At 70.6% G+C, this 90,402-nt stretch carries 94 protein-coding genes, 1 pseudogene and 1 riboswitch (1 of these 96 cut by a window edge); of the genes and pseudogenes, 50 read left to right on the top strand and 45 right to left on the bottom strand.

Going from position 1 to position 90,402, the window contains the following annotated elements:
• Positions 1–185: 185 nt before the first annotated feature.
• From RM445_RS23355 to RM445_RS23345, 3 genes are all read left to right on the top strand, one after another.
• Positions 186–3,257, top strand: a complete 3,072-nt coding sequence (locus RM445_RS23355; RefSeq protein ID WP_311558972.1) for an ATP-binding protein — start codon at positions 186–188, stop codon at positions 3,255–3,257.
• 67 nt (positions 3,258–3,324) lie between these two features.
• A complete protein-coding gene (locus RM445_RS23350) occupies positions 3,325–4,695 on the top strand; it encodes an FAD-binding oxidoreductase (protein WP_311558971.1) in 1,371 nt (456 codons plus the stop codon).
• Between the two features lie 181 nt (positions 4,696–4,876).
• A complete protein-coding gene (locus RM445_RS23345) occupies positions 4,877–6,049 on the top strand; it encodes a serine hydrolase domain-containing protein (protein WP_311558970.1) in 1,173 nt (390 codons plus the stop codon).
• 245 nt (positions 6,050–6,294) lie between these two features.
• On the opposite strand, the gene RM445_RS23340 is transcribed toward RM445_RS23345, so the two are convergent.
• From RM445_RS23340 to RM445_RS23330, 3 genes are all read right to left on the bottom strand, one after another.
• Positions 6,295–6,585: a hypothetical protein gene (locus tag RM445_RS23340; protein ID WP_311558969.1), complete on the bottom strand. Its 291-nt coding sequence runs from the start codon at positions 6,583–6,585 to the stop codon at positions 6,295–6,297.
• A 77-nt stretch (positions 6,586–6,662) separates the two neighbouring features.
• The gene (locus RM445_RS23335) at positions 6,663–7,094 is read right to left on the bottom strand and encodes a hypothetical protein (protein WP_311558968.1); all 432 of its coding nucleotides are present in this window, start codon (positions 7,092–7,094) and stop codon (positions 6,663–6,665) included.
• Positions 7,095–7,201: 107 nt separating this feature from the next.
• On the bottom strand, positions 7,202–7,366 hold the full coding sequence (locus RM445_RS23330) for a hypothetical protein (RefSeq protein WP_311558967.1): 165 nt from the start codon (positions 7,364–7,366) through the stop codon (positions 7,202–7,204).
• A gap of 428 nt (positions 7,367–7,794) precedes the next feature.
• Here RM445_RS23330 and RM445_RS23325 point away from each other — a divergent pair, with 428 nt between their 5' ends.
• The gene (locus RM445_RS23325; RefSeq protein ID WP_311558966.1) at positions 7,795–8,163 is read left to right on the top strand and encodes a hypothetical protein; all 369 of its coding nucleotides are present in this window, start codon (positions 7,795–7,797) and stop codon (positions 8,161–8,163) included.
• Positions 8,164–8,179: 16 nt separating this feature from the next.
• On the opposite strand, the gene RM445_RS23320 is transcribed toward RM445_RS23325, so the two are convergent.
• The 3 genes from RM445_RS23320 to RM445_RS23310 all read right to left on the bottom strand — a co-directional run bounded on the left by RM445_RS23320 (position 8,180) and on the right by RM445_RS23310 (position 10,307).
• Positions 8,180–9,133: a DUF808 domain-containing protein gene (locus tag RM445_RS23320; protein ID WP_311558965.1), complete on the bottom strand. Its 954-nt coding sequence runs from the start codon at positions 9,131–9,133 to the stop codon at positions 8,180–8,182.
• Between the two features lie 118 nt (positions 9,134–9,251).
• The gene (locus RM445_RS23315) at positions 9,252–9,815 is read right to left on the bottom strand and encodes a hypothetical protein (RefSeq protein WP_311558964.1); all 564 of its coding nucleotides are present in this window, start codon (positions 9,813–9,815) and stop codon (positions 9,252–9,254) included.
• 39 nt (positions 9,816–9,854) lie between these two features.
• A complete protein-coding gene (locus RM445_RS23310; RefSeq protein WP_311558963.1) occupies positions 9,855–10,307 on the bottom strand; it encodes a TetR family transcriptional regulator C-terminal domain-containing protein in 453 nt (150 codons plus the stop codon).
• Here RM445_RS23310 and RM445_RS23305 point away from each other — a divergent pair.
• A complete protein-coding gene (locus RM445_RS23305; protein ID WP_311558962.1) occupies positions 10,294–11,007 on the top strand; it encodes an SDR family NAD(P)-dependent oxidoreductase in 714 nt (237 codons plus the stop codon). The two genes, RM445_RS23310 and RM445_RS23305, sit on opposite strands and share 14 nt — an antisense overlap.
• A gap of 32 nt (positions 11,008–11,039) precedes the next feature.
• Here the strand turns inward: RM445_RS23305 and RM445_RS23300 are convergent, their stop codons facing one another.
• The 4 genes from RM445_RS23300 to RM445_RS23285 all read right to left on the bottom strand — a co-directional run bounded on the left by RM445_RS23300 (position 11,040) and on the right by RM445_RS23285 (position 15,845).
• Positions 11,040–12,341, bottom strand: a complete 1,302-nt coding sequence (locus tag RM445_RS23300) for an MFS transporter (RefSeq protein ID WP_311558961.1) — start codon at positions 12,339–12,341, stop codon at positions 11,040–11,042.
• 38 nt (positions 12,342–12,379) lie between these two features.
• On the bottom strand, positions 12,380–13,579 hold the full coding sequence (locus RM445_RS23295) for a M20/M25/M40 family metallo-hydrolase (protein WP_311558960.1): 1,200 nt from the start codon (positions 13,577–13,579) through the stop codon (positions 12,380–12,382).
• Positions 13,576–14,730, bottom strand: coding sequence for a diaminopropionate ammonia-lyase (locus RM445_RS23290; RefSeq protein ID WP_311558959.1), 1,155 nt, complete (start codon positions 14,728–14,730; stop codon positions 13,576–13,578). The genes RM445_RS23295 and RM445_RS23290 overlap by 4 nt, the downstream gene beginning before the upstream one ends.
• A 128-nt stretch (positions 14,731–14,858) precedes the next feature.
• A complete protein-coding gene (locus RM445_RS23285) occupies positions 14,859–15,845 on the bottom strand; it encodes a quinone oxidoreductase family protein (RefSeq protein ID WP_311558958.1) in 987 nt (328 codons plus the stop codon).
• A gap of 257 nt (positions 15,846–16,102) precedes the next feature.
• Between RM445_RS23285 and RM445_RS23280 the strand changes: the two genes are divergently transcribed.
• Complete coding sequence (locus RM445_RS23280; RefSeq protein WP_311558957.1) at positions 16,103–16,234, top strand: hypothetical protein; 132 nt, start codon at positions 16,103–16,105, stop codon at positions 16,232–16,234.
• A 9-nt stretch (positions 16,235–16,243) separates the two neighbouring features.
• Here RM445_RS23280 and RM445_RS23275 read toward each other — a convergent pair whose 3' ends face one another.
• Positions 16,244–16,558: a DMT family transporter gene (locus tag RM445_RS23275; protein ID WP_311558956.1), complete on the bottom strand. Its 315-nt coding sequence runs from the start codon at positions 16,556–16,558 to the stop codon at positions 16,244–16,246.
• Positions 16,559–16,574: 16 nt separating this feature from the next.
• A riboswitch (guanidine-III (ykkC-III) riboswitch) is annotated at positions 16,575–16,640 on the bottom strand.
• 39 nt (positions 16,641–16,679) lie between these two features.
• A complete protein-coding gene (locus RM445_RS23270) occupies positions 16,680–17,450 on the bottom strand; it encodes a TetR/AcrR family transcriptional regulator (RefSeq protein ID WP_311558955.1) in 771 nt (256 codons plus the stop codon).
• A 66-nt stretch (positions 17,451–17,516) separates the two neighbouring features.
• Between RM445_RS23270 and RM445_RS23265 the strand changes: the two genes are divergently transcribed.
• Positions 17,517–17,921: a VOC family protein gene (locus RM445_RS23265; protein ID WP_311558954.1), complete on the top strand. Its 405-nt coding sequence runs from the start codon at positions 17,517–17,519 to the stop codon at positions 17,919–17,921.
• Between the two features lie 78 nt (positions 17,922–17,999).
• Here the strand turns inward: RM445_RS23265 and RM445_RS23260 are convergent, their stop codons facing one another.
• Positions 18,000–19,082 (bottom strand): class I SAM-dependent methyltransferase, encoded by a 1,083-nt coding sequence (locus RM445_RS23260; RefSeq protein ID WP_311558953.1) that lies wholly within the window; start codon positions 19,080–19,082, stop codon positions 18,000–18,002.
• 156 nt (positions 19,083–19,238) lie between these two features.
• Between RM445_RS23260 and RM445_RS23255 the strand changes: the two genes are divergently transcribed.
• Complete coding sequence (locus RM445_RS23255; RefSeq protein WP_311558952.1) at positions 19,239–20,069, top strand: class I SAM-dependent methyltransferase; 831 nt, start codon at positions 19,239–19,241, stop codon at positions 20,067–20,069.
• A 137-nt stretch (positions 20,070–20,206) separates the two neighbouring features.
• On the opposite strand, the gene RM445_RS23250 is transcribed toward RM445_RS23255, so the two are convergent.
• Complete coding sequence (locus tag RM445_RS23250; RefSeq protein ID WP_311558951.1) at positions 20,207–20,665, bottom strand: ATP-binding protein; 459 nt, start codon at positions 20,663–20,665, stop codon at positions 20,207–20,209.
• Positions 20,666–20,964: 299 nt separating this feature from the next.
• Here RM445_RS23250 and RM445_RS23245 point away from each other — a divergent pair, with 299 nt between their 5' ends.
• Positions 20,965–21,420 (top strand): ATP-binding protein, encoded by a 456-nt coding sequence (locus tag RM445_RS23245; RefSeq protein ID WP_311558950.1) that lies wholly within the window; start codon positions 20,965–20,967, stop codon positions 21,418–21,420.
• A 6-nt stretch (positions 21,421–21,426) separates the two neighbouring features.
• On the opposite strand, the gene RM445_RS23240 is transcribed toward RM445_RS23245, so the two are convergent.
• Positions 21,427–21,771 carry an acyl-CoA dehydrogenase family protein gene (locus RM445_RS23240; protein ID WP_311558949.1) on the bottom strand — a complete coding sequence of 115 codons (345 nt, stop codon included), beginning with the start codon at positions 21,769–21,771 and terminating at the stop codon, positions 21,427–21,429.
• A 14-nt stretch (positions 21,772–21,785) separates the two neighbouring features.
• A complete protein-coding gene (locus tag RM445_RS23235) occupies positions 21,786–22,532 on the bottom strand; it encodes an SDR family oxidoreductase (protein WP_311558948.1) in 747 nt (248 codons plus the stop codon).
• Positions 22,533–22,622: 90 nt separating this feature from the next.
• Between RM445_RS23235 and RM445_RS23230 the strand changes: the two genes are divergently transcribed.
• The 11 genes from RM445_RS23230 (at position 22,623) to RM445_RS23180 (ending at position 32,231) form a co-directional block, all read left to right on the top strand.
• Positions 22,623–24,506 carry a helix-turn-helix domain-containing protein gene (locus RM445_RS23230; RefSeq protein WP_311558947.1) on the top strand — a complete coding sequence of 628 codons (1,884 nt, stop codon included), beginning with the start codon at positions 22,623–22,625 and terminating at the stop codon, positions 24,504–24,506.
• A gap of 308 nt (positions 24,507–24,814) precedes the next feature.
• Complete coding sequence (locus RM445_RS23225) at positions 24,815–26,167, top strand: MFS transporter (protein ID WP_311558946.1); 1,353 nt, start codon at positions 24,815–24,817, stop codon at positions 26,165–26,167.
• A 47-nt stretch (positions 26,168–26,214) separates the two neighbouring features.
• Complete coding sequence (locus RM445_RS23220) at positions 26,215–27,036, top strand: BKACE family enzyme (RefSeq protein ID WP_311558945.1); 822 nt, start codon at positions 26,215–26,217, stop codon at positions 27,034–27,036.
• Positions 27,037–27,115: 79 nt separating this feature from the next.
• Positions 27,116–27,883, top strand: coding sequence for an SDR family oxidoreductase (locus RM445_RS23215; RefSeq protein WP_311558944.1), 768 nt, complete (start codon positions 27,116–27,118; stop codon positions 27,881–27,883).
• Positions 27,880–28,008, top strand: a complete 129-nt coding sequence (locus RM445_RS23210; RefSeq protein WP_311558976.1) for a hypothetical protein — start codon at positions 27,880–27,882, stop codon at positions 28,006–28,008. The genes RM445_RS23215 and RM445_RS23210 overlap by 4 nt, the downstream gene beginning before the upstream one ends.
• Positions 28,009–28,084: 76 nt before the next feature.
• The gene (locus RM445_RS23205) at positions 28,085–28,888 is read left to right on the top strand and encodes a 2-keto-4-pentenoate hydratase (RefSeq protein ID WP_311558943.1); all 804 of its coding nucleotides are present in this window, start codon (positions 28,085–28,087) and stop codon (positions 28,886–28,888) included.
• On the top strand, positions 28,885–29,655 hold the full coding sequence (locus RM445_RS23200; RefSeq protein WP_311558942.1) for a 2-keto-4-pentenoate hydratase: 771 nt from the start codon (positions 28,885–28,887) through the stop codon (positions 29,653–29,655). Before RM445_RS23205 ends, RM445_RS23200 begins: the two co-directional genes overlap by 4 nt.
• Positions 29,652–29,993 carry a 2Fe-2S iron-sulfur cluster-binding protein gene (locus tag RM445_RS23195; RefSeq protein ID WP_311558941.1) on the top strand — a complete coding sequence of 114 codons (342 nt, stop codon included), beginning with the start codon at positions 29,652–29,654 and terminating at the stop codon, positions 29,991–29,993. Before RM445_RS23200 ends, RM445_RS23195 begins: the two co-directional genes overlap by 4 nt.
• A complete protein-coding gene (locus tag RM445_RS23190) occupies positions 29,990–30,907 on the top strand; it encodes a catechol 2,3-dioxygenase (RefSeq protein ID WP_311558940.1) in 918 nt (305 codons plus the stop codon). The genes RM445_RS23195 and RM445_RS23190 overlap by 4 nt, the downstream gene beginning before the upstream one ends.
• An 89-nt stretch (positions 30,908–30,996) precedes the next feature.
• Positions 30,997–31,350 carry an FmdB family zinc ribbon protein gene (locus tag RM445_RS23185; protein WP_311558939.1) on the top strand — a complete coding sequence of 118 codons (354 nt, stop codon included), beginning with the start codon at positions 30,997–30,999 and terminating at the stop codon, positions 31,348–31,350.
• Positions 31,351–31,358: 8 nt separating this feature from the next.
• Complete coding sequence (locus RM445_RS23180) at positions 31,359–32,231, top strand: aldo/keto reductase (RefSeq protein ID WP_311558938.1); 873 nt, start codon at positions 31,359–31,361, stop codon at positions 32,229–32,231.
• A 38-nt stretch (positions 32,232–32,269) separates the two neighbouring features.
• Here RM445_RS23180 and RM445_RS23175 read toward each other — a convergent pair whose 3' ends face one another.
• A complete protein-coding gene (locus RM445_RS23175) occupies positions 32,270–33,088 on the bottom strand; it encodes a sugar phosphate isomerase/epimerase family protein (RefSeq protein WP_311558937.1) in 819 nt (272 codons plus the stop codon).
• A 58-nt stretch (positions 33,089–33,146) separates the two neighbouring features.
• Between RM445_RS23175 and RM445_RS23170 the strand changes: the two genes are divergently transcribed.
• The 4 genes from RM445_RS23170 (at position 33,147) to RM445_RS23155 (ending at position 36,729) form a co-directional block, all read left to right on the top strand.
• Positions 33,147–34,220: a zinc-binding dehydrogenase gene (locus RM445_RS23170; RefSeq protein WP_311558936.1), complete on the top strand. Its 1,074-nt coding sequence runs from the start codon at positions 33,147–33,149 to the stop codon at positions 34,218–34,220.
• Positions 34,217–35,266 (top strand): Gfo/Idh/MocA family oxidoreductase, encoded by a 1,050-nt coding sequence (locus RM445_RS23165; RefSeq protein ID WP_311558935.1) that lies wholly within the window; start codon positions 34,217–34,219, stop codon positions 35,264–35,266. Before RM445_RS23170 ends, RM445_RS23165 begins: the two co-directional genes overlap by 4 nt.
• Positions 35,267–35,334: 68 nt before the next feature.
• The gene (locus RM445_RS23160; protein WP_311558934.1) at positions 35,335–36,045 is read left to right on the top strand and encodes a polyamine aminopropyltransferase; all 711 of its coding nucleotides are present in this window, start codon (positions 35,335–35,337) and stop codon (positions 36,043–36,045) included.
• Between the two features lie 135 nt (positions 36,046–36,180).
• Positions 36,181–36,729 (top strand): MarR family winged helix-turn-helix transcriptional regulator, encoded by a 549-nt coding sequence (locus RM445_RS23155; RefSeq protein WP_311558933.1) that lies wholly within the window; start codon positions 36,181–36,183, stop codon positions 36,727–36,729.
• 46 nt (positions 36,730–36,775) lie between these two features.
• Here RM445_RS23155 and RM445_RS23150 read toward each other — a convergent pair whose 3' ends face one another.
• Positions 36,776–37,219, bottom strand: coding sequence for a hypothetical protein (locus tag RM445_RS23150; protein WP_311558932.1), 444 nt, complete (start codon positions 37,217–37,219; stop codon positions 36,776–36,778).
• A gap of 422 nt (positions 37,220–37,641) precedes the next feature.
• Between RM445_RS23150 and RM445_RS23145 the strand changes: the two genes are divergently transcribed.
• Entirely contained in the window at positions 37,642–38,574 is a 933-nt protein-coding gene (locus tag RM445_RS23145) for an MIP/aquaporin family protein (protein ID WP_311558931.1), read from the top strand.
• Positions 38,575–38,615: 41 nt separating this feature from the next.
• Here the strand turns inward: RM445_RS23145 and RM445_RS23140 are convergent, their stop codons facing one another.
• Together RM445_RS23140 and RM445_RS23135 are read right to left on the bottom strand one after the other, a co-directional pair.
• A complete protein-coding gene (locus tag RM445_RS23140; protein WP_311558930.1) occupies positions 38,616–39,461 on the bottom strand; it encodes a sucrase ferredoxin in 846 nt (281 codons plus the stop codon).
• 54 nt (positions 39,462–39,515) lie between these two features.
• Entirely contained in the window at positions 39,516–40,463 is a 948-nt protein-coding gene (locus RM445_RS23135) for an amidohydrolase (RefSeq protein ID WP_311558929.1), read from the bottom strand.
• Between the two features lie 463 nt (positions 40,464–40,926).
• On the opposite strand from RM445_RS23135, the gene RM445_RS23130 reads away from it, so the two are divergent.
• Positions 40,927–43,728 carry a helix-turn-helix transcriptional regulator gene (locus RM445_RS23130; protein ID WP_311558928.1) on the top strand — a complete coding sequence of 934 codons (2,802 nt, stop codon included), beginning with the start codon at positions 40,927–40,929 and terminating at the stop codon, positions 43,726–43,728.
• Between the two features lie 68 nt (positions 43,729–43,796).
• Positions 43,797–44,930 (top strand): AAA family ATPase, encoded by a 1,134-nt coding sequence (locus RM445_RS23125; RefSeq protein WP_311558927.1) that lies wholly within the window; start codon positions 43,797–43,799, stop codon positions 44,928–44,930.
• Between the two features lie 119 nt (positions 44,931–45,049).
• Here the strand turns inward: RM445_RS23125 and RM445_RS23120 are convergent, their stop codons facing one another.
• Positions 45,050–45,625: an NADPH-dependent FMN reductase gene (locus RM445_RS23120; RefSeq protein ID WP_311558974.1), complete on the bottom strand. Its 576-nt coding sequence runs from the start codon at positions 45,623–45,625 to the stop codon at positions 45,050–45,052.
• 510 nt (positions 45,626–46,135) lie between these two features.
• Between RM445_RS23120 and RM445_RS32765 the strand changes: the two genes are divergently transcribed.
• A complete protein-coding gene (locus RM445_RS32765) occupies positions 46,136–46,258 on the top strand; it encodes a hypothetical protein (protein ID WP_449619189.1) in 123 nt (40 codons plus the stop codon).
• A 101-nt stretch (positions 46,259–46,359) separates the two neighbouring features.
• On the opposite strand, the gene RM445_RS23115 is transcribed toward RM445_RS32765, so the two are convergent.
• Positions 46,360–48,264, bottom strand: a complete 1,905-nt coding sequence (locus tag RM445_RS23115) for an FAD-dependent monooxygenase (RefSeq protein ID WP_311558926.1) — start codon at positions 48,262–48,264, stop codon at positions 46,360–46,362.
• 139 nt (positions 48,265–48,403) lie between these two features.
• Here RM445_RS23115 and RM445_RS23110 point away from each other — a divergent pair, with 139 nt between their 5' ends.
• Entirely contained in the window at positions 48,404–48,868 is a 465-nt protein-coding gene (locus RM445_RS23110; RefSeq protein WP_311558925.1) for a hemerythrin domain-containing protein, read from the top strand.
• Between the two features lie 37 nt (positions 48,869–48,905).
• Here the strand turns inward: RM445_RS23110 and RM445_RS23105 are convergent, their stop codons facing one another.
• Positions 48,906–50,159, bottom strand: a complete 1,254-nt coding sequence (locus tag RM445_RS23105) for a benzoate/H(+) symporter BenE family transporter (RefSeq protein ID WP_311558924.1) — start codon at positions 50,157–50,159, stop codon at positions 48,906–48,908.
• A gap of 223 nt (positions 50,160–50,382) precedes the next feature.
• On the opposite strand from RM445_RS23105, the gene RM445_RS23100 reads away from it, so the two are divergent.
• The 10 genes from RM445_RS23100 to RM445_RS23055 all read left to right on the top strand — a co-directional run bounded on the left by RM445_RS23100 (position 50,383) and on the right by RM445_RS23055 (position 61,723).
• Entirely contained in the window at positions 50,383–51,231 is an 849-nt protein-coding gene (locus tag RM445_RS23100; protein ID WP_311558923.1) for an ATP-binding protein, read from the top strand.
• Positions 51,228–53,219, top strand: coding sequence for a LuxR C-terminal-related transcriptional regulator (locus tag RM445_RS23095; RefSeq protein ID WP_311558922.1), 1,992 nt, complete (start codon positions 51,228–51,230; stop codon positions 53,217–53,219). The genes RM445_RS23100 and RM445_RS23095 overlap by 4 nt, the downstream gene beginning before the upstream one ends.
• Positions 53,220–53,503: 284 nt before the next feature.
• Positions 53,504–54,904 carry a benzoate 1,2-dioxygenase large subunit gene (gene benA, locus RM445_RS23090; RefSeq protein WP_311558921.1) on the top strand — a complete coding sequence of 467 codons (1,401 nt, stop codon included), beginning with the start codon at positions 53,504–53,506 and terminating at the stop codon, positions 54,902–54,904.
• A gap of 49 nt (positions 54,905–54,953) precedes the next feature.
• The gene (gene benB / locus RM445_RS23085) at positions 54,954–55,445 is read left to right on the top strand and encodes a benzoate 1,2-dioxygenase small subunit (RefSeq protein ID WP_311558920.1); all 492 of its coding nucleotides are present in this window, start codon (positions 54,954–54,956) and stop codon (positions 55,443–55,445) included.
• Positions 55,446–55,461: 16 nt separating this feature from the next.
• On the top strand, positions 55,462–56,958 hold the full coding sequence (gene benC, locus RM445_RS23080) for a benzoate 1,2-dioxygenase electron transfer component BenC (protein WP_311558919.1): 1,497 nt from the start codon (positions 55,462–55,464) through the stop codon (positions 56,956–56,958).
• On the top strand, positions 56,955–57,743 hold the full coding sequence (gene benD / locus RM445_RS23075) for a benzoate diol dehydrogenase BenD (RefSeq protein ID WP_311558918.1): 789 nt from the start codon (positions 56,955–56,957) through the stop codon (positions 57,741–57,743). The genes benC and benD overlap by 4 nt, the downstream gene beginning before the upstream one ends.
• Before the next feature lie 25 nt (positions 57,744–57,768).
• Positions 57,769–58,194 (top strand): GlcG/HbpS family heme-binding protein, encoded by a 426-nt coding sequence (locus RM445_RS23070; RefSeq protein ID WP_311558917.1) that lies wholly within the window; start codon positions 57,769–57,771, stop codon positions 58,192–58,194.
• A gap of 43 nt (positions 58,195–58,237) precedes the next feature.
• A complete protein-coding gene (locus RM445_RS23065) occupies positions 58,238–58,579 on the top strand; it encodes a cupin domain-containing protein (protein WP_311558916.1) in 342 nt (113 codons plus the stop codon).
• Between the two features lie 3 nt (positions 58,580–58,582).
• Positions 58,583–59,629: a CorA family divalent cation transporter gene (locus tag RM445_RS23060; protein ID WP_311558915.1), complete on the top strand. Its 1,047-nt coding sequence runs from the start codon at positions 58,583–58,585 to the stop codon at positions 59,627–59,629.
• A 54-nt stretch (positions 59,630–59,683) separates the two neighbouring features.
• Complete coding sequence (locus RM445_RS23055) at positions 59,684–61,723, top strand: MFS transporter (RefSeq protein ID WP_311558914.1); 2,040 nt, start codon at positions 59,684–59,686, stop codon at positions 61,721–61,723.
• A 55-nt stretch (positions 61,724–61,778) separates the two neighbouring features.
• On the opposite strand, the gene RM445_RS23050 is transcribed toward RM445_RS23055, so the two are convergent.
• Genes RM445_RS23050 through RM445_RS23030 form a run of 5 tightly spaced genes read right to left on the bottom strand, consistent with a single transcriptional unit; the run spans position 61,779 to position 66,292 of the window.
• On the bottom strand, positions 61,779–62,171 hold the full coding sequence (locus RM445_RS23050; protein ID WP_311558913.1) for a RidA family protein: 393 nt from the start codon (positions 62,169–62,171) through the stop codon (positions 61,779–61,781).
• 9 nt (positions 62,172–62,180) lie between these two features.
• Positions 62,181–62,996 carry a glycine betaine ABC transporter substrate-binding protein gene (locus RM445_RS23045; protein WP_311558912.1) on the bottom strand — a complete coding sequence of 272 codons (816 nt, stop codon included), beginning with the start codon at positions 62,994–62,996 and terminating at the stop codon, positions 62,181–62,183.
• An 11-nt stretch (positions 62,997–63,007) separates the two neighbouring features.
• Complete coding sequence (locus tag RM445_RS23040; RefSeq protein ID WP_311558911.1) at positions 63,008–64,366, bottom strand: MFS transporter; 1,359 nt, start codon at positions 64,364–64,366, stop codon at positions 63,008–63,010.
• Positions 64,367–64,410: 44 nt separating this feature from the next.
• On the bottom strand, positions 64,411–64,875 hold the full coding sequence (locus tag RM445_RS23035) for a universal stress protein (protein ID WP_311558910.1): 465 nt from the start codon (positions 64,873–64,875) through the stop codon (positions 64,411–64,413).
• A gap of 22 nt (positions 64,876–64,897) precedes the next feature.
• Positions 64,898–66,292 carry an MFS transporter gene (locus RM445_RS23030; RefSeq protein WP_311558909.1) on the bottom strand — a complete coding sequence of 465 codons (1,395 nt, stop codon included), beginning with the start codon at positions 66,290–66,292 and terminating at the stop codon, positions 64,898–64,900.
• A gap of 274 nt (positions 66,293–66,566) precedes the next feature.
• Here RM445_RS23030 and RM445_RS23025 point away from each other — a divergent pair, with 274 nt between their 5' ends.
• A complete protein-coding gene (locus tag RM445_RS23025) occupies positions 66,567–67,685 on the top strand; it encodes a flavin reductase (protein ID WP_311558908.1) in 1,119 nt (372 codons plus the stop codon).
• Between the two features lie 173 nt (positions 67,686–67,858).
• On the opposite strand, the gene RM445_RS23020 is transcribed toward RM445_RS23025, so the two are convergent.
• Positions 67,859–68,725 (bottom strand): IclR family transcriptional regulator, encoded by an 867-nt coding sequence (locus RM445_RS23020; protein WP_311558907.1) that lies wholly within the window; start codon positions 68,723–68,725, stop codon positions 67,859–67,861.
• A 170-nt stretch (positions 68,726–68,895) separates the two neighbouring features.
• Here RM445_RS23020 and RM445_RS23015 point away from each other — a divergent pair, with 170 nt between their 5' ends.
• Complete coding sequence (locus RM445_RS23015) at positions 68,896–71,619, top strand: helix-turn-helix transcriptional regulator (protein ID WP_311558906.1); 2,724 nt, start codon at positions 68,896–68,898, stop codon at positions 71,617–71,619.
• 30 nt (positions 71,620–71,649) lie between these two features.
• Here RM445_RS23015 and RM445_RS23010 read toward each other — a convergent pair whose 3' ends face one another.
• Both RM445_RS23010 and RM445_RS23005 read right to left on the bottom strand, forming a co-directional pair.
• Complete coding sequence (locus RM445_RS23010; RefSeq protein WP_311558905.1) at positions 71,650–72,204, bottom strand: dihydrofolate reductase family protein; 555 nt, start codon at positions 72,202–72,204, stop codon at positions 71,650–71,652.
• A 79-nt stretch (positions 72,205–72,283) separates the two neighbouring features.
• A complete protein-coding gene (locus RM445_RS23005) occupies positions 72,284–72,415 on the bottom strand; it encodes a hypothetical protein (protein WP_311558904.1) in 132 nt (43 codons plus the stop codon).
• Positions 72,416–72,663: 248 nt separating this feature from the next.
• Here RM445_RS23005 and RM445_RS23000 point away from each other — a divergent pair, with 248 nt between their 5' ends.
• Both RM445_RS23000 and RM445_RS22995 read left to right on the top strand, forming a co-directional pair.
• Positions 72,664–72,891: a hypothetical protein gene (locus tag RM445_RS23000; protein WP_311558903.1), complete on the top strand. Its 228-nt coding sequence runs from the start codon at positions 72,664–72,666 to the stop codon at positions 72,889–72,891.
• Positions 72,888–73,106, top strand: coding sequence for an ANTAR domain-containing protein (locus tag RM445_RS22995; RefSeq protein WP_311558902.1), 219 nt, complete (start codon positions 72,888–72,890; stop codon positions 73,104–73,106). Before RM445_RS23000 ends, RM445_RS22995 begins: the two co-directional genes overlap by 4 nt.
• A gap of 4 nt (positions 73,107–73,110) precedes the next feature.
• Here RM445_RS22995 and RM445_RS22990 read toward each other — a convergent pair whose 3' ends face one another.
• Entirely contained in the window at positions 73,111–73,476 is a 366-nt protein-coding gene (locus RM445_RS22990; RefSeq protein WP_311558901.1) for an STAS domain-containing protein, read from the bottom strand.
• Positions 73,477–73,617: 141 nt separating this feature from the next.
• Between RM445_RS22990 and RM445_RS22985 the strand changes: the two genes are divergently transcribed.
• Positions 73,618–74,976 carry an APC family permease gene (locus RM445_RS22985; RefSeq protein ID WP_311558900.1) on the top strand — a complete coding sequence of 453 codons (1,359 nt, stop codon included), beginning with the start codon at positions 73,618–73,620 and terminating at the stop codon, positions 74,974–74,976.
• A gap of 46 nt (positions 74,977–75,022) precedes the next feature.
• Here the strand turns inward: RM445_RS22985 and RM445_RS22980 are convergent, their stop codons facing one another.
• The 3 genes from RM445_RS22980 to RM445_RS22970 all read right to left on the bottom strand — a co-directional run bounded on the left by RM445_RS22980 (position 75,023) and on the right by RM445_RS22970 (position 77,787).
• Entirely contained in the window at positions 75,023–75,736 is a 714-nt protein-coding gene (locus RM445_RS22980; protein ID WP_311558899.1) for a hemerythrin domain-containing protein, read from the bottom strand.
• 111 nt (positions 75,737–75,847) lie between these two features.
• Positions 75,848–76,909 (bottom strand): SDR family oxidoreductase, encoded by a 1,062-nt coding sequence (locus RM445_RS22975; RefSeq protein WP_311558898.1) that lies wholly within the window; start codon positions 76,907–76,909, stop codon positions 75,848–75,850.
• A 47-nt stretch (positions 76,910–76,956) separates the two neighbouring features.
• On the bottom strand, positions 76,957–77,787 hold the full coding sequence (locus RM445_RS22970) for an alpha/beta fold hydrolase (protein WP_311558897.1): 831 nt from the start codon (positions 77,785–77,787) through the stop codon (positions 76,957–76,959).
• Between the two features lie 106 nt (positions 77,788–77,893).
• On the opposite strand from RM445_RS22970, the gene RM445_RS22965 reads away from it, so the two are divergent.
• A complete protein-coding gene (locus tag RM445_RS22965) occupies positions 77,894–78,451 on the top strand; it encodes a GNAT family N-acetyltransferase (protein WP_311558896.1) in 558 nt (185 codons plus the stop codon).
• A gap of 3 nt (positions 78,452–78,454) precedes the next feature.
• Here the strand turns inward: RM445_RS22965 and RM445_RS22960 are convergent, their stop codons facing one another.
• On the bottom strand, positions 78,455–79,186 hold the full coding sequence (locus RM445_RS22960) for a TetR/AcrR family transcriptional regulator (RefSeq protein WP_311558895.1): 732 nt from the start codon (positions 79,184–79,186) through the stop codon (positions 78,455–78,457).
• A 196-nt stretch (positions 79,187–79,382) separates the two neighbouring features.
• Here RM445_RS22960 and RM445_RS22955 point away from each other — a divergent pair, with 196 nt between their 5' ends.
• Positions 79,383–80,240 carry a PRC and DUF2382 domain-containing protein gene (locus tag RM445_RS22955; protein ID WP_311558894.1) on the top strand — a complete coding sequence of 286 codons (858 nt, stop codon included), beginning with the start codon at positions 79,383–79,385 and terminating at the stop codon, positions 80,238–80,240.
• 61 nt (positions 80,241–80,301) lie between these two features.
• Here the strand turns inward: RM445_RS22955 and RM445_RS22950 are convergent, their stop codons facing one another.
• Entirely contained in the window at positions 80,302–80,610 is a 309-nt protein-coding gene (locus RM445_RS22950) for an ATP-binding protein (protein ID WP_311558893.1), read from the bottom strand.
• 229 nt (positions 80,611–80,839) lie between these two features.
• Between RM445_RS22950 and RM445_RS32460 the strand changes: the two are divergent.
• Positions 80,840–81,091, top strand: a pseudogene (locus tag RM445_RS32460) (class I SAM-dependent methyltransferase); the annotation flags it as partial.
• A gap of 188 nt (positions 81,092–81,279) precedes the next feature.
• On the opposite strand, the gene RM445_RS22945 reads toward RM445_RS32460, so the two are convergent.
• Positions 81,280–81,855 carry an ATP-binding protein gene (locus RM445_RS22945; RefSeq protein ID WP_311558892.1) on the bottom strand — a complete coding sequence of 192 codons (576 nt, stop codon included), beginning with the start codon at positions 81,853–81,855 and terminating at the stop codon, positions 81,280–81,282.
• A 196-nt stretch (positions 81,856–82,051) separates the two neighbouring features.
• Here RM445_RS22945 and RM445_RS22940 point away from each other — a divergent pair, with 196 nt between their 5' ends.
• The gene (locus tag RM445_RS22940) at positions 82,052–83,077 is read left to right on the top strand and encodes an LLM class flavin-dependent oxidoreductase (protein ID WP_311558891.1); all 1,026 of its coding nucleotides are present in this window, start codon (positions 82,052–82,054) and stop codon (positions 83,075–83,077) included.
• Positions 83,078–83,109: 32 nt separating this feature from the next.
• Here RM445_RS22940 and RM445_RS22935 read toward each other — a convergent pair whose 3' ends face one another.
• On the bottom strand, positions 83,110–84,282 hold the full coding sequence (locus tag RM445_RS22935; RefSeq protein ID WP_311558890.1) for an aminotransferase: 1,173 nt from the start codon (positions 84,280–84,282) through the stop codon (positions 83,110–83,112).
• 267 nt (positions 84,283–84,549) lie between these two features.
• On the opposite strand from RM445_RS22935, the gene RM445_RS22930 reads away from it, so the two are divergent.
• Positions 84,550–84,816, top strand: a complete 267-nt coding sequence (locus RM445_RS22930) for a class I SAM-dependent methyltransferase (RefSeq protein WP_311558889.1) — start codon at positions 84,550–84,552, stop codon at positions 84,814–84,816.
• Between the two features lie 69 nt (positions 84,817–84,885).
• Here RM445_RS22930 and RM445_RS22925 read toward each other — a convergent pair whose 3' ends face one another.
• Together RM445_RS22925 and RM445_RS22920 are read right to left on the bottom strand one after the other, a co-directional pair.
• The gene (locus RM445_RS22925; RefSeq protein WP_311558888.1) at positions 84,886–85,647 is read right to left on the bottom strand and encodes a calcium-binding protein; all 762 of its coding nucleotides are present in this window, start codon (positions 85,645–85,647) and stop codon (positions 84,886–84,888) included.
• Entirely contained in the window at positions 85,640–86,539 is a 900-nt protein-coding gene (locus RM445_RS22920; protein ID WP_311558887.1) for a LysR family transcriptional regulator, read from the bottom strand. Before RM445_RS22920 ends, RM445_RS22925 begins: the two co-directional genes overlap by 8 nt.
• A gap of 89 nt (positions 86,540–86,628) precedes the next feature.
• Here RM445_RS22920 and RM445_RS22915 point away from each other — a divergent pair, with 89 nt between their 5' ends.
• Complete coding sequence (locus tag RM445_RS22915; protein ID WP_311558886.1) at positions 86,629–86,991, top strand: DoxX family protein; 363 nt, start codon at positions 86,629–86,631, stop codon at positions 86,989–86,991.
• A gap of 4 nt (positions 86,992–86,995) precedes the next feature.
• Here RM445_RS22915 and RM445_RS22910 read toward each other — a convergent pair whose 3' ends face one another.
• The 4 genes from RM445_RS22910 to RM445_RS22895 form a co-directional block, all read right to left on the bottom strand.
• The gene (locus RM445_RS22910; RefSeq protein WP_311558885.1) at positions 86,996–87,610 is read right to left on the bottom strand and encodes a histidine phosphatase family protein; all 615 of its coding nucleotides are present in this window, start codon (positions 87,608–87,610) and stop codon (positions 86,996–86,998) included.
• Positions 87,611–87,683: 73 nt separating this feature from the next.
• Entirely contained in the window at positions 87,684–88,604 is a 921-nt protein-coding gene (locus tag RM445_RS22905) for a cation diffusion facilitator family transporter (protein WP_311558884.1), read from the bottom strand.
• Positions 88,605–88,655: 51 nt separating this feature from the next.
• Positions 88,656–89,873, bottom strand: coding sequence for an AI-2E family transporter (locus tag RM445_RS22900; protein WP_311558883.1), 1,218 nt, complete (start codon positions 89,871–89,873; stop codon positions 88,656–88,658).
• Positions 89,874–89,986: 113 nt separating this feature from the next.
• Positions 89,987–90,402 carry the 3' portion of a class I SAM-dependent methyltransferase gene (locus RM445_RS22895; protein WP_311558882.1) on the bottom strand. 271 nt of this gene lie beyond the right edge of the window, so the window shows 416 of its 687 coding nt (coding positions 272–687); its start codon lies off the right edge, out of view; its stop codon occupies positions 89,987–89,989.

Below are 90,402 nucleotides of genomic sequence, written 5' to 3'. Positions count from 1 at the left end.
CAGCCAGTCGTCGATCTTCACATAGAGTGCGGTTAGGAGGGTGTTGAGGTCTGTCGTCACAAACGGATCTTCAACACCCTCCTGCCACGTCCCGGGCAGGCACGCCGTTAGGACTTACTCGTCTAGGACGGAGTCCGCACGAGGAGTCCACTCGGGAGCGGACGCCCGATCGGCGGAGGGCGGGGGTGGTGACGACGACGGTCGTCGAGCCGGCCAGTGGTGCCGGACGCGTGGACGTCGCGATTCGGCTGTTCGGCGAGGTCGGAGGCGCGGTGGACGGGCACGTCGTTCCCGTTCTCGCCACCCCGCGCATGACGCGTCTGCTGGCGCGGCTGGTTCTCGAAGCTGATGTGTGGGTGTCCCGCGAGCAGCTTGCACGCGAGCTGTGGCCGGATTCGGATGCCGCTCAGGCGCGGACCAATCTGCGCAAGCTGCTTCACACCCTGCGCCGATCGATTCCCGGGCCGTCGGACGTCATCGAGACCGGTGGATCTCTAGTCCGCTGGAGTACCGGGCCGGCCGTGTCGGTCGACGTCGTCGCGTTTCGCGACGCGCTGGCCCGCGGAGATCTGGCGTCCGCGATCAGCAGCTACGGCGGCGAGCTGCTGCCGGGCTGCGACGACGAGTGGGTCGTCGCGGAGCGCGAGCGGTTGCGGCGCCTGGCCGTCGAGGCACTCGTGAACGTCGCGGACGCGGCCGCCGCCGGTGGTCGCGACGTCGAGGTCCTCGTGCACACCCGGCGCCTGCTCGAGATCGAGCCACTCCACGAGCGGGCTTGCCGGCTGCTGATGCAGGCTCTGAGCAGGCGAGGCGAGCGGAGTGAGGCGCTGCGGTCGTACGACTGCCTCGCAGCGCGGTTGGCCCGTGAACTCGCCATGGCACCCGAGCCGGCAACCGCCGCGTTGGCCGATCGGCTGCGGCGAGCCGGCCGGGAGGAGGGCGTTACCTCACTGGTCGCCCGAAGGGCGGAGTGGAGGGCCGCACACGACGCGTGGCGGGCGGCGTCGGGGGGCCGCGCCGGCGTGCTTTGTGTCGCCGGTGAGGCAGGCATCGGCAAGTCCCGCCTTGTGGAGGAGCTGGGCCGCCGGGTGGGCCAGGACGGCGACGCCGTGGCGTACAGCCGCGCCTACGAGGCGGCTAGCCGGCCGCCGTGGGGCTCGGTGATCGACTGGCTGCGGTCCAGGCCCGTCGCCAGATGCCTCGACACCGTGGGCCCGGCCTGCCTGACCGAGCTGGCCAGGCTCTTGCCCGAACTCCGACTGGCATATCCCGATCTCCCGGTCGCGCCGCCGGCCACGGACCCCGGACGTCGGCACCATCTCCTCGACGCCGTGCGGCGCGGTCTGCTGGCCGCAGGTCGGCCGCTGCTGCTCGTCGTCGACGACCTCCAGTGGTGCGACACGGACACGGTCGAGCTGTGCGAGATCCTCGTACGCAGCTCTCCTGCGGCTCCGATCCTCGTCGCGGTCACAGTTCGGGACGAGGAGGCAGCCGGCGCGCAGGTGCTCGACCGGTGGCGACGCCACCTCGCCCCGACAACGATCGCTCTCGGCCCCCTGGACCGGGCCGCGACCGCCGAGATGGCCGCCCTGGTCGCCGGACGGGCGCTCCCGCCTCGGGACGCTGTCCGGCTGTGGACGGAGACGGACGGCAACCCGCTGTTCATCGTCGAGGCGGTCCGGGCGGGTTTCGGCTCCGGTGCGCCGGCGCATGTCGCGCTGACTCCCACCGTGCACGCCGTGATCACGGCACGTCTCGACCGTCTCTCCCCGGCCGCGCGGGACCTGGCCGAGGTGGCAGCGACGATCGGCCGAGAGTTCTCGGCGCCCGTACTCGCCATGGCGGCCGGCCGGACCGAGGACGACATCGCCGACGACCTCGACGAGCTGTGGCGGGTGCACGTCGTGCGCGATCGCGGTCGCGCCTACGACTTCAGCCATGACCGGCTGCGGGACAGCGTGCTGCGGTCGATCAGTCCCACGCGCCGCCGGAAGTTGCACCGCTGCATCGCCGAGGCCATCGAACTGCAGCATGCGGACGATCTCGGCCCGGTCAGCGCCCGGCTCGCGACCCACTTCGATGCGGCCGGTCTCGGCCGGCGGGCGCTGGAGGCCTACGAACGGGCGGCGCAGCACGCCTACCGGTTGTTCGCGCTCGACGCCTGCATCGCCCTGCTGCAGCGGGCCCTCCGGCTGCTCAACGAGTGGCCGCGCGGTGAGCACCGCGACGAGGTCGAGCTGCGCCTGCTCGCGGCGATTGGCGTACCGCTCGTCGCGCGCCGCGGGTACGGGGTCCCTGAGGTACGCCGCTGCTACGAGCGAGCGCTCACCCTGCACCGCCGGCTCGGCCGCCGGCCCGGCCCGTCGGTGCTGCGCGGCCTCGCCCTGCACGCCGTCGTCACCTGTCGGTTCGACCTGGCGGAGGAACTGGGTTGGGAGCTGATCGCGCTGGGCGACGGCGACCGCACCGCGCGCGTCGAGGGCGACTACGTGCTTGGCGTGACGCAGTTCTGGCGCGGCACGTTCGCCGCGTCCGAACGGCACCTCCTTGCCGCCGTCGATCTGTACCGCATCGAGGACGCACCGCTGCACGTCGAACGCTACGCCCAGGATCCACTGGGCGTATGCCTGTCGCGGCTGGCGCTCACGCAGCTCTTCCGCGGACGGCCCACCGACGCCGACCGAACGATGCGGAAGGCCGTGCGCGTGGCCACCGAGCTCGACAACCCGATGACGGTCGGCTACGTCCGCGCCTTCGAGGCGATACTCGCCGCACTCGAGCCCGAGGGACACGACCTCGCCGCCGCGGTCGCCGCCGCGGACACCGTCACCTCCGCGATGCACATTGACTATTTCGCGACCATCGCCGACCTCCTCAGCGGGTGGCGCGACGTCCGCGCGGGCGACCACCGGGGTCTCGCCACGATCCGCCGGGCGACCGAACGGATGCGGCGCATTCAGCCGCTGGCCCTCACACTCGGGCTCAGCCTGCTGGCCCGCGGCCTCCTTCGAGCCGGTGAGCCGGCCGCCGGGCGGGCGGTCGTCGCAGACGCGCTCCAGTGGACCGACCAGTACGGCCAGCGCTACCTGCTCGCCGAGCTCCTGCGCATCGACGCCGAGCTGCTCGCCCTCTCCGGCGATCGGACCGGCGGCACGCGGACTGCGCAACAGGCCGTCGACACAGCCGTCGCCCTCGAATCGCCCTGGCTGCGCGACCGGGCGCTCGCGACGCTCACGGAGCTTCGCAGCGGGCTGTGATCGGGAACGATCCGGGAACGCACCCACGGCATCGTGCCAATTCGGCACCGACCGAGGGGCAGGGATCATGACCACCATCACCGAGCTGCGCGAACAGGTGCGCGGGCCCGTCATCGAGCCGGGCGACGACGGCTACGACGAGCTGCGCCGCGTCCACAACGGCATGCACGACCGGCGGCCGGCGCTCATCGTCCGGGCCGCGGCCACCGCGGACGCCGTTGCGGTCGTGAACCACGCCTGCGAGGCCGGAGTCGATCTCGCGATACGGGGCGGCGGCCACAGCGTTCCCGGGTTCAGCACGTGCGACGGCGGAGTCGTCCTCGACCTCTCGCTGCTCAACAACGTGTTCGTGGACCGCACCAAGCGCACGGCCCGCGCGGGGGGCGGCGCCACCTGGGGCGACTTCAACCACGCCGCCCACGCCTACGGCCTCGCCACGACCGGAGGGATCATCTCGACCACCGGGGTCAGCGGGCTCACCCTGGGCGGTGGCATCGGCTACCTCACCCGTGGCTGCGGTCTGTCGTGCGACAACCTGGTCAGTGCGGAGGTCGTCACCGCGGACGGGCGCATCCTCGTTGCGAACGAGTACGAGAACGAGGACCTCTTCTGGGCGCTGCGCGGGGGCAGCGGGAACTTCGGAGTCGTCACGTCTCTCGAGCTCGCCCTACACGATGTCGGGACCATCTACGGCGGCCCGATGTTCTTCGAGGTCGCGGACACCCCCGCCGTCATGCGGGCGTACGACGACTACATCCAGGAGGCCCCCGAACAGCTCGGTGCATTCTTCGCCTGGCAGACGGCTCCGCCGCTGCCGTTCATCCCGGAGGACCGCCACGGCGACGTGTTCTGCGCAATGGTCACCTGCTGGAGCGGACGACCGGAGCAGGGCGAGCAGATGATCAAGCCATTCCGCGACGCCGCCGAGGTCAAGGCCGAGCTCGTGGGACCGATGCCCTACCCCGCGCTCAACTCGGCCTTCGACGCCCTGGTCCCGAAGGGGATCCGGCAGTACTGGAAGGCCGACTTCGTTCGGGACCTGCCTGACGCGGCGATCGCGGCACATATCGAGCACGGGCCACGCGTACCGACCCTGTCCTCGACCATGCACCTATATCCGATCAACGGCGCCGCCTCGCGCGTCGGTCCCGAGGAGACGGCGTTCGGGCACCGCGACGCGCGGTACGCGATGAACATCGCGGCGTTCTGGCCCGATCCGGCCGGCGACGAGGCCGTCATCCGCTGGGTGCGCGACTACTACGCCGCCGTGCACCCCTACTCGGGCACACAGGGCGGCTACGTCAACTTCATGTCCGCTGACGACGCTGAGCGGGCGCCGGCGAACTACGGCGGCACCTACGGGCGGCTGCGCACGGTGAAGGCGACCTACGACCCCGACAACCTGTTCCACCTGAACCAGAACGTGACCCCGGCCTGAGCGGCGGAAGCACGTCGCGGGGGACCCGGAGCGGAGGGGGCTCCGGGAGCCTCGACTTCTCAGTCAGCTGCAGACCGCGAGCCCCACGCGCTGTCGCGGCATCGCCGGGGTTGGTGGCGCACCCACACCGCCGCCCGGACGCGGACGCGCCGAGGGCCTGTGAAGACCGCAAGGGGGCGGAATGACCATTCTGGATCACAAGAGCATCGATGAGCTGCTGAAAGACGGCGTGGCATCAGGGTCTGTGCCCGGCGTCGTGGCGGTTGTCGTGAGTCGCGACGGGTTGCTGTACGAGGGCGCGGCGGGGCGACGCAGCGTCGAGGACCCGGGCCCGGTCACCCCACACACCATGTTCCGCAACGCGTCGATGACCAAGGCACTGGCGAGCGTGGGAGTGCTGCAGCTCGTCGAGCAGGGCCGCCTGCAGCTCGAGCAGCCGGTTGCGTCGATCCTGCCCGACTTCGCAGACCTGCAGGTCCTCGACGGGTTCGACGATGACCAACCCCGACTGCGTCCACCTGCAACGCAGGCCACCATCGGCCAGCTGCTCAACCACACCGCGGGTCACGGGTACTGGTTCAACAGTGAGGACCTGCTGCGATACCACGCCGTCACCGGCACGCCCAACGTGCTGAGCGGAGCGAAGGCCGGTATCCACACCCCGCTGCTGTTCGATCCCGGCACAGGATGGCAGTACGGAGTCAATACTGATTGGCTCGGCCAGGCGCTGGAGGCGGTGAGCGGCCAGGGTCTCGACGCGTACCTCGCCGAGCACCTCTTCGAACCGCTGGGAATGGATGACACGACATTCAGCCCCAGTGAGGAGCAGCGAGCGCGGCTGATGCCCGTTCACGCCCGAAAGGCCGACGGCACCCTGGTTCTCTCCGGGTTCGAGCTTCCGGCGTCACCCGAGATCCTGTTGGCCGGTACCAGCTCTTACGGGACGGCGACCGACTACGGCCGGTTCATGTCGATGCTCTTGGCAGGAGGCTCCGTTGGCGGTGCGCGGATTTTGCGTTCCGAGACCGTCAATCTGGCGTTCACGGACTGTCTGGGCGGACTTCCGTTGCCCGAGGTTATGAAATCGTTCGTTCCGGAGATGTTCAACGACGTACCGTCGCTGCCTGTCTGGCGGGGCTGGGGCCTGGGCTTCCATCTGGTGCAGGAGGACCTTGAGGGCATGCGGCGCGCCGGGAGCGGCAATTGGGCCGGAATGTTCAACACCTACTTCTGGGTAGATCGCCGTAGCGGACTCGGGGCCGCGCTTTTCACCCAGGTGCTGCCGTTCTTCGACCAGCAAGTAGTCGAACTACTCGTCGGCTTCGAGCAGGCGGTCTACGCGAACGCGCACTGAACCATCCGCCTATCCGGCAAGCTCGGGGCGAAGAGCAGAACATGGCAGTTGACGAGGGCACGACGGCGAGGTTCGTCGATCGTGAGGGAACGCCATGGACACGGTGATGGTTGACGGTCTTCGCACCGCTTACGAACGTACGGGCGCTGGACCCGCCCTTGTCCTGCTTCACGGCTATGTGGCCGACGGCCAGACGACGTGGCGCAGCTCGCGGCGCCGTCCGCTCCGTCGGACCCGAGCGGCGGTCAGCCGTTGCCGGACTCCGCGGAGCCGTCGGTGGAGTCGTCCGGCGTGTCGTCGGGCGCGTCTTCGCCCGGGTCGTCGGTGGCATCCCCATCGTCGGGTGTGTCGTCAGGCCCGTCGTCGGTCGTGTTGTCTGTGACGTCGTCCTCGTCAGAGGGGACCGAGGTCACCGCGGGCGGCGAGGGAGCGGCCGGCGGCGCGGGCGACTCGCACGACCCGGCGGTGACGCCGAGCAGCGCGGCGAGGACAGCCAGGGTGACGGGCAGGCGGCGCAGGACGAGAGTGGTCATCACGCCCCCACTGTGCACGACGGGTAGTGGAAGATCGCCTGGCGGCCGCGTGAGGAGGGTTCGCGGGCCAACCGATCGGCTCAGAGGTCGTTCGGTGACGTCGCCCGTCGCGATCGCAGCGCGTGGATGGAAAACATGACGACGCGCAGGAGTGTGACCGCGGCTCCGATGCAGAGCACGGCGAGTGCGAGGTTGCGGCTCACCGTCCTCGTGCTGCGATCGGAGGACAAGACGTCGTCGACCTCCTCCTGCCATTCGTTCTTGGTGTCCTCCCTGGCCTCCTCGTGGTCCCGCAGGACGCCACCGGCGACCCGCGTGCCGTTGGCTCGAACGTTGTAGTACTCGCAGGCTTCTCCCGGCTGCATCAGCGAGCTGCCACAGCGGACATCCGTGGGGGCGGGCGGCAACGACGGGTGCGGCTTGACGAGAGAGAGGAGCACCAGCATGGCGGCGAGGACGCCGGCTACGAGAAGAGGTCTCAGGAGTTGCGCCTTCGTCATCCGTCGTGCCACGGCCCTCCCTGACGTCGCGTCCCGGTGAACCAGGGTGCCACGTGAGGGAGGAAGGCCGTGGGTGCGATACGCCTCCCCGAACCAGGACCGGGAGGTGGCAGTCGGGGTCAGGGCAGCGGCGCAGTCATGGCGGCCGAGGTCAGGGCGTGCAGCTCGGCGAGCTGCCGATCCCCGTCGTAACCAGGGGGTAGCCGAGGTTCTGTCGAACGGCCGTGGCGCACGGCCAGGGTGAACAGGACGGTCACGGCGAAAAGGGCGATCCATGCGGTCATGCGGAGAAGGGTGCTCCGCGGAAGTCGTGGCCGACAGGCGCCAGCCATGCCGGCGCGACTCCTGGAAACCTGAGAAGTGGAAGGCGTACTACCACGCGGGGCAACCCCTCGTCCTCCGGCTCCTCGCCCGCCGCGGCCAGGAGTGGGTCCTGGTAGGCCGGGTTGGAGGGCCGCACCGATCGGTCGCCGAACCCACGGTGGCAGGCCACGACGCTGCCGGAGGGGCCGGTCGGGTTGAGGACGAGGCTGGCGAGGTCCATGTACAGGGTGGTCCGCGAGTGCATCATGGCCTTGTGGTGGGGGAGCAGGAAGAGCAGGGCTCGGGTCGAAACGGCGGGGGCGCCTCTGATGATCCGGCAGCGCCAGGAAGTGATGCGCCGAGCCCGACCGACACCGAAGTCGGTGCAGCCCCGGTACCGGAGTCGCCGGTGCGCGTGGACGACCGTCGAGGCGGGCCGGCGGCTGCGGTCGGTGTCCGTCGTGCCGTGGGAACGATCATCAACCTGTTGGCCGTCACGGTGCGGCTGATCGGCTTGGCGGCGGCGGCGATCCTCCTCGTCCGGATCGGGCTCGCGTTCGTTCCGGTCAACCCGGGCAATGTGATCGTCGAGTGGATCGTGAAGTTCGCCGACATCATCGTGTGGGGCTTCCGCGACTTGTTCCTGCCCACCGATCCGCGGATCGGGCTGGTGGCGAACTACGGTCTGGCCGCGGTGTTCTGGATGGCCGTGGGGTTGATCGCTGCCGGACTCCTGTCCGGTCTCGGGCTGCGCGTCGCCGGTCGCAGTCGATCCTGACGATCCAGCCTGCTCGTCAGGCGTGCGCCGCGCCGGTGGCCCGCTTGGGGAGGAGGTGCATGACCACGACGATGACCGCACCCACGACCGCTCCGACGATGGCCGAGCCGACGGTGTTGGTGAGCCACCCGAGGAAGCCGCCGAGCGGTCCCGTGGCGTCGTGCACGAGCACCTCGAGGTGGTGCACGAACGCGTAGGGCGGGGCGAAGCCGAGTTCGTCGACGCCCACGAGCAGGATGTGTCCGCCGACCCAGAGCATCGCTGCAATCCCCACGGTGGACAGGACCGAGAGCACGATCGGCATGGCCCGGACCAGCCCGCGCCCCAGCGCGCTCACCGGCCCGGAGTCCCGTGCCGCGAGTCCCAGCCCCACGTCGTCCATCTTGACGATCAGGGCGACCGCGCCGTAGACGAGCGCCGTGATGGCGACGGCGACCAGAACCAGGATGAGCGCGCGTGGCCAGAAGCCTTCCGACGCGACCTCGTTGAGCGAGATGACCATGATCTCTGCGGACAGGATGAAGTCCGTCCGCACGGCGCCCGAGACGACCTTCTTCTCGTGGGCGGCGGGGTCGGCGGCCGCGGACTCGGAGGTTTCCTCCGCTGCGGGGTGGTGGCCGGAGAGCAGCTCCCAGATCTTCTCCGCGCCCTCGTAGCAGAGGTAGGCGCCACCCAGCATGAGGATGGGTGTGAGCAGCCACGGCGCGAACTGGCTCAACAGGAGCGCGGCGGGAAGGATGAACAGCAGCTTGTTGCGGAGCGATCCTCGGGCGATCCTCCCGATGATCGACAGCTCCCGCTTCGGCTCCAGACCCTGCACGTATCGAGGGGTCACGGCCGCGTCGTCGACGACGACCCCCGCTGCCTTGACCCCCGCTCGGCCGGCGGCGCCCGCGATGTCGTCGAGCGACGCCGCGGTGAGCCGGACGAGCGCGGCGACGTCGTCGAGCAGCGCGAAGAGCCCGCTCATGGGGTGGGTGTCCGCTGGGCCGGTGCTGTGATCTGCACGTCCAGACCGTACCCGGGGCCGGCCGTCTCCTTCACGGCACGGCCGTCCGGGCCGCGCACTCAGTGCTCGATCGAGCGCATCAGTTGCCGTGGTCGTCGGAGTCCGGCGGGACGGTGCCGTCGTTGCGCGCCTTGACCCGCTCGGCGTACTCGGCGACGCAGCGCGTCGCGTCGGTGTAGTTCTGGTCCGACCACCCGGGGAACGTATTCTGGATGTCCTGGCTGATGGCGGTGTCGGTGGCGGTGAGGTCGGCCTGCCCGCGGGCGATGGCCCGGTTGCCGACCTCGACCAGGCGGGGCGCGTCGGCGTCGGCCAGCGGGATCTGGTGGGACCGGACCTCGTCGAGCAGCGCCTGGGCGTCGACGCCGAACGGCGGCAGGTCGGGTGCCGGGCCGTCGGGTGGTGCGACGCCGGTCTTCGCGTCCTGGGGAGCGACGGTCTCCGTGTCCACCGGCGCGCTGCTCGCTGCCGGGCTCGCGCTACCTGCCGCGGTCGCCGCGTTCCGACCGTCGGGGCGCAGGAACGCCAGCGAGACCAGGAGTGCGAGCACGGCTACGGCCAGCCCGCCGAGCAGGGCGACGGTCCGAAGGCGGATGTTGCCGGCGCGGTCGAGCAGGTTGGGCCGGGTGTCGGGTGGCGGCATGTCCTGAGACGTTCCCCCTCGCCGTGATCAATACTGCGATTACGTCGACGGTCTCGTGAAGGAGTGGACGTAGGCGAGGGCGGCGTTCATCGACGCCCGCATCGGTTCGGCGGTTCGGAGGGTCTGGCTCAGGAGGGCGCCGCCTTGCAGGGCCGCGAGCAGGGCCATCGACAGCTCGTCGAGGTCGGCCCCTGGGCGGAGGTCGCCTCGTTCGCGCATGGCCCGCAGGCCGTCGTGCACCAGGGACTGCCAGCGCTGGAAGCCGTTGCAGAGGTCCTCGCGGGTCTGTTCGTCGGCGGGGCCCAGCTCGCCTGCCAGGGAGGCCAGCGTGCACTCGCCGCGGCCGCTGTTGTGCTCTTGGTGATCGACCGCGGCGTCGGCCCAGGCTCGAGGATGCGTTCCCTGGTCGCCTGCCCTTTGCGGGTCAACAAACCAGAAAGGGGTCGTCGTGTCTGATCTGGCAGGGAAGACAGCCTTGGTGACCGGCGCCACGGCGGGTATCGGCCGGGCCGTGGCGATACGGCTCGCCGAGAACGGGACCGAGGTCGTCGTGCACGGCCGCGACGCGCGCCGCGGGGCCGAACTGGTGTCCGCGATCGCCGATCGGGGTGGTCGGACCCGCTTCGTCGCCGCCGATCTCGCCAACGCCGACGACGTCGAGCGGCTGGCGGCCGACGCGGGGGAGGTGGACATCCTGGTGAACAACGCCGGGGTGTACGAGTTCACCTCGACCCCGGACACGACCGCGCACAGCGTCGACCGGCACCTGGCGATCAACACCCGCGCGCCGTTCCAACTGGTCGCGGCGCTCGCCCCCGGCATGGCCAAGCGGGGCCACGGCGCGATCGTCAACATCAGCTCGACCGCCGCCACCTCGGTCGCCTCGGTCGGGGCCGCCTACGGCGCGTCGAAGGCGGCGGTGGAGACGTTGACCCGCTACTGGGCCACCGAGTTCGGCGGCGCCGGCGTCCGGGTCAACGGGGTCGCGTCCGGGCCGGTGCGCACCCCGGGGACGGCGCCGTTGCTGGCCGCCCACGCCGACGCGATGGACCAGGTGACCGCCCGCGGCCGGATCGGTGACCCGGAGGAGATCGCGGAGGTCGTGCTGTTCCTGGTCGAGGAGTGCAGCAGCTACGTGAACGGGACCGTGGTGGCCGTCCACGGTGGAGAGCGGAGTCTGCTGCCCGGCTGATCAGGCAGACGGGGCGGCCACCTCCAGACTGGTCAGGTGCCGGCAGCCCGAGCGGTGCTGTGGCGTCGGCTCCGTTGTCGTTCGGCTATCGCGGCGACGGTGAGCGCGACGACGCCGATGAGCCCTCCGGTGAGGGCGAGGGCCGAGTAGCTGGTGGTGGCCACCATGAAGCCTGAGCCGAGGCCCCCCGCGGCGCCGCTGAGGGCGACCGTGACGTCGACCCTGCCCTGGGTGCGGGCCCGGTTGGCGGGGTCGAGGGCGCTGGTGAGTGCGGTCGTGCCGCTGAGCAGGCCGAGGTTCCAGCCGACGCCGAGCAGGGCGAGAGCGACGGCGAGGGCGAGCAGCGACGCGTCGGGGGCGAACGCCGCAGTCAGCCCGGCTGCGAGCAGAACGCCGCCGGCGAGCACGGCGGCCGGGGTGCTGCCGTAACGGTCGACGACCCATCCACTGAGCGGCGAGGGCAGGTACATCGCCGCGACGTGGATCCCGATGATCATTCCGGCGGCTGCGACGCCGTGGCCGTGCTCGAGGATGTGCACCGGTGTCATCGTCATGATGGCCACCATCACCAGCTGCGTGACGACCATGGTGGTCGCGCCGGCGAACACGGCGCGAGACCGGTCGACCTGCCCGTTCGCCGGCGTGTCTGCCGTGAGTGCGGCGGGGCCGGAGCCGGCGGTGGTGTCCGTGCCTGGTCCGGTGGCGGGCTGCCGGGCGCGGGAGTGGAGGAGCGGGTCGGGTCGGAGCAAGGCGGTCAGGACGATCGACGCCGCGCCGTAGGCGAGTGCGGCCAGGACGAACGGGCCGGTCAGCGGGGGTAGGCCCAGGCCCACCGCGGCGGTGTCGGTGGCGGCGGCGAGGTTGGGGCCGACGACTCCGCCGATGGTGGTGGCGACGAGCACCGTGCTGATCGCACGGCCGCGGCGGCTCGGGTGGGCGAGGTCGGCCCCGGCGTAGCGGGCCTGCAGGTTCGTGGCGGTGCCCGCGCCGTAGACGAACAGGGCGAGGAACAGCAGCCACACGTCGTCCGCTGCTGCGGCGACCACCACGCCCACTGCGCCGAGAGCTCCGACGGCGTATCCGAGGCCCAGGCCCGCGCGGCGACCGCGGGACTGGCTGACGGCGCCGACGACCAGCGCCGCGAGCGCCGAGCCGAGGGTGAACAAGGCCGACGGCAGCCCGGCCAGGCCGGTGGTGCCGAGCATCCGTTGTGCCAGCAGGGCGCCGACGGTGATGCCCGCAGCAAGACCGGCACCGGACAGGACCTGGGCGACGACCAGCACGGCGAGGATGCGCCGCTGCTCGGGCGAGGAGCCGGTCTGGTCGGAGAGCACGGGACCGACGCTAGTGCTCCGATCGGTCACGGGTGTCGTTATTCGGTTCTGGCCATGCCGGTCCAGGCGGTGATGGCGCGTTCCACGGCTCGGGCGGTGTCGTGGAGCGAGCCGAGGTCGACCCATTCCGTGGAGGCGTGGGCGCCTGCGCCGTCGACGCCGAAGAGCACGGCAGGGACACCGGCGTCGGCGAGCAGGGCGCCGTCGGTCCAGAAGGCCTCGCCCCGGTGGTGTGCGGGCCGGCCGGTCACGTCGGCCACCGCGCTGCTCAGGGTGGGTGTGACCCCCTGGGTCGGGTCGCCGTCGAGGGGACGCCGTTCCAGTCCCATGACGACGCCGGCGCCGAGGCCGGGTTGCGAGGCGATGATCGGATCGAGGATGGCGCGTAGCTCGGCCTCGAAGAGGGCGGCGTCCTCCCCGGGAACGGTGCGCCGTTCGACGGTGATGCGGCAGCGGTCGGGGTAGGACGAGGTCTCTTGTCCGCCGTCGATCACGCCGGCGTGGACGCTGCCGGCGCCGAGTACCGGGTGACCCGGGCGCGTGCCGAGGTCGGCGGCCAGCCGGTCGAGCCCGGTCAGGAAGGCGCCGGCCTTGGTGATGGCGTCGACGCCGAGGTCGGGGCGGGAGCCGTGGGCGGCGACGCCGATGAGGGTGACGTCGGCCCAGACGAACCCCTTGTGGCAGGTGACGAGGTCCAACCCGGTCGGCTCGGCGACGACGGCGGCGTCGATCTCGGTGCCGGCGGCCCGGAGGTGGGTCAGGACCTCCTCGGTGCCGATCGAGGTGTCCTCCTCGTCGGCGACGAGGGCGAGCACGACGTCACCGCCGTGCGGATGGTGGTGGGCGCGGGCGGCGGCGACCAGGATGGCGGCGATGCCGGCCTTCATGTCGTAGCTACCCCGGCCGTGCAGCCGACCGTCGTCGACGACCGGGTCGAGCGGGTCGCCGTCGTAGCCGGCGAGACTGACGGTGTCGAGGTGGCCGTTGAGCATGATCGACCGCCCGCCACCCCGACCGGCCCCGGTGGCCAGGATCGACGGTCGTCCCGGCGTGCTCTCGAGCCGGATGGTGGTGAAGCCCCGCGTGCTCAGCCAGGCGGCGCAGTAGCCGGCGATCGTGCTCTCGCCGGCTCCGTGAGGGGCCAGGGTCGGGTTGGACGAGTCGATGCGGACGAGGTCGGCGGCCAGAGCGACCACCTCGCAGTCCGGCCCCGGCATCCGCCGTCGGGTGGTGGTCACGAGGATGCTCCGTCGACGTCGGTCGGGATAGGGTTGGCGGTGATGCTCTCGGTACTGATGAGCACCACGACCGAGCGGGCGTCGAGGCCGAGGGTGGCGACCATTTCCGGGTCGTCGGCCGCGACCCGGAGGCCGGCGAGCGCCGCGGCACCGCACGGTCCCACCGAGAGGCCCGCCGTGTGCAGATCGGTCAGCGCGGACCGCGCCTGGTCTTCATTCACCCCGACGGCGGCGTCGAGCCCGGCCGAGATCACGGGCCAGGCGATCTCGGAGACGGTGCCGCAGTTCAGCCCGGCCATGATCGTGGGGGATGAGGTGTCGACGGGAACCGGGCGGCGGGCGCTCAACGACGCGGTGACGCAGGCAGCGGTGGCCGGCTCGACCGCGAGGACCGCGGGTCGGTCCACCCGTGCCGGGGACCGGTAGTGCTGCAGAGCCGCCTGCAGCAGCGACCCCACTCCGGTCGGAACGGCAACGAGGTCGGCCTTCCCGTCGATCTGGTCGTCGATCTCGGCGAAGAGCGTGGAGTAGCCGTCGACGGTCCAGCGTGGGATGTCCTCGTAGCCGGGCCAGGAGGTGTCCTGCACCAGCACGTCGTCGCCCCGGCCCTCGACCGCACGCGCCACCGTCTCCACGACCTCGTCGTAGATCAGCGAGGTGTGGACCACCTCGGCTCCCTCCGCGGCGATGGCGTCGACCGCAGCGGCACCGAGCCCGGCGGGAACGTGGATGCGAGCGCGGACGTCGAGGAGGCGGGCCATTCGCGCCAGGGCCCGGCCGTGGTTGCCGTCGGTCGCGGTCACCAGCGTCACGCCCGAACCGGCCACGCGATGGCGCAGCTCGTCGAGGGAGCGAGCAGGCTCGACGTGCCCGGCCCGTGTGCTCAGTGCCCGGTTGACCGCCCAGGACGCCCCGAGGATCTTGAACGCCGGCAGCCCGAACCGATCCGCCTCGTCCTTGACCCACACCGTCGCCACCCCGAACTCGGCCGCCAGACCAGGCAGGCTGACCAACGGCGTCGGCCGGTAGCCCGGCAGAGTCGCGTGGAACTCCCGCACCGGGCCCGGGGTGGAGGCACTGACCCAGCGACGGCCGCCCGGCTGGTGGGCACGCGCGGGCGGCGCGGCACGGGCAGGGGCCAGGTCGGTCACGGAACACCCTTCCGCCGTCGGATGCGGCCCCGAGCAGACCGGTTGCTTCACTGTCCTACAGCCCGTCGACGATCTCCGCCGAGCAGAGCGCGGCGGGCCTGGGTCGCTCAGTGCGGCTCAGGGGACGGTCAGGAGTCCAGCGTGAGGACGATCTTGCCGGTGACGGTGCGGTCGGCGAGGGCGTCGAAGGCGGTGCTGACGTCGTCGAGGGGGAGGGTGCGGTCGACCGGGATGCGGAGTGTCCCGTCGGCGAGTAGGGCGAGGACGAGGTCGAGTCGCTTGCGGGTCTCCTCGGGGGTGACGCCGAAGCCGCTGTAGCCGAGCAGGTGGATGCTCCGGCGGTAGACCGACCGGAGGTCGATGGTGACTTCTGCACCGGCGCTGACCCCGAACACGACATAGCGACCGTGCTGTCCGAGCAGGCTGAGAGCGGCCGGGGTGAAGTCGCCGCCGAGAGCGTCGATGACGACTGTCGGCCGTACCTGGGCGGCGGCGTCGGCGAGCCCGTCGGCGTCGGCGATCAGTGCGTCGACGGCCCCGAGTTCGCGAATGGCGTCGGCTTTGGCGGGATTGCCGGTCTGGCCCCACACCCGGGCACCGAGTCCGGCGGCGAGGCTGATGATGGGAAGTCCGACGCCCCCGCTGGCACCGAGGACGAGCACCCGGTCGTCGGCGGTGATGTCGGCGAGGCCGACGACGACGCCGTAGGCGGTGAGCCCGGCGATGCTCGCGCTTGCCGCCTGTTCCAGCGACACGCCGTCGGGCACGGGAACGAGCGAGTCGTGGGGTGCGAGGACGTGGCCGGCGTACACGCCGTCGCGGGTCATGCCGAGCCCGTGGCCGTGGACGAGGACGGGGGAGCCGTCGACGTCGCCGACGGCCTCCAGACCGATGGTGCGCGGCAGCGGCCCGTCGGCGGCGATGGTGCCGGCGGCGACGTAGCGGTCGATCGGGTTGACTCCGGCGCGGCGAAGGGTGACGAGTACCTCGTCGGGTCCGGGCTCGGCGAGAGCGACGTCCTCGACCACGACCGGATCGCCGTGGCGGTGCAGCCGGGCTGCCCTGGTCCGCTGCGGGTGTGTCGCTCCCGCTGACGATGCTGCCGTCGCTGTCACTGGCGCTCCTCGACATCGGTTCCGCCGGCGTCCTGCGCCCTCATGCTGCAGCACCTCGGCTCGGATGGCGCCGCGGGCCGTCCCCCCAGCCGATCCGAGCTCCGCGATCCGGTGTCGCACATATGGATGACGTGCCGGTCGTCCGGCTAACGATGTGCCGGCGTCGCCCGAGATCTTTGCGTCCGGGAGGCACCGCGTCTCCGTGTATGTGAAGGAGATCAGAGATCAACAAGTACGACCACCCGACTCTGGGGTGGATGATCGACCATTGGACGCTGATGATCGTGCTGTTCAGCCTGCTGCTCCTGGTGACGGGCCTCGTGCTGATCACGCGCTGGTGGCACCAGAAGGACGAGGCGGCGCGTCTGGCGACGTACCGACGTGTCTGACGGTCGCGGTCAGTGGAGGAACTTCAGCCCGACCACGCCGCCGACGATCGCGACGAGACACAGGAGCCGCGCCGTCGTTGCCGGCTCGCCGAGCGCGGCCATCCCGTAGGCAGCCGTGCCTACCGCGCCGATCCCGACCCAGACCGCGTAGCCGGTGCCGATCGGGATGGTCCGCAGGGCGTAGGAGAGCCCGGCCATGCTCAACACGAGCGCCACTCCGAACACGACGGACGGGAGCAGGCGGGTGAAGCCGCGGGACTGGGCGAGAGCGGCAGCCCAGACCGTCTCCAGAACTCCCGAGACGACGAGCGCGATCCACGCCATGACGCACCTCCGCGTACAGGCGTCGTCTGTCGTGCCGGGTTACGACGCACTCGTCCGGGGAGGCCACCTCTTGCGGCTCCGGTTGACACGTTAGCAACATGCAGTCGACGCTGCGGCCGTACTACCCGCCCGGGTTGCGGCGCCTGATCAGCGCGTCGAGCCCGTCGAGCACCGTCGTCAGTCCGAAGGTCCACGCGTGCTCCGTGTCCCACGCGCTGCCGTGGGCCTCGCCGGCCGCCGTGCCGACCCGGGCCGCGGTCGGGTAGGTGGACGGGTCGAAGACCCGGGCGAGCAGGGGAGCGTTGACCTCCCACCACTCCCGGTCGTCCATCCGGCTCGCACGGCGAGCGGCGAGCGTCGCCGCGGTGTCGCTCGCGTGGGACCGGACGAACGCGAGCAGATGTGCCAGCGCCGCGTCGAGGTCGACGTCGGTCAACCCGAGCCCGTCGAGGGCCCGCAGCTCGTGCTCGTACTTGGCCATCTGGCCCGGTCCGAGCGGGGGGCGCCCGGTGGAGATGTCCGCCGCCCACGGATGCGCGGCGAACAGCACGCGGTTCTCCCCGGCCACCGCAGCCGCCCGGTCGCGCCAAGGCTGTCCGGCGGTGTCCGTGCGGGGCATCCGCGCGTAGACGGTGTCGAGCATGAGGTCGAGTAACTCGGCCTTGCCGGGCACGTACGTGTAGAGAGTCATCGGTGCGGTGCCGACGAGTTCCGCCACCCGTCGCATGGTCACCGCATCGAGCCCGTCGTCGTCGCCGAGGCCGATCGCGGCGTCGACCACCGCGTCGACGCTCCGGCCCGGCCGCGGGCCGCGCCGGGACGTCGACGGCAGGCGCCACAACAGGCTCAGTGTGCGGGCGGGATCACCGGCACTGCTGCGGTCGGGCGACACCACACCAGTATGCCCCCCAACTCCGTACACTGTACTTCGTACGTTGTACGGCTGATGAGGAGGAACATGAAAGTCACTGCGTGCGGCGTGTCCCTGAACGTCGACGACGTCCCGGCGTCCACTGCCTTCCTGGTCGACCACTTCGGCTTCCGCACCGAGATGGCCGCCGACGGCTTTGCCTCATTGACCCGCGATGACATCGGGATCAACGTGATCTTCCTTCGCCGGGGCCTGCCGACACTGCCCGCGGACCAACGCGACGACCACGCCGGCGGGCTCATCCTCGCCATGACGGTGGACGACCTCGAGGGCGAGCTCGCCCGGCTCCAGGCCGAGGGTGTCGCCATCACCATGCCGCTAACTAGCGAGGAGTGGGGGGAGCGCGCGTTCCAGGTGCGTGATCCCAACGGCGTGATCGTCCAGCTCGTCGACTGGAACGCGCCCGGTGCTGCGTTCGAGCAGGACGCCTAGCGGTTCACAGCGAACCCTGTCAACCCGACTGGAACGCCCTCATGCGCCGCCTGGTCCTGCTTTGCCCGTGCGGCCCGCTCACTTGTCCGGGGTCTCGTCGTTGACGGGTCGGCTGATGTAGATGCAGTTCTGTGGCCGAGGCGCGTCGATGACCTCGATGGAGCCGAATCCGGCCTGCGCCAGCATCGTGCGGGCCAGCTCCTCGCCCCACACGGTGCCCAGGCCGGCGCCACCCTCAGCGAGCGAGACCGTCATGCAGTGCATCACGCTGATCGCGTAGTGCAGCGGAGCGAAGGGGTTGGCGAGATTGCGCTCGAGATGGCTGGAGAACTTGAAGTCCACCATGACGAACAGGCCGTCGGGTCGGAGCGCATCGTGGATTCTGCGAAGTACCACGTCCGGGGCGACCTGGTCGTGGATGGCATCGAACACGGTGATCACGTCGAACGGCGGAGTAGCGGGCAGTTGTGTCACGTCGAGCACGCCGAACCGGGCGTTGGGCAGCCCCATCGCGACGCGTTCCTGCTCGGCAGCGTCAATCGCATCGGCGGCGATGTCGTAGCCGACGAACCTCGACGCCGGGTAGGCCTGGGCCATGAGGTTGACCGCGTGTCCGGTACCGCAGCCGAGGTCCAGCACCCGGGCGCCGGCGGTGAGCTGTTCGGTCAGACCGGGCACCGCGGCCAGGAAGCCGGTGAGCAGATGCTCGTCGTAGATCCGCCGCCACACGTCGTCCATGTCGTTGGTGAACTGCGGGCGGAACGCCGAATACGGGACGCCGCCGCCGCTGTGGAAGCACCGCTCCAGCTCCGGTAGGACAGCACCGAAACTCTCGATCAGGCCGCTCACGGGTGCCGCGTTGCGTGCCCCCGAACCGGTCAGCAGTGCCGCATGCTCGGCCGGAAAGGTGTACCGGCCCTCCGTCGGCTCGTATTTGAAGAACCCGCCGGTGACCATGGCCCCGAGCCACTCCCGTACGTAGCGTTCGTCCAGGCCTGCGCGGTCGGCGAGCGCAGTACTGGTGGCCGGGCCTCGCGCCGCCGCTTCGAACAGCCCGGTCCGGTAGCCCAGACCGATCAGCTTGGTCAGCCCACTGCCGGTGAACACGTCGAGCAGCCTGCGGGCGAACACCTCGACCGCCTGGCCGTCAAGCTCAGCCATGACCCCGCCTCCCGTGGCACGTTGGAGGGCCTTCGATCGGTTCCGCGTCCGTCAAGTCTGCACCCAGAGTCCCGGGGTATGTCGAGCCGTTGTTGCCGACGGCAGTCGCGCGCAAAGCAGGCGACGTCGTGCCGCCGGAATGGTTGGGTCCCGGACGTGGACGCCATTCCGGACTCGATTGCGACCAACCGCGCTCACTGGGACGAGCGGGCCCCGGCGCACGCCGCGTCCCCCGATTACGACGTCGATCGGTTCCGCACCGACCCTGCGTTCCTCAGCGACGTGGTCCGCTTCGACCTGCCCCGCCTCGGCGACGTCAACGGTCTGCGGGGCGTTCATCTGCAGTGCCACATCGGCACCGACACGGTCTCGCTCGCCCGGCTCGGCGCCCGCATGACCGGGCTCGACTTCTCTCCGGCCGCGCTGCACCAGGCCCGGGAGCTGGCGCAGGCCGCCGGGGCTGACGTCGAGTTCGTCGAGGCCGAGTTCTACCGGGCACCCGACGTCCTTCCCACCGGCGCGTTCGACATCGTCTACACCGGGATCGGAGCACTGTGCTGGTTGCCGGGCATCCGCCGATGGGCCGAAGTCGTCGCCTCCCTGCTCGGGCCCGGCGGTCGGCTGTTCCTGCGCGAGGGCCACCCGGTGCTGTGGTCGTTGGACGAGAAGCGCGACGACGCTCTCGTCATCGGCTTCCCCTATTTCGAGCACGAGGCGCCGCTGGTGTTCGACGAGCCCGGCACCTACGTCGACGTCGACGTCACGTTCACCCACACCGCGAGCCACAGCTGGAACCACGGCCTCGGCGAGATCGTCACCGCGCTGCTCGACATGGGCATGGTCCTCACACAGCTCGTCGAGCACGACTCCGTCCCGTGGAACGCTCTGCCCGGACAGATGAGTCAACTCACGGACGGCGAGTGGCGTGTCACCGACCGCCCGGCACGCCTCCCGCACACCTACACGCTCCAGGCCCGAAAGCTCTGACGGCACCACGGGATACTCCTGGGCCGTGGACATCGAGCAGCAGATGAGCGAGTGGCCGAGCCGGACCAGGCCTTCGTGGGCCTGGGAGCCACCGATCGTAAGATCGCCGCCTCATGGGCGGCCCCCGCGGAACGAGGTCACCCCGCTGAGACCGCAGAACGGTTTGGGCGGGCGCGGGGGAGCGGTTGGCGGAGAAGTACCCGGGTCCCCCGGTTGTCGTGATGGATCAGCACGAACGCGACGAGCCGCTGCATGATCTGGATTCCCCGGCCACGTCCGTTCGACTGGTCGGACGGGACGCGCCAGAGCCCGTGGTCCACGACCTCGACACAGATCGCCCGCGGTTCGGTCCAGAAGGTCAGTTCGACGGTGTTGTCGGCGACGGGCGACGTGTAGGCGTGCTCGACGCTGTTGCTCGCCGCCTCGTTCACGGCGAGTACCAGGTCGTCTTCGGCCTCCTCGGTGAACGGGAGCGGCGTCAACCAGCGGCGCACCTCGGCGCGCAGCGACGCCAACTGATCAGGATGCGCCTGCCAGCTGCGGCGCACGAACTCTGACGGCTCACCCCGTGCCGCGAGAGGGGTCGACTCGCCCATATCGTCTCCTCGCGTGTTCGCTCTCCGCGCGCGGATTGCGCCACTGGGGGCAGGGCGACGTGCTCGTACGGACGACGGTTACCCGCCGACGCTCGTTCCATACCCGCAGCCTGCTGACCGGGCAGGGTCCGCGCGGCCGATCCAGCGGGGAGAACGTCGGCACCATCGGGGTGCGTAGCCCGCGTGCTCCATGACGTGCCCGGGCGGCATCAGCACCCCGCGGGTATTCTTGACGTGTCGCCCCAGCCCCCGGAGACGTGGTCCGTGAATCAACGCGGAATCGACGATTTCGGGGAGACATGGCCGAGTCGACAGAGACAGTCGGGCAAGGCCTGCTGCTCGAACCCCTGCACCGGGTGTGGCCGGCGCAGGCCCTCCAGCTCGCGCCTCTCCGCCGCGAGATGCTCCGCTGGCTCGAGCCGCTCGCCCTCTCCGAGGACGCCGAAGACGACCTCGTGCTCGCGGTGAACGAGGCGGTGAGCAACTGCATCGAGCACGCCTATCGCCCGGCGACCGTCGGTGACACCGTCGACATCAGGTGCTGGACCGAACCACACGCGGTCTTCGTCGAGATCGTCGACCACGGCCGGTGGCGGACCCCGACCGGCGAACCGACCCGGCGCGGCCGCGGAATCGTCATGATGCAGCGGCTCATGGCGAGCGTCGAGATCCACCGCGACGTCGGCGGGACGCGGGTCCTGCTGTGCCACGCGCTTCCCAGCGCCCCCCGATCGCGGGTCGCCGGCGCTCCGTAGTCCGGCTCAGGACATGTCGGTGTCGACTCCGAACCCTTCCATGGACTTCCGGAAACCGAAGGGTTCCGAGTCGACGAAGAGGTCCGGGGTGAAGCCGGGGTCGGTCATCACGCCCCACGCCCGGCGTTGCTGCATCGCCAGGTTCCCGGCGTCGTAGAGCGGGAAGACGATCGACTCGCGATACGACTTCTCGAGCCCGAACCGGCGATCCAGGGCATTGACGCCGACTACGCGCATGCAGTCGACGACCGCGCGCTGCATGAGGTCGGTGCAGAGGGACTTGTTCATGCCGCTGAGCGCGTGTCCGCCGTCGTCGTGGAGGTCCATGTAGTGCGCGGCCTTCCAGCACATGTACCGGCACGGACCTATTTGCCTCCGGCCAGGTCGATGAAGCTGCCCGTCACGAACGAGGCCGCTTCCGAGAGAAGCCAGACAACGGCCTCGGCCACCTCCTCCGGCTCACCGCCGCGGCCCATGGGCAGGAGATGCTGCAGGCGGTCCACCCGGCCGGGCTCGCCGCCGTCGGCGTGCATGGTCGTGCGGATGAACCCCGGCCGGACCGCGTTGACGCGGATCCCCTCCCGCGCCACCTCGACGGACAGCCCGGTGGTGAGGGTGTCCATCGCTCCCTTGGAGGCCGCGTAGTCCACGTACTCGCCGGGCGACCCCAGGCGCGACGCCGCCGAGGACACGTTGACGATCGCGCCGCCGGGCCCGCCGTGGGCGGTGGACATCCGCAGCACCGCCTCCTTCGAGCAGAGGAAGGCGCTGTTGATGTTCGTGGTGAACAGCCGGGTCAGCCGCTGCTCGTCGAGCTGGTCCACCCGGCCCTGCGGGGCCACCACCCCGGCGTTGTTCACCAGGGCCGTCACCCGGCCGAGCTCGCGGTCGACGGTCTGGAAGAGCCGTTCCACCTCGGCCTGTCGGCTGACGTCGGCGGCCACGGCGAATGCCGTACCTCCCGCGGCGGTGATCGCCTGCACCACCTTCCGGGCCGCCTCCGCGTCGCTCCGGTAGTTGACGCACACGGCGTAGCCCCGGGTCGCCGCGAGCCGGCTGACCGCCGCGCCGATGCCGCGGCCGCCCCCGGTCACGATGAGCACATTCCTCATCCGGTCACCCTAGGTCGGGCATGCTGCGCGATACCGTTGCCCACCGCGACGACAGCGGCGTGAGCTCGCGACGACGGGGGCGACGAGGTGGTGGAGCGGTACGGTTATCTCCGGCTCCTCGTCGACGAGGAGCCGTTGCCCCGGTACGACGAGGTGTTGCGCGACGCGGCGGCGCACACAGCGTCCGCGGTCGAGCTCGAGCAGTTGCACGCCGAGCACGAGCTCGCCCTGCAGCTCCGGGACCTCATGGAGCGGCAGCGCGCCCGCCACGAGCAGCAGCGCGCGCTGGTGGACTGTGCGAAGGAACTGGCCGACGTCCGCATCGACCCCGACCGGGTGCTGACCCTGATCGTCACCCAGGCTCAGCGGTTGCTCGGCGCCGACATGGCCTATCTGAGCCTGAACGACGACGAGCGCCGCGAGACGCGCATGCGGGTGATGGTCGGTGCGACGTCCTCGGTGTGGAAGGACGTGCCGATCCCGTACGGGACCGGCGTCGGGGGGAAGGTCGCGGCCACGGGCGCGCCGTTCTCGACGTCGGACTACTTCGCCGACGACCGGCTGTCGCACGATCCCGCTGTCGACGCCTCGGTCCGTGCGGAGCGGCAGGTGTCGATCGTCGGGGTCCCGTTGATGCGCCACGGCGCGGTGATCGGGGTGCTGTTCGCGGCCAACCGCGCCGTGGGCCGCTTCTCCCGCGACGCGATCGCGCTCCTCGGCTCGTTCGCCGCGTTGGCCGCGCTGGCCATCGACCAGGCACACCTGATGTCGGACAAGGAGCGGGCCCTGGCGGCCCTGCAGCAGGCGAACGAGGCGCTGGAGAAGCGGACGGCCGATTTCGAGAGGGCCGTCGCCGCGCACGACCGCAGCATGGAGATCGTGCTCGGCGGCGGCGGCGTCCAGGAGGTCGTCGCGGCGACGAGCGACCAGCTCGGGGGCGCGTTGGCGATCGTCGACGAGTGGGGTACCCCGGTCGCCCGGAGCCCGGGCGCGCCCGAGGAGGTCGTGGCGGCGATGCTCGTGGCGACGAGCGGTGACGTCGGGCGCTCGGGGCGCAGCGTCCGCGACGGGGCGTGCTGGGTGACGAGCCTCATCGCCGGTACGGAGCACCTCGGCATGCTGGTCTGGTCCCCGCCGCCCGGACGGGGCGACGTCGACGGCCAGGACCGGCAGCTGCTCGAACGGGCGGCGGTCGTGGCCTCCCTGCTCCGGTTGTTCGACCGCAACCTCGCCGCCGCCGAGGCGAGGGTGCGCGGTGAGCTGCTCGACGACCTCCTCGCACCCACGCCGCACACCTGGTCGTCCCTGGCGGAGCGGGCCCAGCGCAGCGGCTACGACCCGCGCAAGCGCCACGCGGTCGTCGTCGCGCACGTACCGCCCGACGTCCGGGGGCGCCTCGGCTCCGCCGCGTCGGACCTCGCCGCCGCCCGCAGCGGGTTGAGCACGCTGCGGGCCGGCCTGGCGGTCCTGGTCGTCCCGTCGGACGACCCGTCGTCGACGGGGAGCCAGATCGCGGCCGCGCTGACCCGGCGGCTCGGTCACCCGGTCACCGCCGGTGCCGCCGGGCCTCTCGACGACCCGACCGACCTCCCCGCCGCCTTCGCCGAGGCGTCGGCGTGTACGCAGGCGCTGCTCCGGCTCGACCGCGCCGGAGGTTCCGCCACCACCGCCGACCTCGGCTTTGCCGGCCTGCTCCTGAGCGCCAGCGCGTCCGCCGCCGACTTCGTGACGCGGACGCTCGGCCCGGTGATCCGGTACGACGACGAGCGGTCGAGTGCCCTACTGGAGACCCTCGAGACCTACTTCGCCACGGGGCAGAGCCTGGCCACGAGCGCCCGGCAGCTGCACGTGCACCCGAACACCGTCACGCAGCGCCTCGACCGGGTCAAACGGCTCCTCGGCGCGAGCTGGAACAGCCCCGAGCAGGCGCTGGAGGTGCAGCTCGCACTGCGGCTGCACCGTATCCGCGGCTGAGTGGAGCGAGTAGCGGTCGCGGAACGCCGGACATAGGGGCGGGCACATGCCTCGGCTCGAAGCACTGTGCCCGCGAACATGTACCGGCGGCCCGCTGGTTCTTAACATTGTTGTCATCCAACGGGCAGTGACTCGAGAACCGGGTCGAGCCGGGGTCGCGGCGACATTCTTCGACATTCCTCGCCCCGGACACGCACCTCGCGAGTCCACCCGCTGACAATCCCGCCCCACGCACGCGGCGCGCGATCCGAGGAATTCGGTCGGCGCCGCGTCGACCACCCATGCCCGGATTCCCGGAAGAGGAACCGATGACCACCAGATCGACGAATACCGAGACGGATCCGCTGCACGCCCGCGCGACGAGGAAGGTGATGCTCCACCTGCTCCCCGTCATGTTCGGCGTCTATTTCATGTCCTACATCGACCGCACCAACGTCGCGCTGGCCAAGCCCCACCTGGCGGCCGACGTGGGAATCGGTGCGGCGGCCTTCGGCTTCGGCGCCGGCGTCTTCTTCATCAGCTACGCGTTTCTGGAGATCCCGAGCAACCTGCTCATGTACCGGGTGGGTCCGCGCCGGTGGATCGCCCGGATCGCCGTCACCTGGGGCGCACTCTCCGCCCTGATGATGTTCGTCCAGGGGGAGATCTCGTTCTACGTCATGCGCTTCCTGCTCGGCGCGGCCGAGGCCGGGTTGTACCCCGCCCTGATGTACATGGTCACGCTCTGGTTCGCGCAGCGGCACCGCGCCACCGTCATCGGGCTGATCTACCTCGCGCCGACCACCGCCCTCATCGTGGGCAGTCCGCTCGGCGGCGGGCTGATGGAGCTCGACGACCTGCTCGGCCTGCACGGCTGGCAGTGGATGTTCCTCATCGAGGGGCTGGTGACCGTCCTGGTCGGGGTGCTCGTGTGGTTCAAGCTGCCCTCGGTCCCGAGCGAGGCCCCCTGGCTGACGCGCGAGGAGGCCGCCGTGCTCACCGAGCGCGCGGGCGGCGGCGACGCGCACACCGAGACGCGGATCCGGGGCAACGTCAAGAAGGCCTTCGGCCGCCCGTTCGTCGTGGTGGTCGCGCTGATCTATTTCTTCAACCAGATCACCAACGTCGGCATCGTCTTCAACATCCCGTCGATCGTCGAGAGCCTCGGCATCGAGGGCTCGTTCCTGATCGGTCTGGTGTCGGGCTCCGCGGGCATCGGTGCCACGATCGGCGTCCTGCTCGTCCCGCGGATCTTCCGCAACCACCCACACCGGGAGGCCGCCGCCGTCGGCCTGCTCGCGGCGGCGACGACGGTGGTCGCGGTCGGCTACGCCCTGTCGACCAGCCCGGTCGTGCGCATCCTGCTCATCACGATCTCGATGATCTTCGTGTTCGGCACGCTGCCCCTGTTCTGGTCGATCGCGATGGCCCGCATGTCCGGCCTGATGGCCGCCGCCGGACTCGCGTTCATCAACACCGTCGGTCTGATCGGCGGCTTCGTCGGCCCGTACCTGTTCGGCATCGTCGAGGACGCGACCGGCAACCCGTCGGGCGGCTTCTACGTCGTCATCGCCTCGTCGGTCGTCGGCGTGCTACTCGCGCCGGTGCTGGCCCGCGCCATCCGCTCCGAGGACGCGCAGACCACCCCGGCCGTGAAGCCCGTCCCCGCCCCCGAGGCGTGACGGCCGCGGCCGTCACCGCCCGCCACCACCGAGTCGAAGGAGACTCCATGAACAGCGTCGTCATCACCGTCGGCACGACCGGGGCCTACGCCACGAAGGCCGACACGCCCTGGATCCCCACCACCCCCGAGGAGATCGCCGCCGAGGCCACCGCGGCCTACGAGGCGGGCGCGTCGGTCGTGTCGGTGCACCTGCGGGACGCCGACCAGCGACCCACCGCCGACCTCGACATCGCCCGCCGGGCCATGGATCTCATCCGCGAGCAGTCGCCGATCCTGATCCAGCTCTCCACCGGTGTGTCGCCGGACGCCACCTTCGAGGAGCGGCTCGCCCTGGTCGAGCTCCGTCCCCGGATGGCCACCCTGAGCCCCTGCACGATGACCTTCAACCAGTACGAGTTCCGCAACCCGCCGGACTTCGTGCGGCGGCTCGCCGGCCGCATGCGCGAGCTCGGGGTCAAGCCCGAGCTGGAGATCTACGACACCGGTCACGTGGACGCCGCGATCCGGTTGCTCGACGAGGGCCTGCTCGAGGCGCCCCTGCAGTTCGGGATCGTGATGGGCGTGCGCGGCGGGATGACCGCGGCACCGGAGAACCTCCTGCACGTCGTGCGCTCGCTGCCGCCCGGTTCGGTCTGGCAGTCGATCGGCATCGGCAAGGCCAACTTCGACTTCGCGGCCATGGCGATGACCCTCGGCGGGAACGCGCGGACCGGCCTGGAGGACAACCTCTACCTCCGCCGCGGCGAGCTGTCGCCCGGCAACGCACCGCTCGTGTCGCGGGTGGCCGACATCGCCCGCGCGCTGGACCGACCGCTCGCGACCGTCGAGGAGACCGAGAAGATCCTCGGCCTCGCTCCGCAGGCCTGAGCGACGACCGGCCCCCCGATCCGGGGGGCCGGAACCCGACGCCCGCGAGCTACGCGGCGCACGAAAGTGAGGACACATCATGAGCGAGGCACGACGGGTCGTGGTCACCGCCGGCGGCGGGGGCATCGGCCTCATCATCGCGAAGGCGTTCGTCGCCGCCGGCGACCGGGTGCACGTCTGCGACGTGAACGCGGAAGCCGTCGAGCGGGTCACCCGCGACGACCCCGCCATCACCGGGACGGTCTGCGACATCGCGGATCGCGCCGCGGTCGAGCGCTTCGTCGAGGAGGCCGTCGACGAACTCGGCGGCATCGACGTCCTGGTCAACAACGCCGGCATCGCCGGTCCGACCACGTCGGTGGAGAACCTCGATCCCGACGAGTGGGACTCCGTCCTGGCGGTCAACCTGACCGGGCCGTTCAACGTGACCCGGCTCGCGATCCCACACCTCAAGAAATCCGGCAACGGCGTGATCATCATGATGTCGTCGGTCGGCGGCCGGTTCGGTTACGCGAACCGCAGCACCTACGCCACCACGAAGCGGGCGCTGATCGCCCTCGCCGAGACCCTCGCCCTGGAGCTCGGTGACCACGGCGTCCGGGTCAACACGATCGCGCCGGGCGCCGTCTCGGGCCCGCGGATGGACGGCGTGCTGCAGGCCCGGGCCGCGGCGACCGGCCGCGACCTCAACGACGTCCTGACCGACGCGCTGGGCATCCAGGCGATCAAGCGGTTCGCCGACCCGCAGGACATCGCAGAGCTCGCCCTCTTCCTGGCCGGTGAGCACGCCACGACGATCACCGGACAGACGTTCGCGATCGACGGCGGGGCGAAGGCGCCACAGTGACCGCGCTACCGGTCAAGAAGATCCTCGCCGGGGTCGCCCCCGACGCGGCCGTCAGCAGAGATGCCGTGCTCGATCCGGACGCCCTCGCGCCTTTGGTGGACCTGGCCTGCGCCGCGACTAGGTGAAACCTGGGTCTTTTCCCTGCGCGAATCGGTGCCGACGGGTGCGAGCCTTGAGGCAGCTACCAGGAGCAAAGGGGACGTGGTGCACGCAGTCGACGCCACCGTGGCCGACTTGGCCGACCGCTTGTGGCGGGCCGAGTCGGAGCGGGTCGCCGTCCCGCCGCTGACGGCGGACGTGCCCGACCTGACGATCGACGACGCCTATGCGGTCCAGACCCGCAACATCGACCGCCGGATCGACTCCGGCGCGGTGGTGCGCGGGCGGAAGGTCGGGTTGACGTCGCGGCCGGTGCAGGACCTGCTCGGCGTGCACGAGCCCAACTTCGGCGTGCTGCTCGACGACATGTTCGTCGACGAGGGCGACGAGGTCGTTTTCGACAGTCTGCTGCAGCCCCGGGTCGAGTCCGAGATCGCCTTCCTGATGGGGAGCGATCTCGCCGGGCCCGGCGTCACCACCACCGGCGCGATGGCTGCGGTCGCCGGCGTGCTGCCTGCAGTCGAGGTGGTCGACAGCCGGATCGTGGACTGGCGTGTCCGCATCGCCGACACCGTCGCGGACAACGCGGCGTCGGCGCGCGTGGTGATCGGCGCCCGCATGGTGCCGGTGGAGGAGGTCGACCTGCGGCTCCTCGGTGTGCTGTTCTTCCGCAACGGCGCACCGATCGAGAGTGGTGCCGGCGCGGCGGTCCTCGGTAACCCGGCCCGCTGTGTGGCGTGGCTGGCCAACAAGCTCGGCTCGTTCGGGAGCGGGCTGCGCCGCGGCGACGTCGTGCTGTCGGGGGCCCTGCACCGCATGGTCCCGGTGCGGGCCGGCGACTGCTTCCAGGCGACGTTCGCCCATCTCGGCAGCGTCACCGTGCAGTTCAGCGAAGGGCGTTCATGACCAGCCCACGCGCCATCGCGGACGCCCTGATCACGGCCGAGCAGGAGCGGAAACCCGTCGCGCCCTTCACACGGAAGCTGCCCTTCTTCGACGTGCGGACGGCGTACGCGGCGCAGGCGTTGTTCGTGGAGCACCGCCTGCAGACCGGGGAGCACGTGATCGGCGCGAAGCTGGGATTGACCAGTGCCGTCAAGCGCAAGGCGCTCAACATCCACGAGCCCGTGTTCGGCCGTCTGACGTCGGGGATGCTGCTGCCGCACGGCGAACCGGTGCACCTCGACGAGCTGATCCGCCCCCGGGCGGAACCGGAGATCGCTTTCCTGGTCCGGGAACGGATCGAGGCTCCGACGACGATCGCCGGAGTGTTGGCCGCGACCGAGGCCGTCCTGGCCGCCGTCGAAGTGGTCGACTCGCGGTACTCAGCACCGTTCCAGCTGCCCGATTCCATCGCCGACAACGCCGGGGCGGCGCGTGTCGTGCTCGGCACGCAGGCCCGCCGTCCCGCCGACCTGGTGGATCTCGCCGTTCTCGGTTGCGTCTTCCGCAGTCGCGGGGGGATCGAGACGGCAGCCGGCGGCGCGGTGATGGGGCATCCGGCGGCGGCTCTGGTGTGGCTGGCCGAGGCGCTCGCGGAGCGAGGCGAGGGCATCGAACCCGGATCCGTCGTGCTGTCCGGCGGGCTCACCGCGTCTGTCCTGCTCCAGGCCGACGGAGTCGTGACCGCGGAGTTCGACGGTCTCGGGTCGATCGGGGTGCACTGCGTATGAGAGTGACGATCCTCCCCGACGGCGTCGAGGTCGTCGCCGCCGACGACGAGACCTTGCTGAGGGCGCTGGCCCGGGCCGGACTGCGGTACCGGGTGGGCTGCAAGCGAGGGGGCTGTGGCGTCTGCAAGGTGCAGCTCAAGCTCGGCGAGGTCCGCTACGAACGGCCGATCGCCCCGCAGGTGCTCAGCGACGACGAGCGAGTCGAGGGCATCTGCCTGAGCTGCCGCGCCGTCCCGCTCACCAACATCGTGATCGAACTGCAGGAGGGCGACCGCCTTCGCAGAGTCCTGGGATTCGCCTTCCCGACGAACCACCACCACGGAAAGGAAGATAGATGAGTGCTGTCATGCGGCTGGGATACGTCCAGCTACGGGTGACCGATCTGGAAGAGGCACGCAACCACTACTCCAACACGCTGGGCATGGAGGTCGTGCACGAGGAGCCCGGCAAGCTGTGGCTCAAGTGCTGGGACGAGTGGGACCACCACTCCCTGGTCATCGAGGAGGGCGGGGTCGGGCTGGTCAAGCTCGGCTACAAGGTCGACAGCCCCGAGGCCCTGGCCGACTTCGAGCGCCGCTCCCAGCAGTTCGGTGCCACCGTCGGGCGGTTCAGCGAGGGGGAGAACCTGAAGGTCGGCGACGGGGTGCGGATCACCCTGCCGTCGGACCACACCCTCGAGCTCTACACCGACATGGAGTTCGCCGGCACCGAGACCGGGGCGATCAACCCCGAGGCCTGGCCGCGGAACATCCGCGGGGTCGGCACGCACTGGATCGACCACGCCCTGATCTCGGTCGACGAGCCCGCCCTGGTCGAGCGGTTCATGAGCGAATGCCTCGATTTCCGGTCAGCCGAGCGGGCCGTGGTGAGCATGGAGGACCCCGAGCTGCTGGGCAGCTGGATGACCTGCGGGGAGTCGCCGCACGACCTGGCGTTCATCAAGGGCCCGAACAACAAGCTGCACCACTTCGCCTACCACCTGGAGGACTGGAGCTCGATCCTCAAGGCCGGGGACATCTTCTCGATGGATGACGTGCCGATCGACATCGGCCCGACCCGGCACGGGATCACCCGGGGGACGACGATCTACTTCTTCGACCCGGCGGGCAACCGCAACGAGGTCTTCGCCGGCCTGGGCTACCGGGCGCAGAAGGACTTCCCGACGATCACCTGGACCTCTGACCAGCTGGCCAAGGGCATCTTCTACCACGCCCGCGAGCTGAACGAGGGCTTCACCACGGTCTTCACATGACCGACCGGGGGGGTGGGGGCCGGGCCGGGGGGCCGGCCCCCACCGCCCCCCACACGGCCACCGATCCGTCCGACCCTGGAGGTGCGACAGTGCCGATCTTCGTCTACCGCTGCGACTGCGGGAACCGCTTCGAGCGGCTCGTCCCACGGGACGCCGACGCCCCCGCGTGCCCCGCGTGCGGCAGTGACACCCGCAAGATCCCCGCAGGCCCCCGCCTCGGCCGTATGGGTGGCGGGAGTCCCGCAGGCCCGGCCGCCGCGCGCGCCGACGTACCGATCCCCTGGCGCGGGGTCGTCGGCGGGGGAGCGGAGAAGGTCCATCGCGAGGTCGAGTTCCGGCAGCGGCTCGAGGCGAAGGCCGTGAGCGGACTGCGCGTCCCCGGCGGTCCCGACCTGCCGACCGGCAAGGGCTCCGGCGAATCGTCGTCGGCGTCCTCCGACTGACCAAGAACGTGAGTTCCGTTCCCGACGTCGTGCTGAACAACGGCGTCTCGATGCCCCAGCTGGGCTACGGCGTGTTCCGGGTGCCGGACGACGACACCGAGCGGGCGGTGCTCGCCGCCCTCAACGCCGGATACCGCAGCATCGACACCGCATCCCTCTACGGCAACGAGACAGGGGTGGGTCGAGCCCTCAGCGCCTCGGGGCTCGCCCGCGACCACTTCTTCGTCACCACCAAGGTGTGGAACGACGATCAGGGGTACAACTCCACACTGCGTTCCTTCGACGCGAGTCTGGGCAGGCTGGGACTCGACCACGTCGACCTCTATCTGATCCACTGGCCGAAGCCGAGCCTGGATCGCTACGTGGAGACGTGGCGCGCCCTGGAGAAGCTGTACGCCGACCGACGGGTCCGGGCGATCGGCGTCTCGAACTTCCAGCCCGACCATCTTCGGCGGCTGCGCGACGAGACCGACATCGTCCCTGCGGTCAACCAGATCGAGCTACATCCGGACCTGCAGCAGGAGCAGCTGCGCCGGTTCCATGCCGAGCACGGTGTCGTGACCGAGGCGTGGAGCCCGCTCGGGCAAGGACTCGCCCTCCGGCACCCGGTCGTCGCGGAACTCGCGCATCGGCACGGCCGCACGCCCGCCCAGGTGGTCCTGCGCTGGCACCTCCAGCTGGGCAACGTCGCGATCCCGAAGTCGACGACCCCGTCCCGGATCCGGGAGAACATCGGGTTGTTCGACTTCGCCCTGGCCGAGGTGGACATGGCCGCCCTCGCGGCGCTCGAGTCCGGTACCCGCCTCGGCCCCGATCCGGACGAACGCGAGACGCGACGTCGGCCGGGGTTCTCGAGCGCCGGCGGTCGATGGGTCTCCTGACAGGTGACGGACGCCGAGTACCGCTGACACAGTCCGCGTCAGGCGCCCGGCGCGAGGAACGGTCGCAGGAAGCGGGTGGTCGCGGCGAGCGCCGTCGGCGGGTCGCCGCGCAGCCGGCACTCCAGGCCCAGCCATCGGTCGTAACCGATGGTGTGCAGTGCGCTGAAGACGGCCGCGAAGTCGAGGTGCCCGGTGCCCGGCTGAAGCCGGTTGGAGTCGTCGACATGCACGTGACCGATCAGTGACCCGGCATCTGTGATCGCTTTGGCCAGGTCGTCCTCCTCGATGTTCATGTGGAACAGGTCCGCGCACACCCGCACGGAGTCGTGACCCGTCGCGCGTCGCACCTCCTCGGCCAGGTCGGCGGCCTGCCCCACGCGGTTGACCATGTAGTCCTCGTAGCGGTTGATCGGCTCGACGAAGAGCGAGACCCCCTCTCGAGCGGCGTGCTCCGCGAGCTCGACGAGCGCCTCGAGCAGCACCGCGTGATCCTCGGCAGGCTTGCGCGGCGGGGTGAAGGGCGGTAGCCGGAGGCTGAACATGCCCCAGCTGGCCGGGGTGAGGACCCCTTCGCCGCCGATTTCGGCTGTCACGCTGAGCTGTGAGCGGAGTTGCACGACCGCGTCGCGGCGGCGGGCGGGGTCGAAGTCGCCGATGAAGTGGTCGGTGTCGGGGCAGACTGTGGGCATGACCACCCCGGACCGGGCCGCAGCGCGCAGCTCGGCCAACCGCCCGGCGAAATGACCGTCGCCGCGGGCCCGCAGCTCGATCCCGTCGAAGCCGGCCTCACGAGCCGCATCCCACTTGGCCGCGAGGGTCTCGCCCGGTAGCAGCTGCTCCTGGCAACAGATCTTCATTCCCACCGCAACCCCCCGTGGTGCACGATGGCCCGAGCCTAGTTGTGGAGTACGTCACATGTCTCGAACCCTGGTGCTCGACGGACCCCGGCAGCTGCGGCTGGCCGACCAGCCTTCCCGCTCGCTCGGTCCCGGGGAGGTGCGGCTTCGTGCCCGGCTCAGCGGGATCAGCCACGGCACCGAGCTGAGCCTCTACCGCGGGACCTCCGCGTTCGCCGACAAGGTGTTCGACCGCGGGCTCCGGGCCTTCGTCGAACCCCCCGCCGGCAGCGCGTCGGCCTACCCGGTGACCCTCGGCTACGAGATGATCAGCGAGGTTGTCGAGATGGGCCCCGGGGTGACCGAGGTGGCGGTGGGAGACCTCGTGCACACCGGCACACCGCACCAGGAGGAGACGGTGCTCGACCTGGCCGTGTCCCTCCAGGCGACCTACCCCCTCGTCGTCCTGCCCACCGACGAGCGGCTCGAGCGCGGCGTGTTCCTCAGCCTGGCCGCCGTCGCGTTGCAGGCGGTGCACGACGCGGAGATCAAGCTCGGCGACGCCGTGAGCGTGCACGGTCTCGGCGCGATCGGGCTCCTGGCCGTGCAGATGTGCCGGCTGGAAGGCATCCAGAACGTCATCGGGATCGACCCCGAGTCGCACCGGCGCGACCTCGCCGCGCGATTCGGGGCGACGCACGTGCTCGACGCCGCAGACGACAAGCTGGGGCTGACCGTCCGTGACCGCAACGGCGGCCACGGCGTGGACGTGGCCATCGAGGTGTCCGGATCCGACCGGGGCCTGCAAGGCGCGCTGTCCGCGGCCGGACTGGGTGGCACGGTGGTGGCCGCGGGTTTCTACCAGGGCGGCGCGGCGCACCTGCGGCTCGGCGAGGAGTTCCACCACAACCGGCTCTCACTGATCGCCTCGGTCGGAAGCTGGGGTGCGCCGGACCGGCACGCGCCGCTGTGGAACCGCCGCCGCGTCCTCGACACCGCCGCGCGGCTGCTGTTCACCGACCGCGTCGCCGTCGACGGCCTGCTGGACCGCACCTTCCCCTTCGAGGAGGCGCCTGCGGCCTACCGGTGGCTGGACGAGCACCCGCACGACGCGGTCAAGGTCGCACTGGCCTACGGGACCGGCACGGCGTGACCGGACCGGACGGCGCGCCCGTCGGCGTCGGCCTGGTCGGCTACGGCACCTCCGGTGCCGACCTGCACGCGCCGCTGATCGGTGCGGAACCGCGGCTGCTGCTGCGCGCCGTGGTGTCCGGGCGGCCCGAGCGGGTGCACCGTGACCTCCCCGGAACGCCCGTCGTCCCGGATCTCGATCGCCTGCTCGACGACCCGGAGATCGAGCTGGTGGTCGTCGCCGCACCGAACGCCGTCCACCACGAACTGGCGCGCGCGGCCCTGCTGGCGGGCCGGCACGTGGTCGTCGACAAGCCGTTCACGCTGACCAGTGCGCAGGCCGACGACCTCATCGACGTCGCTGCGCGGGAGGACAGGCGGCTTACCGTGTTCCACCAGCGACGGTGGGACGCCGACTACCGGACCGTGCGGCACTGCGTCCAGGCCGGCGTGCTCGGGCGGCTCGGCACGTACATCGCCCGGTACGACCGCTTCCGCCCCACCGTCGACGCCCGTGATCGGTCGGGTCCCGGGGCGGGGGTGCTGTACGACCTCGGGCCGCACCTGATCGACCAGGCGTTGCACCTGTTCGGACTCCCCGACGACGTGCTCGCGGACGTCACCGCCCAGCGTCCCGGGTCCGGCGCCGACGACTACGTGCACCTCGTCCTGCGCTACGGCCCGCTGCGGGTGGTGCTGCAGGCTGGGTCGCTGGTCCGCGAGCCCGGTCCACGCTTCGAGGTGCACGGCGACGCCGCCTCGCTGGTCACCCGCGGCCGCGACGGCCAGGTCGCCGCGCTGCTCGCCGGACGCCGACCCGGTGACGCCGGCTGGGGTGCGCCCGACGACCTGGCCTTCACGCTGAGCACGGAGGTGGCCGGGCTCGGCCTGACCGGGGAGCTCTCCGGTATGCCGGGTGCCTACGAGACGTTCTACCGCGACACGGCGGCGGCGGTGCGCGGCGTCGGTACCCTTCCGGTCACCGCCGAGGACTCCCGCGGCACGATCCGGGTCATCGAGCTGGCGCGGCGGAGCAGCGAGCAGGGACGGGCGGTTCCCGTCCGCTGACCGTCGGTAGCATCCATCCGCCGAGTTGCTCTCGGTGAACGACATTCCGGGTGGGTCGGTGATGTGTCGTGAGGGCGCGGTTCGAGGAACTCGACTGGTCCGAGACCCGCATGGGGGTCATCAGTCTTCGCCGGCGGATCGAGCCGTCGCTCAAGGTCGATGTGTACGAGGTCAAGCTCGGCGACGAGTTCCTGATGTCGAGCCTGTTCACGGTGGCCGAGGTGGAGCTCGCGCGCCTCGGCCTGGCCGAGGCGGTCGATGCCGATCTCGATGTCGTCGTCGGGGGCCTGGGGCTCGGCTACACCGCGCAGACGGCGCTGGCCGATCCCCGCGTCCGGTCGTTGATCGTGGTCGAGGCGCTCGGTGAGGTCATCGGCTGGCATCAGCGAGCGTTGCTTCCTGACACCGCCGAACTGGCGTCGGATCCGCGGGTCCGCCTGCAGCGGGGCGACTTCTTCGCCATGGCGGACAGCGATGGTGGGTTCGATCCGGAGGCACCTGGTCGGCGCTTTCACGCCGTCCTCCTCGACATCGACCACACGCCGCGACACGTGCTGCACCCGAGCCACGCCGCGTTCTACACGCCTGCGGGACTGGGGAAGCTCGTCGGGCACCTGCATCCGGGCGGGGTCTTCGCGCTGTGGTCCGACGATCCACCCGACCCCGCCTTCGAGGCGGTCCTCGCCGAGGTCTTCGACCGGTCGGAGGCATCCATCGTCCGGTTCCCCAACCCGCTGACCGGCGGGTACTCGACCAATACGGTCTACGTCGCGAGGTAGATCCGAGCTCGAGAAGATCGACGACTGACCGCGACGCCATTTCTCGTTCGTCCTGTAGAAAGATGCGTAGTCGCAAGGGACATGTGTGACCTGTCCGGTGGGCAGCACGGTCGTGCTGGGCGGGGAGGGGGTGGCGTGGCGCAGATCGTGCGAGGTCCGCAGGCCGAGTGGGCAGACGATGTCGAGGCGACGATGCTGGCGGCACGGGCTCTGGTGGCTATCAGCGCCGAGTCGGTGGCGGCGGTGGAGGAGGTGGTGACGCCGACTCAGTTGCGAGTGCTGGTGATGGTCGCGAGCCGGGGGCCGTTGAATCTGGGAGCTGTCGCGCGCGGGCTGGGTGTGCACCCGTCGAATGCGACGCGGGCGTGTGACCGCCTGGTGCTGGCGGGCCTGCTGGATCGTCAGGACGATCCGACGGATCGCCGAAATCTGCAGTTACGGCTGACCGAGCAGGGCCGCGGTGTGGTCGACGAGGTCATGGACCGACGTCGACGGGCCATCGGCGAGGTGCTCGAACGGATGCCGTCGTTACAGCGTGTTGCACTGATCCCGGTGCTCACCATGTTCGCGGAGGCGGCCGGGGAGCTGCCGGACGAACATCTGTGGTCGTTGGGCTGGACCAGTGCGACCACCAACGTGCCGGCCGCCGACGACTCGATCGTTCAGGCGGCGCGTGAGGCGTAGCGCGAGCCGCGCACGCGGAGCGCACCGTTTGCTGACGGAGATCGCCTCATGGCGCGACGTCAGTCGTGGTGGGTTCGGTGCCCGCTGTATCCGCGTCGGCTCTGCCGGGTGCGCGTGTGCCGGGGTAGCCGGTCAGAACGCCGGCGGCCGGGTCATCCAGGCCCTGCCCACCGGTCTCGGTGTGGGTCGCTCGTGGACCGGGATAGCCGGCCAGGACGCCGGTGGCGGGGTCGAGGCCGTGCGTCCCCGCGTGGACGTGGTCTGCAGTGCGGCCGCCGGGATAGCCCGTGAGCATGCCCGCAGCGGCGTCGTCAGCGTCCTGGCCGCCCGTCTCGCTGTGCTCGACCCGGGCGCTCGGGTAGCCGGCCAGAAAGCTCGACGCCGGGTCACGTCCGGGCGTGATCGATGCCGGCGCCGGGATCGTCACCGCGTCGGCCCCGGTGACGCTCGGCCCGTCGGGCTCGCCGGATCGCTTCACATGGGTGGCCATCGCTGCTCTCCTTCCCGGCGAGGGTTGTCCCTCACCTGCTCCGAGAGCCGGAGAACGGTCGACCCTGTGCGAAAGCTGCCGCCGCCGGCTGTGGAGAGGATGGCCCCGGGTAAGCGAGACTCGACCACTGCGCAATGTTTGCTGTGACGCAAATAACATCAAGGCCCATGTGGACCAGGGGTGATCAGCTGTTGGCATTGGACAGGCATGGCGCTATAGTCCGCGTCCCAGCGCGCCGCTTGCAGTGGTGATCATACTTGCCATCTCTCTTGTGACGGCGCACTATTTGCGCGTACGCAACGTTCGTCGCTTGCATGCTCGAGTGCGTCGTCCCTCGTGCGTCGCGGCAACGACAACCGGCTTCGGCTGGACGCGATGGCCCAGCGCGACGTGCCGGTCGGACACGGCAGGAAGGGGTGGCCATGAGCGACATCGCACCGGTGCGGCGGCACGGGCTGAAGCGGCTGGGAGGTACGGGAGGCGAGTGTCTCGCGGAGTTCGTCGGAACTTTCGTCTTGATCGCGTTCGGCAACGGGGTCGTCGCCATGGCCGCGGGTCTGCCGGGTTCGGGGCGGACGCAGAGCTCGACGACCATCTTTCTTGCCACCGGGGACTGGCTGCTGATCATCTGGGGGTGGGCGCTGGCCGTGGCCTTCGCGGTGTACGTCGCCGGAGGCGTCAGCGGTGCGCATATCAATCCGGCTGTCACGCTCGCGTTCGCGGTACGCCGGAGGTTCCCCTGGAACAAGGTCGGGCCGTACGTCGTGGCGCAGGTGCTGGGCGCGTTCGTCGGTGCGGCGCTCGTCTACCTCGTCTACCACGACGCGATCACCGCGTTCAACGATGCGCTCGGGACCACCAAGACCGGGCCGCAGGGCAACGTGACGTTCTCGATCTTTGCGACGTTCCCTGCCCCGTACTTCCACGGCGGATGGGTCGGTCCGCTGGTCGACCAGATCGTCGGCACGGCGTTCCTGCTCATGCTCGTCGTCGCGGTGATCGACCTACGCAACACCGCGGTCCAGGGCAATCTCGCGCCGTTGGTGATCGGGTTGGCCGTCGCCGCGATCGGGATGTCGTTCGGCGCGAACGCCGGTTACGCGATCAACCCGGCCCGCGACTTCGGCCCGCGACTGTTCGCGTATCTCGCCGGGTGGGGAGACGTCGCCCTGCCCGGCACGGTCCCCGGCGCCTTCAGCTGGTACTTCTGGATCCCGATCGTCGGGCCGCTCATCGGCGGGGTCATCGGGGTTCTGATCTACGACGTCTTCATCGGCGACGTTCTCCACGCCCGCGGGGGGCTAGCAGAGCCGCCCGGGCGCACCCAGGACGCCGAGGTCACCGGCACCCGTTGATCCCGGAACTCGTGCCCGATGCGTCCGGCGCCACACGGACGTCAGATGCTCGGCCGCAGTGCCCGTACCGAGGCGGCGCGTAGCGGGACCATGAGAGTAGGCCGGGCGCCGCAGGAGGCCGGCCGTGTCGCGTCGACCTCGACCGCCTCGACGTCGACGGCCCAGCGCTCCCCGGTCGCCGTGGCGACGTGGACGGTGTCGCCGGAATCGTCGTCCACGGTCAGCGCGTCGGGCGAGCGCAGGCCGGTCACCTCGCGCACCGCCAGCTCGGCGACCTGTCCTCTCGGCGACCACGTGCACCGACCCCGACACCCGTCGACCGTCATCAGGCCCGCTGCTGCGTCTTCGCGGATCGCTGCGGCCGCGGCCGGATCCAACCGGCCGTAGGTGTAGCCGGTGGGCAGGACCAGGGCGGTCGGCGCGTAGCGGTGTCCACCGAGGTGGCTGGAGGCGAAGACGTCCGGTCCGGCGACGGCATCCGCGAGCGCCCGTCCCTCCAGGCCACAGCAGGGGTCGCGCTCCCCGTGGGTGCAGATCAGGAACAGCGGACCGGTCACCGGATCACCGGGGAGCGCCTGGTCGGGGCCAGGTAGCGGAACGTCGCCCCACTGCTCGGACCACTCGACGTCGAGCACCGTGGTCAGGGAGCGGCCCGGGGCGGTGTCGGTCAGGAAGATCCGCGCTGGTCGCCCGGCCGGCCCGCCTTGCATGCTCCGGATGAGCAGCGGCCGGAAACCGGCCGCCGACGCCCGGATGAGCAGAGCCCGAACCTCGGGCTCATCGACCCTGGTGATGTCGGAGGGCCACGCTTCTGTCCGCTCCAGCCACAGCCAGCGCCGGGTCGAGGGCGCGGTGCCGGCCATCGGCTCGTCTAGTGCGCGGGCCATCTCAGCACACCGATCACCCAGCACCGGCGCCATGGCAGGAGGCTACCTCTCCTCCTAGCCGAGATACGCGAGCGTCGCGGCGACGGCAGCCTCGGTCCCCGTCCGCAGAGTCGGCTGGATCGCCGGGGCGAAAGCCGGGTTGTGGTTGCCCACGACGGGCATGCCCGGCAGGAAGCCGCCGTTCCCCCAGTAGGTGAAGGGCGCGCCGAAGGCCGCCGGGATGAGGCTGAAGTCCTCCGAGGCCGGGACGGGGGCCAGCTCGTGCACCCGGTCGGCTCCAAACGCCTGCGTGAAGGCCTGCGTCACCGCTTCGGTGACGGCCGGGTCGTTCACGGTGAGAGGGAACGTGGCAATGGTCTCCAGGGTGGGGTCCTGCGGCGAGCCGGACGCTTGGCACTCTGCGCGGACGATCCTGTCGACCGCTTGCAAGATCTTCTCCCGCACCGCGTTGTCGTAGGCCCGGACGTTGATGAGCAGCTCGGCCCGGTCACTGATCACGTTGGGTGCGCTGCCGACCTTGATCGCTCCCACGGTCACCACGCCGAAATCGCTGGGCGCGATTTCTCGGGACACGATGCCCTGCAATCCGAGGACGATCGACGACGCCAACACGGCTGGATCTACGCCCAGATGCGGCATCGAGCCATGAGAGCCCTTTCCGAAGACAGTGACCTTGATGCTGTCGCCGGCGGACAGTACGGCGCCGGACCGGGTGGCGATGTTGCCGGATTCCGGCACCGTCAGGACGTGCTGGGCCAGGCACACGTCGGGCTTGACGGCGGAGAGCTTGCCGACCAGGTCATCGTCGATCATGGCTTGGGCGCCCTTGCCGGTCTCTTCCCCCGGTTGGAACAGGGCGATGTAGGTGCCGGACCAGGCGCTTCTGTTCTTGGCCAGCAGTGCTGCTGCGCCCAGCCCGGACGCCACGTGCGCGTCGTGGCCACAGGCATGCATCTTCCCCGGCTCCGTCGACGAGTACTCCAGGCCGGTGGCTTCGGTCACCGCAGACGTCCGGATGGCGGTGCAGGTCTTTGTAGAACTCCTCCTGCCACACCTGGACCTCCTCGATTCCCGCCATCACGGTGCCGAGATCGGCCGGGACCGCCGAGGGGTTCGCCGAGGGCGCTCCGCCGGTCGGAGCGGTGCCGCCTGCGTCGGGAACCGCGGCCGCGACGGCGTGCAGGCAGCGAGCGACGCTGCCGCGGTGAGTGCGCCGAACCCGTGGAGAATCTGACGCCGCGACATGATCGACGCCGTCGGTCTCCCGCCGTGGTCGGCGTCGGACACCGCAGTCGTCTGAATCCACCCGCACATACGGGCATGCTCCGGCGCAGGGCCGTCCGTTCGCGCCGGATGGATGCCTAGGCCGAGACTAGGCATGCTCCGGGGACGAAGAACCGGTCGGTCGGGCCATGCTCTATGCGATGCCGACGCCGTGGAGTTCGCTGTGTCGAGGAGGTGCGCCGTGACCGTTCCCGACAACGCCGCACCCTTCGTCGGACGTCACACGGAGATCGCGGTGCTGCGGGCAGAGCTCGCGACGGTCAGGGCAGGTCAACCGCGCCTCGTCCTCGTCGACGGACCGGCCGGGATCGGCAAGTCGGCGGTTCTCGACCACTTCCTGTCCGAGGAGTCGGACCTGACCGTGCTGCGGGCCACCGGCGAGCAGTGGGAGGCGTTCGTCGCGTTCGGGGTGGCCGACCAGTTGATGCGCCGGGCAGGCGTGAGCAACTCGAGGCTGCTGGCGATCCGGAACCGCTCGCTGCCCGCCGAGGAACCCGTCGGCGTCGGTGTCCGGATCCTCGAGTCGCTCGAAGATCTCGAGCAGAAGGCGCCGGTCGTGATCGTCATCGACGACGCGCACTGGGCGGACGTCGACTCGCTCCGCGCGCTCCTGTTCGTGGTGCGCCGGCTCGTGGGTGAGCGGGTGCTCACCGTCCTCGCCCAACGCAGCGAGGAGGCGCCCCGGCTCCCGGAGGGCCTGAGCCGGATGGCGACCGGGCGGACGGGAACGACCATCAGGCTCCCCGCACTCCCTCCTGAAGAGATCAAGAGCCTCGCCACCGCTCTCGGCGTGCAGCGGCTGCCGACCAGGGTCGCCCGGCAACTGCACGCCCACACCGAGGGCAACCCGCTCTACATCACCACCCTGCTCTCGGAGATGCCTGAGGAGCGATGGCGCACGTGGGAGCCGGTGCTACCGGCTCCCGGTGCGTTCGCCATGAGGGTCGTCGCCAGGCTCGACGCCTGCAGCCCTGCGGCGCGTCGACTGGTGGAGGGCGCCGCCGTGCTCGGCGGGGTGACGTCGCTCAACACTGCCGCGGCGCTCGCGGAGGTGGCCCACCCGGTCGACGCTCTCGACGAGGCCGTCGATCTCAACCTGCTGCAGCTGCGCGACGACACCGGTGTCCGCGACGTCACCTTCAGCCATCCGCTGGTTCAGGCGGCCGTGTACGAACAGCTCGGGCCGGCCCGACGGGTGCGACTGCACTCCGTGGCGGCCGGGCTCGTCGACGACGAGGCGTCGGCGCTGCGGCACCGCGTCATGGCCGTGACTCCGCCCGATCCCGAGCTCGAGTCCGATCTCGACGCCTTCGCGCGGCGGCAGGCGGCCGTCGGTGCCTGGGCCGGAGCGGCGTGGGCGCTCGTCGAAGGAAGCAGGTTGAGCCCGGACCGTGCGAGCCGGGAGCAGCGGTTGTTGCGAGCCGTGGACGCCATGACCGGCGCGGGGGACCTGATCCAGGCGGAGGCCTTCGCGCGGGAGGCTGTGGCCTTCGCACCGGGGCCGTTGCGCAACGCCGCTCTGGGATACCTCGCCGTCCTTCGCGGGCAGCCCGTCGAGGCTGAGCGCCTGCTCCGCGCGGCCTGGGACCGCACCGACGACGTGGACGACGCCTCGCTGCGTGCGGTGGTGGCGCAACGATCGGCACTGCACGCCGTCGGGCGGCTGCGGGGTCCGGACGTGGTGGACTGGGCGCAGCGAGCGCTCGACCTGGCCTTGCCGGGGGACCCGGTGCAGGTCGAAGCACAGGCGTTGCTCGGGCTCGGCCTCGGCTGGCAGGGGCGCCTGCAGGAGGGCCTCGCGACGTACGACGAGATCCTGGACAACCTCGCCGACGACCAGACCGGTCCGCCCCTCGAACGCGTGCACATGGCCCGGGGCTGGCTGCTCCTGGTGGGCGACGACGTCGTGGGCGCGCACCAGCTCCTGGCACGGGCGGCTCCTGCCGCGGCCCAGAACGGCACGATCCGCATCGCGGTGTGGTCCTACGTGTGGCTGGCCCGGGCCGGCTTCGCCCTGGGTGCCTGGGACGAGGCGGCGGCGGACGCGGAGCGGGCCGTGTCGTTGCTGGAGGAGTCCGGCCACGGTTGGTTGCGGCAGTTGGCGCGGTTCGCGGCGGTGACGGTGCCGGCGGCCCGCGGCGAGTGGGTCGCGGCGGAGGAGCACGCGCGGGCGGCGGTGGCGCGGCCGGGGGACTACGAGCTGATGGTCGTCGCCGCCGGGCTGGCCCGAGCCCAGGTGCCCGCCGCGAAAGGGGACCACGAGGCTGTCCTGCGGGCCTTGGAGCCGGTGGTCGCGATGAGTGATCGCCAGGGCGTGGACGAGCCGGGGTTCTGGCCGTGGCAGGACCTCTACGGCGACGCGCTGGTGAGTGCCGGGCGGTGGGACGACGCCGAGGCGTTCCTGGTGCCGCACGAGGAGCTGGCGGCGGCGCGCGGCCGGGGTGCGGTGATCGCCGGGTTGGCCCGGGTGCGGGGCCGGTTGGAGGCGGCACAGGGGCGGCTCTCCGCAGCGGAGGCCGCATTCCGCCGCGCGCTGGTGGAGTTGGAGCCCTTGGCGTTGCCGTTCCAGCACGCGCTCGTGGAGCTGGCCTACGGGCAGGTGCTCCGGCGAGCAGGTCAGCGGCGCGCGGCCGCCGACCATCTGTCCGCAGCGCGCGAGCTGTTGGCCGGACTGCGGGCCCGTCCCTATCTCGAACGGTGCGAGCGGGAGCTGGCGGCGTCCGGGCTGGCACCCGCGAAGCGCAGTTCGTTCGACCCGTCACGGCTCACCGCGCAGGAGTTGGCGGTGGCGCGGTTGGTGGCGGTGGGGATGAGCAACCGCCAGGTGGCCTCGGAGCTGTTCGTCAGCATCAAGACGGTGCAGTTCCACCTCACGCACATCTACGCCAAGCTCGGGGTCGGTTCCCGCGCCGAGCTGGCCGCACAGTTCCGCGACAGCGAACTCGGCGTCGGACCCGGCGATCCGGCTGCCGGCGAGGGGTGACGCGGGTCTTGCCTTCCGTCCAACGGAAGGTCGAGGTCGATCGGGCGGAATCGGACGAGCCTGGCGGGATGGGCCGACCGACGACGATCCGGCAACCACAGCCTGAGCGCCCCGCGGTGCCGCTCGCGGCGGTGCACGGTGATGCTGCGTTGTTCTCCGGGCGGCAGCACGAGCTCGACGCCCTGGACGGAGTGCTCGGCGAGGTCGTGCTGGAGGGCTCCCGCGTCGTACTCGTCGAGGGGCCGGCGGGCATCGGGAAGACGGCCCTTCTGCGCCGGTTCGTCGAACGGCACAGTGATCTCCGGGTGTTCTGGTCGAGCGGTGGGGAGTCCGGGCGCGGCTCTTCTTTTGCCGTGATCGGTCGGCTCTTCAGGTTCATCGGCGTCCGGGGGTACGGCTCGCCGGTGCACACCGCCTCGACGCTGCCGGAGGAGAAGCCGGTCGAGGTGGGTCGACGCCTGGTGCAGGCGTTGACCGGGCTCGATCGGGCCCGGCCGACCGTGCTCGTCATCGACGACGCGCACGGGGCGGATCTCGACTCGTTGCGCGCTCTCCTGTTCGCGCTGCGCCGGCTGTCCGACCACCCCGTGATGACGGTCGTCGTTACGCGGCCGGGAGCTGCGGACCTGCCCGAGGGCCTGGTGCGCCTCGCCGGGTGCGCCCGGACCGGGTCCGTCCTGCCCCTCGGGCCGATGCTGCCGGGCGACGTCCAGGACCTGGCTGCAGCGGTCGGCGTCCCCGACCTGCCGCTCCAGACCGCCTACCGCCTGTGCGCTCACACGGTGGGCAACCCACGCCATCTGCTCGCGCTCCTGGCCGAGCTGCCGGTCGAGGCGTGGAGCAGGGAGCTGGTGCTGCCGGCTCCACGCCTGTTCAGCCGCTCGGTCGGCCGTACGTTGAGTTCGTGTTCGGACGCGGCGCGCGGGCTCGTCGAAGCGGTGTCGGTGCTGGGAGAGCACGCCGACCTGTCGACCGCGGCGGCGATCGCCGACGTGCACGAGCCGCTCGTCGCGCTGGAGGAAGCGTGCGATGCCGGCCTGCTGCTGCCTCCCCAGCCGGCCGCGGCCTGGCGTCTGACGTTCCCGGACCCCCTGATGCGGGCCGCGGTATACGGCCGGCTCGGTTCGGCCCGGCGAGCACGTCTCCACCTGGCGGCGGCGGAAGTGGTCGACGATCACCGCGGTGCACAGAACCACCGATGATCCGGTACCGGCTCAGCCGGATTCGTTCTCGCCGGGCCGGCGCGGGTAGGACGAACTGGGTGGGTCTGCTGCGCTAGTCGGCGCGGTCCAAGATTTTCGGCGCCCCGGTCGGTGCAGCCTCACCACGGGCGGCTGCGGCGTCGTGGCTGTCGCGGGCGCGCTCGAGGAGCGCGAGGAGGGCTGATTCGTCGCGGACCTTCTGCCGGTACGTCGGGCCGAGAGCGACGATCTGGTCGCGCTCGGTGAGCAGCAGTCGGAAGATGCGTTCGCGTTCGGCCGGGTCGGCGGTGTACTCCGAGTCCAGGTACGACGCGGCGTGACGACGTGCGTTGCGGCACCACCGCCTCCGCTACGACTGCCGGGGCAGGACGGTCAGGACCCGCACGATGTGAGTTCTGCCCCCACGGCCGCGAGGCCCAGTCGATGGCGTTCTTGAGTGCGCCAGGGATCGACCGGTTGTACTCCGGCGTGACGAACAGGACCGCGTCGGACCGGCGGATCGCCTCCTTGAGCGCGGTGGCCTCGGCCGGATAGTTCGCGTCATGGTCGGGGCTGTAGAGGGGCAGGTTGCCGATTGGGATCTCGGTGAACTCGAGGTCGTCGGGGGCCAGGTTGATCAGCACCTGGGAGAGCTCGCGGTTGATCGACGTGGTCGAGAGGCTTCCGACAAAGTATCCGACCTTATAGGTGGACATGTTCTCCCCTTCCAACGGCGGATGACGCAGTGGTGGAACATCGGCGACGGTGCGACGGGCGGCGGGAACGACGCGCGTGTCGCGGTGCGACAACGGGCACCCTGCTCGTGTGCGTGCCCTTCCATCCGCGACGAGATCGTCGAAGGGCGGGTCCTCAACAAGAATGCAACCTGGTCGGCGGACGAGTTGATGGCTCCAGGCGTGTGGCCGCGCGTGGTGGTCGCCGTCCCCGGCGTGAGTCCCCTAATTGTCAGGGTGCTCCGCCTCGCGGCCGACACCGTGGATCTGTTGTTCGTCTGCGGCGGACTCGGTTCACGCCGGACGACATCACCCGCAAGGCGGTGGCCACCGCCTTTTTCCGCGACGTGGAGGTCGACACTGCGCTGGTCGGCCGGTTCCGCAGGGACAACGCGTGGGCGGACGAGCGCATCGCCGTCGCCGCGGCGACCTTCCCGATCGATGCAGTGCCTGTGAAGGGCATCACCGGGGGAGTTCCGGGGGGAACATCCTCTGGTCCGTCTCGGTTCGTACCCGGACCTGGACTCCCATCCCCCTCAGGTCACGCTCGTGCTGGTGTCGCGTTCGGCGTCCGGCCTGGACGAGGCGGCCAGGTGGCTGAGACGAACCAGTTGATGCGGTCCTGACCGTGTTGGGCACATGGTGGGCGTGGACGGCGGCCAGTACGCCGGGTGCCGACACGGTCCGCACCCGACGTCGCGACGAACAGGTTTCGCTCAGCCGATTTCGTTCTTCATGAACCGCCCGAAGAACTCCGTCAGCTCCTCGTAGCCGTCGAGCGGCAGCACCAGGGAGACGTACTGGTCGGGTCGGACAACCACGAGGGCGCCGGCTCCGCGGTCGACGCCGCGGAGGTCGAAGATGTCCTTGTCGACGTCGTCGACGGGGTTGAACACCTTCTCGGGGTCGACGAGGCCGAGCCTGCCCTTGCGCGGTTTGAGGAAGTCGTGGATGTCGGCCCACTCGACGTCGAGGTGGGACTGCTGGACGATCCCGCGGACGTCGAAGACCGCGTCCACGTCCCAGCCTGCAGGTGTGAAGCGGTGGATCGGGGAGTCGTCGCCGGCGAGGAACTCGACGAGTTCGAGGAAGCGCGACCCGCGGGTGCGGGGGTCGACGGCGTCGGCGAAGGCGTAGAGCCGCCACCGGCCGTCGGCGCGGTGCACGTGCCCGAGGTGGAGGCGCCTGGCGTCGGCGAGGCGGATGACCTCGGCCGACTTGAACCGACGTCCCGGCGGGTAGCCGGTGGCCAGGTGGAGGTGGGTGTCGTCGCCGGTGAGCAGCCCGGGTGGGTAGTGGGTGGCGAGCCCTGCGGTGAACTCGCCGTTGGTGACGAACTGGCGCTGGACCTCGGCGAACCCGGCCATGGCCTCGGCGGGGTCGTCGGAGTCGACCCGTCCGGCTCCGCCGATCGCCTTCGACCACCGGGTGTCCATGGCGATGAGGTCTTCGGCAATCTTCTTACGTTCGAGGGAGTAGGTGTCGAGCAGCGCCCCCGGGCTGCGCCCCTGCAGCACGGCGGCGAGCTTCCATCCGAGGTTGAAGGTGTCCTGCATGGACACGTTCATGCCTTGGCCGGCTTTGGCGGTGTGGGTGTGGCAGGCGTCGCCGGCGATGAAGACGCGTGGTGCGCGGGTGCCGATCTTGTCGTCGTCGACGTCGTCGAACCTGTCGGTCACCCGGTGGCCGACCCGGTACACCGAGAACCAGACGATCTCCCGGGCCTCGAGCGTGTACGGAGCCAGCACACTCCGGGCCTCGTCGAGGATGTCGTCCGAGGTGAGCCGGGTGTCGGCGGCGATCTCACCCATGTCCACGTAGAGGCGCACCATGTAGCCGCCCTCGCGGGGGATGAGCAGGATGTTGCCGCCGCTGCCGGACTGGATCGTGGCCTTGAACCGGATGTCGGGGAAGTCGGTCGTCGCCAGGAGGTCCATGACACCCCAGGCTTTGTCCTGGCCCGCGCCCTGCGGTGTGCGACCGATGGACTCGCGCACGGTACTGCGGGCACCGTCGCAACCGACGACGTACTTCGCCTCGACGGTGACCTCGGTGTCGTCGCCGCTGCGACGGATCGTCACCAGCACCGGCTCGTCGTCGGTCTTCGAGGCCTGCAGCGCGACGACCTCGTGCCCGTAGTCGACCTTCAGGCGGCTCGGGGAGTTCCGTGCGTACTCCAGAAGGAAGTCGCCCAACCGGGCCTGGTTCACGATGACGTGCGGAAATTCCGAGAGCCCGTCGCGGACGTCCTGCACGCGTCCGAAGCGCTTGATGCGAGCCGGATCCTGCGGATCGGGGCCCCAGAAGTTGGTCTGATTGACCCAGTACGCCTCGGCCGTCATCCGCTCGGCCAGGCCGAAGGCCTCGAACGTCTCGACGGTCCTGCAGCTCACACCGTCCGCGCGGCCGACCTCCAACGGGCCGGGTGCCCTCTCCACGACGCGGGTCACGATGTCCGGGAACTCGGACAGCTGAGCTGCGAGGAGCAGCCCCGCCGGACCGGTGCCGACGATGAGGACGTCGACCTCCTGCGGCAGATCGGGCTGATCGTCCGTCCTGCCGTCCGCTGCGAGCCGGATCCTCGGGTCGCCCTTCCGGTAGCCGTCCAGGAAGTACTGCATGGCGCCGCCTCCAGCCGCTCGCAGCCCCAGGGTGGGTAGACGTCGGCACCGCGGGCAATTCTCCGTCCCGTTGGACGGAAAGACCGTTGAGGTCCTCGGGGCCGCCTTGGAGGGTCGGAGCCGGAGAAAGGAGCGGCCGATGACGACGTCCGGTGGAGAGCAGGGCAACCGCTTGATGGAGGTGGTCGCCGCCGAGGGCCGCGAGCTGGAGGCCGACTTCGGCCGCCTGGAGGCCGAACTCGATCCGGGGGAGCGTCGCAGGCTCGCCGACCAGATCCTGCAGCGGTTGGCCGCCCACGCCGCGGCGCGGCGGGAGGTGCTCTATCCGCGGCTCAGCAGGGACGTTCCCGACGGCGACTCCATGGTCGACCTCGGGATCCTGGGGCTGGACCAGGTCGAGCGGACGGGCAGGGAGATCGCCGACCTCTCCGGCGCGGAGGCCACGTTCCACCACCTGGTGACCAAGCTCGCGACGGAGGTCTGGGAGCACCTCGACGAGGAGGAGAGCGAGGTTCTGCCTGCGCTCGTGGATGCCATCGGGGTGGACGCGGCGAACGAGCTGGGCGACGAGCTCGCACGGGCCGAGACCGCCGCGCCGCGGTAACGGGGCCGACCGGACGGTCGACGGGAGCGGACCGCCCTCAGGCGGTCGGCTTCGTGAAATGGGGACGCTCGAGCAGCAGCGAGACGACGATCCCTGCGACGAGCCCCCAGAACGCCGCCCCGATGTTGAGCACCGTGACGTCGGCGACGGTGACGACGAAGGTGATCAGCGCGCCGAGGCTGAACCGGGTGCTGAACGCGGTGACGAACGCCGCCTGCAGCACCCGGAGCATGGCCAGCCCGGCGAGCACGGCGATGAAGGCCGGCGGTGTGGCGAGCATCAGCCGGGTGAACAGCGGGGCGAGGAGCCCGAAGGCCGTCGCGAGCAGACCGCAGACGACACCGGCGGTGTAGTGGCGGGACCGCTCACCGGACGCCGTGAGCAGCGCATTGGTGGGGCCGGTCAGGCAGGTCGACACCGCCCCCACCCCGGCGGCGAGCACGGACCAGGCCCCGCACGCGATCGTGATCACGTTGACCGGTGCGTCGTGGCCGGCGGCGCGGAGCACGGCGACGCCCTGGCCGTTCTGCACGACGAGGACGGTTATCGCGAGAGGGACGACCAGCTCGACCATGGCCTGCACGGACCACTGCGGAACCTGGAGTACCGGGGCCACGATCCACTGCGTCGCCGTCGGCCCCGGAGCGAACCGGCCCGACAGTGCGACGGCCACCGCTCCCACGACCAGCGCGCCGATGATGGGCGGAATCCACCTGCCGAGCGCCGCCCGGGCACTCAGCAGCAGGAACACCAGCACCATCGGAGCGGCCACCGCGACGTCGGAGCCGAGGGCGCGTACGAGGTCGGTGCCGAAACGCAGGAAGACCCCGGCGACCATGCCCATGACGATCGGCATCGGGATGAGATCCATGACCCGCCGCACCCAGCCGGTCAGGCCGAGGACGAGCATGAGCACCCCGGTGGCGAAGAACGCTCCGACGACCTCGGGCCAGCGCAGATGGCCGAGCGCCGGCCCGACGAGAACCGTCCCGGGGATCGTCCAGAAGAACGCGAGCGGCTGGCGGTACACCCAGCACGCCGCCACGGTCAGCAGTCCATTGAGGAAGAAGACGCCGAAGACCCACGACGCGAGCTCGGCCTGCGTCAGGCCGCCCTGGGTCCCGACCGCCAGGATCACGGCGACGGGACCGGTGGCCGCGAAGATCAGCCCGATCACGCCGTTGGCTGCGTAGAGCAACCCCAGGTCGCGCCCCACACGGCGCGGACCGGTCAGCGGATGTGGCGGACGCTCGATCAGCGCCGGGTCGGCTTTCCCTCGTTCCAGCGTCACACTCGACCCCGCCTCGGTAGACCCGGACGTCGCTCCGCTCCGGACGGCCAACGTAGGACAGTCGGTGTGCGCTTCGCCCCGGCTGATCGCCCAGGTCAGGCCCGGGCCGGCGGACGGACCGCTCGCCGATCCGGGTGCGTCCCGTTCACCGGAAAGTCTGGCCGCGAGCGTCGTGCGGCGTTCAAGCTGGGAGCACCGCCGACCGACGACGATCGGACGAACCATGCGCGGTGCCCCACGTTCGGCGAGCGGAACCACGAATTCCGGGCCGGCCGACACGATTCCCGGCGCCCCTCCGCCACTGCGCCCCGCGTGCCGGGCAACACCGCGGGATGAGGCGTTCGTCGGGCGCGAGCACGAACTCGGCGTCCTGGACACGCTGCTCGCGCAGGTGCGTACCGACGGTGCCCGCATCGCGCTGGTGCGGGGGGCTCCGGGGATCGGCAAGACCGCGCTGGTCCGCAGATTCCTCGACGACCACCCGCACCTGACAGCGGTACGCGGCAGTGGCGACGAGGGCGAGGCCACCATCTCCTACGCCCTGGTGGACCAGCTCTTCGGGTCCATGGGTCTCGGGGGAGGCGCGCTCCTGGCGCACATCGAGCGGGTGCTGCCGGTCGAGGAACCGATCGTGGTGGGCCGCCTGATTCTCGCTGCGTTGATCAGGAGCAGCGTCGCGGGACCGGTGGTGGTCGTGGTCGACGATGCGCACTGGGCGGACGTGGACTCATTACGAGCGCTGCTGTTCGCGGTGCGCAGGTTGGGCGCGTATCCCGTGCTGACGATCCTGGTGGTGCCGCCGGACGAGGCCCGCCTGCCCGCCGGGCTCGGGCGGCTCGCCGAAGGGCACACCGGCATCACCGTCGAGGTCGGTCGGCTCAAGCCGACCGACGTCCAGGCGCTGGCCGCCGCCGCGACCGGGTCGCCGGTCCCGGGATTGGTGGCGCACCGCCTGTGCGCCCACACCCTGGGAAATCCCCGCCACGTGCTCGCGTTGCTGATGGAGACACCGGCCGACCACTGGCAGGGCTGGGAGCCCGTGCTGCCCGCCCCCGGGTGTTCAGCCGGATGATCGGCCGGCGGCTCGCGGCCTGCAGCGACCGCGCGCGGCGCTTCGTCGAGGCCGCCGCCGTGGTCGGTGACGGCGCCACGCTGGCCACCTCAGCCACCTTGGCCGACGTGGACGGGCCGCTCGGCGAGGTGGAGGAGGCGTGCGCCGCCGGACTGCTCGACGCGTCCGCGTGCGCCAGTCCCGGGCGCCTGGCGTTCGCCGATCCGCTCGTGCGGGCGGCGGTGTACGGGCAGTTGACGCCCGTGCGGCGGCTGCGGTTGCACCGGGAGGCGGCGCTGCTCGTGGACGACGAGCAGGCGGCCCTGCATCACCGGGCAGCGGCGACCCAGCCACCCGACGACACTCTGGCGGACGAGTTGCAGCGCTTCTCCGACCGCTCGCGCACTGCCGGGCAGTGGCGGGAGGCTGCGTGGGCGCTGCTGGAGTCCGGACGGCTCAGCGCGCGCCGGGCGCAGCGCGAGCAGCGGCTGCTGCGGGCCGTCGGCCTCCTGGGTGACGCGGGCGCGGTCACCGGCACAGTGACCCGGGACCTGGGGACGACGGCGGCGCACGGCCCGATGCGCGACGTGACCAGCGGGTACATCGCGCTCGTGCAGGGCCGGGCCGCCGAGGCGCACGGCTCGCTACATGCCGCCTGGACCGGTCGTGACCAGGCCGCCCCCGAGGTGGCCACGCTGATCGCTCAGCGGTTGGCGCTGCACGGGGCGGCGCGGCTCCGGGGCGTGGAGGTGGTGGAGTGGGCCCGGCTGGCGCTGGAGCTCGCGGGCCCGGACGACCCGGTGCGGGTGGAGGCCCTGGCCCTGCTCGGCCTCGGACTGGGCTGGATCGGGTGGCCCCCTGCCCCGCATCGCGCGCCGACCGTGGACGACGCGCTGGCCGCCCGGGCTGGGGCGACGCTCGCGCTCGATGTCGACGAGGTCGCAGCGCGCGCGGCCGTCGCCTGTGCCGCACACGAGCCGACGCGGGCGGGCTCGGTGTGGTTCGCGGTGTGGTCCTACATGTGGTCGGTGCGCGCGAGCGTCGCGGTCGGGGCGTGGGACGACGCGGCGGCGGACGCCGAGCGGGCGGTGTCGCTGGTGACGGAGTCGGGGCACGACTGGCTGCGGCCGTTGGCGCGGTGCGCGGCGGCAGCGGTTCCCGCGGCGCGCGGGGAGTGGGCGGCAGCGGAGGAGCACGCCGCGGCGGCGGTCGCCGGCCCGGGGGATTACGAGTTGATGGTGGCGTCGGCCGGGACGGCGCGGGCGTTGGTCCCGGCGGCTCGCGGTGATCACGTGGGCGTGTTGCGGGCGTTGGGCCCGGTGGCGGAGTTGGTCGAGCAGGCGGGAGTGGACGAGTCGGGGTTCTGGCCCTGGCAGGACGTGTTCGTGGATGCGCTGGTGAGCGCGGGGCGGCTGGGGGAGGCGGAGGTGTTCCTGGCGCCCCACGAGGAGTTCGCAGCAGCGCGCGGGCGGTGGTCGACGGTGGCGCGGTTGGCACGGGTCCGGGGCCGGTTGGAAGCGGCGCGGGGGCGGTTGCCGGAGGCGGAGGCGGCGTTCGGTCGCGCGGCCGAGTCGTTGGAAGGAGTGGTGGCGCCGTTCGAGAGGGCGCTGCTGGACCTGGCCCACGGGCAGGTGCTGCGGCGGGCGGGGCAGCGCCGGGCGGCGGCGAAGAAGTTGTCGGCGGCGCGGGAGCGGCTCGGGGGGCTGCGGGCGCGACCGTACGTGGAGCGGGCCGAGCAAGAGCTGGCGGCGTGTGGACTGGCGCCGGCGAAGCGGAATGCCCTCGATCCGTCGCGGTTGACGGCGCAGGAGTTGGCAGTGGCGCGGCTGGTGGCGGTGGGAATGAGCAATCGACACGTCGCGTCGGAGTTGTTCATCAGCATCAAGACGGTGCAGTTCCATCTGACGCACGTCTACGCGAAGTTGGGTGTCAGCTCGCGGGCGGAGTTGGCCTCCCGCTTCCGCGACGACGTGACCTCCGACCTCCGCGGGTCGCCGTCAGGGCACTGACGGGGGCTCCTGACCCCCGAGGTACCCGGCATTCCCGGTCCGGTTCCGGCGCCTGGGCCAGCACTAGGCGTTCTCCCAGCGCGAAGGTCCTCTGTCGGTCGCCACGCTGTAGGCACGACAGCGGACCGGCCTGCGGGGGCAGGACCGGATCGACGGTACCGCCGGAGTCGGCGGGCGACGGTCCCGCAACGGGCCACACGGCCGGACCGCGGGTCGACGAACTGACAACAGCCTCGCCGGGGTGCCACCACGGGTCCGCACTCGGCCACGGGAGGACAACGGATATGACGTTCAGCTGCTCCATCGACGAGCTCAGGGCGAAGGTCGGCGACGCGCTCGACATCGATGCCGCGCGGGGGGTTTACCGGGGCCGCCGCGACGCCTACACCGATCCCGACCTCTTCGAGCTCGAGATGCGCTACATCTTCGAGGGCAACTGGATCTACCTGGCCCACGAGAGCCAGCTACCGAACAACGGCGACTACCTGACGGTGAACATGGGCCGCCAACCGGTCGTGCTCACCCGCGACCGCAACGGTCAGCTGAATGCGCTCATCAATGCCTGCAGCCACAAGGGTGCGATGCTCTGCCGGCGCAAGAAGGACAATCGCGCCACCTTCACGTGCCCCTTCCACGGCTGGACGTTCAACAACGCCGGCAAGCTGCTCAAGGTCAAGGACCCGCGCGGTGCGGGCTACCCGGAGACGTTCAAGACCGACGGCTCGCACGATCTCACCAAGGTTCCGCGGTTCGAGTCCTACCGGGGATTCCTGTTCGGCAGCCTCAACCCGGACGTGCCGGAGCTGAAGGACCACCTCGGCGGCTCAGCCAAGATCATCGACATGATCGCCGACCAGTCCCCTGAGGGCGTGGAGGTGCTGCGCGGCTCGTCCACCTACACCTACGACGGCAACTGGAAGGTCCAGGCCGAGAACGGCGCCGACGGCTACCACGTCAGTGCGGTGCACTGGAACTACGCCGCGACAACGGCCCGACGCAGCTCCGGCGAGTCGGCCACCGAGACCAAGGCGATGGACGCCGGCCAATGGGGCAAGCTCCGCGGCGGTTACTACGCCTGGGAGAAGGGCCACGTCCTGCTCTGGAACGAGTGGGGCAACCCGGAGGACCGCCCGCTGTGGGGCCAGCGCGACGAGTTCGCGCAGCAGTACGGCCAGGCATACGCGGACTGGATGCTCCGGTACTCCCGCAATCTCTGCGTCTACCCGAACGTCTACATCATGGACCAGTTCGGCTCGCAGATCCGGCACTTCCACCCGGTGGCGCCCGACAAGACCGAGGTCACCATCTACTGCATCGCCCCGAAGGGCGAGAGCGCCGAGGCCCGGAAGGCGCGCATCCGCCAGTACGAGGACTTCTTCAACGCCAGCGGCATGGCCACTCCGGACGACCTCGAGGAGTTCCGTTCCTGCCAGAAGACCTACCTGGCCACCGCGGCGCCCTGGAACGACATGAGCCGCGGTGCGGATCATTGGATCGAGGGCCCGGACGACGACGCCAAGACGCTCGGCCTCGACCCCGTGTCCAGCGGCGTCAGGACCGAGGACGAGGGCCTCTTCATCGTCCAGCACGGCTATTGGAAGAAGGCGCTGCAGCGGGGGCTCGAGATCGAGGCGGCGGAGGAGGACAAGGCCGGGACCAACGGCCAGGCCCTCGTCACCAACTGATCCCGTCCCGCCCCTCACGCTTCCTGCGACTGTTCCTAGGAGAGAACCCATGGCCATCTCGGTGAGCGAGGTCGAGCAGTTCCTCTATCGCGAGGCGCGCTACCTCGACGACCGCGAGTTCGACAAGTGGCTGGAGTGCTACGCGCCCGACTCCGAGTTCTGGATGCCGGCGTGGGACGACGACGACACCCTCGTCACCGACCCCGAGAGCGAGATCTCCCTGATCTATTACAACAACCGCGGCGGCCTGGAGGACCGGGTCTTCCGGATCAAGACCGACCGGTCGAGCGCGACGAGCCTGCCCGAGCCCCGGACCGGCCACAACATCTCCAACGTCGAGATCGTCAGCCAGGACGGCGACCTCGTGGAGGTGCGGTTCAACTGGCTGACGATGTACTACCGCTATCAGAACATCGACCCCTATTTCGGGACGTCCTTCTACACCCTGGACATCTCCGGTGCCGCGCCGCTCATCAAGAAGAAGAAAGTGATTCTGAAGAACGACTACATCCACCACGTGGTCGATATCTACCACGTCTAGTCGAGGGAGAGCGGACATGAGCTTCCAGATAGCGCTCAACTTCGAAGACGGGGTCACGCGCTTCATCCAGTGCCGGCCGAACGAGATCGTCTCCGACGCCTCGTACCGCCAGCGCATCAACATCCCGCTCGACTGTCGGGACGGGGTGTGCGGTACGTGCAAGAGCTTCTGCGAGTCGGGCGACTACGAGCTGGGCGACTACGTTCCCGACGAGGCGATGACCGAGGACGAGGAGGAGGCGGGCTTCGTCCTCACGTGCCAGATGACGCCGAAGTCGGACTGCATCATCCGCATCCCGGCCACGTCGGACGTCGCAAAGACGAGCCTCCAGACCTTCACGGGCGAGCTCGCCTCGAACGACGTGCTCTCCGACACCGCGCTCGGGTTCTCCATCAAGCTGGACGACCGGTCGTCGCTCGGCTTCCTTCCCGGGCAGTACGTGAACATCCAGGTGCCCGGCACCGACCAGGCCCGCTCGTTCTCGTTCAGTTCCGGGCCGGGAGCGGACGAGGCTTCCTTCCTGATCCGCAACACCACTCACGGCGTTCTGACGACCTACCTGCGCGACCGCGCCAAGCCCGGCGACAAGATCTCGTTCAACGGCCCGCTGGGCAGCTTCTACCTGCGCAAGATCGAGCGGCCGGTGCTGTTCCTGGCCGGGGGGACGGGCCTCGCACCGTTCCTGTCGATGCTGCACAAGATCGAGCAGGACGGCGGCAGCGAGCACCCGATCCACCTGATCTTCGGCGTCACCAACGACGCCGACCTGGTCAAGGTCGACGAGCTCGAGGGTTATGCCGCTCGGATGCCCAACGTCACGGTCACCACCGTGGTGGCGGCGGAGGCGAGCAGCCATCCGAACAAGGGCTACGTCACCCATCACATGACACCCGAGCACCTCAACGACGGATTCGTCGACGTCTACCTGTGTGGTCCGCCGCCCATGGTGGACGCGGTGCGCAAGTACCTCGCCGACCAGGGCATCGAGCCGGCGAGCTTCTACTACGAGAAGTTCTCCGGCACGGGCGTCGTCAGCGAGATCGGCGAGTCGCACGTCAAGGCCGTCGACTCGGACGAGGCGTTCGACACCCGGATGGCGTTGGAGCTGGGCGCCGCCCAGCTGGTGGTGGGGAAGCTCTCGACCGAGCAGCTCGCCGAGTACCGACGGCTGGCGGAGGCGACCGGGCAGCACATCAAGGACGGCCACTTCACCGATCCCGCCGGCTTCCGGGAATCCAACTCGGCCTTCCACCTGTTCCCGATCGAGGCCACGGGGAACGCGGTTCTTCTCGAGGCCTACCGCAAGCTGCTCGTGCAGGAGTACATGGGCCACGTGCTGACCCCGTCGGTCGACCTGGTCGGCGACATCACCCAGGACCACCTCGACATCGTCGACGCCTTCGAGCGTGCCGACTTCGAGGCGTTGCGGCGGATCGTCACCGATCACAACGACCACGCGAAGGCGACCATGCGGGCCGGTATCGAGAAGCCGGCGAGTGCGAGCCCGCGATGATCTTCTCGGGTCGGTTCGAGGGAAAGGCCCTGGTCGTCACCGGCGCGGCACAGGGCCTCGGGGAGGCGGTGGCCACCAGGGCGGCCCGTGAAGGCGGTGCGGTCGCCCTGGTGGACCGCTCGGAGCTCGTGTACGAGGTCAGCGAGAAGCTCGCCGCCGAGGGCGCGCAGACCATCGGCCTCGTCTCGGACCTGGAGCGCTACCTGGGCGCCAGGACCGCGATGGCCGCGGCGCGCAACCACTTCGGTCGCGTCGACATCCTGATCAACAACGTCGGCGGTGCGATCAACTTCAAGCCCTATGTCGAGTTCACCGAGGCGGAGATCCTCGCGGAGATCCAACGGTCGCTGATGCCGACGATGTGGTGCTGCCGCGGCGTGCTGCCGTTCATGGTCGAACAGCGCCGCGGCACCATCGTCAACGTCTCGTCGGCGGCCACGCGCGGTATCCATCGCATCCCCTACTCCGCGGCGAAGGGCGGGGTGAACGCGCTCACGGCGTCTCTGGCCTGGGAGTACGCCGAGCACGGGATCCGGATCGTGGCCAGCGCTCCCGGAGGGATCGAGGCGCCGCCGCGGAAGATCTCCCGTGGCACTCCGGCGCCGCAGAGCGAGCAGCAGAAGGCCTGGTTCCAGGCGCACATCGACCAGACCCTCGGCGCGTCGCTGATGCACCGATACGGGACGTTGGAAGAGGAGGTCGCGCCGATCCTCTTCCTGGCCTCGGACGAGGCGTCCTACATCACCGGGACGCGTCTCCCCGTCGCCGGGGGCGACCTCGGGTGACGCTCCGACACGACGGAGGGCCGAGATGACCATCGACTACGTGATGGCGCCGTCGGTGACCCTGGCGGCGGCCCAGCGGGCCATCGCTGCGGCGCTGAAGGAGGCCGAGGCCGAGGCGGTCGACGTGTGCATTGCCGTCACCGACGGAGCGGGACACCTGCTTTCCATGGCGCGCATGGACCGGGCGCCACTCCTGTGCGTCCAGATCGCCCAGGACAAGGCCTACTCGGTGGCGGCGTTCGGCGGCCTGCCCACCGGCGACTGGTGGCGCCTGCTCGAGTCCGAGCCGGCCTTGCTGCACGGCATCGTCAAGACCGACCGGCTCGTCGTGTTCGGCGGCGGGGTCCCGCTCGTGGCCGACGGCCGGACCGTCGGCGCGATCGGTGTTTCCGGCGGATCCAGCGAGCAGGACGTCCGGGTCGCCGAAGCAGGGGCCGCGGCGGTCGGGTGACCGTGATCGGCCCCACGAGCTCGAACAACAACGAGGAGGACTGATGGCAGGGTCGTATCTCACCTTCGGGTTGGACCAGCTCCAGCAGAAGTACGCGGCAGCGCAGTCGCCGTACAACGAGTTCCTGCGCCGGCGCGGCATGTCGGTCGGGCTGTACAACCTGCCCGTCGGTGCCGAGGACAAGCAGACACCGCACATGGCCGACGAGGTCTACTTCGTCGTCGCGGGACGCGGACGGCTGCGGGTCGTCGACGAGGAGATCGAGGTCAAGGCCGGTGACATCATCTCGGTCGACCACGGCGAGGACCACCAGTTCAGCAACGTCACCGAGGACCTGCAGATGATCGTGGTCTTCGCGCCACCGGACCTGCCCGACGAGGAATAGGCCGTGCCGCCGGTCCTGCAGGAGGGCGGGACCGGCCGTCGAGGGAGAGGCGCGGTGCACATCTGCGTCGTCACCGCGAGCGGGGTGCGGAGTCTGTCGGTCGAGGCCGCCCGTCACACCCTCGGGAGCAGCAGCGACATCGTGTGGATCGATTTCGGGCACGAGGACCGCGAGGGCACGTGCCTGTTGACCGATCTCCTCGGAGCGCAGCCCGACGACGTCGACGACTGCTCGAACCGGATGCCCGTACCCAAGCTGCACGCCTATGCCGACCACTATTACAGCGCCATCAACGGGCTGGCCAGGGGAGAGGACGGCCGACTGTACTTCCAGCCTCTGAAGATCTTCTTCAACACGACGTTGCTGATCACTGTCATGGGGCCGACCAGCACGGCGCTGACCCCCGCCGCGGTCCACCACGACCTCACGCTGATCCGCGAGCGACTCGCTACAGGCGGGCTCCGTCCGGGATCGGCCTTCGAGCTGGTGGCGGCGATCAGGTTGCAGATGCTCCGTACCCAGCAGTCGCTCGTCACGGAGGCGGCGACGCGTGCGGCCGAGCTCGAGAAGAGCGTCATGAGCATCGACCCGGTCAAGGCCGAGGCGGTGCTGAACGATCTCTTCTCGCTGCGCCACGACCTGCAGACCATCAGGACGAACGCCGCCCAGACCCACGAGCTCTACGTGCACCTCATCGACACCCTCGACTCGCAGGAAGCGTTGATGCGGTTGGACGTCCGACGACTGAACGACCTTCGCCTCGGCTTCAGTCACCTGCGCAACACCGTGGATCTCGAGCGCGAGTACCTGCAGGAGGTGCTCGATCTCCTCCAGACCAGGGTGTCCACAGAGCTAACCCGGTTCGTCCGGAAGATCACCGCGTGGGGCACGATCGGCATCGCCTGGACCGTGATCGTCGGCATCTACGGGATGAACTTCGACGACATCCCCGGTCTCGGGTGGCGCTTCGGCTACGCCGTCGCCTTCGGGCTCATGGCGGTGGTGGGATTCGTCCTCGCCGTGATGTTCCGACGCCGGGGATGGCTGTGACCTAGAGTTCGTCCCCGATCCACCCTCGTTCTCCCGACTCTCAGCGAGGCCGCGTTGGCCGCTCCCGCCACCACCACAGCACCGCCCGCCCGGGCCGTGAACACCTCGGCGATGGTGGCGGCCCTGTGCCTGTCCGGCACCGTCGTCGCGCTGCAGCAGACGCTCGTCGTGCCGTTGCTGCCGGACTTTCCCGAGATCCTCGGCACCACCACGGGCAACGCGTCCTGGCTGGTCACGTCGACCCTGCTGGTCGGTGCGGTGGCAACGCCGATCGTCTCGCGTCTCGCGGACATGATCGGCAAGCGCCGCATGATGGTGGTCTGCATGCTGGTGATGGTCGCCGGGTCCGTCATCGCCGCGCTGCGTCCGAACTTCGCCCTGGTCGTGACCGGCCGGGCACTGCAGGGCTTCGCCGCTGCACTCATCCCGGTCGGCATCAGCATCCTGCGCGACGAACTGCCCCGCGAGAAGGTTCCGTCCGCCGTGGCGTTGATGAGTGCGACGCTGGGGATCGGCGGCGGGATCGGGCTCCCGGCGTCCGGCCTCATCTATGAGCACCTGGGCTGGCAAGCCATCTTCTGGGGTTCGGCCGCGATCGGCGTCGCGCTGATCGTCGCCGTCCTGGTGATCGTGCCCGAGTCGGCCATCCGTACCCGGGGCCGGTTCGACTACCTCGGGGCTGTCCTCCTGTCGGTCGCCCTCACCAGCCTGCTGCTGGCCATCTCCAAGGGCGGTACCTGGGGCTGGACGAGCGAGCGGACCCTGGGCCTGTTCCTGGTGGCTCTGGTGATACTGGTGGTCTGGGTGCCGTTCGAGCTGCGCGTCAACCAGCCGATCGTCGACATCCGCACCTCCACCCGCAGGCCGGTGCTGCTCACCAACATCGCGTCGTTACTGGTGGGCTTCGCGATGTTCGGCAACCTCCTCGCCACCACCCAGCAGCTGCAGCTCCCCGTGAGCACCGGCTACGGCTTCGGCACCACCGTCGTCGTCGCCGGGCTCTACATGCTGCCCAGCAGCCTCGCAATGGTGGTGTTCGCGCCGGTCTCGGCCGGAATCATCCGGCGGTCCGGCGCGAAGATCACGCTCATCATCGGATGCCTGCTGTTGGCCGTCGGATACGTCGCCCGCGTGTTCCTCACCGCAGCGGTCTGGCAGGTCATCCTCGGCGCCACCATCGTCTCGGTCGGCACCGCCATCGGCTACGCCGCGATGCCCACCCTGATCATGCGTGCCGTCCCCATCACCGAGACCGCCTCGGCCAACGGCCTGAACACCTTGCTGCGCGCCGTCGGTACGTCGACCTCGAGCGCCGCTGTGGCCGCGGCCCTCAGCTCGGTGACGATCGATGTCGACGGGGCCACCCTGCCGTCCCTCGAGGCCTTCCAGGACATCTTCTGGATCGCCGCCGTCGCCTCCCTCGTTGCCGCGGCCGTCGCCTTCGCCTTGCCGCCGCCGCAGCGGTTGGCCGCCGGCGCCGGGATCTCCGAGCCGGCAAAGGCCGTTCCGGACGGAGAGGTCAAGGGCGAGGGACGCGAGCACGAGATCGTCGTGCGGGGCGTGGTGCTCCACGACGATCGGCGTCCGATCAGACACGCCGTGGTCAGCGTGCTCAGCACCGAGGGGGAATCCGTCGACTGGAGCCGTGCCGACAACGACGGCAGCTACTCGGTGGTGCTCCCCGGCCCCGGCCGCTACATCGTCGTGTCGTCCGCGGAGGGGTGGGCTCCCCGGTCCGAGATCCTGGAATTCACCGGCGCGGCCACGAAGCAGCACATCCGGCTCACCGAGCCGCTCTCGCTGTGCGGCACGATCACGACGGGGGGCCGACCGCTCGGGCAGGCGCTCGTCTCCGTCACCAGGCCTACGGGCGAGTCCGTCGCGACCGTACGCACCGACCTGGCAGGCCACTACCGGATTCCGGTGCCGCCGACCGGTCGCTACATCCTCACCGTGGTGGACCCGCACACGCAGTGGGTGCGGTCCCGCCAGGTCCCGATCATCGCCGCCCAGTCCAACACCGTCGACATCGACGTGGAGAGCGACGACCTCTCGGCCGCCGCGCGTCACGTTCTGCCGGGAGTGGGACTGTGATCGATCGTTCCGCCCGGCGCCGTCCGGGCGAGTAGCCGCCGGGTCTGGGCCTCCTCTACAGCGCCGCGATGGCCTCGACCTCGATCAACCACTCCGGCCGGCCGAGTGCCGCGATCGCCACCTGCGTGTGGGCCGGCAGTTTCGGCCCGAAGAACTCCTCCCGGATGGCGTTCAGTTCTTCCCGGTAGCGAATGTCGGTGAGATAGGTGGTCAGCTTGACGACGTCACGCAGTGTCGCCCCACCCGCCTCGACCTGGGCCTCCAACGAACGGAAGACCTCCCGGGCCTGCGCAGCGAAGTCGCGGCCGTGGGCGGGGCTGCCCTGCTCGTCGAAGGCGACCTGACCGGCGATGAACAGCAGGGTCTGCGCCCCGGTCACCTTCACCCCCTGTGCGTGCGACGGCGGGTCGTAGACGCTGTCCGCTGCATACCACTCGATCCGAGTCATCTCGTCCTCTCAGCCCAGCCAACTTCGTACGGTCCCGGGACTGCGGCCCATCCACTGCCGGGCTGCGGCCAACGGGTCGAGGCCGTCGAGGTTGACCGCGCCGTCCATCGCGTTGACGTCGGCGACGGCGAACCGGATCCGGCCGAGCACCTCGCGCGTGTACTCGGGCAGCCCGTCGAGGGCGTCGTGGTGCGCGACCAGCGACGCGCGGTCCGGCGGCGGGAAGACACCTCGCGGGTCGTCGAGGGGGCGCAGGTCGTGGACGTCGTTGAGGTACTGCGGCTGCCACAGCGGGGTGACGAACCAGTCGACGGCGGCGATCCGCTCGCCGACCGTGCGGATGACCGCGTGCAGGTCGCCGATCTCGTGGCTCCAACCGGCCTCGTCCAATCCGTACTCGCGCACGAGCTGCTGGGAGCGCATGGTCAGGCCGGCACCCGGAGTGGTGCCCTGCACGACGAGGGTCGTCATACGCCGGGTCACCTCGGGCCGAGTGAGGTCGGGCAGGGCCGACACGAGGTCGGCGGGAACGTAGCCCGGGACGGCCCAGAAGAACCGCGCCCCGTCGAACAGTGGGACGACCTCCACGACGCGGTCGCGGATCTGCTCCCAGTAGGTGCCGTGCCCGCCAGGCAGCCAGGCGTCGGCGAACAGGTGCAGCTCGCCGCGGGCGAGCAGGGGGTACATCTCGGGGTGCGGCCCTTCCCGCACCTCCACCTCGTGGCCGAGGCGCAGCAGGACCTCCTCGACCACTGCCGCCGCGACCTGGTGGAAGGACTCGTCGATCCGGCCCAGGACGATCGGGCCGGGCTTCGTGTCGGTCAAAACGGCTCTCCTCAGGTCGGCGGCGACAGGTGCACGCCGCGCCGCAGCGCTGCGTAGGCCTCGGGGTCACGCGCGATCAGGGCCCGGATCGTCCGCCGCCGGTAGCGCAGCGTCTGCACGATCCCGATCGCCCACAGCACGTACTGGACCGAGAAGGCCCACTTGAACGAGTCCAATGAATAGTCGGTCGACCCAGCCGGGGTGGTGACCTGCAGGACGAGCCCGATCGCCATCACCGCCGTCAGCGTGCCCAGGAACGCGCCGCCGTTGACCACGCCGATCGCGCTGCCCAGCCGCCGCGGCGGATTGGACGTGCGCGCGATGTCGAAGGTCATCACCGCGCCGATCGTGGGGGCCGGCACGGCCAGCACCAGTACGACGAGCAGCCAGACCGGCGCTCGGCCCGGCCACAGCAGCACCACCGCCCAGATCGCCGCCACCACGATCACCACGCCGATTGCAATGAGGCTGCGGTAGTACGGGTGGTGCGCCATGACGGTCCCGAGGGTCACGCCGTAGACCAGGCCGGCCACGGCGAGGCCGAGCATCAGGACGCCGGCTGTGCCAGGGGAGAGGCCCTGCCCCACGGTGAGGAACGGGTAGCCCCACATCACCCCGAAGGTCATCCCGGTGAACAGGGCCATGAACCCCAGCCAGAACCCCAGTCGCGTGCCGGGCTCCGCCCACGCCTCCCGTACGCCGTGACCGGCCGCGGCGAGCGCCTGCCGGAGGGGGACCCGCGGCGGCCTGCCCAGCGGCGAGTCGCGCAACAGCAGCAGCGCCAGCACCGCAGACGCGACGCTGACGGCTGCGGCAGCCAGGAAGGAGGGCGTCCATCCGACCGCGGCGAGCACCGAGGCGAAGCCGACCGCGGACAGGACGAACCCGAGCTGGTTGACCGGGCCGGTCGCGTTGGTGAGCGCCGCGCTGCGCTGCGGCGGGAACCACGCGGGTACCAGCCGCATCACGCTGATGAACACCAGTGCGTCGCCGATCCCGAGCACCACCCGGGCGGCGAACGCGGCGGGCAGGGCCGCAGCGAACGCGAAGATCGTCTGTGCCCCGGCCATGATCAGTGATCCGAGCACGATCAGCAGGCGCGACCCGTACCGGTCGATCAGCACCCCGACCGGTACCTGGAGCGCCGCGTACACGAGCAGCTGCACCATGGAGAACGCCGCCAGGGTGGCCGCCGTGATCCCGAAGCGGGCGAGCGCATCGGTGGTGGCGACGCCCAGCGACGACCTCTGCAGTACCGCGATGACCGCCGCGAACTGCCCGACCGTCAGCACCAGCCACGCCGTCCGCCCGCCGAGGGCAGGCCGCGGAGCGGACCGTTCGGAAGCCGGCTGGCTCGGCGTCGGGCTCACCACGGCACCGAGGTACCCACCGCCGCTGCCACCACCGCCGCCGCTCAGCCGCGGTGGTGACGGTGTGCCTCCGGCGGCTTGGCCAGCAGGACGGAGCAGTGCGGGTGCTGGCGGATGACGTGCTCGGCCACCGTCGACCCCCGATGATGCTGGTAGCCCAGCACGATGATGTCGACGTCGAGCTCGTTCGCACGCTGCACGATGGCCTCGGCCGCGTCGTGGTCGGTCGCCTCCACCAGCTCGCCGTGCACCTCGATGCCCTGGGCGGCCAGGTGGTCGACAGCGGCCTGGACGACCTTCCGCTCACCTCTGAGGTCGATGTCGTCCTCCTGGCCCTGCACACCGAACCGCGAACCGGCGCTGATGTCCGCCGGGATGATGTGCCCGCGCGCGACGTGGAGGAGGTGCACCGTCCCGCCGCTCATCTTGGCGAACTGAACGGTCCGGTTGAGTGCGTCGTCGGGCGAGTCCGGGGATGCGTCGATCGCCACGAGGATCCGGTCGTACATGGTCGTCCACTCTTTCTGATCGTCAGGCCGTCGGTTGACCGCTGCCGGCCGCGGCGACGCCCTGCCCGGGCGCGACCGAGGGCTCGATCGGAATCGAATGCAGCTCGGGGGCGCGGCGGGTCGGCACGAGCAGCGTGAGGATCGTGCCCAGCAGCGCCAGCGCGGCCAAGACGTAGAAGATGGAGTTGAGCGCCAGACCCGCGGCGACCAGGAAGCCGCCCAGCAACGGGCCGCCGACGCCGCCGAGCCGGCCGAAGCCGGCGCACCACGCGACGGCCGCGCCGCGGACCTTCGTGGTGAAGTAGTTGGCCACGAAGCCGTAGATGAGCGTCTGTGTGCCGCTGGTGCCGAGGCCGACGATCGCGACGAACAGCAGCAGGAGGCCGAGTGGGAGGCTGAGAGTGAGTACGGCGATGGACAGCGCGCCGATCAGGAAGCATCCCGCCACCACCGGCTTGGGTCCGAACCGGTCCGCGAACCGGGAGCCGACCAGCGCGCCGATCACCGCGCCGCCGTTGAGTACCAGCAGGAACGAGAGCGAGCCCTTCGTCGAGAAGCCCGCGCGGGTCATCAGCTCGGGCAGCCAGGTGTTGAGCGCGTAGACCAGTACGAGGCCGGTGACGCTCATGAACCCCATCAGGATCGCGGCCAGCGCGTTCCCTCCGCTGAAGAGGCCGGCGAAGCCCGTCCGCTCGGGCTTGTCACCGACCGGGGCGGCCATGGCGGCCGCCTCCTCCAGCGGCACCCCGGTCTTCTCCGACAGCGCGCGGGCCTCCTCGACGCGGCCGCGGGCGAGCAGCCAGCTCGGCGACTCGGGCATCTTGAAGAACGCCAGCGGCAGCAGCGTGACGATCGGCAACGCACCGATCCAGAACATGCCCCGCCAGCCAATCCCGGCGAGCAGGATGATGGCGAGCAGCGCAGCCATCAGACTCCCCGCCGGTACACCGCAGTAGGTGATGGCGTTGCAGAGGTTCTTCTTTCCGGGGGGTGCGAACTCGGAGACGATCGCGCCGGTGGTGGCCACCAGGGCCCCGACACCGAGACCGGTGACGAACCGCATCAGGCCGAAGCCGGTCGTGGAGCTCATCATCGCGGTGACGGCCATGCCGATGGAGAACCAGGCGTAGGCCAGGAGCATGACCTTGCGCCGCCCGAGGACGTCGGCGACGGTACCGGCGAGCAGTGCGCCGACCAGCACGCCGACCAGCGCGTAGCTGCCCAGGGCTCCGCCGACCGCGGGCGTGACCTCACCGATCTGCGTGGGGTCACGCAGGAACGTGGACAGGACCGTTCCGTAGACGACGAGGTCGTAGCCGTCGAATACGAGGCCGACGAAGGCGATGCCGACGACCCACACGACCGTGCTGCGCCGCCGGGCCTCCTGTTCGGGTGTCCGCGTGAGCGATGTCGTCATGAAGCTCTCTCCTCGTCCGGGGCTGCAGCAGCCACGATCCGCAAGATCGGGGAACGGACACAACGGGTCTTTCTGTCGAATGGAAAGCCGCAGGCTTGCGGGACGACCGAGGCCGCACGATCACGGCCCGGCTCGTGCGGTCCGGAGTCCATTGGACGGAAAGCCCGCTTGATGCCGCGCTGCCCGCCGTCCGAGGGTCGGTTCCGCGTCGCGATCGGCCGCCGTGATCACGCCCGCGGGGACGACTGGTCAGACCTCCGAGAGGACGTGGGACATGACCGACAAGGAGACCTTCAGGCACGTCATCGGCCACTTCGCGAGCGGGGTCACGGTGCTGACGGCCCGGAACGGAGACGCGGACTTCGGGGCGACGGCCAGTGCGGTCTCGTCGCTGTCACTCGAGCCGCCGATGCTCCTCGTATGCCTGAACACCCGCAGCAGCACCCAGCAGGCGATCCATTCCAGTCGCACGTTCGGGGTGAACATCCTCGACGAGGACCAGGGCATCGTCGCCGAGCGCTTCGCGTCGCCGCACGGTCAGAAGTTCGAGGGTCTCAACCTGGAGCGGGGCGAGGGTGGCGTGCCGCTGCTCGCCGACTCACTGGCGTACTGCGAGTGCCGGGTCAGCGAAGACGTCTTGGCCGGGACGCACCGCGTGTTCCTCGCCGGTGTCACGCGTGCGGTGGCCCGGGAGGGTTCGCCGCTGACCTACTTCCGAGGCAAATTCGGTCGGTTCGAGGTCGAGCAGGACCGGATCGTCTATGGCGATCTCCGCGACCGGATCCTGAGCAGGTCGTTCTCGCTCGAGGACTCGCTCGACGTCGGGATGCTCTCGAAGGAGCTGGACGTCCTCCCGGCGACGGTGTACCACGCGGTGACGAAGCTGGTGGCGGACGGCTTGCTCGCCCGCGATCCCGACCGCGGTTACGTCGTCAGGCCGGTCACCCCCGAGTCGTCCGAGCACGCCTTCGACGCTCGGTGCGCGATGGAACTCGGGGCGGCGGCGATGACCGTCGGGCAGGTGCCACGGCAACGGATCGCGGTGTTGCGCGCGCTCATGGAGGAGACCGTGCCGCTGGTGTCCGACGGACGCTTCGTCGACATCGAGGCCTACACCCGACACAACGAGGCCTTCCACAACGCGCTCGTCGACCTGGCGGACAACCCGGCTCTGGCCGACCCGTACCGGCGCCTCGGCGTGGCGGGCCTCATGGTCTCCCTGCTGCGGGAGGGCTCGGAGGCCCACGCAGAGATCATCGACGACCACCGGGCCATCGTCGACGCCTATGAGCGGGGCAGCCTGCTCGACGCCGTCGCGGTGATCAAGCGGCACAACGAGAACGCGAAGGAGAACACCCGCCGGGCGATCGTCGCGGCCGGCGGCGTCATCTGAGGAAACCGGATGCGTAGGCCCGCCGGGCGCGGACAACTGATGCACAAAACTCGACTGGTTCGAGCTGGTCGAGGTCCGGGGGCGCAAATCCTGGATGGGGAGGTCAACCACTACCAGGTCACACTCAAGGTGGGGTTCCGCCTGCGGGTGCAGGCGAGAGGAACGAGTGAGGTTCAGCCCGCGCTGCGGCCTGCGGTGCGGCCCGCCACCTCCGGCACGGTCACCGCGGCCGCCCGCAGTGGCACGACCGACGATCCCTGGAGCACCGCGAACCGGTCCGGTCTCGTCCGGCGCTGGCTCGCGGTCAGCTCGCGCGACAGCGCGCGGGCGGCGACGACGACGGCCGACTGGATCACGTGCAGCTGGTAGCCCGCTCCGCTGGTGGTGAGCTCGAGAGCGGCCACGACCGCACCGCCGCCTGCGACCACCGGTACGGCCACTGCCGCGGTGTTGAGGCGCAATTCCTGGCGGGTCGTCGCCACCCGGGTCATCCGGGCGATCGCGAGTGCGCGCCGCAGTGCTGGAGCTGCGACGATCGTGAACGGCGTGTACTGGTCGAGGCCGTTGTCGATGACGGCGTCGACGGTCTCCTGCGGAGCGAACGCGAGCAACGCCTTGCCCATCGCGGTCGCGTGGGCCGGCAGGACCCGGGTCTCGAAGGTCGTCGACGCCGTGTGGGTGTCGGGCCGCTTCTCGACGTAGGAGACGGCCAGGTCCTCGAGCACGCCGAGGCGCACCGTGGCGTGGGTGGCCGACGACAGGTCGTCGAGGATCCGTCGGGCGTGCTCCTGCAGGTTCGGCTCGTGCCACACGCGGGTGCCGAGGTGCGTCACCAGCATCCCGACGCGGTAGCGCTTGTCGTCGGTCCGCTCCAGGAAACCCCACTCCGCCAGCTCGGCGGTCAGGCGATGCGCCGTGGAGACCGGCAGGTTCGCCGACCGCGCGATGTCGGAGAGCGAGTGGACGTTGCCCGTCGAGAACGTCTGAAGAATGGCGGCGAGCTTGCTCGTGACCGATCGGCCGTCCGCCGAGTTGCTCACATGCCACCTCCTGCTGTGCGGGCTACGACTCACCGTGCGAGAACACGTCAGAGCCTCGCGGTCGCGGCCCCGGCTTCGCGCCGGGCGAACGCCTAGGCGCGAGCCCGGGTGCTCCATCCGCGTGCGTCGGGCTCCCGCTCACGGGTGCGACACCCCTACAGTCAGAAGTCGTGCACCCGGACGACGACGTCCTGCTGATCGGGACCTCTGCGGCGTTGACCGAGCTCGACGCCCTGCTCGACCGGGCGTGTACGGGCGAGGTCACCGTCGCGGTCCTCGAGGGTCCGGCGGGGATCGGGAAGTCGACGCTGCTCCGGCGGTTCCGCCACCGCCACCCGGACGTGACAGCCGTCGTCGTGAGCGGCCTGCCGTGGGAGCGCTCCTGCGCAGGGGCGCTGCTGGGCCGGCTGATCGTCGCAGAGGGCGCGGACGTCGGCCCCGACCGGGAGACCGGCGGGCGGGACGCCGCGACGGTCGGCACAGCGCTCGCGCGCCGCTGGGACGAGTCGGCCCGGGAGAAGCCACTGGTGGTGACGATCGACGACGCCCAGCATGCCGACCCCGCATCGCTGCAGGCGGTGGTCTCGGCCGTCGCCCGGCTGCACGGCGCACAGTTCTTGCTGCTCCTCGCCCGGGGGACCGGCCCGGACGGCGGCGGCGACGCGGGAGCCGCAGACATCCTCGAGCACCTGTCCGCCGAGCACGTCCGGGTGCAGCCCCTGACCCCCGAGCAGGTGCGGCTCCTGGCGGCCCGGGTCGCCGCGGTCGACCTGCCGCTGCCCGTCGCCCGCCGCCTCTGCGAGCACACGGCCGGCAATCCGGGGCACCTGCAGGAGATCCTCCGCGACACCCCGCCCTCCCGGTGGTCGGACTGGCAGATCCGGCTCCCGGTGCCCGGCTCGGTGCAGAGCCGCGTGGAGATTTCTCTCCGCGCGTGCTCCGCCTCCTGCCGAGCTCTGGTGGAGGCGGCGGCCGTCCTCGGCCCGAACCCGGTGCTTGCCGACGCGGCCCTCCTCGGCGACGTCGGCGAGCCGGTCGGCGCACTCGACGAGGCGTACGCCGCCGGGCTTCTCGGCCCGGCCGCCGGGCACGGCCTCGACACACTCAGCTTCGCCGGGCCGTTCGTCCGCGAGGCCGTGCACGCCACGTTGACCCCCGCTCAACGGCACGACCTGCATCTGCGCGCCGCCGAGGTGGTCACCGACGAGACCGAGGAACTGCGACACCGCGTCGAGGCCGCACCGCTTCCGGACCCGGGGCTGGCGGATGCGCTGGTCGCGCTCGCACGACGCAAGGCGGACGACGGAGCGTGGGCAGTCGTGGCCGGCGCGCTCATCGACGCGAGCCGGATCAGCCTCACGCGCGCCGAACGCGAGAACAGGCTCATCCAGGCCGTGGACGCCCTCGCCGGAGCCGGGCTGCTCGGGCAGGCCGTCGACGCCCTGCCGGACGTGGAGGCCCTTCCGGTCGGGTCCCGCCGTGACGCCGTGCTCGGCTACGTGGCGATCCAGCGGGGGAGACGTGCGGAGGCGGTGTCCTACCTCGAGTCCGCGTGGAAGCTGCGCGGCACGGACCGGACGGCGGCCGCGGTGGTCTGCCAGCGGCAGGTGCTGCACGCGCTGGCGGACTGGGACGGCGACGAGCTCGTCCGCTGGGCAGACAGCGCCGTCGAGCTCGCCGAGCCGGGATCTCCGCCCGCCGTCGAAGCCGCCGCGATCGTCGGACTCGGGCACGCCGCGCGCGGTGCGGTGTCGGACGCGTTCGCCGCCTATGCGCGGGCCGTGGCCGACAACCCGGCGGGCCCCCAGCATCAGCGCGCCCGGATGGGGCTCGGCTGGTTGCTCCTGGCGCAGGACGACCCCGAGGCCGCGCGCCGGGAGCTGGAGTTCGCTGCGCCGACGGCGCGCCGTGCCGGCTCGAACCGGATCTCGCTGTGGGCGCTGGCGTGGCTTGCCCGCGCCCGTTTCGCGCTCGGCGACTGGGCGGGGGCGCTGCACGCGACGGACCAGGCCGAGGTCCTGCTCGGCACCACCGGCCTGGAATTTCTCCGCCCGCTCGTCCACTGGACGGGCGCGCAGATCCACGCACTCCGAAGTGAGGAGGAAGAAGCGGAGCGCCACCTGCGCTTCGGCGCGGCCGAGCAGGCGTACACGGTGATGACCGTCCCGACGCTGCTCGCCCGCGCCCACGTCGCGGAGGCACGGTCGGACTACGAGGCGGTTGTCCGCCACCTCACCCCGCTGGTGCTGCGCAGCCCGCGTGGCGGCCTCGACGAACCGGGTTTCTGGCCCTGGCACGACCTCTACGCGAACGCCCTCGTCGTCACCAACCGCCTGGACGAAGCCGACGCCTTCCTCTTCCCGCTCGAGGCGACGGTGCAGCAGCGGCACCACCGGTCGGCAGGCGCACGGCTCGGCTACGTCCGCGGCCGGCTCCTCGGTGCCCGTGGCGACCTCGCCGGTGCCGAGGAGGCGTTCGCGCAGGCCCGCGCCCACCTCGCGCAGCTGCCGCTGCCGTACGAGAAGGCGCGGGTCGACTTCGCGCACGGCCTGACCATGCGCCGCCTCGGACGGCGTCGCGACGCCGCGCAACTGCTGGCCACCGCGCGATCCGCGTTCGCCGCCCTCGACGCGCACGTGTACGTGGCGCGCTGTGACCGCGAGCTGAAGACCGGTCGCCCTGTGCCGCGCGGCACGGCCTCCGACGTGCTCACCGACCAGGAACGCACCGTCGCCGGGCTGGTCGCGACGGGGAAGAGCAACAGGGAGGTCGCGAACGAGATGATGTTGTCGATCAAGACCGTCCAGTTCCACCTCACCCGGATCTACACCAAGCTCGGGGTCCGGTCCCGTGCCGAACTGGCGGCCCGCTCGATGCGGACTCCGCACGAATGAGCCGATGGGTCGGCTGGGCTCTGCCCGACGTCAACCGACCCGCGCGTAACGCAGGTAGACGGTGCCGCTGCCGAAGATGCGCTGCTCGACCAGTCGCAGCCGCAGGTCGGCACCGAGCGGGAAGTACGGCTTGCCGCCGCCGCTGAAGGCCGGCACCACCATCGGGCGGAACTCGTCGATCAGGTCCAGCAGCGACGCCGCCAGACCGGCGCCGCCGACGGTCAGGTCGCCGTCGGTCTCCTCCTTGAGCCGGACCACCTCGTCGACCGCGTCGACGCGGCGCACGAGCCGGCACCCGGGCGCGACCGAGTCCAGCGAGTCGGAGAACACGATCCGCGGCGTCGCGGTGTACTCGCGGGCGAACTCCGCCTCCACCTCGTCGCCGTCGGCCCGCTCCGGTGCCGTCCAGTACTCCTCCATGACCTCGTAGAGGCCCCGGCCGAACAGCAGCGCCGCCGTCTCGCGGGCCTGCTGGTTGGCGAAGCGGTGCACCTCCTCGTCCGGCTCCGAGAAGGCGATGTCGCCGGTGACGTCCTCGATGTAGCCGTCGAGGGAGATGCTCATCGAGTAGCTGAGAGTGCCCATGGGGGTAGTAGACCGTCCGGCTCGCTCGGACTCATCGTCACTCTGCCCCGATTGCGCCGTGAACTGACGCGGACTGACGTCAGCCAGGAAGCCCGGCAGCAACGCAAGCGCAGCGCATCGTGCCGCTGCAGCACTGCTCCTGGTGGGGTTCGTCGTCGAGCACGGTCTCGTCGCCGGCGTAGAAGAGATCGGCCAGCTCCCATGCGGTCACCTCGGCGCCGTGATGCGTCTCGCCTCTTGCCATACCGATGACTCCCGTGTCCGTGTGAGGAGCCGGGTATTCCCTCGAAGAGCGCAGGCATGCACGATAGCCGGGCCGGCTTGAGACGTTCACGCATTAGTGGCGGTCACGGCTGCGCGTGCGAACCGGAGCGTCGACCAGCTCGCAGGTGTACCGGCCGCGTCGGGTGATACTCAACCGTCGTGGATATCGGGAGTGGCGATGACCGGGCGGCCGAGTTGGCCCAGGCCTTCGTGGAGCTGGCCGGTGCCCTCGCCAACGGATACGACGTGGTCGAGCTGTTGGACCGTCTTGTGCAGCGTTGTGTGCATCTCCTCGCGATCGACGCCGTGGGTCTGGTGCTGAGCGATGCGAGCGGGACGCTGAAGGTGATGGCGACGACGAGCGAGCAGGCACGGTTCCTGCCGTGCCGCTGCGGTTCCAGGAGCAGACTCTGGGCGCGATGAACCTGTTCAGCGTCGAGCCCGGAGGCCTGGGAGGCACTGATCAGGTGATCGCCCAGGCGAAGGGCGTACTCGCGCATCAGGGCGGGCTCGCGATGACCGACGCCTTCGCCGTCCTGCGTCGGTACGCCCGGCGCAACAACCGACGTGTCACCGACTGCGCCCACGCCGTGGTCGACTCCACGCTGACCCTCGACGTGATGAGCGGTTCGGGGTGATCAGCTACCCGCCGGGTACAGCATTCGTCGTGCCGGCAGCCAGTGAGTCGAGTGCGTCGGCGACAGTCGGTTCCGTGGGCAGTCGCGTCTCGAGCTCCGTGACGGCGAGGACGCGTCGGACCTGGTGTGATGGCGCTGCGAGCACCAGCCGCGCGCCGATGGCGGCGAGCCGGTCCTGCAGGTCGAGCACCACCCTGAGCCCCACTGCCGACAGCAGTGTCACGCCGGACGTCTCCACGACCGTGTCGCGGTCCGGGACCGTGCTCAGGCACTCGCGGAAGTGCGTGACGGTCGCCAGGTCGGCCTCGCCGAAGGCCGTCACCAGCATCGCCCCGGGCGTCGGGATGATGTCGACCACCAGGGATGTCACAGCTCACCTCGGAGAGACGCATCGGAGATGGCCGCGCTGCTGGACCGCTGTCAAGCCTACGTGTGGTTCTCGGAGTGCCGCCAGCCCGGTGACACAGGACGCGGACGTTAGCCGTGGCGACGGAGGGGTAGACCCGCCGCCGTGGCAGTGAGTACAGAAGGTTCCCAGGGCGACGCCGAGGGCGAGCAGGACACTGCGCTCAAGCGGGCGATCAGCGGCAAGCTGTTGTTTCTCTTCATCCTCGGCGACGTCCTCGGCGCGGGCATCTACGCACTGGTCGGGGAGATGGCGGTGGAGGCGGGCGGAGCGATCTGGCTGCCGCTGGCCGTGGCACTCGTGCTGGCGCTGCTCACCGCCGCGTCGTACGCCGAACTGGTCACCAAGTACCCGAAGGCGGGCGGGGCCGCGGTGTTCGCCCGTCGCGCCTACCGCAACGACCTGGTGTCGTTCGTCGTGGGCTTCTGCATGCTGGCCGCGGGGCTGGTCAGCGTCGCCGGGTTGGCGCTGGCGTTCAGCGGCGAGTACCTCCGCTCGTTCCTCGACGTGCCCGCCGTGCCCGCCGCGCTCGTGTTCCTCGGCCTGGTCGCGGCGCTGAACCTGCGCGGCATCTCGGAGTCGCTCGGCGCGAACGTCGTGATGACCGTCATCGAGCTCTCCGGCTTGTTGCTCGTCATCGTCCTCGGCGCCGTGGTGGTGGGCCGGGGCGACGGCGACGTCGGTCGGGTCATGCAGTTCCCGGAGGGGGTTTCCCCACTGCCGGCCGTACTCGGGGCGGCGTTGCTGGCCTTCTACTCGTTCGTCGGTTTCGAGACCTCGGCCAACGTCGCCGAGGAGACCGTCAACCCGGCGCGGAACTACCCGCGGGCCCTGTTCGGCGGCCTGCTCACCGCGGGCGTGGTCTACGTGCTGGTCGGCCTGACGGCGTCCGCTGCGGTGCCGACCGAGCAGCTGACCGCGTCGTCCGGTCCGCTCCTGGAGGTCGTGCGGGTCGCCGACGTCGGGCTGCCCCCGTGGGTGTTCGGGCTGATCGCCCTCATCGCGGTCGCGAACGGTGCCCTGCTCACCTCGATCATGACCAGTCGGCTCACCTACGGGATGGCGTCGGAGGGACTGCTGCCGTCGGTGCTCGGCCGGGTGCTGCCGAACCGGCGCAGTCCCTGGGTCGCCATCCTCGTGACGACCGCCGTGTCGATGGCCCTGGCGCTCACCGGCGACCTGGAGATCCTGGCCAACACGGTGGTCCTCCTCCTGCTCGTGGTGTTCCTCAGCACGAACACCGCGGTGCTCGTGCTGCGCAAGGACCGGGTCGACCACGACCACTTCCGGACGCCGGTGGTCCTGCCCGTCCTCGCGCTGGTGTCGTGCGTCGTCCTGCTGACCCAGCAGGAGGCCGGCGTGTGGATCCGCGGCCTGCTGCTGCTCGGCCTCGGAGTCGTGCTGTACTTCGTGACCGCGGCGACCCGGCGGGCAACCGCCCGGCGGGCCGGCTCCGTCCGCTGACGGCTGCGGACGACCGATCCGCCGGCCCGAGGTGGGAGAGCGGTGGTCAGCGGCTGGTCTCGGGCCGTTCTCCCCGCCGCAGCACCGGTGTCCGCTCGACTGCCCCTGCGGCTCCAGCCAGGAGGCGGTCCGCAGTCGACACAGGTCCGGTCAACCGGCAGCGGGTTGCCTCGTCGAACCGTTGCAGTAGGTCGCGCGCCCGGTCGAGCACGGTGAGCGGAAGTGCGGACAGGACCTGGCCCGGCGGGCGACGCGACACCACCGGGTGCGGGCGAGTGGGGGCGATGCGCCGCACCAGCTCCCACTGCCAGCCGATCAGGCGCAGCCGGCGCGTTCCGAGCAGCTGCTGCATGCGGGGGAGCAACTCGTCCTCCTCGGTGCGGACGTCGTGGTCCAGCACCGCGAAGGTGCGTTCCATCAGCTCCCGGTGCCCGGGGTCCGACCACGACGAACGGTCCAGCTGCGCCACCAGCTCGTCGACCTCCTGGTGGTCGGTCTCGATGCGCAGGGTCAGCGGGTCGCCCTCGGGCAGGACCCGGCGGGCGGCCGGGAACAGCACGGACTCCTCGGCGAAGGCATGGGTGAAGACGAGACGGGCGACGGCCCGCAGGGCCACCTGGTGGGCGGTGCCGCCCTCCTGCACCGTCGTCCGCGCCCGCGCCATCAACCGGTCCAGCCGAGCATGGTCGGCCCGCTGGCGGGCCAGGATGCTTGTCCGTCCCCCCAGATGCTCCAGGCTCTGGTCGGCGATGGTCGCCACGTCTGCACCTGCCACTGCTCTCTCCCGGGATCCGACGGTTCGACCCGGCCACGCCGTGCGGCGTGGCCGGGGGCGAGACGTGTCCCGCCGGCCGGACGGCCAAACCTCCAGTCAGCGTCCCGCGGCGGTGGGCCGGAACGCGCGGCGCGCGGCGGCGGTCGCGGCGCCGCCGGCGCGCGACGACCCGGTGCGACGGCCGGTGAGCGGTCGGGTGAGCGTTCGGACGGTGCTGCGGACGGGCTTGTGCATGGCCAGCCAGGTGTAGGCGCTGTGCCGGAGGGTGACCCCGCCGACCGTGCCCTCGACGGTGTCGTTGACGGTGAGCGGCGCGTCCAGGTTGTCGGGCGCATCGGCCGGCTTGCGTTCGCCGGTGTCGTGGATCTCGTAGCCGACCCGGCGCAGCAGGGCGTCGACGACCCGCGGGGCGAACTTCTCCACCGTGATCAGTGTCTTGGCCGCACCGCCGACGACGAGATCCCGCACGGGGTGCGCGGCGGCGTGCACGATCGCGTCGGCGACGACCCGTGCCGGGTAGGCGGGTGGCGGCGCGACCGGCTTGACCCCCATCTTCGTGCGGGCGTTGTCGAACAGCGGCGTGTTGATCGTGCCGGGCATGATCTGGGTGATGCTCACGGGGACACCGTCGCGCTGCAGTTCCACGCGCAGGGCCTCGAGGAAGCCGTCGATGCCGTGCTTGGACGAGCAGTAGGCGGTCTGCAGGGGGATGCCGCGCTGCGAGCCCATCGACGACATCGAGATGAACGCCCCCCCGTCACGTCGCAGGTGCGGCAGCGCGGCCTTGGCGCCGTGCACCTGCCCGAGCAGGTTGACGTGCAGCACCCGCGCGAACTCCTCGGGGGTGGTGTCGTCGAATCCGGCGACCAGCAGCACGCCGGCCATGTGCACCCAGGTGTCGAGGCGCCCGTACGCATCGACGGCTCGGTCGGCGACGGCCTCCATTTGCGCGGGATCGGTGACATCGGCGACGACGGCGGTCGCCGTGCCGCCCGCCGCCTCGATCTCGGCGACGAGCGATGTGAGTCCGGGCTCGCCGCGGGCGGCGACGACGACCTTCGCGCCCTGCTCGGCGAAGCGCAGGGCGGTGGCCCGGCCGATGCCGCTGGAGGCGCCCATCACGACGACGACCTGGGCTGCGACGGGTTTGAGCTGCACGGGAAATCCTTTGTTGTTCGACGACGGGACGGAGGACGCCGGGGGCGTCAAGCGGAGCGCTGCAGGGGGATGTGCCGCGCGGCGGGGATGTGCCGCGCGGCGGTGGTGGCCTGCGCGACGAGCCGCAGGATGGGCTCAGGGGTGTCGGACTGGGGTGCGTGGCCGGCGCCGACCAGCGGCACGAACCGTGCCGTGGGAATCGCAGCCAGGTAACGGGGGGTCTGCGCGACGGCGACCAGGTCGCGGGTGCCCTGGGCCAGGACGACCGGGCAGTCGATGCGATCCAACCCGGTGGGGACGTCGGTGAGGATGCCCCACCAGAGCATGTCCCAGAAGCCGTCGGCGTCGGCGAACCCGCTCCTCAGGGCGCGGGCCTCGTCCTCGCCGGCCAGCCACGGGGTGGAGCGCAGGCCGGCGAGCAGGAGGGAGCGGCCGAGGACCGTGCGGGCGGCGAGTGGGATGACCGGGCGTAGTCCGCGAAGAGCCAGTCGGTCGACGCTCATCAGCAGGCCCTGGTGGAGGCGCTCGGGCGGGGTGTTCAGCCCCGAGGGAGAGATCGCCACGACCGACCGGGCCCGCCCGCGAACAGCCAGCTCCAGCGCGACGCGGGCACCGATCGAGTTGCCCAGGACGTGCACCTGCCCGACGCCGAGCTCGTCGAGGTCGGCCGTGACGGCCGCGGTGATCGCCGCGATGGTGGGCCGGACGGGCAGCACAGGGGAGCGGCCGTGCCCGGGCAGATCCGGCGCGAGCACCCGGTATTCGGCATCGAGCCGCGGCCGCAGCGCGCTGAAATCGTCGTGTGTGCTGCCGATGCCGTGCAGGAGGAGCAGGGGCTCGCCGGTACCGGCACAATCCCAGGAGAGTTGCAGAGTCATTGATTCTTCGGATACCCACCTGGTGGGCACTCATCGCGATGTGATGACGGGAACCATCACATGAGCGATTGGTCACGGAAGACACGCCGGGAGGTGAGATCCGACCGTGTCGGAGTCGATCGGCGACGGCCCGCTGCACTGGCGCCGGCTCGCCGCCGGCGACCTGCGGCTCCTGGCGCGGTGGTTGGCGGATCCGATCGTGGCCCGGTGGTGGAACCACGACAGCACCCTGGAGGGAGTCGAGCGCGACTTCGGCGCGAGCGTCCGCGGGGAGGAGCCCGGGGAGGACCTCGTCGTCTCGCTCGACGGCCGTCCCGTGGGTCTCGTGCAGCGCGCTCTGATCCACGACTACCCGGAGGACCTGGCCGAGTTCGCCGGCCTGGTCGAGGTCCCGGAGGGTGCGGTCGAGCTCGACTACCTCATCGGTGAGCCGGCACTACGCGGCCGTGGCCTCGGCTCTCGGATGATCGCAACTCTCGTCCGCGACACCTGGACGTCCCGACCGGCGACCCCGGCGATCCTCGTCGCCGTCGTCGCCGCCAATGCAGCCTCCTGGCGGGCACTGGAGAAGGCGGGCCTCCGCCGCATCGCCGAAGGACCTATGACGCCCGAGAACCCGTCGGACGGGTCGCTCCACTACGTCTACCGTGCCGAGCGCGGTTGACACTCATTCCGTGATCTCGCGGTCCAGCCGGTCGAGGAGGTCCTCCAGCGCCCGTTCGAACTCCGGGCCGGCGTGGTCTTCGGACAGCTGGTCCTCGAGGCGTTGAATGTGTGAGAACTCCTGCAGGTCGACCTTCTGGTCGGCGTTGGGGACATCGGAGTTGCCCTCGTCGAGCGGCTCTTCGGCCGGCCCGGTCTCGGCGCCGAGCAGGCTGGCCTCGAGCAGGAGGTGCCCCAGCAGAAAGCTGGAAAACGCCCGGTACGCCCCCACCGCGCGGCTGTCGCTGAAACCGCGCGAGATCAGCATGGTCAGGAAGTCCTCGACGACTCGCAGACTTCGTAGCGGCGGCCGGAGCCACGGCGCCGCGGGGTGCCGCGTCGCGATGAGAGGAAACACCCGGGGATGTTCGCGGGCGAGCGTGCGCACGCCATGAGCCAGCCACTGCAGGTAGGCCTGCCAGCCGTCGGCCGGCCCGAGCTCGTCGCCGTCGGGTCGCAGCTGCAGCTGGGCGACCATGTGGTCGACCATGCCCTCGAGGAGGTCCTCCCGACCGTTGACGTAGCGGTAGAGCGACATCGCCTCGACCCCGAGCTCCTTGCCGAGCTGGCGCATCGTCAACGCGGTGAGCCCGTTCGCGTCGACGAACGCGATCGCGGTGGCGACGATCCGATCCCGCGACAGCGTCTGGCGCTCCGAGTTGTCGACGCGCCCGCCACCGGCTGATCTGCCGTCCATGTCGCATCTCCTTCCGCCGTTCGCCCATTTCATCACCGGCGGCCGCAGACGGCGGGATGGACCACGGGACGGACTGGGAAAGATCTCGGCGGGGTGTGTTTGCGACCAGCCTTACGAGGTAACGCTTACGCCGTAAGGCGCGGCGAGCAGTCACTCGGTGTTGCTCGTTGTACCCACAGATCGCGAAGGAGTGCAGATGTTCTCGCAGGAGCAGGTGACCGGTCTCCACGGAGCCACCGCGTACGACCGGGACGGTGACAAAATCGGCAAGGTCGGCGCTGTCTACTACGACGACCGGACCGACGAGCCCACCTGGATCACGGTTCACACGGGCCTGTTCGGCACCAACGAGACCTTCGTGCCCGTGCAGGGTGCGCAGATCGACGGCGATCGGGTGACCCTTGCTTACGACAAGGGACAGGTGAAGGACGCTCCGAACCTGTCCGAGGACGGCCACCTCTCGCCGCAGGACGAGCAGCAGCTCTACCGTCACTACGGGGTCGACTACGGCAGCGGTGACGCGGGAGGTCGGGCGACCGACCGCAGCGCTGCTGGATACACGGAGCGGGGGGTCGCCGACACCGGTCGGCACGCGTCGGCCGACAGGGACGTCACGAGCGGCGACGTCGAGGGCCGCGGGGCGGGCAGGGACACGTCCGGGCCGAACACCGACGAGGCGATGACCCGCTCGGAGGAGCGGCTGAACGTGGGCACCGAGACCCACGAGGCGGGCCGGGCGCGGCTGCGCAAGCACGTCGTCACCGAGCACCAGCAGGTGACGGTGCCGGTGACGCACGAGGAGGTCACGCTCGAGCGCGAGCCGATCACCGAGACCAACCGCGGCGCGGCCTACGACGGCCCCGCGATCTCGGAGGAGGAGCACGAGGTCACGCTGCACGCCGAGCGCCCGGTGGTGGACACCGAGGCGGTTGCGGTGGAGCGGGTGCGGCTGGGCAAGGAGACCGTCACCGACCAGGAGACCGTCGGTGGCGAGGTCCGCAAGGAGGAGATCGAGCTCGACCGCGGCGACCGTGCGAGGACCGACCGCCGTTGATCGGGCGCCGGCCGGCCGGGCTCGTCGAGACGTCCCCGGCCGGCCCGTGCCGTCCCTGTGGTCAGTACGTCAGGGTCGCCCACACCGTCTTGGTGGTCTGGCCACGGTCGACTCCCCAGCGGGCGACGGCGCCGACGACGGTGAGGCCTCGTCCGCGGTGGGCGCCGAGCCGTGAGTGGCCTGGGGTGAGTACGGCGTCGGGAGACCCGTCGAGGACGGCGATGTGCAGCAGTCCGTCTTCGGCCCAGGCGATGGTCACCGACCTGGGGCCCAAGGCGTGTTCGAGCGAGTTGGTCACCAGTTCGATGGCGACGAGTTCGGCGTCGATCCGCAGATCCTCGGGCGCGTCGGCCAGAAGTCGCCGGAGCAAGTGGTGGAGCGTGGTGAGACAGGACGGCTCCTCGCAGGCCAGGGACACCTGGCGCGAGGGAAGGTCGCTGAGCGTGCTGTTCGTGACCGCCCCGTTCCTTTTCGTTCTCCCGGTTCCCCTGACGGCTCCTGTTCCCTGAAGATTCGTGCCGAACCGTCCCGTGACGGACGCGACCATCGGATGGCGCCGGGGCGTCGACACGGAACCCGACGGGTCCTAGTTTGCCTTCGTGGACGTCCGTGATCTCGTCACCGGTCACTACGGAGCTGCCGAGGATCTCGCCACGGTCATCCTGCGGGCGCTTTCCGGTGCGGGGGGGGACCGGACCGAGTTCCGCACGACGGCGGGCGAATCCATGCCCCTCGACGACGGGTCGTTCGACGCGGCCGTCATGGTCCATGTCGGGATGAACGTTCCCGACAAGACGGCGGTGTTCGCCGAGGTGCACCGGGTGCTCCGACCGGGCGGCAGGTTCGCGCTCTACGAGCAGGTGCGCACGGGCGAGGGCGAGCTGCCCTACCCGCTGCCGTGGGCGCAGGACGAGCGCTCCTCGTTCGTCGAGACCGTCGCGGACTACCGTGCCGCCCTCGAGGCGGCCGGGTTCGAGGTCGAGGCCGAGGAGGACCCTGGCTGTTGCTGGCTCGTGCCTGAGCCCCGCGGCGCGCACACTCACGCCGTCGGGACGTCCGCCCATACGATCTTCCCGATGGGACCGTCCGACCAGCCCCACTGCGACGACAGGGCCTCGACCATCTGCAGCCCGCGTCCCCGGACCGCGTACGGATCGAGTGGTTGCGGACGCGGTGCGTCGGGTGCGGTGTCGTGCACCTCGATCCGCACCGACCCGCTGCGCAACTCGACCGTCAGCCGGACCGGGCCGCGCCCGTGGTCCACCGCATTGGACAGCAGCTCGGTGACCACCAGCAGGACGTCCTCGTGCGGCTCGCCGGTCAGGCCCCACTCCCCGAGCACCACGGACAACTGTCTGCGCGTGAGGGGCACGGCCTCGACCGGTGGTTCGGACTCCCACCGGGTCACCCACAACGGGGCCGAGTCTCGAGCGCGACGTCGCCCCCGCCTCTTTGTGGCGCGGCTTGCGACCCCGGCCACCAGGGCCAGCACGGCCAGTTCGATCGTCAGCGCGAGCGGAAACGCGACGACCGTGAGCGCGGCCAGGCCCACCACGACGACGCCCAGCAGCACGATCGTCGCGGCGAGTGCCAGCGAGCGTCGCCCGGCTCTCATCCTGTCGATCTCACTGTGTGAACCCGTGGGGGAGCCACGAACTCGCTGCGGATCCGTACGGCGTCAACTGGTTGCCTCTTGCTCGATCAACGAGGATGGTGCCGCTCTGTCGGGAAGCAGGTGACGGCTTGTGACGGGGGGCTACCCAGTTCCGGCCACACCGACCCGCGGAAGCCTGCATGTCGAAGGAGTCGAGGTGCCCGAGTTCTACCTGCGGTCCTACCCGCTGCCCGACGACGTCCGGGCCCACGCCGCCGCCGCCGAGGACGACGGCTGGGACGGCCTGCTGCTCACGGACACGCAGAACCTCAGCATGGACGTCGTCGGGTCGCTGTATCTGGCGGCGTCGGCCACCTCACGCCTGCGCCTCGGTACTGCGGTGACGAACCTCGTGACGCGTCACCCCGCCGTCGTCGCCTCGACGTTCGCCACCCTGCACCACGTCTCGGGGGGACGAGCCCACATCGGGGTCGGGCGGGGCGACACCGCACTCGAGCTCGTCGGGATCCGGCCGCCGTCGGCGCACGAGTTCGAGCAGCAGATCGGGCGGCTGCAGACCTATCTGCGGGGCGGGGTGGTCGACGTGGAGGGCTTCGGCAGTCGAATCACCTGGCTGCCGATGGCCGGGGGAGACGGTGCCGACGGCGGGAAGGTCCCCGTGGACGTCTTCGGCTCCGGTCCGCACGTCATCACCGCCGGTGCTCTCCTGGCCGACCGGCTCACGGTGACGGTGGGCGCCGAGCCCGAGCGGGTCGAGTGGGCCGTGCAGACGGCGCGGCAGGCCCGCACGGCTGCCGGGCTCGACCCCACGGCGCTCGACGTCGGGGCCTTCGTCGTGGTGGGCGTCGGGACGGACGAGGAGGCGCTCGACGAGCTGGTGCGCGGCAACGCCGGCATCTCCGCCCACTTCCAGCGGGGTTCGCGGTCGTCGCTGTCGGCGGGTGACGCCGCCGTCGTGGCCGATGTGACCGCGCATTACGACACCTACCACCACGGGTTGGAGCACGCCGCCCAGTCGGAGTCGCTGTCCGACGACTTTCTCCGGAGGTTCTGCGTCATCGGCAGCCCGGACGAGTGTGTCGAGCGGCTCCGGCGGCTCATCGCGTCCGGGCTGTCGCACGTGACGATCGTCGGCGGCTCGCGCGACATCGACCCGGCGGTGCGACAGCGCTCCGAGCACCTCGTGGCGAAGGAGGTGCTGCCGGCGCTGCGGGCAGGCTGACCGCTACCGATGGCCAGCGGTCGTCGTCGGCTTCACCGCCCGGCGGCGGTCAGCCGGCGGGCGAGTGTCGCGGCACCGGCCTCGTCGATCCGACCCACGCTGATCCGCAGCATCCGGCGGTCGTCGGGCAGGAACGCCGTGCCGGGGATGACGAGCGTGTCGTGTTTGAGGAGGAGGTCCCGCACGACCTCCGACGTCGGGCGGTCGGTGAAGGGGTGCCGGACCCAGGCGAAGAAGCCGCCGAGCGAGACGGTCTCGAACCCGCCCGGCCGGGCGGCCAGGACCTCTCCCAGCCGGGTCCGGCGCTGCGCGATCTCCGCGGTTCGTGCCTGTCGCCACGACCCGGCGCGGGTCAGTCCGGCGAGCGCAGCCTCCTGCCCGATGCGCGGGGCGCAGATCGCGACGCAGTCCATCAGCTTGAGCACCTCGCGGTTCAGCTCGGGTGCGGCGACGACGCAACCGACCCGGTAGCCGGGAATGGCGAGGTCCTTGGAGTACGAGTGCAGGCTGACCAGGGTCGAGCGCCAGGCCGGATCGGCGAACAGCGGGTGGGCTGGTCGCCGGGTGTCCCGGAACGTCCGGTAGGTCTCGTCGAGGATCAGGGCGATGTCGTGGCGTCGCGCGAGGGCGGCGAAGGCGGCGATCTCGGCGGGCGGGATCGTCACCCCGCTCGGGTTGCCCGGCGTGATCAGCACGATCGCCCGGGTGCGTGGGGTGACGAGCAATTCGGCGTCCGCGGCGCGGGGGACCAGGCCGGCGTCCGGGTCGAGGTACACCGGCCGGACACCGCGCATCCGCAGCCACATGTCGTGGTTGAAGTAGTAGGGAAGCGGCGTGATGATCTCGTCGCCCGGGCCGGCGAGCGCAGTAGCGGCGAGGCTGAACGCCTGGTTGCAGCCGGCGGTCACGACCACGTCCGGCGTGTCGACCGTGCCCGCGTAGTCGTGCGACAACTCGTCGGCGATCGCTCGGCGCAGCGGCGGGATGCCGGGTACGGGTGTGTACCCGGCTCCGTCCGGGGTCGTCGCGACCTCGACGATCCGTTCGACGACCGCCGGGGCCGGCGGGTACGGCGGGGCCGCCTGGGAGAGGTCGAGCAGCGGGCGCTCGACGTCGTCGCCGAAGCCAGCGTGCTCCGCGAGCAGCTCCTGGGCTGCACCCATCGGTGAGTCGATACCGGCAGCTGTCGTCGGGTCGAGTCGCACCGCTTCGCCCGTCCTTTCGTGAGCTACCCGGACGCAGGAAGTCTAGGTACACGAGAGGTCGACGATCAGCCGAATGCGACCTGGATGTTGTCCCTCCGGTCTCGAGGAAGGCAGGCTCGGTGAACGACGAGCATCTCCGGCTGTGCGCGAGTGCCGAGTGGGCGGCGCTGGTGCGAGACGACCTGCTGCCCTGGGTGCTGGGCGACGACGAGCTCGGCGACGACGTGCTGGAGGTGGGGGCCGGACTCCGCAGCGGCGTGTTTCACGATGCTCCACCACATCCCCGGGCGCGACCTGCAGGACCGGGCACTCGCCGGGATCGCCCGCGTACTCTGTCCCGGCGGCCTGCTCCTCGGCACGTACGGCGAGGACACGCCTTCTCGCCGAGCCCTGCACGACGGTGATGTCTTCGAGCCGATCGACCCTGCCGGTTTCGCCGACCGTCTCCGGTCCGCCGGCTTCGACGAACCGGTCGTCGACAGCAACGGCGACCGGTTCCGCTTCCGCGCCCGGTCGCGGGCGCTGCCGCACTGAGGCCCGCCGCGGACCGGTGGAGACCTGTGCGGTCGGCCACCATCCGCCACGGTCACCGCAGGGCGGGCATCAGCACGGAACCGCCTCGTTCTCGACGGCGGTGCAGACGGCGCCGCCGTCCTGCGGGTCGGCGAAGTCCGACGTCCCCAGGCCGCCTCGGATGATGTCGAGGCCTGCGCCCCCGCGCAGGGTGTCGTTCTGGTCGCCGCCCTGGATGGTGTCGGCGCCGTCGAAGCCGCCGTGGGAGTTGGTGGGGTCGTCTCCGTAGATGGCGTCGACGTCCGGCCCACCACTGAGCATGGTGTCACCCGCCGCTTCGCCCCAGATGATGTCGTTGCCCGGTCCGCCGAAGATGTCGTCGACGCCGCCGGTGCCGCCCTTCAAGGTGTCGCCGCCGCCAAGCCCGCAGATGGTTTCGGAGACCCCGTTGCCGGTGAGGGTGTCGTTGAATTGCGACCCGACGGTGATGTGGTTGGCGACGGCAGGAGCCTGGAACACCACTCCCACAGGGCTGGCGCTGAAGTCGGCGATGGTGTTCGCCGGCACCATCGTTCCGGACAGACTGCCGCAGCCCGGCGGAACGGCGACGAGGGCAGGCTGAGCCGCCGCGGGTTGCGCTGCCGCCACGGCGATTCCTGCGGTGAGGGCGAATGCGGCCGCGAATGTGACGGAGCGCCGTGGGCTGCGGGTCGTGGTCGGGACGATGCTCATCGGATCCTCTTCCTGTTGTACAGGTCGACGATCCGGTTTGTCGTCGACGCACTTATCGTGCGCTTTGGTCTGCAATCCTTCTGTGTACTTCGACCGGTTGGGATGCTGTTCTTTACGCATCGTCGCGCAGTGCTTCGTGGCAGCAGCGGACGAATTCCTGAGCGATCGGGTTGCGGTCTCCGGCGTGGGGCCAGGCGACCGCGACGTGGCTGGGGGTGACGCCGGTGAGGGGTCGGTAGGTGACACCGGGCCGCGTGTAGAAGCGGGTGGCGGACTCGGGCGCGAGGGCGACACCGTAGCCGCTGGCAATGGCGTTGAGCCATTCGTCGGGCTGGTCGGTGACGGCGCCGATCAGGACGGCGTGGCCCTCGCGTTCGTCGGCGGCCAGCCAGTAGTCGCGCCATGCTCCGGTCTCCGCCGGTGCCGCGACGAACGGCTCGCTCCACAACTCGCGGAAGTCGATCCTTTCCTGCCCGGCCAGGCGATGGGCGGTGGGCAGCGCGACGCAGCGCGGTTCGGTGAACAGCACGTCCACGTGCAGTGACTCCTGCCCCGGGAACGGCACGCGGAGTAGCGCGGCGTCGACCTCTCCGGCGGCGAGTCCGGCCGTCGGGTCCGACCACGTCGCCTGCCGCAGTTCGACCCGCCAACCCGGTCGGTGCCGGGTGAACGCGGCGACGATCTCCTGGGTCGCCTCGTTCGCGGCGCTGGCCACGAAACCGACCCGCAGCACGCGCGATGCACGGCGACCGGCCGCCGTCGTGGCGCGCAGAACACTGTCCCAGTTCGCCAGCATGGCTGGAACTCCGTCGGCGAGTGCCCGGCCCGGTTCGGTCAGCGCCATCCCGGCTCGGGATCGGGTGAACAGCTGCAGCCCGAGGAGACGCTCCAGCTGCCGGATCTGCTTGGTCAGCGCCGGTTGGGACACGAACATCCGCTCGGCGGCGCGGGTCAGACTGCCCTCTTCCGCGACCGCCAGGAAGTACCGCAGCAGACGGGTATCGACGTCCATGCCGTCAGGTTATAGACGCTGGTATTGGACGTTCAGAATTGAACCGAACGAGACTCGGACGCACCGGAGCGCCTCGTGAGGAGCGTCACGTGTTCACCGTCCACACCGCGTACGTCGCCGTAGCCCTGATCACGGCCTGCCTTAACGCTGCTGTCGCCGTAGCCGACCTGGTCAGGGCCCCGTTCGTGCTGGCGACTTCGAGGGAGGTGGGCGTGCCCGACGCGTGGTTGCCCTACCTGGGCGCGCTCAAGGCGGCCGGGGCCGCGGGGCTGTTGCTCGGGCTTCTCGGGATCCGGCCGCTGGGCATCGCCGCCGCCGTCGGGCTGGTGCTGTTCTTCCTCGGAGCGCTGGGCGCGCACGTACGCGCCCGCGTCTTCCACAACATCGCCTTCCCGGCGGCGTTCTTCGCCTTCGCCGTGGCGACACTCACCTTGAGCGTCGCTGGAGGATGAGCGGTCACGCCGCCGGGTCCGGGCGAGCAGCGATGGGGTGGGGCAGGTCGCCGGGCAGGAGGAGTTGCGGAACCTGGGTGAACCGCCACCGGTGCCCATCCAGGGTGAAGGTCCAGACGATATCGAACCGGTCGGCCGGCCAGTGATCGGGCGGGGGCGGATCGACGGTGCCCAGGTGGTGGCAGATGCTGTGGATCGCCTCGTGGTGCCAGGCGATGAGGGTGGCACCGGCCCGTGTGCTGATCTCCTTGGCCAGGTGGGCCTCGTCGCCCGCGGCGTAGCGCTTGACGATCTCCAGACCCAGGCGGGCGGCCAGCGGGGCGACGGTCTGGATCGAGCGTTTGCTGTGGCCGCCGGCGTGCGCGGAGGCGTAGATGGAGTCGGGTCGCCTCAGCCCGAGGGGTGGCCGGCTGTGTGAGGGCGCGAACAGCTGTGCCAGTGCTCCCGCGCGGGTCCAGCCGGTCACGGTGAGGCTGTGTGGGTCCTCTTCACCGTGCGGCGTGACGCCGTAGGGGCTTCCTGCGGGGTGGAGAGGCTTCTCCGCGTGCCGGATGACCATGATCATGCGGGTCGCGTCGGCGGGGGAGGGGGGACTGTCCTGGACGTCCGGGGTCGTCATCGCTGCGCCTCACGCTGCCTCGTCGTGGTCCGCGTGGTCACGGAGCATCTCACAGCACGCCGAGCTGTAGTCGTCAGCGAGCGGCGGGCCGGTAGATGTCGGGTTCGAGGTAGATGATCCGGGCGCTGGGCAGCACGTCGCGGACGCGGGCCTCGGCGTCGTCGATGGTGGTGGCGATGTCAGCTCCGTCGGCGTGGCTCGACACGGCGATCTTCGCGGCGACCAGCAGCTCGTCCGGTCCGAGATGCACGGTGCGTAGGTGGATGACCCGGTCGACACCCGGAGCATCCCGCAGTGCGGCGTGGATCTTGTTGATCTGTTCGGGTACGGCGGCCTCCCCGATCAGCAGGCTGGTGGTCTCTCGGGCCAGGAGAACCGCGATCGTCGCGAGCAGGACGCCGATGCAGAGGCTCGCCACGCCGTCGTAGATCCCGTTGCCGGTCAGGACGGTGAGTCCGACGCCGAGCAGGGCCAAGGTCAAACCCACGAGGGCACCGCTGTCCTCGAGCAGAAGGACCGGCAGTTCCGGCGCGCGGGCGCGGCGGACGAAATGCAGCCATCCTCGGGTGCCGCGCGTGCGGTTGGCCTCCCGTACCGCCGTCCGCAGCGCGTAGCCCTCCAGTGCCATGGCGATCAGCAGTACCCCCACGGCGACCAGAGGCGACTCCAGCGGGTGCGGGTCGAGGACCTTGTGATACCCCTCGTAGAGGGCGTAGAGCCCGCCGAGGGTGAACAGCACCACGGCCACCAGGAACGCGTAGATGTAGCGCTCTCGCGCGTAGCCGAACGGATGCAGCTCTGACGGAGCCTGCCGAGAACGTCGGCCACCGATCAGGAGCAGCACCTGGTTGCCCGAGTCGGCGACCGAGTGCACGCCCTCGGCCAGCATGGACGCCGATCCCGTGATCGCCGCTGCGACGAATTTGGCGGCGGCGACACCGAGGTTGGCCCCCAACGCCGTCAGTACGACCCGAGCACTGTGGTCAGACGACATGAGGAGTCACCCTGTTCTGCCGAGTTCGGCGACAGCACCGCACCTCTGCGTTCATGTCGACGCGGTGGCGGCGGGTTCGACGGAGCCCAACTCGGGTTGGCGGTCGAGGCCGGGTTCGTCGGGGCCTGTCTGCTGCGGTGAGCTGGTGTGGACGTCGTCGGGGGCGATGTGTTCGTCGGCCGAGCTGCGCAGGGACCGGATCCCGGAGTTGAGTACGGCCAGCAGGGGTACGGCGAACAGTGCGCCGGCGATGCCGGCGACGACCAGTCCGGCGGCGATCGCGAGCACGACGGCCAGGGGGTGCAGTTTGACTGCGCGGCCCAGGAGCAGTGGCTGCAGCACGTGGCCTTCGAGCTGCATGATCGCGATGATGATGCCGAGCACGATCAGGGCCGGGACGGGTCCGTTCGCGACGAGGGCGATGAGCACGGCCACGCTGCCGGCGACGACGGCCCCGATGATGGGGACGAAGGCGCCGAGGAACACCAGCGCGGCCAGCGGTACGGCCAGCGGGATGCCGAGGACGGCCAGCCCGATCCCGATCGCGACGGCGTCGACCACGGCGACCACCGCGGTGGCCCGGACGTAGCTGACCAGTGCGGCGATGCCACGGCGACCGGCGACGTCGACCCGGGTGCGCACGTCGTGGGGGACCACGCCGAGCAGGAACTGCCAGATCCCGGCACCGCCGTGCAAGAAGAAGATGAGGATGAACAGCACCAGCAGGGTCTCGGTGAGGATCTCCCCGATGGTCGCCGCGGTGGTGAGCGCACCAGCGGTGATGGCCGACTGGTTGGCGCTGAGTGTGTCGAGCACCTGGATCTGCACACCGGCGAGCTGCGCGGCGCTGAGCTGCAACGGCCCGTCGGTCAGCCAGGCGACGATGGTGGTGACGCTCGTCGAGAGCTGGGCCGCGAGCGCGGGGACACCGCGGACGAAGGTGATGACGACGAAGGTGAGCACACCGCCCAGCAGCGCCAACCCGCCGATCATGACCAGCGCGGTTGCGAGACCGCGAGGGACCCCTCTGGTCTGCAGGCGGTGGACGGCGGGGGAGAGCAGCGCGGCGAGCAGCAGCGCGACGGCCATCGGGATGACGACTGCGGCCACGTACGACGCGGCTTGGCCGAGTACGTACAGCGCGGCGACGACGACCAACCACCGCCAGCCCAGCGCGGCGCTCACCCGGAGCACCCGTGGTACGGCGGTGCCGACGTCCTCGGCGCGGGAGACAGCGACAGGAGCGTGTCGTTCGCGGGCGGCGGTCATCTCTGCCGCGGGGTGAGCCGGTGGACGTCTCGAGCCCGGAAGATTCGTGATGTCATCGTCTCCGTCGGGTACCCGCCTGGCTGCCGTATACCGGAATCCGGCCGCCGGAGTCGTCACATGAGCGGTCGATCACCAGGGGCGTGGCCGACGGCGAGATATCCGGCGCCGAAAGCGAGCTCGCGGACCTGCAGATCGGGGACCAGGTCGGCTAGGAGGCGCCATGGGCGGTCGAAGCCGGCGAAATCCGTGACGAACGGGGCGTGCAGGTTGGCCACCCAGGCGCGCAGCGGCCAGGTCCAGGGAGCCGGCCACTTGCCGCCGATCGCCGCGACGGCTGCTCCGGGGCGGAGATGGTCGACGATGTTGCTCAGGGCGGTGCGGGACTGCATCACGTCGTGCACGGCGCAGAACAGTGCGGCGTCCGCCGTGTGCTCGATCGCTGCCGCGGCGACCGGGGCGACGAGGAGCTCGACGTTGTCCCAGCGGTGCTCGGCGACGCGTTCGCCGGCAACCTGCAGCATCTGCTCGG

Origin of the sequence: Pseudonocardia charpentierae, assembly GCF_031845345.1 — a bacterium.
GTDB lineage: Bacteria > Actinomycetota > Actinomycetes > Mycobacteriales > Pseudonocardiaceae > Pseudonocardia > Pseudonocardia charpentierae.
Note: the sequence above shows the minus strand (reverse complement) of the source record. Positions and strands in the feature narration are given on the sequence as shown.

What these genes read in the sequence shown, in the direction of transcription:
- RM445_RS23225 (WP_311558946.1), top strand. Translation starts at nt 24,815, where the DNA reads ATGACCACCAGATCGACGAATACCGAGACGGATCCGCTGCACGCCCGC.
- RM445_RS23095 (WP_311558922.1), top strand. Translation starts at nt 51,228, where the DNA reads ATGATCGGCCGGCGGCTCGCGGCCTGCAGCGACCGCGCGCGGCGCTTC.
- RM445_RS23240 (WP_311558949.1), bottom strand. Translation starts at nt 21,771, where the DNA reads ATGTGCTGGAAGGCCGCGCACTACATGGACCTCCACGACGACGGCGGA.
- RM445_RS22900 (WP_311558883.1), bottom strand. Translation starts at nt 89,873, where the DNA reads ATGACCGCCGCCCGCGAACGACACGCTCCTGTCGCTGTCTCCCGCGCC.
- benB (WP_311558920.1), top strand. Translation starts at nt 54,954, where the DNA reads ATGGCCATCTCGGTGAGCGAGGTCGAGCAGTTCCTCTATCGCGAGGCG.
- RM445_RS22925 (WP_311558888.1), bottom strand. Translation starts at nt 85,647, where the DNA reads ATGCGTAAAGAACAGCATCCCAACCGGTCGAAGTACACAGAAGGATTG.
- RM445_RS22930 (WP_311558889.1), top strand. Translation starts at nt 84,550, where the DNA reads ATGCTCCACCACATCCCCGGGCGCGACCTGCAGGACCGGGCACTCGCC.
- RM445_RS23150 (WP_311558932.1), bottom strand. Translation starts at nt 37,219, where the DNA reads ATGGCCACCCATGTGAAGCGATCCGGCGAGCCCGACGGGCCGAGCGTC.
- RM445_RS23345 (WP_311558970.1), top strand. Translation starts at nt 4,877, where the DNA reads ATGACCATTCTGGATCACAAGAGCATCGATGAGCTGCTGAAAGACGGC.
- RM445_RS23010 (WP_311558905.1), bottom strand. Translation starts at nt 72,204, where the DNA reads ATGGGCACTCTCAGCTACTCGATGAGCATCTCCCTCGACGGCTACATC.
- RM445_RS23250 (WP_311558951.1), bottom strand. Translation starts at nt 20,665, where the DNA reads ATGGGCGAGTCGACCCCTCTCGCGGCACGGGGTGAGCCGTCAGAGTTC.
- RM445_RS23110 (WP_311558925.1), top strand. Translation starts at nt 48,404, where the DNA reads ATGACGACGTCCGGTGGAGAGCAGGGCAACCGCTTGATGGAGGTGGTC.
- benD (WP_311558918.1), top strand. Translation starts at nt 56,955, where the DNA reads ATGATCTTCTCGGGTCGGTTCGAGGGAAAGGCCCTGGTCGTCACCGGC.
- RM445_RS23245 (WP_311558950.1), top strand. Translation starts at nt 20,965, where the DNA reads ATGGCCGAGTCGACAGAGACAGTCGGGCAAGGCCTGCTGCTCGAACCC.
- RM445_RS22995 (WP_311558902.1), top strand. Translation starts at nt 72,888, where the DNA reads ATGAACCTGTTCAGCGTCGAGCCCGGAGGCCTGGGAGGCACTGATCAG.
- RM445_RS23120 (WP_311558974.1), bottom strand. Translation starts at nt 45,625, where the DNA reads ATGTCCACCTATAAGGTCGGATACTTTGTCGGAAGCCTCTCGACCACG.
- RM445_RS23070 (WP_311558917.1), top strand. Translation starts at nt 57,769, where the DNA reads ATGACCATCGACTACGTGATGGCGCCGTCGGTGACCCTGGCGGCGGCC.
- RM445_RS23265 (WP_311558954.1), top strand. Translation starts at nt 17,517, where the DNA reads ATGAAAGTCACTGCGTGCGGCGTGTCCCTGAACGTCGACGACGTCCCG.
- RM445_RS23030 (WP_311558909.1), bottom strand. Translation starts at nt 66,292, where the DNA reads ATGACGACATCGCTCACGCGGACACCCGAACAGGAGGCCCGGCGGCGC.
- RM445_RS23115 (WP_311558926.1), bottom strand. Translation starts at nt 48,264, where the DNA reads ATGCAGTACTTCCTGGACGGCTACCGGAAGGGCGACCCGAGGATCCGG.
- RM445_RS23200 (WP_311558942.1), top strand. Translation starts at nt 28,885, where the DNA reads ATGACCAGCCCACGCGCCATCGCGGACGCCCTGATCACGGCCGAGCAG.
- RM445_RS22920 (WP_311558887.1), bottom strand. Translation starts at nt 86,539, where the DNA reads ATGGACGTCGATACCCGTCTGCTGCGGTACTTCCTGGCGGTCGCGGAA.
- RM445_RS22945 (WP_311558892.1), bottom strand. Translation starts at nt 81,855, where the DNA reads ATGAGAGCCGGGCGACGCTCGCTGGCACTCGCCGCGACGATCGTGCTG.
- RM445_RS23195 (WP_311558941.1), top strand. Translation starts at nt 29,652, where the DNA reads ATGAGAGTGACGATCCTCCCCGACGGCGTCGAGGTCGTCGCCGCCGAC.
- RM445_RS23050 (WP_311558913.1), bottom strand. Translation starts at nt 62,171, where the DNA reads ATGACTCGGATCGAGTGGTATGCAGCGGACAGCGTCTACGACCCGCCG.
- RM445_RS22970 (WP_311558897.1), bottom strand. Translation starts at nt 77,787, where the DNA reads ATGACTCTGCAACTCTCCTGGGATTGTGCCGGTACCGGCGAGCCCCTG.
- RM445_RS23315 (WP_311558964.1), bottom strand. Translation starts at nt 9,815, where the DNA reads ATGCCGCCACCCGACACCCGGCCCAACCTGCTCGACCGCGCCGGCAAC.
- RM445_RS23215 (WP_311558944.1), top strand. Translation starts at nt 27,116, where the DNA reads ATGAGCGAGGCACGACGGGTCGTGGTCACCGCCGGCGGCGGGGGCATC.
- RM445_RS23065 (WP_311558916.1), top strand. Translation starts at nt 58,238, where the DNA reads ATGGCAGGGTCGTATCTCACCTTCGGGTTGGACCAGCTCCAGCAGAAG.
- benC (WP_311558919.1), top strand. Translation starts at nt 55,462, where the DNA reads ATGAGCTTCCAGATAGCGCTCAACTTCGAAGACGGGGTCACGCGCTTC.
- RM445_RS22910 (WP_311558885.1), bottom strand. Translation starts at nt 87,610, where the DNA reads ATGACGACCCCGGACGTCCAGGACAGTCCCCCCTCCCCCGCCGACGCG.
- RM445_RS23260 (WP_311558953.1), bottom strand. Translation starts at nt 19,082, where the DNA reads ATGGCTGAGCTTGACGGCCAGGCGGTCGAGGTGTTCGCCCGCAGGCTG.
- RM445_RS23220 (WP_311558945.1), top strand. Translation starts at nt 26,215, where the DNA reads ATGAACAGCGTCGTCATCACCGTCGGCACGACCGGGGCCTACGCCACG.
- RM445_RS22955 (WP_311558894.1), top strand. Translation starts at nt 79,383, where the DNA reads ATGTTCTCGCAGGAGCAGGTGACCGGTCTCCACGGAGCCACCGCGTAC.
- RM445_RS23190 (WP_311558940.1), top strand. Translation starts at nt 29,990, where the DNA reads ATGAGTGCTGTCATGCGGCTGGGATACGTCCAGCTACGGGTGACCGAT.
- RM445_RS23035 (WP_311558910.1), bottom strand. Translation starts at nt 64,875, where the DNA reads ATGTACGACCGGATCCTCGTGGCGATCGACGCATCCCCGGACTCGCCC.
- benA (WP_311558921.1), top strand. Translation starts at nt 53,504, where the DNA reads ATGACGTTCAGCTGCTCCATCGACGAGCTCAGGGCGAAGGTCGGCGAC.
- RM445_RS23125 (WP_311558927.1), top strand. Translation starts at nt 43,797, where the DNA reads ATGGGCCGACCGACGACGATCCGGCAACCACAGCCTGAGCGCCCCGCG.
- RM445_RS22960 (WP_311558895.1), bottom strand. Translation starts at nt 79,186, where the DNA reads ATGGACGGCAGATCAGCCGGTGGCGGGCGCGTCGACAACTCGGAGCGC.
- RM445_RS23140 (WP_311558930.1), bottom strand. Translation starts at nt 39,461, where the DNA reads ATGGCCCGCGCACTAGACGAGCCGATGGCCGGCACCGCGCCCTCGACC.
- RM445_RS23100 (WP_311558923.1), top strand. Translation starts at nt 50,383, where the DNA reads ATGCGCGGTGCCCCACGTTCGGCGAGCGGAACCACGAATTCCGGGCCG.
- RM445_RS23025 (WP_311558908.1), top strand. Translation starts at nt 66,567, where the DNA reads ATGACCGACAAGGAGACCTTCAGGCACGTCATCGGCCACTTCGCGAGC.
- RM445_RS23170 (WP_311558936.1), top strand. Translation starts at nt 33,147, where the DNA reads ATGTCTCGAACCCTGGTGCTCGACGGACCCCGGCAGCTGCGGCTGGCC.
- RM445_RS23275 (WP_311558956.1), bottom strand. Translation starts at nt 16,558, where the DNA reads ATGGCGTGGATCGCGCTCGTCGTCTCGGGAGTTCTGGAGACGGTCTGG.
- RM445_RS23175 (WP_311558937.1), bottom strand. Translation starts at nt 33,088, where the DNA reads ATGAAGATCTGTTGCCAGGAGCAGCTGCTACCGGGCGAGACCCTCGCG.
- RM445_RS23330 (WP_311558967.1), bottom strand. Translation starts at nt 7,366, where the DNA reads ATGACCGCATGGATCGCCCTTTTCGCCGTGACCGTCCTGTTCACCCTG.
- RM445_RS23280 (WP_311558957.1), top strand. Translation starts at nt 16,103, where the DNA reads ATGATCGACCATTGGACGCTGATGATCGTGCTGTTCAGCCTGCTGCTC.
- RM445_RS23320 (WP_311558965.1), bottom strand. Translation starts at nt 9,133, where the DNA reads ATGAGCGGGCTCTTCGCGCTGCTCGACGACGTCGCCGCGCTCGTCCGG.
- RM445_RS23350 (WP_311558971.1), top strand. Translation starts at nt 3,325, where the DNA reads ATGACCACCATCACCGAGCTGCGCGAACAGGTGCGCGGGCCCGTCATC.
- RM445_RS23145 (WP_311558931.1), top strand. Translation starts at nt 37,642, where the DNA reads ATGAGCGACATCGCACCGGTGCGGCGGCACGGGCTGAAGCGGCTGGGA.
- RM445_RS23235 (WP_311558948.1), bottom strand. Translation starts at nt 22,532, where the DNA reads ATGAGGAATGTGCTCATCGTGACCGGGGGCGGCCGCGGCATCGGCGCG.
- RM445_RS22905 (WP_311558884.1), bottom strand. Translation starts at nt 88,604, where the DNA reads ATGTCGTCTGACCACAGTGCTCGGGTCGTACTGACGGCGTTGGGGGCC.